Annotated in this window: 101 protein-coding genes and 5 pseudogenes; 80 read left to right on the top strand and 26 right to left on the bottom strand. The window is 34.9% G+C overall.

What is annotated here, in order from left to right; genetic code table 11:
- Nucleotides 1-107 precede the first annotated feature (107 nt).
- Nucleotides 108-905: a lipid II flippase family protein gene (locus H280_RS0108660; RefSeq protein ID WP_020060729.1), complete on the bottom strand. Its 798-nt coding sequence runs from the start codon at nt 903-905 to the stop codon at nt 108-110.
- A gap of 183 nt (nt 906-1,088) precedes the next feature.
- Here H280_RS0108660 and H280_RS0108655 point away from each other — a divergent pair, with 183 nt between their 5' ends.
- The 5 genes and pseudogenes from H280_RS0108655 to H280_RS0108630 all read left to right on the top strand — a co-directional run bounded on the left by H280_RS0108655 (nt 1,089) and on the right by H280_RS0108630 (nt 4,150).
- Nucleotides 1,089-1,730, top strand: coding sequence for a class I SAM-dependent methyltransferase (locus H280_RS0108655; RefSeq protein ID WP_020060728.1), 642 nt, complete (start codon nt 1,089-1,091; stop codon nt 1,728-1,730).
- 14 nt (nt 1,731-1,744) lie between these two features.
- The gene (locus H280_RS0108650) at nt 1,745-2,401 is read left to right on the top strand and encodes an HAD family hydrolase (protein WP_020060727.1); all 657 of its coding nucleotides are present in this window, start codon (nt 1,745-1,747) and stop codon (nt 2,399-2,401) included.
- A gap of 164 nt (nt 2,402-2,565) precedes the next feature.
- Nucleotides 2,566-3,110: pseudogene (locus H280_RS26980) on the top strand (hypothetical protein).
- Nucleotides 3,111-3,239: 129 nt separating this feature from the next.
- A pseudogene (locus tag H280_RS23335) lies at nt 3,240-3,713 on the top strand (TrmO family methyltransferase domain-containing protein).
- Nucleotides 3,710-4,150: a GNAT family N-acetyltransferase gene (locus H280_RS0108630; RefSeq protein ID WP_020060724.1), complete on the top strand. Its 441-nt coding sequence runs from the start codon at nt 3,710-3,712 to the stop codon at nt 4,148-4,150. The pseudogene H280_RS23335 and the gene H280_RS0108630 overlap by 4 nt, the downstream one beginning before the upstream one ends.
- 373 nt (nt 4,151-4,523) lie before the next feature.
- On the opposite strand, the gene H280_RS0108625 is transcribed toward H280_RS0108630, so the two are convergent.
- Nucleotides 4,524-5,063: an HAD-IIIA family hydrolase gene (locus H280_RS0108625; protein ID WP_020060723.1), complete on the bottom strand. Its 540-nt coding sequence runs from the start codon at nt 5,061-5,063 to the stop codon at nt 4,524-4,526.
- A 425-nt stretch (nt 5,064-5,488) separates the two neighbouring features.
- Here H280_RS0108625 and H280_RS0108615 point away from each other — a divergent pair, with 425 nt between their 5' ends.
- From H280_RS0108615 to H280_RS0108600, 4 genes are all read left to right on the top strand, one after another.
- Nucleotides 5,489-6,199 carry an ABC transporter ATP-binding protein gene (locus H280_RS0108615; protein WP_020060721.1) on the top strand — a complete coding sequence of 237 codons (711 nt, stop codon included), beginning with the start codon at nt 5,489-5,491 and terminating at the stop codon, nt 6,197-6,199.
- Nucleotides 6,192-7,409 (top strand): ABC transporter permease, encoded by a 1,218-nt coding sequence (locus H280_RS0108610; protein WP_020060720.1) that lies wholly within the window; start codon nt 6,192-6,194, stop codon nt 7,407-7,409. Before H280_RS0108615 ends, H280_RS0108610 begins: the two co-directional genes overlap by 8 nt.
- Before the next feature lie 259 nt (nt 7,410-7,668).
- Nucleotides 7,669-8,244 (top strand): YpjP family protein, encoded by a 576-nt coding sequence (locus H280_RS0108605; RefSeq protein ID WP_020060719.1) that lies wholly within the window; start codon nt 7,669-7,671, stop codon nt 8,242-8,244.
- A 112-nt stretch (nt 8,245-8,356) separates the two neighbouring features.
- A complete protein-coding gene (locus tag H280_RS0108600; RefSeq protein ID WP_020060718.1) occupies nt 8,357-8,986 on the top strand; it encodes an HAD-IIIA family hydrolase in 630 nt (209 codons plus the stop codon).
- Nucleotides 8,987-9,234: 248 nt separating this feature from the next.
- Here the strand turns inward: H280_RS0108600 and H280_RS26385 are convergent.
- A pseudogene (locus H280_RS26385) lies at nt 9,235-9,348 on the bottom strand (DedA family protein); the annotation flags it as partial.
- 88 nt (nt 9,349-9,436) lie between these two features.
- Here H280_RS26385 and H280_RS0108595 point away from each other — a divergent pair.
- Nucleotides 9,437-10,471 (top strand): serine hydrolase domain-containing protein, encoded by a 1,035-nt coding sequence (locus H280_RS0108595; RefSeq protein WP_020060717.1) that lies wholly within the window; start codon nt 9,437-9,439, stop codon nt 10,469-10,471.
- Between the two features lie 222 nt (nt 10,472-10,693).
- Here H280_RS0108595 and H280_RS0108585 read toward each other — a convergent pair whose 3' ends face one another.
- Complete coding sequence (locus H280_RS0108585; protein WP_020060715.1) at nt 10,694-12,151, bottom strand: serine hydrolase; 1,458 nt, start codon at nt 12,149-12,151, stop codon at nt 10,694-10,696.
- A gap of 452 nt (nt 12,152-12,603) precedes the next feature.
- On the opposite strand from H280_RS0108585, the gene H280_RS0108580 reads away from it, so the two are divergent.
- Nucleotides 12,604-13,560: a thymidylate synthase gene (locus H280_RS0108580; protein WP_020060714.1), complete on the top strand. Its 957-nt coding sequence runs from the start codon at nt 12,604-12,606 to the stop codon at nt 13,558-13,560.
- Between the two features lie 21 nt (nt 13,561-13,581).
- Nucleotides 13,582-14,070, top strand: coding sequence for a dihydrofolate reductase (locus H280_RS0108575; RefSeq protein WP_020060713.1), 489 nt, complete (start codon nt 13,582-13,584; stop codon nt 14,068-14,070).
- A gap of 20 nt (nt 14,071-14,090) precedes the next feature.
- Here H280_RS0108575 and H280_RS0108570 read toward each other — a convergent pair whose 3' ends face one another.
- Nucleotides 14,091-14,417: an MFS transporter gene (locus tag H280_RS0108570; RefSeq protein WP_020060712.1), complete on the bottom strand. Its 327-nt coding sequence runs from the start codon at nt 14,415-14,417 to the stop codon at nt 14,091-14,093.
- A gap of 147 nt (nt 14,418-14,564) precedes the next feature.
- Here H280_RS0108570 and H280_RS0108565 point away from each other — a divergent pair, with 147 nt between their 5' ends.
- The 3 genes from H280_RS0108565 (at nt 14,565) to H280_RS0108555 (ending at nt 18,225) form a co-directional block, all read left to right on the top strand.
- Complete coding sequence (locus H280_RS0108565; protein ID WP_020060711.1) at nt 14,565-16,559, top strand: penicillin-binding transpeptidase domain-containing protein; 1,995 nt, start codon at nt 14,565-14,567, stop codon at nt 16,557-16,559.
- Nucleotides 16,560-16,756: 197 nt separating this feature from the next.
- Entirely contained in the window at nt 16,757-17,392 is a 636-nt protein-coding gene (locus H280_RS0108560; RefSeq protein ID WP_020060710.1) for an FMN-dependent NADH-azoreductase, read from the top strand.
- A gap of 113 nt (nt 17,393-17,505) precedes the next feature.
- Entirely contained in the window at nt 17,506-18,225 is a 720-nt protein-coding gene (locus H280_RS0108555) for a lysophospholipid acyltransferase family protein (RefSeq protein ID WP_020060709.1), read from the top strand.
- A 92-nt stretch (nt 18,226-18,317) separates the two neighbouring features.
- On the opposite strand, the gene trhA is transcribed toward H280_RS0108555, so the two are convergent.
- Nucleotides 18,318-18,974, bottom strand: coding sequence for a PAQR family membrane homeostasis protein TrhA (trhA, locus tag H280_RS0108550; protein WP_020060708.1), 657 nt, complete (start codon nt 18,972-18,974; stop codon nt 18,318-18,320).
- A gap of 192 nt (nt 18,975-19,166) precedes the next feature.
- Here trhA and tatA point away from each other — a divergent pair, with 192 nt between their 5' ends.
- The 6 genes from tatA to H280_RS0108520 all read left to right on the top strand — a co-directional run bounded on the left by tatA (nt 19,167) and on the right by H280_RS0108520 (nt 22,941).
- Nucleotides 19,167-19,331 (top strand): twin-arginine translocase TatA/TatE family subunit, encoded by a 165-nt coding sequence (gene tatA, locus H280_RS0108545; protein WP_020060707.1) that lies wholly within the window; start codon nt 19,167-19,169, stop codon nt 19,329-19,331.
- Nucleotides 19,332-19,442: 111 nt separating this feature from the next.
- Nucleotides 19,443-20,198, top strand: a complete 756-nt coding sequence (tatC, locus tag H280_RS0108540) for a twin-arginine translocase subunit TatC (protein WP_020060706.1) — start codon at nt 19,443-19,445, stop codon at nt 20,196-20,198.
- Between the two features lie 155 nt (nt 20,199-20,353).
- Nucleotides 20,354-20,605 carry a DUF2535 family protein gene (locus H280_RS0108535; RefSeq protein WP_020060705.1) on the top strand — a complete coding sequence of 84 codons (252 nt, stop codon included), beginning with the start codon at nt 20,354-20,356 and terminating at the stop codon, nt 20,603-20,605.
- Between the two features lie 150 nt (nt 20,606-20,755).
- Nucleotides 20,756-21,598 carry a DegV family protein gene (locus tag H280_RS0108530; protein ID WP_020060704.1) on the top strand — a complete coding sequence of 281 codons (843 nt, stop codon included), beginning with the start codon at nt 20,756-20,758 and terminating at the stop codon, nt 21,596-21,598.
- Between the two features lie 192 nt (nt 21,599-21,790).
- Complete coding sequence (locus H280_RS0108525; RefSeq protein ID WP_020060703.1) at nt 21,791-22,249, top strand: helix-turn-helix transcriptional regulator; 459 nt, start codon at nt 21,791-21,793, stop codon at nt 22,247-22,249.
- Nucleotides 22,250-22,353: 104 nt separating this feature from the next.
- Nucleotides 22,354-22,941, top strand: a complete 588-nt coding sequence (locus tag H280_RS0108520) for an SCO family protein (RefSeq protein ID WP_020060702.1) — start codon at nt 22,354-22,356, stop codon at nt 22,939-22,941.
- Nucleotides 22,942-22,969: 28 nt separating this feature from the next.
- Here H280_RS0108520 and H280_RS0108515 read toward each other — a convergent pair whose 3' ends face one another.
- A complete protein-coding gene (locus H280_RS0108515) occupies nt 22,970-23,428 on the bottom strand; it encodes an Hsp20/alpha crystallin family protein (RefSeq protein WP_020060701.1) in 459 nt (152 codons plus the stop codon).
- Nucleotides 23,429-23,775: 347 nt separating this feature from the next.
- On the opposite strand from H280_RS0108515, the gene asnB reads away from it, so the two are divergent.
- From asnB to H280_RS0108490, 4 genes are all read left to right on the top strand, one after another.
- On the top strand, nt 23,776-25,677 hold the full coding sequence (gene asnB / locus H280_RS0108505) for an asparagine synthase (glutamine-hydrolyzing) (RefSeq protein ID WP_020060699.1): 1,902 nt from the start codon (nt 23,776-23,778) through the stop codon (nt 25,675-25,677).
- Nucleotides 25,678-25,769: 92 nt separating this feature from the next.
- The gene (locus H280_RS0108500) at nt 25,770-26,129 is read left to right on the top strand and encodes a GNAT family N-acetyltransferase (protein ID WP_020060698.1); all 360 of its coding nucleotides are present in this window, start codon (nt 25,770-25,772) and stop codon (nt 26,127-26,129) included.
- Between the two features lie 16 nt (nt 26,130-26,145).
- Nucleotides 26,146-26,274, top strand: coding sequence for a GNAT family N-acetyltransferase (locus H280_RS26735; protein ID WP_020060697.1), 129 nt, complete (start codon nt 26,146-26,148; stop codon nt 26,272-26,274).
- 125 nt (nt 26,275-26,399) lie between these two features.
- On the top strand, nt 26,400-26,729 hold the full coding sequence (locus H280_RS0108490; RefSeq protein ID WP_028411165.1) for a hypothetical protein: 330 nt from the start codon (nt 26,400-26,402) through the stop codon (nt 26,727-26,729).
- A gap of 156 nt (nt 26,730-26,885) precedes the next feature.
- Here the strand turns inward: H280_RS0108490 and H280_RS25665 are convergent, their stop codons facing one another.
- Entirely contained in the window at nt 26,886-27,056 is a 171-nt protein-coding gene (locus H280_RS25665; protein WP_020060695.1) for a hypothetical protein, read from the bottom strand.
- A 133-nt stretch (nt 27,057-27,189) separates the two neighbouring features.
- Nucleotides 27,190-27,642, bottom strand: coding sequence for a hypothetical protein (locus H280_RS0108480; RefSeq protein ID WP_020060694.1), 453 nt, complete (start codon nt 27,640-27,642; stop codon nt 27,190-27,192).
- A 241-nt stretch (nt 27,643-27,883) separates the two neighbouring features.
- Between H280_RS0108480 and H280_RS26975 the strand changes: the two are divergent.
- From H280_RS26975 to H280_RS0108465, 4 genes and pseudogenes are all read left to right on the top strand, one after another.
- Nucleotides 27,884-28,146 (top strand): annotated as a pseudogene (locus tag H280_RS26975) (D-amino-acid transaminase); the annotation flags it as partial.
- A 116-nt stretch (nt 28,147-28,262) separates the two neighbouring features.
- On the top strand, nt 28,263-28,910 hold the full coding sequence (locus tag H280_RS0108475; protein ID WP_020060693.1) for a nitroreductase family protein: 648 nt from the start codon (nt 28,263-28,265) through the stop codon (nt 28,908-28,910).
- Between the two features lie 254 nt (nt 28,911-29,164).
- Nucleotides 29,165-29,653 carry a hypothetical protein gene (locus tag H280_RS0108470; RefSeq protein ID WP_020060692.1) on the top strand — a complete coding sequence of 163 codons (489 nt, stop codon included), beginning with the start codon at nt 29,165-29,167 and terminating at the stop codon, nt 29,651-29,653.
- Nucleotides 29,654-29,784: 131 nt separating this feature from the next.
- On the top strand, nt 29,785-30,333 hold the full coding sequence (locus H280_RS0108465; protein WP_020060691.1) for a cysteine hydrolase family protein: 549 nt from the start codon (nt 29,785-29,787) through the stop codon (nt 30,331-30,333).
- Between the two features lie 42 nt (nt 30,334-30,375).
- Here the strand turns inward: H280_RS0108465 and H280_RS0108460 are convergent, their stop codons facing one another.
- Nucleotides 30,376-30,966: a class I SAM-dependent methyltransferase gene (locus H280_RS0108460; RefSeq protein ID WP_028411164.1), complete on the bottom strand. Its 591-nt coding sequence runs from the start codon at nt 30,964-30,966 to the stop codon at nt 30,376-30,378.
- A gap of 448 nt (nt 30,967-31,414) precedes the next feature.
- On the opposite strand from H280_RS0108460, the gene H280_RS0108455 reads away from it, so the two are divergent.
- From H280_RS0108455 to hcp, 13 genes are all read left to right on the top strand, one after another.
- Nucleotides 31,415-32,533 carry a GAF domain-containing sensor histidine kinase gene (locus tag H280_RS0108455; RefSeq protein WP_028411163.1) on the top strand — a complete coding sequence of 373 codons (1,119 nt, stop codon included), beginning with the start codon at nt 31,415-31,417 and terminating at the stop codon, nt 32,531-32,533.
- A 14-nt stretch (nt 32,534-32,547) separates the two neighbouring features.
- On the top strand, nt 32,548-33,183 hold the full coding sequence (locus H280_RS0108450) for a response regulator (protein ID WP_020060688.1): 636 nt from the start codon (nt 32,548-32,550) through the stop codon (nt 33,181-33,183).
- Between the two features lie 154 nt (nt 33,184-33,337).
- Entirely contained in the window at nt 33,338-33,874 is a 537-nt protein-coding gene (locus tag H280_RS0108445; protein WP_020060687.1) for an NADPH-dependent FMN reductase, read from the top strand.
- A gap of 51 nt (nt 33,875-33,925) precedes the next feature.
- Entirely contained in the window at nt 33,926-34,129 is a 204-nt protein-coding gene (locus tag H280_RS23330; protein ID WP_020060686.1) for a hypothetical protein, read from the top strand.
- 284 nt (nt 34,130-34,413) lie between these two features.
- Entirely contained in the window at nt 34,414-34,971 is a 558-nt protein-coding gene (locus H280_RS0108430; protein WP_020060684.1) for a YdcF family protein, read from the top strand.
- A 101-nt stretch (nt 34,972-35,072) separates the two neighbouring features.
- Complete coding sequence (locus H280_RS0108425; protein ID WP_020060683.1) at nt 35,073-36,026, top strand: ABC transporter ATP-binding protein; 954 nt, start codon at nt 35,073-35,075, stop codon at nt 36,024-36,026.
- A gap of 3 nt (nt 36,027-36,029) precedes the next feature.
- Complete coding sequence (locus H280_RS0108420; protein WP_020060682.1) at nt 36,030-37,541, top strand: ABC transporter permease/substrate-binding protein; 1,512 nt, start codon at nt 36,030-36,032, stop codon at nt 37,539-37,541.
- Nucleotides 37,542-37,778: 237 nt separating this feature from the next.
- The gene (gene arcD, locus H280_RS0108415) at nt 37,779-39,206 is read left to right on the top strand and encodes an arginine-ornithine antiporter (RefSeq protein WP_028411162.1); all 1,428 of its coding nucleotides are present in this window, start codon (nt 37,779-37,781) and stop codon (nt 39,204-39,206) included.
- 158 nt (nt 39,207-39,364) lie between these two features.
- On the top strand, nt 39,365-39,625 hold the full coding sequence (locus tag H280_RS0108410; RefSeq protein ID WP_020060680.1) for a hypothetical protein: 261 nt from the start codon (nt 39,365-39,367) through the stop codon (nt 39,623-39,625).
- An 83-nt stretch (nt 39,626-39,708) separates the two neighbouring features.
- A complete protein-coding gene (locus H280_RS0108405; protein ID WP_020060679.1) occupies nt 39,709-41,517 on the top strand; it encodes a hypothetical protein in 1,809 nt (602 codons plus the stop codon).
- On the top strand, nt 41,507-43,354 hold the full coding sequence (locus H280_RS0108400) for a hypothetical protein (protein ID WP_020060678.1): 1,848 nt from the start codon (nt 41,507-41,509) through the stop codon (nt 43,352-43,354). The genes H280_RS0108405 and H280_RS0108400 overlap by 11 nt, the downstream gene beginning before the upstream one ends.
- Before the next feature lie 171 nt (nt 43,355-43,525).
- The gene (locus tag H280_RS0108395) at nt 43,526-44,122 is read left to right on the top strand and encodes a hypothetical protein (protein ID WP_020060677.1); all 597 of its coding nucleotides are present in this window, start codon (nt 43,526-43,528) and stop codon (nt 44,120-44,122) included.
- Between the two features lie 106 nt (nt 44,123-44,228).
- A complete protein-coding gene (hcp, locus tag H280_RS0108390) occupies nt 44,229-45,515 on the top strand; it encodes a hydroxylamine reductase (protein ID WP_020060676.1) in 1,287 nt (428 codons plus the stop codon).
- Between the two features lie 46 nt (nt 45,516-45,561).
- On the opposite strand, the gene H280_RS0108385 is transcribed toward hcp, so the two are convergent.
- The gene (locus H280_RS0108385) at nt 45,562-46,053 is read right to left on the bottom strand and encodes a hypothetical protein (RefSeq protein ID WP_020060675.1); all 492 of its coding nucleotides are present in this window, start codon (nt 46,051-46,053) and stop codon (nt 45,562-45,564) included.
- Between the two features lie 358 nt (nt 46,054-46,411).
- Here H280_RS0108385 and H280_RS0108380 point away from each other — a divergent pair, with 358 nt between their 5' ends.
- Complete coding sequence (locus tag H280_RS0108380) at nt 46,412-47,767, top strand: hemolysin family protein (RefSeq protein WP_028411161.1); 1,356 nt, start codon at nt 46,412-46,414, stop codon at nt 47,765-47,767.
- 155 nt (nt 47,768-47,922) lie between these two features.
- On the opposite strand, the gene H280_RS0108375 is transcribed toward H280_RS0108380, so the two are convergent.
- On the bottom strand, nt 47,923-48,315 hold the full coding sequence (locus tag H280_RS0108375) for a YueI family protein (protein ID WP_020060673.1): 393 nt from the start codon (nt 48,313-48,315) through the stop codon (nt 47,923-47,925).
- A gap of 178 nt (nt 48,316-48,493) precedes the next feature.
- Between H280_RS0108375 and H280_RS0108370 the strand changes: the two genes are divergently transcribed.
- Entirely contained in the window at nt 48,494-49,633 is a 1,140-nt protein-coding gene (locus tag H280_RS0108370) for a BA2291 family sporulation histidine kinase (RefSeq protein WP_034303628.1), read from the top strand.
- Between the two features lie 256 nt (nt 49,634-49,889).
- Here the strand turns inward: H280_RS0108370 and H280_RS0108365 are convergent, their stop codons facing one another.
- Both H280_RS0108365 and H280_RS0108360 read right to left on the bottom strand, forming a co-directional pair.
- Complete coding sequence (locus H280_RS0108365) at nt 49,890-51,122, bottom strand: aminopeptidase (protein ID WP_020060671.1); 1,233 nt, start codon at nt 51,120-51,122, stop codon at nt 49,890-49,892.
- An 86-nt stretch (nt 51,123-51,208) separates the two neighbouring features.
- The gene (locus H280_RS0108360) at nt 51,209-51,973 is read right to left on the bottom strand and encodes a DUF4397 domain-containing protein (RefSeq protein WP_020060670.1); all 765 of its coding nucleotides are present in this window, start codon (nt 51,971-51,973) and stop codon (nt 51,209-51,211) included.
- Between the two features lie 211 nt (nt 51,974-52,184).
- Between H280_RS0108360 and H280_RS23325 the strand changes: the two genes are divergently transcribed.
- The 11 genes from H280_RS23325 (at nt 52,185) to H280_RS0108300 (ending at nt 62,610) form a co-directional block, all read left to right on the top strand.
- Nucleotides 52,185-52,334 (top strand): YjcZ family sporulation protein, encoded by a 150-nt coding sequence (locus H280_RS23325; RefSeq protein WP_020060669.1) that lies wholly within the window; start codon nt 52,185-52,187, stop codon nt 52,332-52,334.
- Between the two features lie 758 nt (nt 52,335-53,092).
- Nucleotides 53,093-54,403 carry an aspartate aminotransferase family protein gene (locus tag H280_RS0108345; RefSeq protein ID WP_020060667.1) on the top strand — a complete coding sequence of 437 codons (1,311 nt, stop codon included), beginning with the start codon at nt 53,093-53,095 and terminating at the stop codon, nt 54,401-54,403.
- The gene (locus tag H280_RS0108340) at nt 54,400-55,098 is read left to right on the top strand and encodes a 3-oxoacid CoA-transferase subunit A (protein WP_020060666.1); all 699 of its coding nucleotides are present in this window, start codon (nt 54,400-54,402) and stop codon (nt 55,096-55,098) included. The genes H280_RS0108345 and H280_RS0108340 overlap by 4 nt, the downstream gene beginning before the upstream one ends.
- On the top strand, nt 55,083-55,745 hold the full coding sequence (locus H280_RS0108335; protein ID WP_020060665.1) for a CoA transferase subunit B: 663 nt from the start codon (nt 55,083-55,085) through the stop codon (nt 55,743-55,745). Before H280_RS0108340 ends, H280_RS0108335 begins: the two co-directional genes overlap by 16 nt.
- Before the next feature lie 15 nt (nt 55,746-55,760).
- Nucleotides 55,761-57,029: a peptidase gene (locus tag H280_RS0108330; RefSeq protein WP_020060664.1), complete on the top strand. Its 1,269-nt coding sequence runs from the start codon at nt 55,761-55,763 to the stop codon at nt 57,027-57,029.
- Nucleotides 57,026-57,871 carry a putative beta-lysine N-acetyltransferase gene (ablB, locus tag H280_RS0108325; RefSeq protein ID WP_020060663.1) on the top strand — a complete coding sequence of 282 codons (846 nt, stop codon included), beginning with the start codon at nt 57,026-57,028 and terminating at the stop codon, nt 57,869-57,871. The genes H280_RS0108330 and ablB overlap by 4 nt, the downstream gene beginning before the upstream one ends.
- 280 nt (nt 57,872-58,151) lie before the next feature.
- Nucleotides 58,152-59,531 carry a sigma-54 interaction domain-containing protein gene (locus H280_RS0108320; RefSeq protein WP_020060662.1) on the top strand — a complete coding sequence of 460 codons (1,380 nt, stop codon included), beginning with the start codon at nt 58,152-58,154 and terminating at the stop codon, nt 59,529-59,531.
- A 244-nt stretch (nt 59,532-59,775) separates the two neighbouring features.
- Nucleotides 59,776-61,194, top strand: a complete 1,419-nt coding sequence (ablA, locus tag H280_RS0108315; RefSeq protein ID WP_020060661.1) for a lysine 2,3-aminomutase — start codon at nt 59,776-59,778, stop codon at nt 61,192-61,194.
- The gene (locus tag H280_RS0108310; protein WP_020060660.1) at nt 61,191-61,463 is read left to right on the top strand and encodes a YokU family protein; all 273 of its coding nucleotides are present in this window, start codon (nt 61,191-61,193) and stop codon (nt 61,461-61,463) included. The genes ablA and H280_RS0108310 overlap by 4 nt, the downstream gene beginning before the upstream one ends.
- A gap of 75 nt (nt 61,464-61,538) precedes the next feature.
- Nucleotides 61,539-61,754 carry a YozE family protein gene (locus H280_RS0108305; RefSeq protein WP_020060659.1) on the top strand — a complete coding sequence of 72 codons (216 nt, stop codon included), beginning with the start codon at nt 61,539-61,541 and terminating at the stop codon, nt 61,752-61,754.
- 193 nt (nt 61,755-61,947) lie between these two features.
- Nucleotides 61,948-62,610 (top strand): hypothetical protein, encoded by a 663-nt coding sequence (locus H280_RS0108300; RefSeq protein ID WP_020060658.1) that lies wholly within the window; start codon nt 61,948-61,950, stop codon nt 62,608-62,610.
- 1 nt (nt 62,611) lies between these two features.
- On the opposite strand, the gene H280_RS24910 is transcribed toward H280_RS0108300, so the two are convergent.
- Nucleotides 62,612-62,767, bottom strand: coding sequence for a DUF3930 family protein (locus H280_RS24910; protein WP_020060657.1), 156 nt, complete (start codon nt 62,765-62,767; stop codon nt 62,612-62,614).
- Between the two features lie 154 nt (nt 62,768-62,921).
- Here H280_RS24910 and H280_RS0108290 point away from each other — a divergent pair, with 154 nt between their 5' ends.
- The 5 genes from H280_RS0108290 (at nt 62,922) to H280_RS0108275 (ending at nt 65,841) form a co-directional block, all read left to right on the top strand.
- A complete protein-coding gene (locus tag H280_RS0108290) occupies nt 62,922-63,107 on the top strand; it encodes a YozD family protein (protein ID WP_020060656.1) in 186 nt (61 codons plus the stop codon).
- Nucleotides 63,108-63,365: 258 nt separating this feature from the next.
- Nucleotides 63,366-63,557, top strand: a complete 192-nt coding sequence (locus H280_RS24905; protein WP_081625637.1) for a hypothetical protein — start codon at nt 63,366-63,368, stop codon at nt 63,555-63,557.
- Nucleotides 63,557-64,375 (top strand): serine/threonine protein kinase, encoded by an 819-nt coding sequence (locus tag H280_RS0108285; protein ID WP_020060655.1) that lies wholly within the window; start codon nt 63,557-63,559, stop codon nt 64,373-64,375. The genes H280_RS24905 and H280_RS0108285 overlap by 1 nt, the downstream gene beginning before the upstream one ends.
- On the top strand, nt 64,357-65,112 hold the full coding sequence (locus H280_RS0108280) for a sporulation protein (RefSeq protein ID WP_020060654.1): 756 nt from the start codon (nt 64,357-64,359) through the stop codon (nt 65,110-65,112). Before H280_RS0108285 ends, H280_RS0108280 begins: the two co-directional genes overlap by 19 nt.
- Before the next feature lie 75 nt (nt 65,113-65,187).
- On the top strand, nt 65,188-65,841 hold the full coding sequence (locus H280_RS0108275; RefSeq protein WP_020060653.1) for a phosphatase PAP2 family protein: 654 nt from the start codon (nt 65,188-65,190) through the stop codon (nt 65,839-65,841).
- A 53-nt stretch (nt 65,842-65,894) separates the two neighbouring features.
- On the opposite strand, the gene H280_RS0108270 is transcribed toward H280_RS0108275, so the two are convergent.
- The 4 genes and pseudogenes from H280_RS0108270 to H280_RS0108255 form a co-directional block, all read right to left on the bottom strand.
- The gene (locus tag H280_RS0108270) at nt 65,895-66,776 is read right to left on the bottom strand and encodes a cation diffusion facilitator family transporter (RefSeq protein ID WP_020060652.1); all 882 of its coding nucleotides are present in this window, start codon (nt 66,774-66,776) and stop codon (nt 65,895-65,897) included.
- Between the two features lie 190 nt (nt 66,777-66,966).
- Nucleotides 66,967-67,281 carry a thioredoxin family protein gene (locus tag H280_RS0108265; RefSeq protein ID WP_020060651.1) on the bottom strand — a complete coding sequence of 105 codons (315 nt, stop codon included), beginning with the start codon at nt 67,279-67,281 and terminating at the stop codon, nt 66,967-66,969.
- Nucleotides 67,282-67,353: 72 nt separating this feature from the next.
- Nucleotides 67,354-67,721 (bottom strand): annotated as a pseudogene (locus tag H280_RS23320) (site-specific integrase).
- 397 nt (nt 67,722-68,118) lie between these two features.
- The gene (locus H280_RS0108255; RefSeq protein WP_020060648.1) at nt 68,119-68,469 is read right to left on the bottom strand and encodes a hypothetical protein; all 351 of its coding nucleotides are present in this window, start codon (nt 68,467-68,469) and stop codon (nt 68,119-68,121) included.
- 338 nt (nt 68,470-68,807) lie between these two features.
- Here H280_RS0108255 and H280_RS0108250 point away from each other — a divergent pair, with 338 nt between their 5' ends.
- From H280_RS0108250 to H280_RS0108210, 9 genes are all read left to right on the top strand, one after another.
- Nucleotides 68,808-69,620, top strand: a complete 813-nt coding sequence (locus H280_RS0108250; RefSeq protein WP_155894984.1) for an MBL fold metallo-hydrolase — start codon at nt 68,808-68,810, stop codon at nt 69,618-69,620.
- 7 nt (nt 69,621-69,627) lie between these two features.
- Nucleotides 69,628-69,936 (top strand): DUF4870 domain-containing protein, encoded by a 309-nt coding sequence (locus H280_RS0108245; RefSeq protein ID WP_020060646.1) that lies wholly within the window; start codon nt 69,628-69,630, stop codon nt 69,934-69,936.
- 519 nt (nt 69,937-70,455) lie between these two features.
- Complete coding sequence (gene mmgD / locus H280_RS0108240; protein WP_020060645.1) at nt 70,456-71,574, top strand: citrate synthase; 1,119 nt, start codon at nt 70,456-70,458, stop codon at nt 71,572-71,574.
- A gap of 98 nt (nt 71,575-71,672) precedes the next feature.
- Nucleotides 71,673-73,109, top strand: coding sequence for a 2-methylcitrate dehydratase (prpD, locus tag H280_RS0108235; RefSeq protein WP_020060644.1), 1,437 nt, complete (start codon nt 71,673-71,675; stop codon nt 73,107-73,109).
- A gap of 17 nt (nt 73,110-73,126) precedes the next feature.
- Nucleotides 73,127-74,035 carry a methylisocitrate lyase gene (gene prpB / locus H280_RS0108230; RefSeq protein WP_020060643.1) on the top strand — a complete coding sequence of 303 codons (909 nt, stop codon included), beginning with the start codon at nt 73,127-73,129 and terminating at the stop codon, nt 74,033-74,035.
- 253 nt (nt 74,036-74,288) lie between these two features.
- Nucleotides 74,289-76,049 (top strand): sigma-54-dependent Fis family transcriptional regulator, encoded by a 1,761-nt coding sequence (locus H280_RS0108225; RefSeq protein ID WP_020060642.1) that lies wholly within the window; start codon nt 74,289-74,291, stop codon nt 76,047-76,049.
- A gap of 138 nt (nt 76,050-76,187) precedes the next feature.
- A complete protein-coding gene (locus tag H280_RS0108220; protein ID WP_020060641.1) occupies nt 76,188-77,897 on the top strand; it encodes an acyl-CoA dehydrogenase family protein in 1,710 nt (569 codons plus the stop codon).
- A 16-nt stretch (nt 77,898-77,913) separates the two neighbouring features.
- A complete protein-coding gene (locus tag H280_RS0108215; RefSeq protein ID WP_020060640.1) occupies nt 77,914-78,804 on the top strand; it encodes an NAD(P)-dependent oxidoreductase in 891 nt (296 codons plus the stop codon).
- Nucleotides 78,805-78,848: 44 nt separating this feature from the next.
- Nucleotides 78,849-80,309, top strand: a complete 1,461-nt coding sequence (locus H280_RS0108210; RefSeq protein ID WP_020060639.1) for a CoA-acylating methylmalonate-semialdehyde dehydrogenase — start codon at nt 78,849-78,851, stop codon at nt 80,307-80,309.
- A gap of 82 nt (nt 80,310-80,391) precedes the next feature.
- Here the strand turns inward: H280_RS0108210 and H280_RS0108205 are convergent, their stop codons facing one another.
- A complete protein-coding gene (locus tag H280_RS0108205; protein ID WP_020060638.1) occupies nt 80,392-81,444 on the bottom strand; it encodes an enoyl-CoA hydratase/isomerase family protein in 1,053 nt (350 codons plus the stop codon).
- A 712-nt stretch (nt 81,445-82,156) separates the two neighbouring features.
- Between H280_RS0108205 and H280_RS0108200 the strand changes: the two genes are divergently transcribed.
- The 4 genes from H280_RS0108200 to H280_RS0108185 all read left to right on the top strand — a co-directional run bounded on the left by H280_RS0108200 (nt 82,157) and on the right by H280_RS0108185 (nt 87,201).
- Nucleotides 82,157-82,417: a hypothetical protein gene (locus H280_RS0108200; protein ID WP_020060637.1), complete on the top strand. Its 261-nt coding sequence runs from the start codon at nt 82,157-82,159 to the stop codon at nt 82,415-82,417.
- A 277-nt stretch (nt 82,418-82,694) separates the two neighbouring features.
- Nucleotides 82,695-82,934, top strand: a complete 240-nt coding sequence (locus tag H280_RS0108195; RefSeq protein ID WP_020060636.1) for a DUF2584 family protein — start codon at nt 82,695-82,697, stop codon at nt 82,932-82,934.
- Between the two features lie 23 nt (nt 82,935-82,957).
- Nucleotides 82,958-84,115, top strand: coding sequence for an exonuclease SbcCD subunit D (locus tag H280_RS0108190; RefSeq protein WP_020060635.1), 1,158 nt, complete (start codon nt 82,958-82,960; stop codon nt 84,113-84,115).
- Nucleotides 84,112-87,201, top strand: coding sequence for an AAA family ATPase (locus H280_RS0108185; RefSeq protein WP_020060634.1), 3,090 nt, complete (start codon nt 84,112-84,114; stop codon nt 87,199-87,201). Before H280_RS0108190 ends, H280_RS0108185 begins: the two co-directional genes overlap by 4 nt.
- Nucleotides 87,202-87,314: 113 nt before the next feature.
- On the opposite strand, the gene H280_RS0108180 is transcribed toward H280_RS0108185, so the two are convergent.
- Nucleotides 87,315-87,917: an excalibur calcium-binding domain-containing protein gene (locus H280_RS0108180; RefSeq protein ID WP_020060633.1), complete on the bottom strand. Its 603-nt coding sequence runs from the start codon at nt 87,915-87,917 to the stop codon at nt 87,315-87,317.
- 429 nt (nt 87,918-88,346) lie between these two features.
- Here H280_RS0108180 and H280_RS26730 point away from each other — a divergent pair, with 429 nt between their 5' ends.
- Nucleotides 88,347-88,481 carry a hypothetical protein gene (locus H280_RS26730; RefSeq protein ID WP_269208742.1) on the top strand — a complete coding sequence of 45 codons (135 nt, stop codon included), beginning with the start codon at nt 88,347-88,349 and terminating at the stop codon, nt 88,479-88,481.
- 51 nt (nt 88,482-88,532) lie between these two features.
- On the opposite strand, the gene H280_RS0108175 is transcribed toward H280_RS26730, so the two are convergent.
- The 3 genes from H280_RS0108175 to H280_RS0108165 form a co-directional block, all read right to left on the bottom strand.
- A complete protein-coding gene (locus H280_RS0108175; protein ID WP_020060632.1) occupies nt 88,533-88,829 on the bottom strand; it encodes a hypothetical protein in 297 nt (98 codons plus the stop codon).
- A 120-nt stretch (nt 88,830-88,949) separates the two neighbouring features.
- Complete coding sequence (locus tag H280_RS0108170; protein WP_020060631.1) at nt 88,950-89,471, bottom strand: hypothetical protein; 522 nt, start codon at nt 89,469-89,471, stop codon at nt 88,950-88,952.
- 40 nt (nt 89,472-89,511) lie between these two features.
- On the bottom strand, nt 89,512-90,066 hold the full coding sequence (locus tag H280_RS0108165; protein ID WP_020060630.1) for a GNAT family N-acetyltransferase: 555 nt from the start codon (nt 90,064-90,066) through the stop codon (nt 89,512-89,514).
- A 399-nt stretch (nt 90,067-90,465) separates the two neighbouring features.
- Here H280_RS0108165 and H280_RS0108160 point away from each other — a divergent pair, with 399 nt between their 5' ends.
- The 6 genes from H280_RS0108160 to H280_RS0108135 all read left to right on the top strand — a co-directional run bounded on the left by H280_RS0108160 (nt 90,466) and on the right by H280_RS0108135 (nt 94,524).
- Nucleotides 90,466-91,002, top strand: a complete 537-nt coding sequence (locus tag H280_RS0108160) for a DinB family protein (RefSeq protein ID WP_020060629.1) — start codon at nt 90,466-90,468, stop codon at nt 91,000-91,002.
- Nucleotides 91,003-91,268: 266 nt separating this feature from the next.
- Nucleotides 91,269-92,321, top strand: a complete 1,053-nt coding sequence (locus tag H280_RS0108155) for a metallophosphoesterase (protein WP_051094761.1) — start codon at nt 91,269-91,271, stop codon at nt 92,319-92,321.
- A gap of 139 nt (nt 92,322-92,460) precedes the next feature.
- The gene (locus H280_RS0108150; protein WP_020060627.1) at nt 92,461-93,036 is read left to right on the top strand and encodes a MarR family winged helix-turn-helix transcriptional regulator; all 576 of its coding nucleotides are present in this window, start codon (nt 92,461-92,463) and stop codon (nt 93,034-93,036) included.
- Entirely contained in the window at nt 93,033-93,329 is a 297-nt protein-coding gene (locus H280_RS0108145) for a UbiA family prenyltransferase (protein WP_020060626.1), read from the top strand. Before H280_RS0108150 ends, H280_RS0108145 begins: the two co-directional genes overlap by 4 nt.
- Nucleotides 93,330-93,452: 123 nt before the next feature.
- Nucleotides 93,453-94,085, top strand: a complete 633-nt coding sequence (locus H280_RS0108140) for a YdbC family protein (protein WP_020060625.1) — start codon at nt 93,453-93,455, stop codon at nt 94,083-94,085.
- A 31-nt stretch (nt 94,086-94,116) separates the two neighbouring features.
- Nucleotides 94,117-94,524: an NUDIX hydrolase gene (locus tag H280_RS0108135; protein WP_020060624.1), complete on the top strand. Its 408-nt coding sequence runs from the start codon at nt 94,117-94,119 to the stop codon at nt 94,522-94,524.
- 244 nt (nt 94,525-94,768) lie between these two features.
- On the opposite strand, the gene H280_RS0108130 is transcribed toward H280_RS0108135, so the two are convergent.
- Nucleotides 94,769-95,506, bottom strand: a complete 738-nt coding sequence (locus H280_RS0108130) for a ZIP family metal transporter (RefSeq protein ID WP_020060623.1) — start codon at nt 95,504-95,506, stop codon at nt 94,769-94,771.
- Between the two features lie 390 nt (nt 95,507-95,896).
- The coding region (locus tag H280_RS23315; protein WP_020060526.1) for an IS30 family transposase at nt 95,897-96,158 on the bottom strand (262 nt) is incomplete at its 5' end.

Raw genomic sequence — 96,158 nt, 5'->3', positions numbered from 1 at the left:
GGTACATTTTAGTTTACCGGGGATTTGTTATGAAGAAACGAAAGTAAATTTGAAATGACAGTATACAAAACATAGAATGGCTTCATCCCTTTTTTAATGTACAATTTTCAATTCGTAATCGAAATAATCCACAATATCCAATGAGCTCCTGGTACAAAAAGAAGCTGAGCTAGTAATGTTCCTAACAATCTAGAAATCATAAGCCATCCATACATTTTCCCCATTGTTTCTGCGCCGTTTTCTTTTTGGAGAGCCCGTTCCGTTAATAGGGCGATTCGTGGGTCTAATAGTACCGTTAATAAGATTGTTGCAAATCCATTAACGAGACCGGAAGCTGTACTTGCATTTGTTGCATATGATGGATTTAAAAAAGAAGCGTATAAAGCAGAAAGAACGCCTGCTGTATAAATAGCAGTAGCAAACATATTAATGAGCATGATTCGCTTTGGAATGCCGCCAACTCGCATCCGGTGAATCATTTCCCATTTTGGAGAACGAATATATTTTTTTGTGTATTTTAGTTTTTGAATATTGCCTGTTTTCATCATGCTTATAAAAGAACCGTCTGTTTCAAAGTTTTTAATAACATAGCCAAATAGTTTTGTAAGCGTTGGATACAAAAAGATGGCTAGTAATGTACCGATTGAGGCAGCGAATAAAATAAGATGAATCGTTCCTTTTAAATCGATAGAATCGTCTAGTTTTGCCTGATCGACAATACCGCCAACTAAAAAAGCTTGCAGTAAGTTAGATGTTCTTGAAACAAGTAATACAATTCCAACTACAGATAACGAAACAGCAATCTTTTTTAAACGAATGCCTGCAAGTCGGATACTATAAGAACTTGTTTCCACAGCATGAATGATAATCGTAAAAGCTACTATGAAAATTAATTTTGTCGTCATATGTATTCACCATCTGTTATAAATTGGGAAATAAATTTAATCATACATGATGAGAAGGGTTTTGTACATCTTGAATTTTGTTTTGATGGTGACTTATAGTATCTTATTGACTGAATATTTACATTTAAATGATTATTTTGTAAAATAGTGAAGGGTGTGGCTAGAATGGTAAGGGGGATGGGAATGAAAGCATATTACAGTAACCGAGCAAAAAGTTATGAAGAAGTATATTTTCGAGAAGACCCTATTAGGCAAGCAGAACTGATACAAATAAAAGATGTTTTGAAAGAAAAGTTTACAGGAAGGGATGTACTTGAGGTTGCTTGTGGTACAGGATACTGGACGCAATATGTTGCTGAAACGGCTGAGCACATTACTGCACTTGATTACTCGGAAGAAGTACTTACGATAGCGAAAGCAAAGCGGCTTTTGCCAGCTAAAGTTTCTTTTGTACAAGGAAATGCATATAAACTAAATCAATTAGCAAAAACATTTAATGGAGCATACGCAAATTTTTGGTTTTCTCATATTCCGAAAGAAAATATTTTTTCCTTTTTAGAACAGTTTCATGAGGTTTTAGAATCAGGTTCGATTGTATGCATAGTAGATAATATGTATAACGAAGGAATGGGTGGAACACTTATTTCTAAGCCAAATGATGAAAATACATATAAAATTCGTTCATTAGCTAGTGGGCAGCAATATGAAATTATAAAAAATTATTACTCGAAAGAAGAACTTACAACTATTTTTGAACCATTTGCAGTCGATTTAGAGATTCGTATGAATACATGTTTTTGGATTTTAACATATAAAGTAAAGTGAGTGGAGGAGAATAGATGTATACAACTTTTTTATTCGATTTAGATGGCACATTAACAGACCCAAAAGAAGGTATTGTAAATTCAGTCATTTATGCCTTGCGAAAAATGGGAATAGATGAGCAGGATAATAACAAATTACTTACTTTTATCGGTCCTCCGCTTCAACATTCATTTGCGAATATATATGGAATGAATGAAAAACAAGTAACAGATGCAGTAACGTATTACCGTGAATATTTTAAAACGAAGGGAATGTTTGAAAATCATGTATATGAGGATATTCCTAATGTTTTACAAGAGTTAAAGGATGAAGGGAAGCGGCTATTTGTGGCAACGTCAAAGCCAACTGTATTTGCAAAAAAAATTTTAGAACACTTTCAGATGGCACATTATTTTGAAGAGATTGTCGGTAGTAATTTAGATGGAACACGCATTGCCAAAGCGGACATCATTCAGCATATTTTACATACATATCACGATTTAGAGAAAGAACATGTAGTTATGGTAGGTGATCGAGAGCACGATATAATCGGAGCGCGTCAAGTTGGTATCGATTCTATCGGAGTCATGTATGGATACGGTAGTAAAGAAGAATTAGTGGTGGCGGGAGCTACTCATATTATTAAAGATGTAGAAAGTATAAAGAAGTTTCATTATGTGGTAGAAAAATAGTTGATTGAAAAGATAAGGTTGATACCTTGTCTTTTTTTGTATAGAGATGTTGTAAAAATGACTATATTCAGTGTTTGAAAAAGGAATTTTAGTTATAAACTGGAACTTTAAAATAAACTGAAAATTCTATAAATATTTCCTTGGAAATTGTAAAGGAGAAGCTCATGGAATTAGTCATTATTTTACTGGCACTTAGTATGCTAATGTTTGTAGCGTATCGCGGATTTTCTGTTATTTTGTTTGCACCTATTTGTGCTCTGTTTGCTGTTTTGTTAACAGAGCCGACTTATGTTTTGCCTTTTTTCTCAAATATTTTTATGGAGAAAATGGTTGGTTTCATTAAATTATATTTCCCTGTGTATTTGTAGACTTTCAAACAGGGTTAAATGCTAGTATTGGCGGAGCGTTACTAGCAGCAATGAATACAGGGGCAGAATATGGATTTGGTGTAATTCGTGATGGTATTTCAACTACTTTTACAAATCCACTAATTAACGGGGCCATTACAACAAATGTACTTGCAGGTATAACAGGTTCGGCTTCCGGGGGGATGGATACATTGCCGCATAACGGAGCTGTTATTACATTACTTGCGGTAACTGGATTAACGCATAAACAATCATATCGGGATATTTTTGCGATTACAATTATTAAAACAGCAACTGTATTTGTTGTAATTGGCATGTATAGCTTAACAGGTCTTGTATAACCTTAAGATAGAAGAGAGCATATGTACTCTCTTCTATTTTTATAATATTATTATGTAAACTGAAACAATATTCGTGGAAAATATTCAGAAAATATATTATAATGTAAGTGGTTACAAAAAGGGGATACGATGTTTTCGTTACAACCGATTGCTTTTGTACATAATGAACGAATCAATGTAGAAGATGATTTGTGGGGAGAAATTGAATCTGTTATTGAGTTGGCAGATTTGTATACAGAAGAGAGTTTGTAAGGGATTGAACGATTTTCACATATTGAAGTAATTTTTTATTTTAATAGAGTGAGAGAAGAGAACATTCGGTACACAGCAAGACATCCTCGAAATAATGAAGAATATCCGAAAGTAGGTATTTTTGCACAGCGGGGGAAAAATTGTCCGAATCGACTAGGTGCTACGATTGTAAAAGTCGTACGAAGAGAAGGAAAGTGCTTAGTTGTGCAAGGGTTAGATGCGATTGATGGTACCCTTATTTTAGATATGAAACCAGTTATGAAAGAGTTTTTACCAAAAGAAGAAATTAAACAGCCAGACTGGGCAACGGATTTAATGAAGAACTATTGGAAAGGAAGCGAAGCGAAGTGAAAATATATCAAGCAACTATGGAAGACTCACAAGGAGTAGCATTATTATTTAATGAGTACCGCGTGTTTTATAAACAAGATTCTACTATTGAAAGAGCGGAACAATTTTTACGTGAACGTATAGAGCGAAAAGAATCCATTATCTTTGTGGCAGTAGAAGATGGAAAATACGTTGGATTTACACAGCTATATCCTTCTTTTTCTTCTATTTCGATGAAAAAGCTATGGATATTAAATGATTTATTTGTACGGAAAGAAGCAAGAGGAACTGGAGTAGGAAAAGAATTGTTAGCAAAGGCGAAGCAATTCGCAGTGGATACAGGAGCAAAAGGATTAAAGCTCCAAACGGAAGTAAATAATGCCGCGGCACAGCGTTTATATGTAGGGAATGGTTATATAAGAGATGATCGCTATTTTCATTATGAATTAACTTTGTAAAAATCCATATATAAATCCGAATTAAAAAACTTACACAATCCCCTTTTCATTTAGGTGGGTGAGAGCGTCTGGCCATGCGTGGAAGCGGTCAGGGCCTTTTCCTGCCACATGCGAAGTTCAAACAAAGTGAGAAAGAAAGTAGCAGAATCTTTTTTCTACATAGCAGCAATCTATATGTTAAAAAGTCAAAATGGATTTATATATAACTAGTGATATATATCCAAACATAGTGTAATTCATTTTCATAACATATGGATATGGAAGGACGAGCTTTTTATAAAGATATAATTTTTGTATTTTGTAGATGAGGTATGCAGAACGATCGGAATGACAAAACAGCAATGCCGTTTTACATGGCATTGCTGTTTTGTTTTTATACAGAATGCGAAAAGATCCATGAAACAGCATCCTCTAAATTTATAGCAATATAATCAGCATTCATGTTCGCCCATTTATGACGGTATGTACGCAGAGCATCGTATCCGGCACCTGTTTGTACTAAAATTGTCGTGGCACCGACCTTTATACCTGCAACAATATCGCTCCATCGATCGCCGATTACCACACATTTTGTTAAATCAAGATGATGATTTTTCGCTGCTTGAAGGAGCATTCCTGTTTCTGGCTTACGACAATTGCAGCTATCACTATGCCGGTGTGGACAAAGATAGATGTCGTCAAAACCGAATGCTTTTAATTCTTGAATAAAGTCTTCAGTTGTTGCTTTGCCATCCGCAATGCCCGGTTGGTTTGTAAAGGAAAATAGTTGTATGTTTTGTTCTTTCAGTTTATTTAGAGCCATCTCAGTAAATGGGAATAACTGAAACTCTCCAGGATAATGAATCGTCGTATCGCCGCCGATTGTACCATCGCGGTCGATGAAAATAGCTTCGATGTTTCGCTTATTTGTCATAGTAAATATCCTTTCTCGTCATTTGCTAGAAATGTTTTATAAGAAGGTGTAAATGGAATAATAAAAAAATATTTTGAGCTCAGAATATAAAGTATTCTATTATTGAGCTTATTTTCCTGCTTATGGATGGTATCTTTACTACGTATCATATGAATCCATTTTGATTTTCCGACATATAGATTGTTGCTATGCAGAAAAAAGGAGCTTCCACTCGCTTTATCCCTTTGTTTAAACTTAGCATGTGGCAGGAAAAAGAACTGACCGCTTCTATGCATGGACAGATGCTCTCACCCACTTAAAAAAAAGATGGTTTTATGTCGTTTTTTTAATTTGTATTTATATAGATTGAAAAATCATTTTATTGAAAAATATGTTATTATTTTCATAGGGATTTATTGTAAGTTTACATAGGGAGAGGGATATAGTTGCTGCAAGTAAATATAAATTCAGCTGGATACGAATATGGAGAGCAAACGATACATAACATTGCTTTTTCAATTGAAAAAGGTGAACTCGTTGCTTTAATTGGTGCAAACGGAGCAGGAAAGAGTACAACGATAAAAGCAATTCTTGGATTATTGGCACATATAGACGGGGAAATCTCATTTGGAGAGAAAAAGAATCCGTATGCCTATGTACCAGAACATCCAACGTATTATGATTACTTAACATTATGGGAGCATATTGACCTTTTAATGGCTGCTAGGGATGTTAAATCAGGAAGCTGGGAAATAAAGGCGGATGAGTTGTTGCGTACATTTCGGATGGACAAGCATAAGCATGAATATTTATCGAAGTTTTCAAAAGGAATGAAACAAAAGTCAATGCTCATTTTAGCTTTTTTAACAGAGCCTGATTTTTATATTATTGATGAGCCGTTTATTGGATTAGATCCGACGGCAACACGTGATTTTCTCAATTTTTTGTATAAAGAAAAAGAGCGCGGGGCAGGCATTTTACTTTGTACACATGTGTTAGATACAGCAGAAAGAATATGTGAGCGTTTCTTATTAATTTCAGAAGGAACGTTATTTGCAAATGGAGATTTACGTAGTATTCAAACGCTTGCTAATATGCCAGAAGGTACGTTGTTAGATTGTTTTGATGTGATTGTAAGGCGGGAGCAACATGATTAGAACATTATTTTATAAGAGACTCTTTTATGAATTAAAACGAAAATGGAAAGCAGTGCGTTCTGTTGTTGATTGGACGATCGCATTATATGGAGTTGTTCCAGCACTTGTATTTAGTTGGATATACTACGCTTCACTTTGGAACAATGGACCAGAAGATGAAGATATATTATATTGGTTTATCGGGCTTTTTATCCTTTACAGCACAACGTTTTCAAGAAGTGTACGTTCATTTTTGGAACAAGCAGACAGTTTGTTTTTAATTCAATTTCCAGATCGGATTAAACAAATGATGAAATACGGAATGATATATTCTTTTTGTCGTATTTGTTTCACAAGTGGACTTGTAACAATACTATTCCTACCCATCTTTTTGAAAGGTTTACATGGAACAGGAATACAGGCTTTTATCTGTTTTGTCTTTTTGACTTGCTTTCGTTTCACAGTTTCCGTGCTACAACGGTATATTGATGTTCGGTTTCATAAACAGTGGCAAGTGATTATTATTAAAAATATTTTCTTTTTTATAGGTACTATATATGTAGGCATAACATGTAGATACATATTACAACAGTCTTTTTATGCAATTTTGTTCTTTCTCCTTCTCTTTATCATAAGTTTTTTCTTAGTAAAAGAAAAAAGGGAGTATCATCGCTTCTTCTTTAAAGAAACTGAAAAAGAAAAAGGAGAAGCAATGAGATGGACATCACAAATAATAGCAATGGGGGGCCAAGTACAAAAACCTACAAATACAGCGAAGCCGTGGTTATTTCCGCGTTCTAAACGTATATTATTAGGAAAGGACAATGACGCTAGAATTATTGAAGCTTTTCTAAAGGAATATTTTCGTTCGGGTGATGCAAGTGGTTTTTACATTCAGATTATCATTGTAAGCGCAATTGCTATTTGGCGTACGCCGTGGTGGATTGCTGTAATCGTTATTTCGTTTGCGTTATTTGCAATCTATCGTTATTCGAGCGGAAAATGGAAAGTTTTTTCAGAGAAACTCTTTTTACAGTTATATTGTTCAGAAGGGAAGAAACTATGGCTGTCACAGAAAGCAAAAGCATATCTCTTTATACCCGCTTTATGTGTATATGGCATTGCAGCACTAGCTCATTTTTATTTGATTCCTGCTGTAGTTTGTGCAGGGATTGTAATTGGATTAACAGTGTGGATTCTATTTATTCCTAATAAAAAAAGAGCTGGATAGCTCTTTTTTGTTAATCTGTAATCGATACATACATAAAATAGAAGAGAACACAAATGCTTACGGCTGAAAAGAGTAGGTCAAGGCTCAAATGGAAACCCTCCTAGTAAAATTAAGGAATAATATTTATTATATGAAATCTTACTATTTCAAATTCAAAGCATGTTAACATTAATAAATTTGTAAAGTGCAAAAATTGGCATCATTTTGTATAATAGAAGAAATAGTCATAAAAATATAAAAAGAAAGGGAGGGATACAACATGCCAAATTGGATGAAAAAGACACTCGTCGCGTTAATTACTGTATTTACATTTGGATTAGTAACACCTCCTTCTGTACTGCTTGATACTGCAAAAGCGGACAAGCCTGCAAAACAACAAAATCTAGAGCAACCCTCGTATACACTGGATGAAAAGTCAAATGAAATAGGTTCAGAAGTATTTCTTACTTATGCGATGCAAGAAGCTGAGCGGCAATCGATGGAGAAATTCGGATCGAAAATTGGCCCAATAATTGAAGATGAGTTTAAAGATGTGATATTGCCGAAAATAGAAGAAGCACTTGCAGATCTTGCGAATTATACATCAGAAGAATCGTTACAGTCTTTGGCAATTTCACAAAAACCAGCCGGCGGGAAACATGAAAAGATTTTTCATGTTTATGATACAAAAACTGGTGATGATTTACTCCGTTTTCACGTAAGACGAGATCACCCCCCGCAAGATGGTCATTATTTTAATTTTCATTACCATCGTTATGATGATAACTTTACAGCACATCATGAGCTTGGTGATATTTATTGGAATACAAATACACCGCCGCAATGGCTGTCATAGGAAAAGGAGAACAAGGAGAGATGCCTTGTTCTTTTTTTGTAAATAAAAGGTTATATCCATATTGAAAGAGAATTCTTAAGAATAAAGAAAATGATAGCAAGGAGCATTGGTAATGAGTAAATATGTTATGTTTGATTTTGACGGTACTTTAGTAGATTCTAAAGATATTTTTATCCCTATTTTCAATGAAATAGCAGAGAAACACCGTTTTAAACAGGTAAAAGAAGAGGATGTTGAAGCATTGCGGAAGTTATCAATTCCAGAGAGATGTAAATTGCTTCACGTACCCCTCTATAAAATCCCTATGATCGCATTAGAGTTCTATAAATTATATCAGCCATCGATTCAAAGTCTTTCTTTGTTTGATGGAATTAGAGATGTTTTGCAGACGTTGAAAGAGAGCGGTTATGAAATTATCATTGTATCATCGAACGCTGAGGAGCATATTCGGGAATTTTTACGTCAGAATGAAATTGATTATATTCATGATGTTTTTTGTTCCCATAATATATTCGGAAAAGATAAAATGATAAAGAAATTTCTAAAAGAAAAGAAACTAAAAAATTCCGATGTGATATACGTAGGAGACGAACTTCGAGACATTGTCTCTTGTAAAAAAGTTGGTGTAGAAGTTATTTGGGTAAGCTGGGGATATGATGTGATAGAAACAGTACAGGCTGAATCTCCGAATTACATTGTCAATGAGCCAGAAGAAATTGTAAGTGTTGTACATTCACAATAATGTGAAGTGGAAAAGGGAGTAAGGGGAGTATGTTGGAGAAAACGTTTGAACCTGGTATTCATCATATTGAATTTTAAATACAAATAAATGCATCAAATAAAAACTGACCAAGGACAGAACAGCTAATATTCATAAATTAGCTGTTCTGTTTTTGATGAATGAATATACTGCGAAACGAGACAAATAGAAGAGAGAATAATCTAGTTCCACTAAATAATTGAGATGTTCCCATCATTAATAATACATTACTAACCACGTTTTTTCATTAATGTCTTTACAATAAAATAGAAAACAGCAAGACACACTGCACCTATAGCAAAATATTTTACATAAGGACCCGCAACATCGTTAATATTCTGCCATTTAATTACCTAAGATAGGATAAAAACGATTTACGAACATATATTCTTTTATTGAAATTTACATGGAATAATATGGAGGTGTTTTGGTGTGGAATTCAGGAGTATAAATATTTCTGAGCGTATGGAGCACTATAATGTATCAGGTTTAAGCATTGCTTTCATTGAAAATGGTGAAGTACATATGACAAAAGAATTTGGTGTCATGAAAGCGGGAACGAATAGAAGTGTAAACAGTAATTCTATTTTTAATGCTTGTTCGATTAGTAAGTTTTTAACAGCAATGCTAGTTTTAAAGTTAACCGAACAAGGAATCCTTTATTTAGATGAGGATATAAATGATAGACTTATATCTTGGATGCTTCTTGAAAATGAATATACGCAAAATAAAAAAGTTACGTTACGAACATTACTTAGCCATCAATCTGGAATTATCGATCCTGAAGGGAGTTTTTACGAATATAATTCCACTCTAGGCGAACCTACAATGGTTGAATTATTAGAAGGAAAAACCCCATATTGTAAAGAACGCATTGAAGTGAAATATGAACCAGAAAGCGACTTTCAATATTCCGATGCAGGTTTTTGTATCATACAGCAAGTAATAGAAGATGTTTGTGGTAAACCTTTTGAGGTGTTAATAGACGAGCTTATATTTGAACCGTTACATATGAAAAACAGTACATTTGGACTAACAGCATTAACAGGAAGTAGCGGGCGATTTTCTTGTGGTCATAATAAAAAAGGGGAAGTCGTTTCGAGCGAATATCCAATTTATCCATATCCAGCAGCTGCTGGACTTTGGACAACACCAACAGATTTAGCTATTTTGGTAATTGAAGTCATGAATTCGTTAAAAGGTAAAAGTAAAATAGGTCTTTCTGAAAATAAGGCAACAGAACTCATTACTTCACAAGGGTGTAAAGAATGGGCGGGCTTAGGTGTTTTTCTTGATGGTACAGAACAAGAAATTGAATTTTCTTCACTTGGTTGGGGAGTTGGATTTCAATGTATGCTTGTAGCTTATCCATATTTAGGAACTGGTGTGGTTATTATGACAAATACCGATTTAGGAGTTCATCAAATGAAGGGTATTATTGGCGAGATAATACGTGGAATGTGCTGAAAGATATTATCTGGATAAAAATTTTGTAGATGATGCTTTGGGTATGATTAAAAACGGTGCAAAGTTTTTCGAAAGTGTTAACCTATGGTTTGCGAAGGAAATAAAAGTAAGTAAATAATATAGGACAATTGATATTGATTAGCGGGTGTATATATGAAAGAAGAAAAGTATTAAAAAACGCAGGATTTCGAAGACCCTGCGTTTTCTTGACTAATAAAAACTCTATTTTTCAGTTTTCGTAAACAGAAGCGGTTTTGTGCTTAACGTTGCTGGGAGGTGTACTTTCAGTTCGTGCAGTTCGCCTACTGGATTCATTTCATAAGAAATTAATATGTCCATTTCCGTTTGGAAAACATTCCATTTCGTGTTGAACATATCGTAGTGGTGATGGTTCATTTCAATGTCGAATGAAGCGAATTTTAAATATAATGATTCATTTCGTTTGTTCACTTCAATTGTGCCGTAAGCAGGGTGTTCGAACGTTCCTGTATAATCTTTTAACGGATGAGAAAGAACAGTATCCTTTACTTGAGGTAATGGTTTGTTCATTTCTTTCATCATGTCGTTAAATTTTTCTGTATCTTCTATCGCACGGTTGTGCCAATCAATTGGTTCTAATCCGAGCAATTCATTATAAATTTGATGTGCAAGATATGGAGGGAGTAATGTGTTACCACGGTTCGTTAATACGACAAGACCGATATTATGTTCTGGCATAAAGGAGACAAATGCTGAGAATCCATCGATATTCCCTCCGTGATAGATTTCCTTATGGCCGCGATAGGCAGTAATAAACCAGCCAAGACCGTAACTGTTTACTGGAGTTTCTGGCATAGTGAACATTGGTGCATCTGGAATCGGGATATGCGGTGTATACATTTGCTCAAGCAGATTTTGTGCAAGTAGTTCATGTTCACCAACTTTTCCTTTATTTAAATGAAGTAATACCCATTTTGCCATATCTTCTATATTAGAGTTCATACATCCAGCAGCACCAATTGTATTCAGATTGCAAAAAGGCACTTCTGTTATGTTTCCATTTTTCTCGATGTAAGGAAGTGCATGGTCATTTGATTTTTGTGAAGTGGTAACTGAGAAGTTTGTATGTTCCATTTGAAGTGGGTTTAAAATATGTTCTGTTGTATATTGTTCCCATGTTTCATTTGTAATGTTTTCGACGATTGAGCTAATAGTGGCATACATTAAATTGTTATATAAAAATGTGGAGCGGAACGGTGCATCTAGTTCTAAGTGACGAATATTTTCAACGATATTTTTTCTACTTAAGGTAGCCGCGCGCCATAGTAAATCGTGGCGACTGACACCGGTGCGGTGAGAGGCTAGATCGCGAGCTGTTGTTTGTGCGCTTGCTAGCGTGTCATGAAGTGAAAAATTTGGAATATACGTTTGTACAGGTGTATCCCAATTAAATTTTTGCTGCTGCGCAAGTAAACTTAAAGAAAAAGTACCAAATGCTTTTGTTGCTGAACCGATTGCAAATAATGTTTTTGGTGTAACTGTTTTTTTATTTTTTGTATCACGGTACCCATAACCTTCTGAGAATATTACTTCTCCATTTTTTACGATGGCCACTGCCGCTCCAGGAACGTTTAAATCTCTCATCATGTTTTGGATTGTCGTATGTAATTTACTTGTAAGAGGCATTTCAGTTTTTTGCATAGTAAAACCTCCATTCATATTTATAAATCCAAATTGAAAAACTGACATACTCCACCTTTTTAGGGGAGGGTGAGAGCGTTTGGGCGCGTATAGGAGCGGTCAGGGCCTATTCCTGCCACATGCCAGGTTTTAAACAAAAAAGCCGGCCAGTCGCGAGCATGCTGTATTCTACATAGCAGCAATTTATGTGTTAAAAAATCAAAGTGGATTTATTTTTTATTTAATTCCACACTATAGCTTCTTGAAACAGGTAGGAAATTCCTTTTCTTTTTTGAAGAAAGATTGCCGAAAGTATGTCAGATTTTGAAGGTGAAAAATTTTTTTAATACTGAGTTTTAACGTGTGTATTGTATATAGAAGAAGTTTTTTAAAAGGTCATGTGAAATTCAAAGGCATATATGATAAACTCCATATAGGAATTACATAAAGCAATTGTGAAAGAAGGTTACTTGATGAAACACGTAGAGTATGAATATTTAAATATGTGCCGTCATGTTATGGAAAACGGTACGAGAAAAGAAGACCGCACTGGTACAGGAACAGTATCTGTATTTGGGTATCAAATGCGCTTTGATTTAAGTCAAGGTTTTCCGTTACTTACGACAAAACGTGTGCCGTTTCGTTTAGTAGCGAGCGAACTTCTTTGGTTTATGAAAGGTGATACGAACATTCGTTATTTGTTGCAGCATAATAATAATATTTGGAACGAATGGGCGTTTAAGAACTGGGTAGAGAGCGACGTGTATACGGGTCCAGATATGACTGATTTTGGACTTCGTTCGCAGCAAGATGAAGAGTTTAATAAGCAATATGAAGAACAAATGGAATTGTTTAAAACAAAGGTGTTAGAAGATGATGAGTTTGCAAAGAGTTACGGTAACTTAGGTGATGTGTATGGGAAGCAGTGGCGTGCATGGAAAACGACTGCTGGGGAAACGCTTGATCAATTGCACGATGTAATTGAGATGATTAAGAAAAATCCTGATTCCCGCCGTCTTATTGTGTCTGCATGGAATCCAGAAGATATACCAAGTATGGCGCTGCCGCCTTGTCATACGTTATTCCAGTTTTATGTGGCTGACGGAAAATTATCTTGTCAGTTATATCAACGCAGTGGTGATATTTTCCTTGGTATTCCGTTTAATATAGCGAGTTATTCTTTATTAACACATTTAATTGCCCATGAGTGTGGTTTAGAAGTAGGGGAGTTCGTTCATACAATTGGTGATGCTCATATTTACACGAACCATTTTGAACAAGTGGAAAAACAATTAGCACGTGAACCACGTCCATTCCCGGTGTTAAAGTTAAACCAAGATGTGAAGTCTATCTTTGATTTTGAAATGAATGATCTTGTGTTAGAAGGATACGATCCACATCCAGTAATTAAAGCACCAGTAGCAGTGTAAATAAAACTAGGGGGTATATATATGATTTCATTACTTGTAGCAATGGATAAAAATCGACTAATCGGTAAAGAAAATCAATTACCTTGGCATCTTCCAGCAGATTTGGCGTATTTTAAAAAAGTAACGATGGGGCATCCGATTATAATGGGGAGAAAAACGTTTGAATCGATTGGCAGACCGTTACCTGGCAGAACGAATATCATTTTAACTCGTAATCCAAATTATGAAATGGAAGGCTGTAAAGTCATTCATTCTATCAATGATGTGAAGAAGATGGACGAGCAAATGAATGAAGAACTTTTTGTCATTGGCGGTGCAGAAATTTTTAAAGAAGTACTTCCTTTTGCCGATCGCTTGTATATTACCAAAATTGAAGAGGTATTTGAAGGTGACACATTTTTCCCAGAAATAAATTACAATGAGTGGGAAGAAATATCTGTAACACAAGGCGTGACAGATGAGAAAAATCCATATACATATGCTTATCATGTGTATGGAAGAATGAAATAAGAAGAGAGAAGATTGGTGTGTTACATACCAATCTTCTTTTGCTGTTGGCGGCGATGAAATCTTTTTAGTAAAGTAATGCAGAGAGGAAGCAGCATACAGAATCCTGTTACAAAAAAGGCTGTTTTGAAGTTAAAGATATCATGTAGTAGTCCAGATAAATAAGCTCCTATTCCTCCGCCTAAAACAGCGAGTAACGTCCATGTTGCAAATACTCGCCCTAAATACTGTTCTTCACATGACTGTTGAATGTAGATTTGCGCCAATACAACACTTTGATTAAAGGTAATACCCAGTAAAAAGGTCGCAATAATGCTAAGAGTTGGAGAAGGAACACCTACATAGAACAAATAAAAACAAAGTCTTATATAAAAAATTTCTGAATGTTATAATGATAATATAAAGAACGGCGCATATTGCGTCGTTTTTTTTGGATTAATTTTGTGAAAATGGATTTTTATAGTATGATAGATTCGAGAAATAAAGGAGGAGAAACTGTGAAAAAGTTATGGGGAATGCTTCTTGTTTTTTCATTGCTACTAGTAGTAGGCTGTGGGAAAGAAGAGAAGCCAGAACAAGCGATGGATACATATGTGAAAACATGGAATGAAAAAAAGTTTGATAAAATGTATGAACAGTTATCGAAAGAGGCAAAGCAGTCCATTACAAAAGAAGATTTTGTAAAGAAATATGAAAATGTTTATACAGGAATTGCAGTGAAAAATTTAAAAGTAGCAGCAGAAACGAAAAAAGAAGATAAGAAAGATGAAAAAAATAGTGCGAATGTACCGTTTAAAGTAAGTATGGATACAATCGGTGGAAAGATTTCGTTTGAAAATGAAGCAAAACTTGTGAAAGAAAAGGACGGAGATAAGGACGTCTGGAAAGTTGATTGGAATCCATCATTTATTTTTCCAACTATGAAACAAGATGATAAAGTACTTGTTCAATCATTTTCGCCAAAGCGTGGTGAAATTTATGATAGGAATGGAAACGGATTGGCGACAAATGGGAAAGCGGCAGAAGTTGGAGTTGTCCCTGGGAAGTTAGGCGAATCGGCACAGCAAACGAAAGAAACGTTAGCGAAATTATTACAAATGCCAGTTGAAGATATCGAAAAAAAATTAACAGCGAAGTGGGTACAACCAAGTTACTATGTGCCACTTTCTACTTTACCAGAAGGTGCAAATGAAAATGATTACATCTCTATGCCTGGTGTCAAAACGAGCTCCGTAAATGCTCGGACATATCCTCTAGGAGAAGCTGCCGCTCATTTAACTGGCTATATGGGAAAAGTAAATGCAGAGGATTTGAAGAAATTAGAGGGAAAAGGATATAAGGCTGATGAGCCGATTGGAAGAACAGGCCTTGAAAGTGTCTTTGAGGATAAACTTCGCGGTGAAAAAGGCGGACGTGTTTATATTGCCGATGCAAAAGGAAAAGAATTAAAAGAGCTTGCGAAAAAACAAGCAAAAGATGGAGAAAATATTACATTAACGATTGATGGGAACTTGCAACAAAAAATTTATGCAGAAATGAAGAATGAAGCAGGTTCAAGTGCAGCAGTCCATCCGAAAACAGGGGAAACATTAGCGCTCGTAAGTAGTCCATCATACAACCCGAATGTTATGATGCGAGAGTCAGCGAAAGCAGAGCGAGAGGCTTTGAATAATGACCCGAAAAGGCCGATGACAAATCGATTTACGCAAGTATACGCACCAGGTTCTGTTTTTAAACCGATTACAGGAGCAATTGGTCTAGAAACAAAAGCACTCGATCCGAAAGAATCTCTTAAAATTGATGGTTTAAAATGGGCAAAAGATTCTTCTTGGGGTAACTATTATGTAACGCGTGTTAAAGATGCAAATCCAGTAGATTTTGAAAAAGCAATGATGTATTCTGATAACATTTATTTTGCGCAGGAAGCATTGAAAATTGGTAAAGATAAATTTACAGAAGAAGCGAAGAAATTTGGACTAGGTGAAAAGTTACCAATTGAATATGGATTTGCAACGTCGCAAATCGCAAAAGACGGTATAAAAGGTGATATTCAACTTGCTGATACTGGATATGGTCAAGGGCAAGTTTTAATGTCATCACTTCATGTTGCATTATCGTATGCGCCAATTGTGAATGAAGGAAATATTCCATCTCCGCACCTTTTAAAAGACGATAAACTGATAAAAGCGTGGAAAGAAAAAGTGGTATCCAAAGAGAACGGCGATATTTTGAAAAACTCTTTAATAAAAGTTGTGAATGATCCAGAAGGCACAGGTAAGATTGCGAAATTAGATGGCATTACACTTGCTGGAAAAACAGGAACAGCTGAATTAAAAGAATCAAAAGAAGCAGATGGTAAAGAGTTAGGATGGTTTGTAGCATTTGATGCAAATTCTCCAAATATGATTATCTCAATGATGATTGAAGATGTAAAAGGAAGAGGCGGAAGTAGTATTCCGGCTGAGAAAGTAAAGCATGTATTAGGGCAGTAATAGAAAAGGAGTTATCTCGTTCATAAGCGAGATAACTCCTTTTCTATATGGTTATTTACTTACTAAAAAAAAGCAACTATTTTTTTATTGACAGGAAAGCGTTAATTAGGTATTATTACTTACGTAAGGTAAGTGATTTACTTTTTTGTTAAGAATCTCGAATTGAAGATATTTATAGAAAAGGGAGAGAAATGAACATGTCAAAAGTATTATTTATTACAGCAAATCCAAATCCAGCAGAAGTATCATTCGGTATGGCGGTAGGAGAAGCATTTATTGAAGTATACAAACAAGCGAATCCTCAAGATGAAATTTTAACAATTGATTTATTCCATACAAACGTACCTGCAATTGATGGTGAAGTGCTTGCTGCTTGGGGGAAACTTGGAGCAGGAGAAGGCTTTGAAACATTAAGTGAAAGCCAACAACAAAAAATTGCAGCTATGAACGGAAACTTAGAAACATTTATGCATGCAGATAAATATGTATTCGTAACACCGATGTGGAATTTAAGCTATCCACCAGTTGTAAAAGCATACTTAGATAACCTATCAATTGCAGGAAAAACATTTAAATATACTGAAAATGGTCCGATCGGTTTGTTAGAAGGCAAAAAAGCACTTCATATCCAAGCGACAGGCGGTGTGTATTCTGAAGGCCCGTATGCAGGAGTGGATTTTGGACGCAATCACTTAAAAGCAATGCTAGGCTTTATGGGAGTAACGGATGTCGAATATATCGCAGTAGAAGGTATGAGCGCAAATCCTGCGCAAGCACCTGAAATTAAAGAAAGTGCTATTGAAAAAGCACAAGAGTTAGCAAAACAATTCTAATCTAGTATATTATGAAAAATGTCCAAACAATTGTCGTTTGGACATTTTTTCTTCTTTTTCCTTCGTTTGTCTAGTATAATGAAGAACGGAATGACAATATGTGGGGGTTCTATATGATTCAGACGTTTTTAAAAATTTTATACTTAATTTTAATTGTAATTGGTATTACACCAAGAATGTGGCGTTTAAAACGAAAGATACATACACTACCAGTACAAGAAAAAGATCAGCTAGTGTATCAAACAACAAATTGGTTTGGCAAGAAGATGATTCGTGTAGTTGGATCAACAATACAAGTGAATGGACTCGAAAATGTGCCACAAGATAAGCCGGTATTAGTTGTAAGTAATCATCAAAGTGATATGGATATTCCTGTTTTACTAGGATATTTAAATAAGCCAATTGGCTTTGTTTCGAAAGTAGAAATTAAAAAGTTTCCACTTGTTTCAACATGGATGGAAATGATGAATTGTGTATTTATGGATCGTAAAGACCGACGTCAATCGTTACAAGCCATTAAAAATGGGATTGAACTGTTAAAACAAGGGCACTCTATCGTGATTTTCCCTGAAGGTACTCGTAGTAAGGGTGGTGAAATGGGAGAATTTAAGGCTGGTAGTTTCCATCTTGCTGTAAAAGCAGGTGTAGCGATTTTACCTGTAACATTGGACGGAACGTATAAAATGTTTGAAGCAAACGGTAATCGAATGAAGTCGGCGCATGCAACAGTCACAATTTCGAAACCAATTACTGCAGAACAATATGAAAGTATGGATATTAAAGAATTAACGAAATATACGCAAGATATTATTGCAAGTCAGTTGAAAAAATAAGTAAAAAAGGTCTCAGCTTTTATATGAAAGCTGAGACCTTTTTTGTCCCGCTATTCGTGGGTAGTAAAACCCCCACTGATGGAAGTTTCACTTTATGCTACAGGTAATACATAAAATAAAACGCAGAAAAACATCATCGTACTTCCGCCTAATACAAAGACGTGCCAAATTGCATGGTTAAATGGGAGCTTCTCCCATAGGAAGAAGATAGCACCGACAGAGTATAACATTCCGCCAATTAATAATAATGAGAAACCGCTACCTGTTAAATTCTCATATAATGGCTTAATGGCAACAATAATGAGCCATCCCATAAGGACGTAAAATAAAGTTGATAGTTTAATAAAGCGACGTACAAAAAAGATTTTAAAAATGATTCCTGCAATTGCAAGTGTCCAAATGATCGCAAGTAATGTCCAGCCAAGTGGCCCGCGTAGTGTAACAAGTAAAAATGGTGTATATGTGCCAGCGATTAATAAGTAGATGGCAGAGTGATCTAAAATGGTGAATAATTTTTCCACTTTTGGATGATGGATGCTATGCAATAGTGTTGAACATAAATACAGTAAAAACATGCTCACACCATATACAGTAAATCCTACAATTGCTGATGCAGTTCCATGCTTTGATGCATGAATAATTAAAATGATTAACGCAGGAATACTTAAAATGGCGCCGATGCCATGTGTAATTGCATTTGCGATTTCTTCTTTAACAAACTGAGTCATTCGTGTCATTTTTTGAGTCATATTTCGACCTCTTTCCCATAGGTAAAATGAAGAGTGTAGTTTCTTTCACCATATCATATACAAGGGGAATAGGAAATGAAAATTGTATAAGGATTGTATTTTCAAATTTTTTTGACAAAAGACAGCGGATACATTGACGTTTTCAAACTTTTTTGACAAAATAAAATTAATTGAAAATAAGGGGGGAGCAGTATGCCGAATATTGGGTTTCCAGGATTAATTTTAATTTTAATTTTAGCATTAATTATTTTTGGACCAAAAAAATTACCGGAAATTGGACGAGCATTTGGAGAAACCTTAAAAGAATTTAAAAGATCTGCAAAAGGTTTGCATGATGATATAGATGAGAAAAAATGAAGTATGTACCAGTAGGAAGGAGTTCCTGTTTTTAGTTAAATTAAATGGAGTCTGTTTGATAGGAAAAAAGATGTAAGAGGGACTTGCATCTTTTTTCCAGTTAATAGAGAAATGGGTGAGAATATGAACGATCACGAAATGAGCATAGTAGATCATCTCGGTGAGTTGCGAAAACGACTTATTATTACAGCGATGGCATTTATATTTTTCCTTATTATTGGATTTTCTTTTACGAAGGAGATTTATAGTTTTATTGTGAAAGATTTACATATGAAATTAACAGTTCTTGGGCCGAGCGATATTTTGTGGATTTATTTTGTAATTGCAGCTGTGTTTTCAATTGTATGTACCATTCCAATCGCTGCCCTGCAGATTTGGTTATTCGTCAAGCCGGCGTTGCTTCCGCATGAACGAAAAATGACGCTATTATACGTACCAGGATTATTTATATTATTTATTGGTGGACTATGTTTCGGATATTTTATTATTTTACCATTTGTACTGAAGTTTTTAGTTAGTCTTGGTGATGAAATGTTTCAAACGATGTTTACAACAGACAAGTATTTTTCTTTTGTTATGAACATGACCGTACCATTTGCTGTAATTTTTGAATTACCTGTTGTAACAATGTTTTTAACGAGCATTGGGATTTTAAATCCAGTAGCACTACAAAAGATTAGAAGATATGCGTACTTTATATTAATTGTGATTGCGGTTTGTATTACACCACCTGACTTTATTTCGGATTTCTCTGTAGCAATTCCACTGTTAGTAATTTACGAATTAAGTATTACGATGTCAAAAATTGTATATAAAAGAAAGATAAAACGAGAATTGCAATCTTCATCGAAAAGTGCCTCTTTATGACGGGCACTTTTTTTATTTATTTGTTATACTATTAGTGTAAGCGCATACAATATAAAGGAGAAAAAAATTAAAGCTCCTCCAAAATTTAGACAAACTTTTTGACTTTGTCGGTTTATACTAACATTATAAATCAAAAAAAAAAGAGGATTGATATCGTGATTATGAAGAGTTTTTATTTCACTCATCCAACAGGAAAATGCGTAAAGGTGGTTGAAATCCCAGTGTTACAAACACAGCACCCATTAGCGTTTCAAATTCAGTCGCGTCTTCAGCTCTTTATTTCTAAAATTCAAAAACAAAAACAACCAAGGTTTTCGTACTCATTTCGAGAATATTTGCAGAGTTGCTTAAAATGGAATGATTATTCAAATGTATATGAAATAAATACGTTAGAAAAAAATGCATAAGAAAAAATTGCGGCAGAGCATCAGCGCTCTGCTGTTTTTTTTAGACATAAAAATAATAATTTTGTCGGAAAATTACCTTAAACTGTTGAAAGCAGTCGGAATACTAGTATAATAACAGGGAGAGCGTAGTGGAAAGGGAAGAAATAAAACATGCAAAAAATTAAAATTGTCACAGACTCAACGGCGGATTTATCACCAGATGTGATTGAGAAATATGATATTCATGTTATCCCATTATCAATTTCTGTGAACGGACAAACTTATTTAGATCGTGTAGATTTACAACCAGATGAGTTTATTGAAGAAATGCAAAAATCAGAAGTATTACCTAAAACATCGCAACCAGCAGTTGGTTCATTTGTAGAATTGTATGATCGCTTAGGAGAGGACGGTAGTCAAGTTCTTTCAATTCACTTAACGAATGGATTAAGCGGATCAGTTGCAACGGCAAATAGTGCAGCAACGATGACAGATACAAAAGTAACAGTAGTGGATTCTTTATTTATTAGTCACGCTTTAGCTTATCAAGTAATTGAAGCAGCGGGAATGGTGCAAGAAGGTCGCTCTTTAGAAGAAATATTAAACCGTCTTGAAGAAGTTAGAAAAAACACACGTCTATTCGTTGTTGTTGATACGTTAGAGAACCTCGTGAAAGGCGGTCGTATTGGTAAAGGAAAAGCGATGATTGGATCTTTATTAAATATTAAGCCAATTGCTGGTATTGAGGACGGAGTCTACAATCCGATTGCTAAGGTACGTAGCCAAGGACAAATTGTAAAAACATTAATGAAAATATTTGAAGAGGATATAGCTGGTAAAACAGTAAAAGCAGTTGCGATTCCACATGCAAAAGCATTGCCTTTGGCGCAGAAAATGAAAGAAGCAGTTGAAAAAATTAGTGGATTTACACAATCAGAAATCTTTTTTACAACACCTGTTATTAGTACACATACAGGTGCTGGAGCAATTGGATTTTCATATTTTGCAGAATAGAAGAGAGCTACTTGATTATATTCAAGTAGCTTTTTTATACTGGATAAACTTAGTTAACATGCGGGGAATATCGATTGAAAAGCGTCACCAATCTTTGTAAAACCACGAAAGAAGTAAGTGGAATTGACTAAGTATTAAAAAAGTGTAAAAATACAATTTAATATGATTTACATAGTAAGAAGGGGTGTTCAAATGAATAAAGACGAAGTAGTACAAATAATTGCGAAAAAAATGAAGCTGGTTCGAACAGAACATAATTATACACAAGAAGAAATGGCAGAGGTTTTAGGTCTTTCCAAAAAGACGCTTGTTCAAATTGAAAAAGAGCGCATTTTGCCCTCGTGGACGACTGTTGTTGCGATTTGTGCTTTGTTTCAAAACAGTGAAGTATTGCAGTCTGCATTTGGAGGGTCTGCTCTTGAAGTTGTTCAAACAATTGCTCACCATAAAATGGAATATAAAAAAGAAAAAACGATGGGTGGACAAATATGGTGGAAGGAAATTGAGAAAAGAGGAGCTTTTTGTTTACAACAAAACATTGTTAGCCAACATTATCGGATTTTAGACGGTGAAAATTATAGATGGTTCAGCACGTTTCATAAAGAAGAAGCGCTGGAAAAATTAGTACGATTTAGTGAACAAGTGATGTAAACGGTTTTCTCATAGTGTTTACCTTTGTTACAATAAAGTGAACCTTCTGTTAGTATGGGAAAGAAGGGGTGGTTATATTTTGAAGGAGAGAAGGGTGTTTTAGAATGAAGCGATTTCAAAAATGGATTGGGCTTCTTACTGCCTTTTGTTTACTACTCTTAGCCGGATGCGGTTCAGGATCAAAACTTCGCAAGCCGTTAAATTGGGATGTTCAAAGTTTTCAATACATAAATCAAAATGGCGAAAAATTTGGTACAAAAGATTTAAAAGGAAAAGTGTGGGTAGCAGATCTTGTATTTACAAATTGTCAAACAATTTGTCCGCCGATGACAGCGAATTTGGCGAAGTTGCAAAAGTTAGCGAAAGAAGAAAAACTAGATGTTCAATTTGTATCATTTAGTGTTGATCCAGAGATTGATAAGCCGGAAAAACTAAAAGAATTTGTGCAGAAATTTACTGATGATACGAAGAATTGGAATTTGTTAACGGGTTATTCGCAAGATGAAATTGAAAAATTTGCGAAAGACAATTTTAAAACGTTAGTTGATAAACCAGAAAATCAAGATCAAGTTATACATGGTACAAAGTTTTACTTAGTGGATCAAAATGGGAAAGTGATGAAGGAATATAATGGTATGAAAAATACACCATACGATGATATATTACGTGATATTAGACGTTTAACACAATAAGAAAAGGATGCGAATGAGCATCCTTTTCTTATTCAATCGATAAAATATCGTGTTGCTGCGGTAGTTTAGGTGCACGAATTTCTAATATGCCATTTTGATACGAAGCCTTTGCTTGTTTTTTGTTAATTGGATAAGGTAATTTGATAACGCGAGAAGCTTCCGACATTGTGCGTTCGCGCCGATAATAATTAGGTGATTCGTTTACTTCTTCGCCTAAGATATCTTCTTTTACGGCAATTTTTAAGTATTCACCTTGTATTTCAACTTGAAGTTGTTCTTTTTGGATACCAGGAAGTTCAGCTTTTATAATTAGGTCCTCTTCTACTTCAAATAAATCAACGGGAAATGTTACTAGACGGTTTCCTTTTTGGAAAAAGTGGTTCATATCTGCAATAACGTCACGAAGCGGAGTTTGTTCAAAGAAATCATCAATTTGTTTTAAGTAACTTCGAAATTGTGGACGTGAAGGTTTTCTTTCATCACTCATAATTTCTCCTCCTAAAGATAAATCTGAAATATCATATGACAAAAACGCCTAAGTGTGAAAATAGATTTTTTGTTAAGGGAAAAATCGGAAATTGGTGAAGGGTAAGAATAGAATTGTTTTATATGTAAATGCAAGGTAAAAAAATGACAAGAAACATCTTTTTTTCAAATGAAAGGGGAAAAACGAATAAATTATTTTTTATTTTGCATAGCAGTAATGAAAATGCTGAAAAAACAAAATGGATTTATGTACTTTTTGTCGCCATATTGCTATGATTATGCTAGTATAAATAGGGTTGATATAAGTAGTATAGAAAAAGAATGAAAACCGAAAGAGGGTAAGAAAGTATGTGTGGTTTTGTAGGATGTTTATGTGAAAACCCTAGAGGGTTTTCGGAAGAAGAAAAACATCAATTTGAAAATATGAATACGATTATCTTTCACCGCGGTCCAGACGATGAAGGGTACTTTCGTGATGAACATGTACAATTTGGCTTCCGCCGTTTAAGTATTATTGACTTAGAAGCAGGACATCAGCCGTTAACGTATGAAAATGATCGTTATGTAATTATTTTTAATGGTGAAATTTATAACTATGTAGAACTTCGCGAAATGCTTCTTGAAAAAGGGGCAACATTTGCGACACAATCTGATACAGAAGTAATCATTGCATTATATGCTCATATGAAAGAAAAATGTGTAGATTACCTTCGTGGTATGTTTGCATTTATGATTTGGGATCGCGAAGAGAAAAAGCTTTTCGGTGCACGTGATCATTTCGGTATTAAACCACTTTACGTTGCGCAGCACGAGGATACAACATTTTTTGCATCTGAAAAGAAAAGTATCTTACATGTGATGGAAGATAAAGGGGTAAATCCAGCTTCTTTACAACACTATTTTACGTATCAATATGCTCCAGAGCCTGAAACGTTAACAGTTGATATTAACAAAATTGAGCCAGGGCATTACTTCGTAAAAGAACTTGGAAAAGAGATGGAAGTCCGTCGTTATTGGCAACCATATTTCAATGCATCTGATGCGACGAAAGAAGAGCATATTCAAGCAATTCGTGACGTATTATACGATTCCGTAAAAATGCATATGCGCAGTGATGTACCAGTAGGATCATTCTTATCTGGTGGTATCGATTCATCGATTATCGCATCTATCGCCAAAGAAATGAATCCAAATCTTTTAACTTTCTCTGTTGGTTTTGAACGTCGTGGCTTTAGTGAGGTTGACGTAGCGAAAGAAACAGCAGAAAAATTAGGTGTGAAAAACTATAGCGTGTTCGTAACACCACAAGAATTTATGGATGAATTCCCAAAAATCATGTGGCATATGGATGATCCGTTAGCGGATCCAGCAGCTGTACCATTGTACTTCGTTGCAAAAGAAGCGCGTAAACATGTAACAGTTGTTCTTTCTGGGGAAGGTTCAGATGAATTATTTGGCGGATATAACATTTATCGTGAGCCAAACTCTTTAAAAATGTTCTCTTACATCCCTAGTCCAGGAAAACGTGTATTAAAAGCGTTAAGTGGTGCATTAAAAGAAGGATTCAAAGGGAAAAGCTTCTTAGAACGTGGATGCACGCCGATTGAAGAGCGTTACTATGGAAATGCGAAAATCTTCCGTGAAGAAGAAAAAGCAGTGCTTATGAAGCACTACAATGAGCGTGTGAATTACATGGATATTACGAAGCCGTTGTATGATGATATCAAGAATTATGACGATGTAAGTAAAATGCAATACATTGATATGTTCACATGGCTGCGCGGCGACATTTTATTAAAAGCTGATAAAATGACAATGGCACATTCGTTAGAACTTCGTGTACCATTTTTAGATAAAGAAGTATTTGATGTTGCATCTAAAATTCCAACAGAATTAAAGATTGCAAATGGTACAACAAAAGCGATTTTACGCGAAGCAGTACGCGGTATTGTACCGGATCACGTATTAGATCGTAAGAAGTTAGGCTTCCCAGTACCTATCCGTCACTGGTTAAAAGATGAAATGCATGATTGGGCGGTAAATATCATTAAAGAAAGCAAAACAGAGCATTTAATCGATAAGCAGTACGTATTAGACTTATTAGAAGCACATTGTGCAGATAAAGGCGATTACAGCCGTAAAATTTGGACAGTCCTTGCGTTTATGGTATGGCACCAAATTTTTGTTGAACATAAATATGATACAAATGCGTTTCATGAAGAAACAAAGCACGCTTATAGCTTAGTATAAAGAGGAAGCCTTAAGATAGTATGACTATCTTAAGGTTTTTTTCATAAATACTTGTCCTGCCCGATACAATAATAATAAGGAGTGACATACATATGTTAATGTTTGAAAAAGTAACAGACGAAACAAAGCTAGTAGTAGAAGAAATGTTTTCTTCTTATGATTTACCAGTTAGAGATGTGGCATATTGTATAAAAGCAGATGATACATATATTGGTATCATTGACTACACTGTGCAACATGAGAAAGTACTATTATCGTATCTTCTTATTCATCATGATTATGAAGGATACGGGTATGGAACAAATGCTTATTATACGTTTGAAGAAATAGTAAAAAGTGAACACATGATGGAGATTCAATTAATATGTATGGATAAAAACGAAAGAATAGAATCGTTTTTTGGACAACTCGGTTTTCAAAAAAATAATGATGTTTATATAAAGAAATTGTAATAGGGGAGACAGAGCAATGGAAATTCGCAATGCAGATAAAGAAGATGTAAGAAGTATTGTACACATATATAATGATGCAGTTATACATACAACCGCTACATTTGATTTACAGGAAAAGACATTAGCGGAAATGATATTAGTGTGAAACTGCATGAACAGCTGGGATTTACATATGTAGTATGCTTTCGAGAAGTTGACTATAAGTTCACTGAGTGGCAAGACGTGTTATTTTATCAATATATCATAAAATAAGGTGGTAGGTGTATGGGGATGACACTAGCGCTTATTGTAGTTCTAAGTTGCTTTTTGTTTGCAGAATTCTTTCAATTTCTTTTAAGAAAAATATTAAACAATAGACGTACACCATATGAATTTCAATATTTCCCATTATTTTTAATGTTGTTTCTTATACTATTTATTTTGCAAAAAGTGACTCTTTTTCCACCAACCATTGAAATTTTCTTGAAATTTGGTTTGTTATATAGCTGTATCGGAATGGGAATCTTATGTGGTCTATTTTTCCTGAGGCATGTCCACTATCAAAGTTATATTTTGATTTTAAATTGGTTGAATCGAGATGACGGAAATCGTTTTTCATAAGATTGTTTTTGTCTATTATTGTAATTCTATGAATAAAATAGGGTGAGTGCTACAGCGGATTTATTGCCCTGGTATATAAAAAACACCTAGGGTTTCTTGGAATTCACAAGAAATCCTAGGTGTTTTTTGAATAGAAAGTTTTTGACTTGAGACTTTTTACCATGGAATTTTCTTCGTATAATACCGTCTTCTTTTATTTGTTCGTAGAATTAAGCGCTGTTTTTTATGAACTCTTTGCTTCCACCGCCGGCTATAAGAATGAATTGAACGAACAATTAGAGGAGAAAATGTTCCGCTAAAATTATTATATCCTTCCAATAACCCCAAGTTATTTCCTCCTTTGTAGGAGATAAAAAACAATGAGCATCAATAGTGTGCGTCTAATATTTTATGCTTTTATATCCAATATGAGCAAGTCTTTTTGAAGAATTTAATTACTAATAACATTGGTTATTAGTAATTAATTCATTGTAATTTTATCTTGTACAAATTCATATATGATCTGAAATTGTTCGTCTGGAATATGGGTAACACACTCTTCTTTTACTAAAGGAGAAAGAGGGTCTTCAAGATAAATTACATTTGTTTTTATCCCTAAAATATGACCAGTACGAGCGATACAACTTTTAAAATCACGGTAGTGTATGGTATGACATTTCACGCTTAAACCTTGTTGTTCCCCCATAATAATTTGTCTATCTGTAAAGAATAAAAAGCCAATTGATGTATGACGAAATGCGCCTGTCGATAAATGATAGAAGCATTCGTTAGGTGCCAATTCTCTCTTTAATGCTGTAATCGTATGTATATAGAATTGCTGCATATTTGCTGGAAGCTTAGACGCTTCTGCTTCTAATTGTCCATAAGTGAAACAGTCATAGTTTGTTTGAATAAATAGATTTTGGATATGCACATGTGTTCTCCTTTTAAATATTTTAACATAACGATATTATTATAAAACAAAATTTACTGTAGATAAATTAGAAAATGTGGTATTTTCGAATTTGTATAATGTTTTTTATATTTTATATAAACACAAATTGAAAAAAACACCTTTTTTATGTAGATGAAAACGTTTGGCTATACATAACAGTATCTTATATGTAAAAAAGAAAATTCGCTAGTAAATGGAGAAAATATTTTTTGTTTCTTAATTAATTCGTAATGGCATTATAACAGCAAGCTGTCATTCTAATTTCCTTATTGTTAAAAATGGAACTCTGATTACACACCTTGCGAACCAGTTTATTTTGTATGATATTACACGTCATCATGTCATTTCTTTACCGCTACACCAATTGAAATTGTACCGGTGACACAAATTGGGGCCGCTTGATATCAAACAGGAGAACAACGGGTTATAAGAAAGTTGCAAGCGGCATATAAGGAGAGTGTGTATAGGATGAATGTAAATTAGATGCTACAAACGAGTAAATATGAAAAAGGCTGGAACACCTCCGGCTTTTTTCATTATATGATATAATCAGTCAGGTAGAGATTTTGAAAACGTTATAAAAGGGGATTTTGAATCGTATGGATTATCAAGCATTTAAAGATATTATTCACGGCCGTCGCAGTGTTCGGAAATTTATTGACCAAGACGTTTCTGTGGAAGATATTGAAGAAATTATTGATTGTGCGAGATATGCACCGAGTGATACAAATTCACAAACATGGGAATTTGTCGTGATTATGAACCGAGACAAAATTAAAGATATAGAAGAAATGACATGGAATGCGCTACATACGCGAGCTGAAGAAGCTACGCAAAAAGGAGAGGAAAAAGCAGGGAAATTATTGACTCGCTCTTTCGGACCATATGCAACAGCATTTTCAGATGCACCAGTTTTAATCATTTGCTTAGCAACGCCATATCAATCAAAATTTCGGGAAAAGATTTTTGATCCAATTGAGTTTGTTCCAGAGTCTGTTTGGGAAGAAGAAGGTATTAAAAGTAGTTGCTTAGCCTCGCAAAACTTAATGCTTGCAGCTCATGCTAGGGGCCTTGGTACATGCCCGATGACAGGGCCAGTTTTATTAGCGCAAAACGAGCTAAGAGATTACTTACAAATTGCATCTGATAAACAAATCAATATGGTGATTGCGTTAGGGCATCCGAAAGAACAGCCGAAAAAACTAGCTCGAAAAGCAGTAGCGGAAATTACAAAATTTATTCGATAAAATGAACTCTCCATGAGTAAGGGGAGAATGATTGAAATAATCTTAGTTATAAGGACTAAGATTATTTTTGTGAAAAATAATAGAAAAAAGATTTGTTAAAAATTTCTTGAAAAAATAATGGTGATTAACAGGGAATAAGTGTGGTACAGTTAATGGTATAATGAAAGAATTTGTTTATGAAAGTAAACTGTGTATATATTCAAGAATTATTCTTGTATAATAAATTGTACATTGAGATACAGGGGGAATGGATTTTGAAAAAATTCATAATCACTGGATTATCTGTTATGTTGTTAGTAGGTTGTGGAGTAACAGAAGAAAAGAACGTTAAGGAAGAAAAACAACAGGAACGAGCTGTTAATGGACAGCAAGAAATAAAATATTCATTCCCAGAAGGGGTAACTTCAGTTGGTGAAGGAAAAATCAAAGTTGTTACACCAGATGGTACATCGGAAAATGGGAATGTACCTGTCGTATTTATAAAAAAAGATACGCTTATTCAACAAGTAGAAATTGAAGTTGCAAATTTCCAAGAGGATAAAGAAATATTTGTATACATCGATAAAAAATTTGAAGACAAGCATCAAGTAAATAAATTAGCGCAAACGACAATCGCGTTAAAAGAAGAGACACTACAACCAGGTATCCATACCGTAACAGCAATTCAGTATGAAAATAATGATCCAAACGGAAAAGTAATCAACTTTGTCCAGGCGCAGCTTGAAAATAAACCAGCACAGTAAGAGGAAATCTGCTTGATAAGCAGGTTTCTTTTTCTTTTATAGGGATTTTCATTACACCTGTCGAATATGTAATAAAACGTCGTTATAACACGTTTTCTATTGTTTACTGTGAAACGAAAGGAAGAGAAAAGATGAAACGAGCACTTATAAATATTGATTATACATATGATTTCGTTGCAGAAGATGGGGCTTTGACATGTGGTAAACCTGGGCAAGATATAGAAAAAAACATTGTAGAAGTAACGAAACGGTGTATTGAAAATGGAGATTATGTTGTATTTGCTGTTGATAAACATGTAGAAAATGACTTTTATCATCCTGAGAGACAATTATATCCACCTCATAATATAGCGGGAAGAAAGGGAAGAGAGTTGTACGGTGAATTACAAACTATATACAATGCACACAAAGATGATGAAACTGTTTATTATATGGATAAAACAAGATACAGCGCCTTTGCTGGAACAGATTTAGAAATTAAACTTCGAGAAAGAGGAATACAAGAAGTACATCTTGTTGGAGTTTGTACGGACATTTGCGTGTTACATACAGCAATCGATGCTTATAATAAAGGGTTTCGCATTGTAGTATATGAAAAAGCAGTTGCTTCATTTAATCAACAAGGGCATGAGTTTGCTCTGCAGCATGTAAAGTCTTGCTTGCAAGCTGCAATAAAGTAGGTAGAAAAGATCGCCAGAAAAATAGAAATTCTGGCGTTTTCGTTATTTTCTCGCAGTTATACAAATTGCTCCTTTATATTCATGAAATACTACGTTTCTATATCCAGTTTCTTTTAGTAATTTTTCTAAATCCGTTTTTGTTTTGAATTTTGTCATGTGATAATTTATTTTATAGAGCTCAGCAACAATGAGGAAGGAGCCATTTGCTTTTAATACTCGAAATATTTCTTTAACATCATTCTCTAAATTTGGCCAAAAATAATGGGTTTGAAAAGCAGTAATCATATCAAAAAAGCCATTTGAAAAAGGCATAGCTGATACGCTTGCTTGTTTAATGAACACTTTTCCTGAGTCCACATCTTTTTTATTCAGTTTGATAGAATTTTCTACTGCTTTTTTGGAGTAATCTATGCCGTATATCTTTCCGTCTGGATTCATTTTCGAGAGAGTATGTATTGTCTTTCCACCGCCGCACCCTATATCAAGCATTTTTGCACGCTGACTAATGTTAATCTTACTTAAAGCCCATTTTGTCATACTAGTATGAGCCACATTCATGATGCATAACATAGATGACCCCACAAAACCTCTTGGATTTTTAGCTTGTGCTATTAATTTAGTCAAAACACTCAATTTTTTATCATCTTTCTATTTCATATACAGTGAAAATTTCTTATAGAACTTTTCACTGTATATTTTTCTTTATCTTTTTTCAAATTCCTTTTTAAAAAAGGATGAGGTAGTTTTTTAATAAAAGTCGATTAAATTTAAAGAGGACAAAATGAATAAAATTACATGATCAGAAAGTTATATAGTAATCTATTTTTATTTTTCGACATATAAATCATCGCTATATAACAATACAACATACTTTGAACTTGCTTACCTTCTTTGTTTTAACATTGCCTGTGGCAGAAAAGGGCTCTGACCGCTCCAAGCGTAGCCAGTCCCTCTTAATCAGCTAAAAAAGTGGTTTTTATGTCATTTTTTCAATTTATATTTATATATAAGTAACAGGAGTTTTGTTTTATTCCTAGTATTTAGAAATTTCGTAATGTTATAATAGGATATGGTGATGAACATGAATGAAAATGAAAGACAAATGCATCGATTGCAAGCGTTAAAAGAAATTGCTGAGTTATTAAATGAAGCAACTGATTTGCAGCAAATGTTAGAAAAAGTTCTACATACCCTTTTGCAAGTCATGAATTTACAAACAGGATGGATTTTTTTTATTGATGAAAAAGGAACACATCAAATGCTTGTTGATACAAATTTACCGCCAGCTCTTACATGGGAAGAAAAGAAACCAATGTGCGAAGGCGATTGTTGGTGTATTAATCGATTTGTTGCAGGACGTTTGCAAAAAGCAACAAATATTATTGAATGCAAGCGAATAGAAGATGCGATTGAATATGAATGGGGAGAAACAGAGGATATTACGCATCATGCGACGATCCCGCTTCAGGCAGGAGAAGAAAAGTTTGGATTATTAAATGTTGCTTCTCCTTATAAAACGCATTTTATAGAAGAAGAATTAGCTTTATTAGAAGCGATTGCTTTTCAAATTGGGACAACGATTCAACGGATTAGGCTAGTTGAGAAGGAGCGGAAATATGTAATCGTTGCAGAAAGAAATCGTCTAGCACGTGATTTACATGATTCTGTTAAACAGCTTCTTTTTTCAATTATGTTAACAGCTCGAGGAACAATGGATATGACGAAGAATACAGAATTAAAGGAGATGTTAACTTATATAGGAGAGTTATCACAAGAGGCGCTGCAAGAGATGACATTATTAATTTGGCAGTTACGGCCGGAGGGTTTAGAAAAAGGTCTTGCTGAAGCAATTCAAAATTATGGGAATCTCCTTGGTATCCATGTCATTATGCGAATTGATGGGGTAATTTCTATAGATGATGAAATAGAAGAAATGCTTTGGCGTGTTAGTCAAGAAGCGCTTCATAATTGTAAAAAACATGCCTTTTGCGAAAACGTATTTGTACATTTAAGAATGGAAAACAATATATTGAAGTTTCAAATTGAGGATAATGGAATAGGGTTTATGAAAGAAAAAGTAAGAGATTCTGCGCTTGGTTTAAAGAATATGAAGGAACGCATTGAGTTGTTGAAAGGGAAGTTTCATATTCAAACGAAACTAGGGGAAGGAACGAAGATTGAGATTCAGTTACCAGTCTAAAGGGGAGACATGTATTGAAAATTAAATTACTGCTTGTAGAAGATCATCATATTGTCCGAAGAGGACTCGTTTTCTTTTTAAAAACAAAAGAAGAATTTGACATTATTGGTGAAGTGGGAGATGGAGAAGAGGCATTACAATTTATTCAAACAGAACGACCTGATGTTGTATTAATGGATGTGTCGATGCCGAAAATGGACGGAATCGAAGCAACGAAGCGTATAAAACACTATGATCCATCTATTAAGGTACTAATGTTGAGCAGTTTTTCGGAACAAGATTATGTTCTTCCAGCTCTAGAAGCAGGCGCAGATGGATATCAATTAAAAGAAGTACAACCGGATCAACTTGTAGCTTCTATTATTGCAGTTTATCAAGGAAATGCGAATTTCCATCCGAAAGTAACGCCTGCTTTATTAGGACGCCAAGCAACTGGTGAGATAAAGAAAGATCATTTAACTATGTTAACGAAGCGTGAAAAAGAAGTGCTGCGAGAAATCGCCAAAGGAAGAAGTAATAAAGAAATTGCAGTAGAATTACATATTACAGAACAAACTGTGAAAACGCATGTTTCAAATGTTCTAGCTAAATTACATGTAGATGATCGAACGCAAGCAGCCTTGTATGCGGTAAAACATGGCGTTGTATAGGAAAAGTAATGACAGAAACTCATACGAAAGTATGAGTTTCTGTTTTGGTTTTTCATACTATTTTCTCAAGCGGTTTCCATCTTTCTTACGGTTTATAATAGGGAATTTTCTGATAAGATAAATATAGAAATTCAAACAAGGGAGAGAAATAATCATGAAACTAGTTGTCATTAATGGTACACCACGTAAATTCGGTAAAACTCGCGTCATTGCAAAGCATATTGCACAAACTTTTAACGGAGAATTATATGATTTGGCTGTTGAGGCACTCCCATTATATAACGGAGAAAATTCTCAATATGAATTACAAGCAGTAGCAAAATTAAAGAAACTTGTTAAAGAAGCAGATGGTGTTGTACTATGTACGCCGGAATATCATAATGCGATGAGCGGTGCACTGAAAAATGCATTTGATTTTCTTGGAAGCAGCGAGTTTATGCATAAGCCGGTTGGGCTTCTTGCAGTTGCAGGCGGAGGTAAAGGTGGTATAAATGCCTTAAATAGTATGCGCATCGTGGCAAGAGGCGTATATGCGAATGTGATTCCGAAACAAGTTGTTATTGATAGTCTTCATGTACAGAACGGAGAATTAGGGGAAGATGCGAAACCGCTAATTGCGGATTTGTTAAAAGAACTAAGAGGGTACATGAGCATGTTTCCAGAACTGAAAAAACAGTTAGGAGCTGATTAATTTGTCATCTCTTTACCGTGATTCGAGGTTCCAAATGAAATAATTGGGCGTGTGGACAGTCTCTTTCGATTTGTTGGTACAGGTGTACGAGTTATTCTTCTTATTGCTTTTACAACGTTTGTGTCTCAAATCGGCGTTATGGTTCCGTTTTATGCACTGAGCATATTATTAATTGGTGCAACGTGTATTGGGATTTCATATGTGAAAATGCAACAGAAAGAACGAATTCACATTACCAATAAAACGGTTGTATAGTAACGAATCTAATACACATCCTATAAAAGTAACAATTAAAAAAGGTGTGAAATGATATGGGAAAAACAAAGGCATTAGGTTCAGCAAAGCATAAAGGCAATCAAACGCAAGATCATACGTCCTCAAAGAAAGCACGCAATCCTCAAAACGCAGGGCAGCGTCAAGGATAGGGAAATAGTGAGGAGTGTATCCTCACTATTTTTTTGAAATGAAATATGTGTAGAGAAAGCACTTCTGCATGATTCCTTTTTTTCATATAATGAAAAGAAAGGGAGAGAACTGCGATGAAGAAATGCTTTTTATTATTATTGATGTTATTGCCACCATTGTATATTGTGTATACAACATACCGCATGAGAAAAATTGCCAATGAGAAAGTAAGTCATACAGCACCTTATGTTTTAGTTCTAGGAGCAAAATTATTTGGAGATAGACCTTCCTTGTCACTACAAAATCGATTAGATGTAGCAGTAAGTTATTTACGCTCACATCCAGAGGCAAAAGTAGTTGTATCTGGCGGACAAGGAGACGATGAAGATATTTCAGAGGCTCTTAGTATGAGTCGATATTTAATAGGAAATGGTATTGGAAAAGAAAGAATTTTACTTGAAGATCGTTCTACAAGTACATATGAAAATCTAAAGTTTTCTAAGGAGCTATATGATGTGAAACATGCAGTTGTAGTAAGTAACACCTATCATTTATACCGGACGAAAATCATCGCAAATCGCTTAGGTATGAAGATGGAAGCACTTGCTGCACCGACGCCAAAGCGTTCGCGGAAAAAGGCGTATATACGTGAATATGCGGCAATCATAAAGACAATTTTAAAAGATTATTAGAGCTCAAAATAGAGCTCTTTTTATTTTGAGAAGACAAATTATTTGAAAATAGCTCGAATTTCCATGAGAATAGAGGAAAGAATGAAAAAGGAGTTGTGTATGTGATTCGATTTGAACACGTTTCAAAAACGTTTGATGATAAAACAAAGGCCGTAGATTCCTTGCAGCTAGAGATTCGTAAAGGAGAATTTTTTGTTTTGATTGGCCCGAGTGGATGTGGAAAGACAACGACGATGAAAATGATTAATAGATTAATTGAAACAACAGAAGGTTCAATTTTTATTGATGGGAAGAACATCCAGGATTATAACATTCATGAATTACGATGGGACATTGGGTATGTTTTGCAACAGATTGCGCTTTTTCCGCATATGACAATTGCAGAAAACATTGCGGTTGTACCAGAAATGCGCAAATGGAGTAAAGTGAAAATCGAAAAGCGTGTTGATGAGTTATTAGAAATGGTTGGTTTAGATCCACATATATATAGGGAACGTATGCCAGATGAATTATCTGGCGGTCAAAAGCAGCGCGTTGGTGTTGTGCGGGCACTTGCTGCCAATCCCAAAATTGTTTTAATGGATGAACCGTTTAGTGCGCTTGATCCTTTAAGCCGTGAGCAGCTGCAGCGTGATTTAGTAGACTTGCAAAAAAAGATTCAAAAAACAATTGTTTTCGTAACTCATGATATGCAAGAAGCGCTAGCGCTTGGTGATCGTATTTGTATAATGAAAGATGGAAAAGTTGTCCAACTTGATACGCCAGAAGTCATTTTACAAAATCCTGCAAATACATTTGTAGAAGAGTTTATTGGGAGGCCACGATTATCTTGGTATGATCAAAGAAAAGTAGAAGATATAGTATCAATATTAGCGCAAGAAGGAAAACAAGGCGATGCTCATCCACTTTCGACTGAAGTGACCCTGCATGATGCTTTACTTCGTTTAGAACACGAAAAAGAAATACCAATCGAAGAAAACGGTACATATATCGGTACATTAACAAGTGAGCATATCGTTCAATACATAGTAGAGCAAATGAAAGTGAGGGCATAGAAAGTGACAACCTTTTTACAAACGATGCAAGAGCGTAAACAAGAACTGTTCAGTGCCCTTTTGGAACATTTGCAAATTTCGTTGATTGCTTTATTTTTTGCAATTCTTATCGCAGTGCCGCTTGGAATTTTGTTAACAAGAAAAGAGCGTATTGCGGAATGGGTAATTGGTACTTCTGCTGTGATGCAAACGATTCCTTCTTTGGCGCTTCTTGGGTTATTAATCCCGTTAGTTGGTATTGGAAAGGTCCCAGCTATAATTGCGCTTGTGATTTATGCACTGCTTCCTATTTTAAGAAATACATACACAGGGATTCGTGAACTAGATCCATCGCTTATTGAAGCAGCAAAAGCGATGGGGATGAACAATTGGAGACGTTTATGGAAGGTAGAAATACCACTTGCTTGGCCTATTATTATGGCAGGAATTCGGACGGCAATGGTACTAATTGTTGGTACAGCGACATTGGCTGCTTTAATTGGAGCAGGAGGGTTAGGAAAGCTTATTTTGCTTGGAATTGATAGGAATGACCATGCTCTTATTTTGTTAGGTGCTATTCCCGCTGCATTATTAGCATTATTTTTTGATGGTGTGCTGCGCATGACCCTGCATGTAAGACGTTCACCGAAGCGAACGATTGTTACAATTGCCGTTGTAGTTGGAATCATCATCGTACCGTTTCTTTGGAGTACTCAAAAGAAAGATATTATAATTGCCGGTAAACTTGGCTCAGAGCCGGAAATTTTAATTCAGATGTATAAACAATTAATTGAACAGGATACCGATTTAAAAGTAGAGGTAAAACCAGGATTCGGAAAAACATCTTTTGTATTTGAAGCGTTAAAATCTAAAGAAATTGATATTTATCCAGAATTTTCAGGAACGGCTTTATCGACTTTCGTAAAGGAAGAACCAAAAAGTACAGATCGTCAAGAAGTATATGAGCAGGCCCAAAATGGGATGGAGCAGAAGTTTAATATGAAGCTGTTAAAACCAATGCAGTATAACAACACGTACGCATTAGCAGTACCAAAACAAATAGCGCAGCAGTATAACATCAAAACAATTTCTGATTTAAAAAATGTTTCTTCTAATATGAAAGCGGGATTTACACTTGAATTTGGAGATCGTGAAGATGGATATAAAGGAATACAAACACTATATGACATACAGTTTCCTAATTTAAAAACGATGGAACCGAAGCTGCGTTATAGCGCCATTCAATCTGGCGATGTGAATCTCATTGATGCCTATTCAACAGACAGTGAATTACAGCAATACGGTCTGCAAGTACTAGAAGATGATAAAGGGTTGTTTCCACCATATCAAGGAGCACCATTATTACGGGGAGAAACGTTAAAGAGATACCCAGAAATTGAAAAAACATTAAATAAACTTGCAGGGAAAATTACTGACGAAGAAATGCGTAAAATGAATTATGAAGTGAACGTAGAAGGGAAAAAAGCAGAGAAAGTAGCAAGAGAGTTTTTACAAAAAGAAGGGTTATTAAAATAAAATTCATTTACAAATACATAAAAAAAGGGCGTTTATATAAAAAAACGCCCTTTTTTTATGCATACTTATACTTTTTTTCGAAAAAGTATTCCATTTTTGCTCGTTTTCTTTTAGAATAAGTAATGTTTTTCTGAAAGAATATAAAGTGAAACAGTTCGTTATTTTCGAGGTACGTATTTTATATATAAATAACTCATAATATGAATGCCTGGTAGAACGGAATGAGCACATCAAGAAATTGCAGACGGGGTGATACCAATAGAAAAGAAATTAGGATTTTTTCCATTAATCGCACTTGTAGTAGGAACAATGGTTGGAGGCGGTGTATTTAGTTTACCGCACGATTTAGCAGCAGGGGCAAACAGCGGTGCTACCTTAATTGGTTGGTGTATTACAGCATTAGGAATGATACCACTTGCTCTTGTATATCAATCATTGGCACAGCGGAAGCCAGAACTTGAAGGTGGTATTTATAGTTATGCACGCGCTGGTTTTGGAGAATACATTGGATTTAACAGCGCATGGGGATATTGGATTGCTGGAATATTAGGTAACGTTGCAACAATTATGTTGTTATTTAACTCGTTAGCATACTTTTTTCCAATTTTCAAAGGTGGTAATACTGTTCCGGCTATCGTCGGTGCATCAGTGTTATTGTGGACGCTTCATTTTCTTATTTTACTTGGCATTCGCGAAGCTTCGATTATGAATTTTATTGCGACAATTGGCAAACTTGTCCCGATCGTATTATTTATTGTCATTATGGTAACGGCATTTCGCTGGGATACATTTACACATGACTTTTGGGGAAAAGGCCAGGTTTCAGTATCTTCTGTACTTGGACAAGTTAAAAATACGATGCTCGTTACGCTTTGGGTATTTATTGGCGTAGAAGGAGCTGTCGTTTTATCAGGGCGAGCAAAACGTAGCCGTGATGTCGGAAAAGCAACTGTATTTGGTTTACTGTTAGTAATGGGCGTTTATATTCTAATTTCAGTTTTATCGCTAGGAGTGATGCCGCGAGAGGAATTAGCAGCACTTGAAACGCCGTCAATGGGACATGTATTAGAACATGTTGTCGGTTCATGGGGAGTATTGGTTATTAACATAGGATTAATTGCGTCTCTTATCGGCACATTAATTGGTTGGTTTTTACTTGTTTCGGAAATTTCCCACGTTGCTGGAAAAGACGCTGTGTTTCCGAAGGTATTTACAAAAACGAACAAAAATCATACGCCGCATGCAGCGTTATGGATTTCAAATTGTGTTGCCCAAACATTATTTATTATTGTGTTATTTTCAGAATCAACATATCAGATCATGTATTTTATTGCATCAACATCAATTTTACTTCCGTATGTATTTTCAGCACTATATCAGTTGAAATTAGTGATTACAGAAGCATACGAAGGAAACAGATGGAAAGATGGGATACTTGCTCTAATGGCAGCTGCATATGGTGTTTGGCTTGTGTATGCAGCTGGATTGAAAAACTTATTACTTGTTTCTTTAGTATATGGCATCGGTCTAATCGTTTATGTTGCAGCAAGAAAAGAGCAAGGAAATCGCTGCTTTACTCGCGTTGAACAATATGTAATGATTATTATCTTACTAGCAGCAGTTACTTCTATTTATATGTTAGCTTCTGGAAAAATCGGGATGTGAATATATCAATATACAAAAAAGGATTTATGCGAAGTGAGCATAGATCCTTTTTTTATGCGGAATAAAGTATTTTGTGTTTTAATTTTTAAAGAGTTAGCAGGTATTTCTAGTAATGAGCAGAATATTTTAATGTAAAAGGTATGTAGGAGGGGATTGTTATGGAAGAAAAGGAAAAATTAGTGAGAATTGTAGAGTTAGCAATAGACGTCCGAAAATTATTAGTGCAAGAATCGTTCTTTAATCGACACCCCGAACTACGTGGAGCGGTAGAAAATTTAGCATGTTCTGTAGAAGTTTTAGCTAATATGCACATACAAGAAGATAAGAATGTAGAAGATACATTACGTTATGTCCTAACGAAAATGAAGATTGCTCACAACGCAATTTCTCAAGAAAAAGAAGGATTTCATTCAACCTGACAATAAGTGTCAGGTTTTTTGTTTCTAGTTTGCTTTTATTACTCATACAATGATAAAAGCATCGGAAAAAGAAGGTGAGCAAGATGAAATTAGAGAAACCTCTTCATCCAAGCTTTATAAAGAGATTGCAGCATATGCGTTTTGTCGGGAAATTCGCAGAAAAGCAGAAGAAAGAATCATTTTTTGTCGTTTGTCTTTCACCAATCCCTAACATAATCGAGGCAGCTTTTGGAGATGGTTGTTATATCTTTGAGGGTTTATATAAAAATAAACAAAATGAAAAATTTTTTGCGAGTATAAAAGAAGGAAACCGAGAAAAACAGCTGTTGTTATTTCGACTTTCTTATACAAGTGGCAATTTATATGCAGAACTAATACGTTGTGAGGAACAAGACATAGCAAATTCCTATAAAATGATCCCTTCGCCTAAACTATCAGTCTTAAAGGAAAGAGAAGTATTTGAAAGAAAACTTGGGAAAGGATATGTTTCATTTCTAGTACCAAAATTCCCGCATGATCTTGGTGTACCAGAGTTGTTATGGTATGAAGGAAGGATATATGGAAATGTAACTTTAAAGCATTCTATTAGTGCCATTGCATATCGAGAGCAGGGAAGGGATGTTCGTTACCTTGATATTGATGATTGGGTGCAGTATGTCGATATGAATGTTGAGAATAGCTTATTTTTTGTTCGAACAGAAGTATATGAACGATTAGAAAAACAAATAAAAGAGAACGGAAAAATAATTGAAATTATCGATACAAGCAAACAAGAAAAAGAAAAGGTATGGAATGAACGTGAATATTCTTTTATACAATATGTGAAGCAAATTCTCGCAGAAAAAGAATTATATATTGATGAAAGTGATATTTACAATTTTCATATTTGTGTGAAGACAAATTTATTAACAATAGTAGGTGGTATGCCTGGAATTGGGAAATCACAGTTTGTTCAAGCTTATGCGGAAGCACTCGGATTAGCATTTGGGAAAGAGTTCATTTGGGTTCCAGTCTCACCATCCTATCAAGAACCCCATGATGTGCTAGGTTATCTCCATTCAAATGGAACATATATGGAAAGTGAAACAAAACTTGTTCGAACTCTTTTAGAAGCAGCGGAAAATCCAAATCAATTATATATAATTGCATTTGATGAAATGAATTTGTCATATATTGAACATTGGTTTACTCCTTTTTTATCACTCCTACAGTTAGAACGGAAAAATCGTATTTTATCTTTGTATGCAGCGGAAAATGGAAAAGAGCAAGATGTGCCATCACAAATAGAAATTGGTGATAATATCATTTTTGTGGGTACAGTTAATTTTGATGAAACAACAAAAGAGTTATCCGACCGTTTATTGGATCGTGTGAATGTTGTATTCCTTCAAAAAATTCCATTTTGTGAGATGAGTATGATTGAGAGAAAAGCGCTACCACGTCCATTTGCATTTTCTATTCCAGCTCTAGAATTTCGAATGAACTGGGTTCAACACAAGGAAATGCTTAATGTGTTTACAGAAGAAGAAGTGGAGTTATTAGATAAAATGCATCAGCTGTTATTTCTTCACGATGCGTCCAAAGGGATCTCTTTTCGCGTTGCCTCAGCAATTGCATATTATTTACAAAATATACCATGTGATGAAGGGGGAATTTTATTAATAAGCCGTGAAGAAGCATTTGATTTACAAATAAAACAACGTATTTTAACGAAGTTACGTGGTACAGAAGCTACAATAGGGACATTGCTTCGGGAAGAGGGGAAAAAAGAAGTGTCTCTTGTACAATTATTGCAATCATCACTTGCAAATCGTGTATCAACTTTTGAACACTCGCTGTTGTATATGAAGCAAAAACGGCGAGAGTTGGAGTTATACGGTTATGTTAAATGAAAGCACGTATGAGACAGAAATTATAGAAACAGGAGAGAAGCTTCCGTTTGTATTGAAAGTTATAGTAGGGGCAGAAGAGAAGGGAGAACATATAGTATTAAATAAGCTTTGCGCTTCACCCATTACGATTTCGTCGTGTGTGTACAAAGTACAAGAGTTAAAACCGCTTCGGCTACATATACAATCACAATATCCAATAAAGATTACGTTTATTTGGAATAAAGTATACGAAGGACAAAAGCAACATATGGAATGGAAATATGAACTGCATGAAAAACAACGTACTATTTTACTGTATGAGCATGGAAAAACGGATTATTTATATCCGTGGCGCTGCGGTGTATATCATTTTGAAGTGCAGATTGGAGAAGAGTTGTTTTACGGCGCATTTCAAATCGTTCCGAAAAATTTTTTTGATGATCAATTAGAGTTAATTCAGCAATATGTAAAGTCTGTGCTAAGTGGGATCATTTTAGATCGAGGATATTATAAAAAGACATTTGTTACATTTGCAGATATTGAAGATTATTCATATATGCGTATGCTCCGGATGTTGCCGCAAAAAATGAAAAAAATAAAGCAGTTATATTATGAAGTGCAGCAAAAAGTAAATTTTGAAGATGAGTATATATGGGAAATGCGGGAGAGGAAGCAGGGAAGAAAGAGCACTATTATACGCGAGAAAAAACCGTATGAAAAATGGTATAATCGCCGTTTTGTAGAGAAAAAGCATGATAAAGTGAATGGCTATGTAAAATATAAGACGAAGTTGTTTTACAATCAGCTATTAGAAATTGATTTATTTTTGCGCGAAACGATTCAGAAATTAGAGAGGGCACAGCAAACGCGAAGAGACGAGAAAAAAGCAGTGCATACAATTTTACAAACAATTGAGCGAAATGGTTCTGTGACGGAACGAGACAAACAAAAATATCGTAACATGAATTTGTTAAAAGACACAGACTTACGCAAAATGGCTATGAAAATTCAAGAATATAAGGTGCTTTATACAATTTTGCAAAGTACACTAACATATTTTTCAAGCCTTTTATATACGCCGTTTTGGAGAGAGATTCGGGAAGAAATTACACTTACAACACATTCGATGCCTCCTGTATACCATCAATTATTATATCAGCTTGAATTCTCGCCACATCGTAATGAATTAGAACCATCATTTCTATTTGTTTATAAGCCGACATTTTTAATTTATGAGTATTATGCCTACTTTACTGTTGTGGCAATTCTACAAGAACTTGGTTTTAACGATTACATGTCAATTGCAGAGCAAATTCAATCGTATTTTTATTTAGATGGTTTACAAGATGGTACAACAATTGTGTTGGAGGACGAAGATTTACAGTTGCATGTAGTATTTAATGATTTAATTGAAACGCATCCGCTTATTGCGCTCAGTAAACAGAGTCAATTTTATAATGGAGAGGATACAAAAAAACCAGATATTCGTATTGATTGTTATAAACAAGGGGAAACTGCCTATGAATATCAATCATCTATTATAGTTGAAGTAAAATATAGTCCAATGTATAACATTTTTCAACCAGTTGGAAATACGAAAGCAACTGAGCAGATGTATAAATATTGGTCAATTAAATATGTAGAAGAGAAAAATGGAAAACGCTTATTTCACCGCCGTGCAATTTATGAAGTTATATGTGTATATCCAGGTAGTAATATGCATGCGAAAAAAATTGAAACAGGTTGCGGTGTATTTTTACAATTGTATCCGTATAAAACAAAAAAAGGCAAAGAGAGGGTAGCGGGAAAAAAAGAACTAATAAATATCTTGCAGCACTGGTTAGCGGGGATAAAGTGAAACTTCCATCAGTGAGGAATTAAGAAAATCCGCACTGATGGAGGTTTCGTATTTTTTAAAGTTTGAGATATTGGAAAAATAGTTTTTCTTGCATAGCAAGTTTCCTTTTTATATGATAGATGGTGAAAGCGCTAACAAATAAGCAAAGGGTGATAGGAAAGGCGGGGAAGTATGTTCCAACGTGTTCAAACAAAGGAAGAACATTTTTGGTTCGAGCAATTATGGGGAGATTTTTGTGAAGAACGAAACATAATGTTTGTAGAAAGAAATTTAACACCATCAAGATTTTTATTGATAGAAGATAATCATTATATTGGAACTGTTGAATGCATACAATATAAAACACCTGAACAATCAAATTCCGAGTTTTTTTATCCATTTTCTGAAAATGAATATATAAAAGGATTAAAAAATGTATACGAAATTGGAAAATTAAGTATTGCGAAAACATCTCGCGGTCGTGGACAATTTAAGCAACTTGCGACGATTTTATTTATACATGCATTAGAGGTAAAAGCAGAGTGGTATATTGCAGTTGTAACAAAGCGTATGTATATGTACTTACGTTCATTAGGATTCCCGATAGAGCCTATCGATGATGTATTTACTGTTAATGATGAACTACAAGGTGTACCAGTTTGTATTCATGTTATGAAAGGATTGACGCATATGTATTCTTTGAAAGAATTTCGTGATGTGATTCAAGGAAATGCACATGCACAAACATTGATTAAAGAAGGCAGTAAAAATATTATGTTAACAAGATGAATGTTGTCACAGAATTGCATCATTCCATGTGATTATCATCACATCTTTCAATAGCGGTTTGTATTACGCTTACAATATAAAGATTGCTAGAGAGGGGATGGGAATGATGTTTTGTCATCAATGTGAACAAACGCCTACCGGAGGATGTGAAATTATCGGAGTTTGTGGAAAAGATGAAACCATTGCAAGCTTACAAGATATTATTGTCTTTGCTTTAAAAGGAATTGCTGCATATCGTACTCATGCAGCACAGCTTGGATACACAGACCCATTTGTAGATGAAGTAACGCATGAAGCGTTATATATGACGTTAACAAATTCAAACTTTAATGAACAAGAACATTTAGATATGGCAATGAAAGTTGGAAAAGCCGCGATTCGCGTGATGGAATTACTTGATAAGGCACATACTGATCATTTCGGAGTGCCAGAACCAGTACAAATTACACAAAACCGTGCTTATGGAAAAGCAATTGTAGTTACAGGACATAATTTATTTGCACTAGAAGAGTTATTAAAGCAAACAGAAGGAACAGGTATTAATATTTATACCCATTCTGAAATGCTGCCAGCACATGGTTATCCGCAGTTGAAAAAATATGTGCATTTAAAGGGGAATATCGGAAAGGCTTGGTATGATCAGCGCCGTTTATTCGAAAAATTTTCAGGAGCTATATTAGCAACGACAAATTGTGTGATGCCAATTAAAGGAACATATGCAAATCGCTTCTTTTCCTATGATATTGCAGGGTTAGAAGGAGTACGAAAAATTGAAAATAATGATTTTACATCGCTTATTGAAACGGCGTTGGAACTTCCAGATGTCCAAATGGAATCAGAAGAACAGTTAACAACGGGATTTCACCATGAAACCGTATTATCGCTTGCACCAGAAATTATTGATGCGGTGAAAGGTGGTAAAATCCAACGTTTCTTCGTCATTGCTGGTTGTGATGCACCTGGAAAAGGCGGAGAATATTATCGGGAATTAGCTACATCCTTACCACCAGAAACAGTCATTCTAACGACGTCTTGCGGGAAATTTCGCTTTAATGACGTAGATTATGGCGTTGTGCCAGGAACGAATATACCGCGTTATATTGATCTTGGTCAATGTAATAATTCGATTTCAACAGTGAAAATTGCAGCCGCTTTAGCGGAAGCATTTCAATGTGAAGTGAATGAGTTACCAGTCAGCATTGTATTGTCTTGGTTTGAGCAAAAGGCTGTAGCAATTTTACTTGGATTATTTAGTCTTGGTATTCAAGATATTCGTATCGGTCCCAAAGCACCAGAGTTTATATCACCATCTGTACTACAAGTGTTACAAGACGCATTTCGTTTACAACTCATTACAACAGCAGAAGAAGATATGAAAGCGATGTTATCATAATGAAAAAGGTGATGTTCGATGAACATCACCTTTTTCATTACATATATTAAAATCCAAAAATGCTTAAAATCATTTTACGGCGCTTTGGTTTTTCTTCTTGTTTTGCTGCGGCCACTTCTGGTGTAATATAGATTGATTCTTTTCGGTTAAGTGCTGTTTCTAATTGGTTAATTTTTGCGTGCATTTCTTCCATTTCATTACGGTGTTGTAACAACTGATAACTTACAACATCATCTGCTTTGTCTTGTAACTTTTCTTCTAGCCGATCTAAACGTAAGGAAATGTGTTTTAATTCTTTTATAAATTGTTGTATTTCATTTGACGGTGCTGCTTCAGCAGCATGATAGGAAGCTGGTTCATGTTTATGACTTGGTGCAGAGCGCTGAAAATCAAGCATTTGCTGTAAATCCTTTTCATAAAAAACATAGTGGCCAAATTTATTTTTTTTTAACTCTAATCCGATTTGCTGTGCAAGACGGATAACAGCTTTTGGACTAATACCTAACGTTTTGGCAATCATCGGCGTTTTATACTCCACAATAACCCCTCCTATGTCTCATTAGTTAGAAGGTTTCGTGATAACTCGTTTGTTCCCTGCATGGCTGACAAAAGAAGTGAGAAATCGGCAAAGAAAGCGCTTTTTGACAAAAATATTTTTTTAGGAAGAAAACACCGCGAAAATGGAAAAAAGTTGTCTAATTCCAGTTGTTTCTCTTATTTGACGGAGAGTATAAGTTTCGTTATCATAAACGTAAATATCTTTTTTATGTATGCATATAATGTATAAAAGGGAATTACTAGTGTAGAAATTTGTAAGATTGTTAGAGAATCTTTTTTTTAGAATATAATAATTAGGAGGTGGCTTCCTTACTTACAAAGTGGGTAAGGAAACGTATTTGGACATATTTGGTATAAGTATGGTGATTGTTTTAATTGCCTTAACTGCTTTTTTCGTTGCGTCTGAATTTGCAATTGTCAAGGTTAGGAGCTCACGCATCGATTATTTAATTGCAGAAGGAAACAAACGTGCAACTGCTGCGAAAACAGTCATTACAAACTTAGACGAGTATTTATCAGCATGTCAGTTAGGAATTACAGTGACAGCGCTCGGCCTTGGATGGTTAGGAGAACCGACAGTGAAGCGTATGCTAGATCCGATTTTCACAAAATTGGAAGTGCCTCCCTCGGTGACATCCATTTTATCTGTTTTTCTAGCTTTTATGTTCATTACCTTTCTTCACGTTGTCGTCGGCGAACTAGCTCCGAAAACATTGGCGATTCAGAAGGCAGAATGGATTAGCTTATCAGTTGCAAGACCGCTTATCTTCTTCTATCGACTTGCGTATCCTTTTATCTGGGCATTGAATGGTTCAGCGCGCATTGTTACGAGAATGTTTGGCTTAAAACCAATGCAAAAACATGAAGTAGCACATTCAGAAGAAGAGTTACGTATGCTTGTATCAGAAAGTTATAAAAATGGTGAAATCAATCAATCAGAATATAAATATGTTAATAAAATTTTTGAATTTGACGATCGAATTGCGAAAGAAATAATAGTTCCGCGTACAGAAATGGTAATTTTAGAGAAAGAGCAATCTGTTATTGAAGCAATGAAAATGATGTCAAATGAGAAATATACGAGATATCCTGTCATTGACGGTGATAAAGATCATGTTATTGGTTTTGTAAACTTTAAAGATATTTTCACAGATTTTGTGAAACATGATGGTACAAATAAAGAAACCGTTGCACAGTATGTCCGTCCGATTATTCAAATTATTGAATCCGTCGCTATTCATGATTTATTTGTAAAAATGCAAAGGGAACGCACACATATGGCAATTTTAGTGGATGAGTACGGCGGAACGTCTGGACTTGTAACAGTTGAAGATATATTAGAAGAAATTGTTGGCGACATTCAAGATGAATTTGATACGGATGAAAAGTCAGAAATTCAGCGCATTAGTGAAACAAAAACAATTTTAGAAGGAAAAGTACTTGTTAGTGAAGTAAATGCATTATTAGGACTTTCAATTGACGATGAAGACGTTGATACAATTGGAGGTTGGATTTTAACAGAACATCTTGAAATTGAACAAGGTGATAGCATTGATATAGAAAATTATAAGTTTCGTATTGTTGAATTAGATGGACATTATATTAAACAAATTGAAGTGACAAAGCAACCTGCAATCCAGCCTGTAGAAGTAGTGGAACAACCGGTTTCATTTCAAGAACAAGTCAGTTCATAACCTTTACCTTTACGGTGAGTTTTTTAGTTTAAACTGCTCTTCGTGGGCAGAAAGTCCCTACCTCAAGATTCGGAGAGGGAATCCATTGATGGAAGGTCCATTTTATCGTAAAGAATTCACAAAAATACGCCCGTTTAGAGGTCGGGCGTATTTTGTCAGTTCATCTCTTGCTTGTAAATTTCATCTTCTACATAAATATGTTCTTTTTCTACCGCTGTATTATGTGCAAGAACAAGTCCAATTGGTGTATTTGTATCTTTATTTTGCACAATTGTAAAAGGTACTTGTTTTTCATTTGCTAATTTAATGTATTTAGATAAATGTGAATAAGTTATGGTACCGTTCACATACAATGTTAATTGTTGTGAAGAACTCATCGTGTTTTTGATTTCTGGATATACGTTTGTTTGCATGACTTGCCCAATCGTTAATGCTATTTCCACACGTTCACGCAATGTGCTTAAAAACATGTTACGCTCTTCGGGTTTATTTTGTTTTTGTCCATAAATGCCTTCTTGAAGGTAATCTTCCACATTTTTATTTGCCATTTTTTTCACACCTTTCCTGTTTCTATTGTATGAAAAAAATGAATAGGATGCAAAAAAAAATAATTTCACATACTAAATTGAAAAATTTTATCAACATGAAATAACAAAATGTGACAATAGTGTCTTAACGAAAAATGTTTTTTGTGTTAATATTCAAAATATATAGGGTATTTTTCGTATGGAGATGGAGGGAATGGGGGTTTTTCCGATCGAAAAAGATATTAGTAAAATGTTTTGTACGTACTTAGAAAAGAATAATCAGCAATTTGTAGAGAACTGGAAAAACAAAATTATTATTTCTGAAAATGATCCTTTTAAACAAGAAATTTTTGAGAACGGAGAAAAATTGTTATCATTAATGATTAAACTTATTATGAGTGAAGATGATATTGATCTCATTAGACCATTAGGCGAAAAAATTGCTATTGAGCGTGCCGGGGCAGACGCAAATATTGGCGATTTTGTCTATAATGCGAATGTAGGGCGGAATGAATTATTTGAAGCAATGTGTGAATTAGATGTGAGTGCTCGTGAACTGAAACCAATCATGGGAAAGATACATATTTGTTTTGATCGTTTAATTTATTATACAGTTTTGAAATACTCAGAAATTATATCGAAAAATTTGGAAGAAAAGCAAAAATTCATTAACGAAACACATAAAGAGAGATTGACAATATTAGGGCAAATGTCAGCAAGTTTCGTTCATGAATTTCGTAATCCATTAACATCTATAATGGGATTTGTAAAATTGTTAAAATCTGATCAACCACATCTCCCGTATTTAGATATTATTTCACATGAACTTGATCAATTAAATTTTAGAATTTCTCAATTCTTACTTGTGTCAAAAAAAGAAATATGGAATGAAGCAGAAAGATTTGGGCTGAATGATTTATTTCATGATATTATTCACTTCCTATATCCGAGTTTAGTAAATGCAAATGTTTCTATTGAGAAAAATTTGCCGCATCCAATACCATTTACGGGGTATCGAAGTGAAGTTAGACAAGTGTTTTTAAATATTTTAATGAACTCTATTGACGCTCTTGAAGGAATGGCAGAAAGTAAGAGAATTGTTATTGATGTATGTGAAGACGAAGAATTAATACATATTTTTATTAAAAATAATGGGCCGATGATTCCAGCAGAAAATATAGAAACAATATTTGAACCATTTGTAACTACAAAGAAATTAGGAACTGGTATCGGTTTGTTTGTTTGTAAACAAATTGTGGAGAAGCATAAAGGGTCACTCACATGTAAGTCAACAGAAGAGTGGACAGAATTTCATATTTCATTTGAAAAAGTAATATAGAAATACAATGAAATATTGTAGAGTAGTTGATATTGGTACTGATTATAATAAAAAGTAATACGTCTTTCTTTTTAGAGGGGCGAGAGCATCTGGATATGTATAGTATGATTTGTATGTCGGAAAATTAAAATGGATTTATATCTTTTTTAAGAAGTACCATAGTCTGGTCGTTTGTTAAATTTTAAAACACACCGTTTTCATTTTGAACGGTGTGTTTTTTATTAGAGAAATGTTGTTGTATCATAATGTGAAGTCTTTAAAATGCCCAGTTACCTTTTCTAAAAATAGGCTCAAGTTTTCCGTCTGATGTTTCGCCATCAATATCGAGAGTGGCTGATCCAATCATAAAATCAACATGAGTAATACTATCATTTAATCCATTTTTTTGAATCTCTTCTTTACTCATATGAATACCTCCTTGAATACATATAGGGAGTGCGCTGCCTAATGCGAGATGACAGGATGCATTTTCATCAAATAATGTGTTGTAAAAGGTAACGTTTGTATTCGAAATAGGTGAATCGTGCGGAACGAGCGCAACTTCTCCTAAATGCAGAGCTCCTTCATCTGTTTCCAACAATTTTTTCAAAGTTTCATAGCCAGTTTCAGCTGAACAATCTATAACTTTTCCGCCGTGGAAAGTAAGAGAGAAATTATTGATTAATGTACCACCGTAATTTAACGGTTTAGTACTTCCTACTATACCGTTTACCCCTGTTTTTAATGGGACAGTAAATACTTCTTCTGTAGGCATGTTCGGAATAAACGGAGTATGTAACTTATTTTGAAATTGTGCACTTAACCATTTGTGGTTATCAGGGAGTTCGATCGTTAAATCTGTTTTGTCAGATTTGTAATGTAATTTTTTATACTTTCTCCCATTTAAATGATGCGCTTTACTATTTAATAATTGAATATGGTTTTGCCATGCTTGTATTGGGTTGTCATCAGTTACTCTTGTAGTTGTAAAGATAAGGTCCCATAATTTATTGATACTTTCTTCCTCATCGAGCTCAGGGAAGATTTGCGAAGCCCATTCGTTGCTTGGGACAGAGATAATTGACCAACTACATTGACTATTAACTCGGTATTCGGTAAGTTCCTTCAAACCAGAGGCATTGGCTTTCATCGCAATTGCAAGTCTTTCTGCATCAATATCTTGAAGAAGAGTAGGGTTAGACGCATCGATATATAAAAAAGCAGCATTGTTTTTCGCTAATTCAACAAGTCCTTTTGCTTTCCAGTGAGGGAATTCCTTCAACCCTTCTAATGGTGAATGTAAGTATTTAATTAATGTTAAATCTTCATCTGAGTATTCGACATGGACATTTTTTGCTCCGAATTTATAGGCTTGCTTTGATAATTCACGAACTAAGCGAGAAGATGTAATAGGGGCATGAATCACGAGAGTTTGTCCTTCTTGAATATTAATCCCAACTTGTATCACTAATTGTGCGTATTTTTTTAAATTCTCTTCAAAATGAGTCATAAGTAACCTCCTGGAAATATAGATTCACCTATAATTATAAATAAAATTAAATATTTTTTCTATTCTGTTTTTTGTTTATAAGAAATTTAATTTGTCAAAAATAAACTTTCCAATTTCGGGGATTTATTTACATAGCCAAGTGTAATAATTGTATAAATTTTATTTGCCTCAATTTTCACTTCAGGAATTGTTAATATAACGTTTTTTGTTCCCGCATCAGCTATTTCTATATCTGCTACACCAGGACTCACTTGTAAATAATCTGTTGCTTGTTTGAATGAAACTTTTTCAAACAGCTTTTCTCCATCCTTTAAAGATACATCTACTTGAGGTGCATCAGGAGACAAATGAACGAATCGTATTTTTGCTTGTCCGAATGGAAGGGGTGTATTATCGGTTAAATTTAACAGTTGCAGTTTATCAGCATTACCAATTGCAGCAAGAGTATATGCATGATTTCCCATTACAGGAACGAGGGTTGAAAAGATAGGAGTTTCCCCGCCAGCAGGTACGATATCAACGCGGTATTGCCCTTGTGTAAGTGAAAGATATGGACTATATTGCTTAAACGAAATGTTTTTAACTACTTTTTGTCCATTTATAACAATATCAATAGCAGATGAATCAGGAGAAGCGTGTAAGATTCGAACGTAAGAGGGTAAGGATTGTTCGCTTGAATGTGGTGGTGATACACGGCTTTTCTCGTAAGCTTGTACAAATTGTTTCATCGCCTCATAGTGTTTTAAATATACTTCTATATATTTTTGCGGATTTGTATATTTGTAATAACAAGCAAGTTGCTCATACATTGCAGCTTGCTGTGCATATTTTTCTACTTCTGATGTATTCATTGATTTGCCTCCTCTATTATCATTATTACAACTATATGCATGTACAAAGAGAAGATATGCAAAAAAGTCTTGCTGATCTTTAAGGAGATGGAATTTCTAGATAAGATGGAGATTTTTTTTATTTCTAGGCAAACACACATACAAAAAGATGTATGTCCTACATATTTTGTCAATGTAAACTATTTTAAATGGATGTAAGGAGTGAAAAACTATGTGGGGTTACGGTGGAGGATATCCAGGTTATGGCGCTGGAGGCTGTGGATATGGCTATGGTGCTGGAGGCTGTGGATATGGCTTTGCGATTGTTGTTGTGTTATTTATTTTATTAATTATTATTGGAGCTACTTGCGTACGCTTCTAGTTATTCAGAAAGAGCGTCATGGTGAACCGATTAATTATAGATTGATCGGTTCTTTCTTTTGAATCCCCCTTTATTAACCGGGAAAACATAAAAAACATCATTTTTCACGAACATTAACTTTATAATTATAATTCGTTAATTATGCTGACATTCCAAATGGGACATGATCCCTTTAGCAAGGAATGTAATGGGGGAATGAATATATGAATACGAACTATGATGTGTGCAGGTCCTGCGGGAATTTTTGCTTGCTATGAAACAATTGGTAAAATGCCGGAAGCAAAAGTGCTACTAATTGATAAAGGACATGAAATTTAAAGTGGAAGTAGAGGACATTGTAGAATAAACTCGTCTTATCATAGGACGAGTTTATTTTTGTGAAAATTTTGTCTAAATTTGTTTGAAAGTATATGGAATAAAATGAAGAAGTAAGAAGGAATATCCCTGGAGTGTTGTCGAAGTTTACACATTAGCAACATGTTTTCATCTCAAATGATATATAAGAAGAGAGGAGTAAGGAAATTTTTAGTTACTGGTTTCGTTTAGATAGGTAGGGAGTGATGTAGAGAGTGTGTTGTTGAATTGTAAATTGTTATTTCTGAAATTTCTTTCTATTTTATTTTTATGCATTTATTTTTATATTCTATAATAATGGCTTTTAATAGATTCACTGCTTAGGCAGAGAGTTCTTTTTTTTATGAAAGAAGAATCGATTTTTTACATATTTATATATGAGTTGAAGAAACGGGGGGAGCGTCATGCGTGATTACTTAATTAAACCACTTGTTGGTCAACCGTATCCGATGATTTCGCACGGGAAAGGTGTTTATTTATATGATCAAAACGGTAATAAATATTTTGATGGTTCGTCAGGAGCAATAACAGCAAGTATTGGTCATGGCGTAACAGAGATTGCAGAAGTTATTAAGCAGCAAGCAGAGGAAATTGCCTTTGTGTATCGTTCGCAGTTTACGAGCGAACCAGCAGAAAAGCTCGCAAAGAAGCTGAGCGACTTAAATATGGGAGATTTAAATTGGAGCTTTTTCGTTAATAGTGGTACAGAGGCAAATGAAACGGCAATGAAAGTTGCAATTCAACATTTTCAAGAGCGCGGTATTCAAGGAAAGCATAAAATTTTATCGCGTTGGATGAGTTATCACGGAATTACGATGGGGGCACTTTCGATGTCTGGACATCCGCTGCGTAGACAACGTTTTGTTTCCATATTGGAAGATTATCCGACATTACCCGCACCGTATTGTTTCCGTTGTCCAGTACAAAAGGTGTATCCAACATGTCAACTTTCGTGTGCAACAGAGTTAGAGCGATCCATTGAACGTATTGGTGCAGAGCATATTGCGGCATTCATTGCGGAGCCGATTATTGGCGCAGCTGGGGGAGCGGTTGTACCACCGAAAGATTATTATAAGGTAATTAAGGATATTTGTGAACATTATGATATTTTATTTATTGCCGATGAAGTTATGACAGGGCTTGGCCGCACGGGAGCATGGTTTGCGATGGAACATTGGGGTGTCCAGCCAGATATTATGACGCTTGGAAAAGGGTTGGCAGCTGGTTATGCACCAATTGCTGCAACGATGGTAAGTGATCGTGTGATGGAACCGATTTTAAGAGGGTCTCGTTCTGTGATGAGTGGGCATACATTGAGCGCAAATCCACTTTCTGCAGCAACAGCTTTAGCGGTAATTGAATATACAGAGAAGCGCCGTTTGCCAGAAGAAACTGCTGAAAAAGGGGAATATTTAATTGCAGGTTTGCAAAAGGTACAGCAACAATCGACAATTATCGCTGATGTACGCGGGAAAGGCTTTCTGATTGGAGTAGAATTGCAATCGTTTACAAAGGCATCTGAACTTATTTCGGTTGCGGCGAAAAATGGTCTTCTTTTATACCAAGCTGTATCAGGGCAAGCGGGTAAGGAAGATAGTGCATTATTAGTTGCGCCGCCGCTTACGACTACATATGCAGAGCTTGATGAACTACTTCATATTTTTGCGAAAAGCGTAGAGGAAATGACGCAAAAAGGAGGGCATAGTATCGCATGAAAACTATTACAAATACATTTGGAAAATTAAAAACAATACAAGATGTTATGCCACATTTTTACGATGGAATGACACTTATGTTTGGAGGGTTTGGAGGCATTGGTGCTCCCCCCTCTTTAATTCAAGCAATCTTAGATAAAGGAATTCATGATTTACATTTAATCGGAAATGATACGGGTTTTCCTGAAGTGGGAATTGGCCGCCTTGTGACGAACGAACGTGTAAAGTCGTTAATTACATCACATATTGGTTCAAATCCAAATGCAGGACGACAATTAAATGAAGGAAGATTGAAAATTGAATTTTCTCCTCAAGGTACATTAGCAGAACGAATCCGAGCTGGAGGAGTCGGACTTGGCGGTGTTCTTGTTGATGTTGGGATGGATACGATTATGGAAGAAGGAAAACGAACAGTTGAAATTAGCGGGAAAACATATTTGATAGAAACAGCATTAACAGCAGAAGTGTCTATCGTATTTGCGAAACAAGCAGACCCATTTGGAAACCTTGTGTTTGATAAAAGTGCGCGCAATATGAATCCGCATGTCGCCATGGCTGGTGATATTACAATTGTTGAGGCTGAAGAAATTGTTCCACTTGGAGAACTCGATCCTGAAGAAATTATTACACCGGGTGTGTTTGTTGATTATATCGTTCCATCGGAAGGAGTGAACTGGAAATGGGCATGGGAGTAGATGTTCGTAACAAAATTGCAAAGCGTGCAGCAAAGGAAATTCAAAACAGAATGATTGTGAATTTAGGAATCGGTATCCCATCTCTAATTCCGAACCATTTGCCAGATGATATGCATGTTATGTTTCATGCGGAAAACGGTATCGTTGGTATGGGACCAACACCTGTAAAAGGCGAAGAGGATGAAAATTTATGTAATGCGGCTGGCTTGCCGACATCAATTATTGCCGGAGCTAGTTATTTTGATAGCAGCACAGCATTTGGGATGATTCGAAAAGGCTTGCTTGATATTACCATTCTTGGGTCACTACAAGTAAGTGAAAAAGGTGACTTAGCAAACTGGATTGTACCTGGTAAGCGTGTGCCAGGAATAGGTGGTGCCATGGATTTAGCGCAAAAAGCAAAACGTGTTGTCGTTGTCATGAATCATGTCGATAAATACGGAAAATCAAAAATTGTTTCAGAATGTACACTACCGCTAACATCAAAACGATGTGTAGACGTAATTATTACAGATATGGCAGTAATGGAAGTAACACCGAAAGGACTAGTGCTACAAGAATTAATGAGTCCGTACACAGTAGAGGATGTAAAAAAATGCACAGAAGCTGCTTTTCATGTAAGTCCGTCTTTACTAGTGATTGACTGAAAGGAGAGGTAACAATTGGAGCAATATAAAAAACAAGTGTGTGAATATATTGAAAGTCATGAAAATATGAGTGTGAAATTATTAAAACGTTTAATTCAAGAAAAAAGTACGAGTGGAGATGAAAGCGGTGCGCAAGCGGTTGTAATTGAAAAGCTGCGTGAGCTTGGTTTAGATTTAGATATTTGGGAACCTTCGTTTACGAAAATGAAAGATCATCCGTATTTCGTCTCACCGCGTACAAATTTTAACGATAGTCCTAATATTGTAGCAACGTTAAAGGGAAGTGGCGGCGGAAAGTCGATGATTTTAAATGGTCATATTGATGTTGTGCCTGAAGGTGATTTAAAGCAGTGGGAGCATAATCCATATGCCGGAGAAAAAATTGGGAATCGTGTATACGGGCGCGGCACAACTGATATGAAAGGTGGTAATGTATCGCTTATGTTGGCGATAGAAGCCATTGTAGCAACAGGCATTTCTTTAAAGGGAGATGTATATTTTCAAAGTGTAATAGAAGAAGAGAGTGGCGGCGCAGGTACGCTTGCGACACTTTTACGAGGCTACGAGGCAGATGGTGTAATTATCCCAGAGCCGACGAATATGAAATTTTTCTCGAAACAACAAGGTTCAATGTGGTTTCGTTTATTCGTAAAAGGGAAAGCTGCGCATGGTGGGACACGTTATGAAGGTGTAAGTGCTATTGAAAAAAGTATGTTTGTTATAGAGCATATAAGGAAGCTAGAAGGAAAACGAAATGAACGGATTACTGATCCATTATATAAAGAAATCCCGATTCCAATTCCGATTAATATCGGGAAAATTGAAGGTGGCAGCTGGCCAAGTTCTGTACCTGATTTTCTTACTTTAGAAGGAAGATATGGGGTAGCGCCAAATGAAAGTATGGAAGAGGCAAAAAAAGAGTTTGAAAATTGGATAGGACAGTTAAATCAGGTAGATCCATGGTTTACAGAACATCCAGTAGAAGTAGAATGGTTTGGCGCACGATGGGTTCCAGGTGAATTAGAAGAAAATCATCCGCTTATCACGATGTTAAAGGACAATTTTGTACAAATTGAAGGTACAGAGCCAATTATTGAGGCATCACCGTGGGGAACAGATGGAGGGTTATTTACGCAAATCGCAAATATTCCAACGATCGTGTTCGGCCCAGGTGAAACGAAAGTCGCTCATTATCCAAATGAATATATTGAAATTAATAAAATGATTGCAGCAGCAAAGATTATTGCATGCACACTGCTAGAGTGGTGCGAGGTGGACAAATGAAATACTACGAAGAATTTGCAGAACAGACGAAGTACTATACAGTAGAAGGTACATTAGATTATTTTAATAAACGTATTCGAGTTGACCATTATAAGGGAAATGTCGAACAAGTAATGCATAGGGTTGAAGAACTCGCAAACTCTCATTCTTTCACGAAATTAATTATAAAAGGAAAAAGGGAACATATTTCGGCGTGGCTCTCTCTTGGTTATATGCTAGAAGCAAGTATTCCACAGTACTTTCAAGGTCATGATGCGTATTTTATGGTGAAATATCGAGATGATGAGCGCCGTAATAGTGTGCAGTGGGTGAAGGAAGATGAGATTGTGAGTGTTGTAATCGCTAAACAAGTAGTAGAAAAGGAGATACCAGCACAGTTTGTGTTGCGAAAAGCAACAGAAGGAGATGCAAAGCAGCTTGCGGACGTATTCGGAAAAGTATTTGAGATTTATCCTACACCTTTAAATGAATTCGATTATATTGTGAAAACGATGAAGGAAGATACAATTTATTACGTGTATGAAACGGAAGGAAAGATTATAAGTACTGCTTCAGCAGAAATAAACGTAAAAGAGGGAAATGCAGAATTAACAAATTGTGCAACGTTACCTGAGTATCGAAAGCATGGTTTTATGAAAAGTTTACTGATGAAGTTAGAAGATGAACTGCAAGAGAGAGGTGTTTTTTGTTCGTATACAATTGCACGGTCACTCTCATTTGGTATGAACGCAGCGTTTTATCAACTTGGATATACGTACACAGGAAGACTTGCGAATAACTGTTATATTTTTGATAAGTTAGAGGATATGAACGTTTGGGTAAAGGATTTATCACGTATATAAATACAAATTGAAAAACTGACATGCAGATCCTTTTTTAGGGGGGCGAGAGCATCTGGTCGTGCATAGAAGCGGTCAGGTTTCGTTCTGTATAGCCTGGAGTTGTATGTTAAATAACCAAAATGGTCTTATCTAGTAGATAAGGATTCATTAAGAATCGATTCGTTTAACTTCCATCAGCGTAGAAGAAAAAAATCTTCGCTGATGGGAGTTTCATTTTAGCAGTAAATGCTCAAAATTAGGCATCATAATTGCTGGTTTTTGAGCGAAGGAGGGGAATGCGTTGCTGGCGATTTCAACACAAGAAGTAATTGAAGCGATTTTAAGTAGCATTGATGAAGCTATTCATGCAGTAGATGAAAATGGGGTTACGATTTTTTATAATTCAGTAGCAGCAAAACATGATGGATCGAATGTAGAAGATGTACTTGGTAAATATTTATTAGAAGCATTTCCTTCGTTAACTCCAGAAACGAGTACACTGTTAAAGGTATTGCAAATGAAAAAGCCAATTCTACACCAAGTGCAGCGATATCAAAATCGAAGGGGAGAAGATGTATACACGGTGAATACAACACTTCCTATTTTTATAGAAGGACGCATTGCTGGCGCTGTTGAAATTGCAAAAGATTATTCTACTATTCAAAAGTTGACGGAAAAAATTGCTGACTTGCAGTCCAAAATGAAGCGGTCACCACCGAAAAAAGCACCATACAGACATGTAGCATTCGATACGATTATAACGAATGATATGCGCTTTTTACAAACGAAACAATTGGCGCAAAAGGTTGCGACTACGAATGCGAACGTACTGATTTACGGGGAAACAGGAACGGGAAAAGAGTTATTTGTACAAGCAATACATGAAGCATCGAAAAGAAGAAATAACGCGTTTATCGCTCAAAACTGTGCTGCTTTGCCAGAATCATTACTTGAAAGTTTACTGTTTGGAACAACTAAAGGAAGTTATACAGGTGCAATAGAGCGCGCAGGTTTATTTGAGCTTGCGGACGGTGGTACATTATTTTTAGATGAACTGAATTCGATGCCGTTAGATTTACAAGCAAAAATGCTTCGCGTACTAGAAGATGGTGTTATTCGCCGCATCGGTGATAATAAGACAAGAAAAGTTGATGTGCGTGTGATTACCGCAATGAATCAACCCCCAGATGAGTGCCTTCGTGAAAATAAAATTCGTACAGATTTATATTATCGATTAAATGTGTTTTCTTTATTTATCCCGCCGCTTCGTGAGCGGAAGGAAGATATTGTATTATTAGCTCCGCACTTTTTACAGGCTTATAACAAGGAATATAAAAAGAATGTGATTGGTATAGATGAAGGGGCAAAGAAGCGATTGCTTCAATACCATTGGCCAGGTAATGTACGTGAATTAAAGCATATGATTGAACATGCGGTCATTGTAGCAGAAGGGAAAATACTAACGCTATCTTGTTTACCACGTTCGTTTCGACAAACGCCGCATCTGCAGAAAAGGCCGATATTACCGCTTCGGGAGGCGCTGTATAAAACGGAAAACGAGTTGATTGAACATGCAATGTTAGAAGCGAAAGGAAATGTTTTGCAAGCTGCAAAGTTGTTAGGCATTCCAAGACAAACTTTGCAGTATAAATTAAATAAATATGCGAAATATGCCGAATAATTGGCAGCTTTTTGTGCATTTGCACCAATAAATGAGAGCTTACATATATAAAAGTAAAGAAAATTCTGTTTTTTAAGAGGTGTTTTTATTTTATTTTCGTATAAAACGATATTTTTATAGTAAAGAAGCTTGTAATAGCCAAGGTTGTACGAATAGATGAGGATCAAAATTTAGATGTAACTGTTAAAGTTGGCATGATTATTGCTTTAATAAGTAGTGAGCGTTTGAAAAAGGGGGAATGGCAATGTTACACGACGTATATAAACCAGAACGTCATTGGAAAGAGATTGAACTATGGAAAGATGTTACAGAGGAGCAATGGAACGATTGGATTTGGCAATTAACAAATACAATTAAAACATTAGATGATTTAAAGAAAGTCATTAATTTAACACCAGAAGAAGAAGAAGGTGTTAAAATTTCAACAAAAACAATCCCATTAAACATTACACCATACTATGCATCTCTTATGAATCCAGATGATCCACGTTGTCCAATTCGCATGCAATCTGTACCGATTTCAGAAGAATTATATAAAACGAAGTATGATTTAGAAGACCCGCTTCATGAAGATGAAGATTCACCAGTTCCGGGGTTAACACACCGTTATCCAGACCGTGTTCTATTTTTAGTAACAAATCAATGTTCTATGTATTGCCGTTACTGTACACGTCGTCGTTTTAGTGGACAAATTGGAATGGGTGTTCCAAAGAAGCAATTAGACGAAGCGATTGCTTATATTCGTGAAACGCCGCAAGTTCGTGACGTATTAATATCTGGTGGTGACGGACTTCTTATTAACGATAACATTTTAGAGTATATTTTAAAGAACTTACGTGCAATTCCGCATGTGGAAATTATTCGTATTGGAACAAGGGCTCCTGTTGTATTTCCGCAGCGTATTACGGAAAACCTTTGCAATATTATTAAGAAATACCATCCAGTTTGGTTAAATACACATTTTAATACGTCTATTGAAATTACAGAAGAATCGAAACTTGCTTGTGAAATGCTTGCAAATGCAGGTGTACCGCTTGGAAATCAAGCTGTTATTTTAGCAGGTATTAACGATAGCGTACCAATTATGAAAAAATTGATGCACGATTTAGTGAAAATTCGCGTACGTCCTTACTATATTTATCAATGTGACTTATCAGAAGGTATTGGCCATTTCCGTGCGCCAGTATCAAAAGGTCTTGAAATTATTGAAGGATTACGCGGACATACATCTGGTTATGCAGTTCCAACATTTGTTGTAGATGCACCGGGCGGCGGTGGTAAAATTGCCGTTCAGCCAAACTACATTATTTCACAAAGCGCTGATAAAGTTGTTCTTCGTAACTTTGAAGGTGTGATTACAACGTATCCAGAGCCAGAGAATTATGTAGCAGGCAGAGCAGAAGGATATTTCAAAGAAATTTATCCTACTTACGAAGAAAAGCGCTCTGATGTTGGTGTAGCAGCACTTATGAGTGATAAGAAGTTTAACCTTGTACCAGAAGGCTTACAGCGTATGAACCGCCGTAAAGATTATGAAACAAATACAACGCATGCTTCATTAAAAGATAAACGTGACAAACGTGACCAGTTGAAAGATAAAAAATATCAAGCACAAATGGCAAAATTAGATGAGAGTACAAAAACTGAGGGAGATGCAGTATGAGATGTATGTGGTGTGAAGGTGAAGAAGCAATTGAAAGTGTAAATACTGTATACTGGGAATTACCAGATGGAACACAAACAGTTACAATTGAAGAAACACCTTGTATCGCATGTCCAAATTGCGGAATGCATTATCAATCAGATACTACTGTGAAAGAAATTGAAGACCAGCTCTTTTTAATTTATACGAAAGATTTACCAAAACAAGTCACATATACAGATCTCATGGAGCGTCCGCGTTTATTAAAGCGAAATTATTTTGATTTTTAACCAGCATTTTTTATGCTGGTTTTTTTCTTGTTTGGCTTGTATAATGTAGCCAAGTTAGAAAGGTAGGGAATATTGTTGAAAAAGTCATTTTATCATTATATGATGAAGCATCGTGCTTCTTTAGCAAAAAATGAACTATGCGACTTGGCGGAAATAATGTATGAAGATCATAGTTTTCCAAAGCAATCGGAGGATTATGATGAAATTAGTTCATACTTAGAATTAAGCGGTTCATTAGATAGTATGAGCATTTTTGATCGCGCATGGGAATTATATATGCAAGAGCGGTAGAGTGAAACGCCTATTTTTAGAACGTTTTAATTAATCATTTTCAATTTGTTTTATGTACACTCCAATAGAGGAGTGTATTTTTTATGAAAAATATTCAAGTATACAACCTCATGTGATAAGCGTTTTCGTATTGGGTCGCATATACTGTTATCGTCACATACTTAAAATCACGACTTCAAAAGGAGAGAGAGACATGACGAGAAAAAAGCAGCCCAAATACAATATAGGAGATATAGTCGTGATTACGTTATATGGTACAGTGGGCAAAATCACGAATATAAAAATGCTTGACGGAGTTTATGTATATGAAGTAAACAACCACGATGGATTTTATGTAGAACATACACTGCAGCTTGTGACGGAGCAAGAAATGAAAGATGGCGAATCAGAATGGATTGAACTTCATTATAAATTTACGTTTGGTGATCTCGTTCAAGTTACAGGCTATGAAAAGGATGTATTTCGTGTTGTTGGTTACCGGACGGAAGTATGGCGTTATAAAAATGATGCTTGGGAAGATGCAATTTATGAATTATCTCGTATTACAGATGGTGAATGGCTCGAAGCAGATGAATCCGATTTGACACTGATTGCGAATGCGCAAACAGCAAATGTCATTTTAAAGAAGATGAAACAAGATAAGGCGGGTATGAATAAGCTAGATTTAGGGAAATTAAAGTCTATTAATAATTCGAAAAAAGTAAGTATAAAAACGAATCGTAAAGAAATTATTGATGGTTTGTTAGATATTTTTAATGATTACAGAACATTGTATGAAACATTTCAAGATGAAGAATATAAAATTGTGATGGAAGTTGTACGTAATTATTTAATTAAATTATCCGAGAAAAAATAACTTAGAAAGAGAGAAGGAATTGAAAGAAAATATAAATTGTATATGGTATGCCTACAATTGTTAAAAAGATAATAAATATAGAAACTAGCTTGTCCACCCACGCATCCTCATGTATGAAATCTTCTTCTGTATGTAGTATTTCTTGTTTATAGTTCATTGTGTTTTCCTCCTTTATATAGCTTGTACTACATCTTATGCAAAACTATTTTTTTATATAACCTATATATCTAGCAAAAAAAGAAAAATGTTTTTCTATTGTTATACATAATTTCTATTTTTCTTCATAAAACAGAATTAAAGGGGTGATGCTCATGAAGGAAATAGAAGTCGTGATTGATACGGAAGAAATTGCAGAATTTTTTTATGAGCAATTAATTGTAAGAGGATACGTACCAAAGCGCGAAGAAATTGAAGACCTTGCAGACATTGCATTTGATTATTTGTTAGAGAAATGTATGATTGATGAAGTATTTGACGAAGATGATGAGGGGAAGTAACGACGGGATAGACTCGTCGTTTTTTGCATCGTATAAAGTGAAACTTCCATCAGTAGAGGGCTTCATTCTCACTGATGGTTAGTTGAACCAATCGGGCTTTTACGGGCAGTTATCCCCCGAATACATTCTTCGCTTTTCTCTCAATTTTGAGGTGGGGGCTTACTGCCCGTTAATGCGGTATAAATAATAAAACTAATATCACTATATCGTGCTGTATTTGGTATAATGAAAGGGAAAATTTTCTGAAGAGGTGAAGTGATGTTCAAAAAAATTATTGATTCTATTCTAGGCAATAAGCATAAGCACCGCTCTTACTCCAGTAGTGATTATCGTCATCGACATCGTTCGTATTCTAGCAGCGATCATCATAAGCATCATCCATCACATGGGTATGGGCATCATCATTATAAAAGAAAACATAAAAGTCGCAGTTTTTTCTCTAGTAGTTGATGAATTTTCAAAAAGTTTTGGCGTGGTTTGATCGACCGCTGTGTATTGATACTGTCGTTGCACAGCGGTATCAAATTCAGCGTATTCTTGGTATGGGGAGCTATGGTTTTACATATCTTGTTACTGACTTGTTGTCTGGTGAGGAAAAAGTATTAAAACAACTTCGAAAAAGTAAACAGCGCTATGCATCAGGTAGGAAATCGTTTACATATGAGCAAGCGATTTTACAGCAGGTAGAGCATCATGCAATACCTCGTTTCTTTCATAGTTTTTCATGGAGAAAAGGATCTTTTTTTGTAATGGAGGAAATGTGCGGAAAGACATTTGAAGATTTTATTTTTGAGTATGGAGAAATGTATACAGAGAAAGAAGTTTTTCTTATTTTATATAAGGTGCTTTATGTTGTTTCCTATTTTCATAGTCAAGGTATTGTGCATCGCGATTTACGAATTCCTAATATTTTAATGAATGATGATGAAATATTTATCATTGATTTTGGATTAGCTCGCTTTATTGGTGAAAATGATGAACGTGCTCATTCTTATAAAGGGGAACAAGCGTATATGCGTGAAATCCATTATCGTAGTGATTTTTATGCTCTTGGACATTTTGCTTTGTTTTTGCTGTATTCTAGTTATGAATCTTCAAAAGAAGAACAGCCTTGGCACGAAGAATTAACATTATCAGCAAATAGTATTGACGTAATTATGCGGATGCTACAAATGAAAGAGCCGTATTATGAAAATGTACAAGAATTAATAGATGATGTGCGCTGTATAATAGAAAGGATGGGAGATACATGTTCGAAAAGTTTTTAGCAAGCGTTGGTATTGGCAGTGCAAAAGTTGACACTGTGTTAACACAAGAAGAATGGCTTATCGGTGAAGAAATTACAGGGGTTGTACATATTACTGGCGGGTCAGTAGCACAAGAAATTGATAGCATTTATTTAACGTTATCTACGACATATATTCGTGAAGTAGACGACAAGAAAATAAATTCAACATATGATTTAAAAAAAGTTCGTTTAACAACTCCTATAACAATCGGGATAAATGAAAAACGAGAAATTCCATTTTCATTCCCGATGCCGATTGAAGCACCTTTAACATTTGGAATGAAAACCGTTTGGGTGCAGACTGGTCTAGATATTAAACGCAGCATTGACCCAAGTGACAGAGATTACATTCAAGTACTACCAAACTTGCTATTAAAAAGTGTATTAGAGGCAGTCCAAAATCTTGGATTTCGTCTTCGTCAAGCGGAATGTGAAGAGCTTCCATACCGTTTGCGTGACCATGTCCCATTCGCGCAAGAGTTTGAATTTGTCCCTGTATCCGGACCATATTATGGAAAGTTAGATGAATTAGAACTTCTGATCATCCCGCGTTCGTATGATAGTTTAGAAATTGTGATGGAAGTAGATCGAAAAGCAAGAGGGATTGCTGGACTATTATCTGAAGCTTTAGATATGGATGAAAAAGTTTTACGTTTCACAGTGAAGCGTGAGGACATTCCAACAATGCAGCAAAAAATTAACAGTTATATTTCTTGATGATTCATGCATAAAAAAGAAATGGAGAGGGAAAATAAAACACCCGCTCCATTTTTGTATAGTGAGGTTATGCAGATGAAGAGATATCGACATTTATATATGCTACTTTTTGTTTTGCTCGTTTGTTTTGTCGTGCTATCTTTTTCTTATGAAACATCTATTATTGATCAATTTGACAATGAAGTAAGTAATTATATACAAGGCTTTCGTAATGAATATTTTACCTCTTATTTTGTATGGATGTCTTACATTGGATCAAAAAAGGTATATTTTCCTGTAATGTTTATCCTGTTTATGTATTTCTTGATTCGAAGACGATACATGACAACGATTTTGTTAATGATAAATTTTTATGGTTCGCGCTACTTGAACTATATGTTAAAGGTATGGTATGAGCGACCAAGGCCCGATATATCACAACTTGTTACTGCGACAGGTTACAGTTTTCCGAGCGGACATGCGATGAATGCAGTTGCATTTCTTGGATTTATTGCATACATTACAATTACTGAACATCGCCTACAATTGCATCAAAAATTACTGCTGATTGTTATTGCCTGCTTTCTTATCTTCTCCATTTCTATTAGTCGAATATATTTAGGAGTACATTATCCATCTGATATTTTAGCGGGCTGGGCTGCTGGAGGAAGTTGGCTTATTTTATGTATCATGTTTCATCAAACATTTCTCCCGCATGTAGCCGACAATAAATCTTCTGTATTAAGTTAATCAATCATGAGTAATGATTCATTTCAATCCATTTTGTATTACATAAAAAGGACCTATGAGAGCATAGGTTCTTTTTGCATTGGCTCTACATGAATATGTGTGTGCCAAATATTGTGTTTATGCTGCAGTTTTTCTTCAATTTCATCAGTAATACGATGGCTTTCACTTACGTCCATGTGTGCGTCTACTTCGATAGTAATATCAACATACGTTTGATTCCCATACATGCGTGCTCGAATGTCAACAATGTGTTCAACGCCTGTAATGGTTTTAACTGTATCGGCATATTGCTTCATTTTGTCTGGATCAATGCCATCTGTTAATAGGTGTGATGCTTCTTTGAAAATATCCCACGCAGTTTTACAAATAATGATACCGACAATAAGTGCCGCAATTGGATCAAGAAGAGGCATTTGAAACTGTGAACCGAAAATACCAATAACGGTCCCAACACTTACGAGAACATCAGATAAATTATCTTTTGCAGCCGCTTCTAGTGCTTTACTATTTGTTTCCTTGGCAATTTTACGATTATAAACGTATACGCTATACATAATAGCAGCGCAAAACAAAGCAACCCAAGCTCCTATTAAATTAGGGGGTGTTTGTTCTTCCTTGAAAAAGGATTGAATAGCATTTACGATAACTTCCAATCCAACAGTCATCATAATAAAGGACGCGATGAGTGAGGCGATTTGTTCTGCGCGTAAGTGACCATATGGATGATCTGGATCACGAGGTTTTCGGGAAATTTTTAACCCAATTAATACAGCTAATGATGCGCCAATATCAGTTAAATTATTAAGACCATCAGCACGCAGTGCGCTAGAAACGGCTATGTAGCTTATTGTAATTTTAACAGTTGATAAAAATATATAGGCAACAATACTTAGCATAGCCCCTTTATCAGCAGCTTTGTTAGAAAGTGACTCCATACTATTCACTCACCTTTCTCTCAAAGATTCTCTATATATAAGCGTATCAAACGAAAGTCGTGTGGGTCTATACAAACATTGTTGTGTACTTTTAGCATTTTAAGAAAGGGAGAACATTGTTTCGTGAGGGCAAAAAAGACAAAAAAGCACTTAGATATGCTTCTAAGTGCTTTAAGTTGTTTATAGTATATTAATATACTTCTAAAAACTCAGTTACTTGCTCTTCAGTCTTTGCATTTGCACTATGTAAATGACCAAGTTTTTCACTGTTTTGATACACTAATAAACTTGGAATTCCCATTACTTGATATTCTTCCGCAATACTTGGGAACTCATCTTTATTAATGGAATACCACTCAAATTTATTGAACTCTTCCATTATATCACCGATAAAATTGTCCATGCGCACGCAATCTGGGCACCATGTTGTGAAAAACTTAATTACTACTGGATTTTCGTTTGCGATAAGATCGCGAAACTCCTTGTCAGACTTGATTTCTTTCATGTTTTTGACTCCTTTTCATTCTGTTTTATTTGTAATTTTTTAGGTGGTGATTTCGTCAAAATCACAAAACTTCTAACGAACGTTTTTTTCTCCGAATAATTCGTTTGCAAATTGATCCACCGCTGTTTCTTGAAGACCTGGTACAACGTGAGAATAGGTATCCAATGTAATTCCCATTCTTTTATGACCTAATCTTTCGCTCACAATCTTTGGATGGATACCTTGTTTTAGCATTAAAGTTGCATGAGTATGCCTAAGATCATGAAAGCGAATATCAAGAACTTCACTTTTCTTTATAAGCTTTTTCCATAGCTGTGTCAAACTTTTGAAATTACACGGGTTACTGTTAAAGTAGGGAAAACCAAGCCAAAGTCATTATATCCAATTCCGAAACGTTTTTTGTCTCTTTTCTTCTTTTTAAAATTTGGACTCTGCTGTATAGCGGAGTCTTCTTTGATAAAAAAAGACACTCCTAGGAGTGTCACCAACTCTCTTATTGCTTCCGGGGTTTGAAAAGGGAACTACTGAAAAAGAAACCTTTTTCAATTCAAATGTAACATTTATGGAATATATAGTAAATTGAGAAATATTATCCGAAAAATTTAGTATAAATATTTTTCACTATTCGTCATAAAAAAAGACACTACATGAGTGTCTTTTGATTGAAAGAAAATTCTTTCTATTATATAATTGATTATGGGAAAGGTAATGTTAAAGTGTTATTTTTAATGTTATCTTATTATTTAATAAGCCATGAAATCAAATCAATTGATTTTTTGGCTTTTTTTATTATTGTAAGCAGATTCTTTATTGTTCATATTATATGTTACTTTCTATTTAACAGCGAATGACAGTGCCGGAATAACAAACTAGGAAATAGTCTCCAGTATCTATAACGGTCACTGCGGAAATAAATCCTTTAAAGCCTTCTGAAGAGTAATAGATTTCTTTAGGGATATTTTCAGCAGATTGATACTTTCTTTTTTCATACTTTACATGATGGTGCTTAATTGTTTTTGGTTCAGATACAATGGATTGTTTGTTTGTGACAGTGGAAGTATTTGCATTCAAAGAATCTTGAGAAGTGATATCTAATTTTGCTGCTTTTACATTCTCCGTTTGTGAAAAAGCACCAATACCACAAAATCCGATAAATGTTGCTAAGGTAACCTTTGTGAAATTTTTCATTTTCCTTTTCTCCTTTTCTAATTTTTGGTAATGTTGTTCTTACAACTAACAGTCTATATGGAGTGTATATGAACTGTAAATATATATGAAAAGACAAAAAATGAGAAAAATCGTCATTTTTCTCATTTTTTTGTATAATAAACCGTTGTTCAGAAAATTGTCAAAAATTAAAAGTTTTCCCTATGCGAAAAGGAGAACTATTTATGCAAAAAAAGAATAAATATTCATTGTTCAAATGTTTGAATAAAATGTGAACTATTTTTAATAATTAGAATGGACTATAGAGATATGTACCTAAATTTCTTCAAAGCAATGGGAAAAAACTAGAATGGAGGCATATGGTAATGATTCAGTATAAAGATAATTACATAACTATCTTTCAAAGTGCTATTTTTCAAACAAACTCAGTTGTTGTAGAAACTGATGAATTGGTATTAGTAATAGATCCGACTTGGCTACCGAATGAAGTGAATGAAATTCAGAACTATGTTTATGAAAATAAAAAAGATAAAGACGTTTACTTACTTTTTACACATTCCGATTTTGATCATATTTTAGGTTATGGTGCGTTTTCGTATGCAAAAGTAATTGCAAGTGAGAAATTAAAAGATTGTCCTGATAAGCAATCAATTATTAATAGTATTCAAGACTTTGACGATTCTTATTACATAACAAGGAAGTATGAAGTGAAATTTCCAAATGTGGATATTTCCATTTGTAAAGAAGATGAAGAATTAGAGATAGGGGATATGAAATTTCATTTTTATCAAGCCCCAGGTCATACTGATGATGGCATTATTACAGTTCTTAAGCCACTCGGTATCATAATAGCTGGTGACTACTTATCAGATATAGAGTTTCCTTATATTTATCATAACAGTGATGACTATTTATCAACTTTAAAAAAATTCGAATTTATAATAGAGACATATGATATTAGCCTTCTAATACCAGGACATGGAGGGTTTACAAAAGATAAAACAGAGATGAAAAAGAGAATATCTAAGTCGGTTCATTATATTTTACAAACGAAACAGTTACTTTTAGAAGACAAACAAGAAGAAACATACGACCTTATCAAAAAATATAGTTATCCCAAAACAATGAAAAAATTTCATGATTATAACCTTACTTTGTTAAAAAAGGAGTGATTTTTTAATGGAGCATAAAGGATTGAAAATATTCATTCATGCTAGTACTTGGTTTGCGCCTGTATTGGTTCCTTTTATTATATTTCTTTTGAGTTCAGATCGAGAAATTAAAAAATTATCATTACAAGCAGTCATATTTCATTTTGTCATAGGCGTACTCATTGGTATTTCAGCATTTTTCTCTTGGATATTAATTGGAATTCCATTTTTAATTATTTTTGGACTTATGGCTTTAATTACACCAATTATTGGTATTGTTTGTGCGTTAAATAATCGATCTTTTCAATATCCGATTGTTGGATCGTGGTTGAAATAAACTAATATAAAATGTTTGAAAAGGATAGCGGATTGCTATTCTTTTTTTTTAGAAATTATAATGAAAAAATAAATCGTTTATATATCCATAGATAAAGAAAATAAAATAAATTGTAATTTTCTAAACAGTCTGATATATTTGAGTAGAAAATGAAATGAGTGTAAAACGGGCGAAGATAAATCGTTTGTTTTGCATATCATAGTCTGCGCGGGGAGATGGTGCTAATTTACGAAGATAAGTTATAGTAACAGTTGCGTTGGAAGATCTTTTTTATTGTCGTAATCATTAACAAAAATGAAGCTTATGAGAGATTCTTTGTTTGGAACATTTTCTTATAATCTCAATCCTTTCAAAAATATCATTATTAACAATCTAAACATAGAAAAACCTTGTACGCTGCTAACCTCATATTCTTTGCGAGAAGTTAAAATAGAGAATAGTGAGGGAAATATTTTGTGCATTCTTGGAAAGGCTTACAGAAGTGTAAACGAAGATCTATTTGGATTGGAGGAAAACAAAATGGGAGCTGAAGAAAAATATTTTCCAGGACTTGAAGGGGTAATTGCAGCAGAGACGAAGATTTCTTTTCTTGATACAAAAAAAGGAGAAATCGTTATTCAAGGGTATGACTTGATTGAGTTATCTAAAACGAAAAGCTATTTAGATATCGTTCATCTTTTATTAGAGGAGAAACTTCCTAATTCAGATGAAAAAGCGGCATTGGAAGAAACGTTAAAGTCTGAATATGAGGTTCCGAGTGGGATTTTTGATGTTTTAAAAGCACTGCCAAAACAAACGCATCCAATGGATGGATTGCGTACAGGAATTTCGGCGCTAGCTGGTTATGATAATGAAATTGATGATCGCTCATTAGATGTAAATAAAAAGCGTGCTTATAAATTGTTAAGTAAGGTGCCGAATATAGTAGCGAATAGCTATCGAATTTTAAATAATGAAGAACCAATTGAACCGATTCAAGAATTATCTTATAGTGCGAATTTCTTCCGTATGCTTACGGGTAAAAAGCCTTCTGAATTAGAAGAAAAAATATTTGACCGATCGCTCGTTCTGTATAGTGAACATGAAATGCCTAACTCTACTTTTACCGCTAGAGTAATTGCATCGACACAATCAGATTTGTATGGTGCCTTAACCGGAGCAGTTGCTTCTTTAAAAGGTAATTTACATGGAGGCGCAAATGAGGCAGTGATGTACATGCTGCTTGAAGCAGGTACTGCCGGGAAATTTGAAGAATTATTGCAAAAGAAACTGTATAACAAAGAAAAAATCATGGGATTTGGACATCGCGTCTACATGAAGAAGATCGATCCAAGAGCGCTTATGATGAAAGAAGCATTAAAGCAGTTATGTGATGTGAAAGGCGATTATACATTATATGAAATGTGTGAAGCTGGAGAAAAGATTATGGAGAAGGAAAAAGGAATCTATCCAAACCTAGATTATTATGCTGCTCCAGTCTATTGGATGTTAGGTATTCCAATTCAACTATATACACCAATCTTTTTCAGTTCAAGAACGGTAGGCTTATGTGCGCATGTGATTGAGCAACATACAAATAATCGCTTGTTCCGCCCGCGTGTAAATTATACTGGCGAGCGACATGTGCTTAGCAAATAAAAACAACTGGGGAGTTGTTAAGGCCGCCCGCCAGATGAGTGTTTGACCGACACCCATTCTTAATAATAACGAATTTTCGATAGAAAGGGAAGAATAGCGTGATTAAAACAAATGAAATTAAACAAAAAGATGCAATTTTAGAAGAGATTACGGATTATGTATTAAATAAAGAGATTACAAGCTTAGAAGCATTCAGTACAGCACGCTATGTGTTACTTGATACGCTTGGATGTGGGATTTTAGCACTGCAATATCCAGAGTGTACAAAATTACTAGGACCTGTCGTACCAGGAACAGTTGTGCCAAATGGTACACGTGTGCCGGGAACATCATTTGTACTTGATCCAGTACGCGGTGCCTTTAATATCGGATGTATGATTCGTTGGTTAGATTATAATGATACGTGGCTTGCGGCTGAATGGGGACATCCGTCTGATAATTTAGGTGGAATTTTAGCTGTTGCAGATTATGTGAGCCGCGTTCGTATTTCAGAAGGAAAAGAACCATTAAAAGTAAGAGATGTACTTGAAATGATGATTAAAGCACATGAAATCCAAGGTGTACTTGCATTAGAAAATAGTTTAAACCGCGTTGGTCTTGACCATGTGTTATACGTAAAAGTAGCGACAACAGCTGTTGTTACGAAAATGCTTGGTGGCACACGTGAAGAAATCTTTAATGCATTGTCTCATGCGTGGATTGATAACTCTAGTCTTCGTACATATCGTCATGCTCCAAATACAGGTTCACGTAAGTCATGGGCAGCTGGGGATGCAACAAGTCGTGGTGTTCATCTTGCACTTACTGCATTAAAAGGTGAAATGGGTTACCCAACAGCATTATCTGCACCAGGATGGGGATTCCAAGATGTATTGTTTAACAAGCAAGAACTAAAATTAGCAAGACCTTTAGATTCTTATGTAATGGAAAATGTGTTATTTAAAGTATCGTATCCAGCAGAATTTCATGCTCAAACAGCTGCAGAATGTGCAGTGAAATTACATCCAGAAGTGAAAGAACGATTAGATGAAATTGACCGTATTACCATTACGACACATGAATCAGCAGTTCGTATTATTGATAAAGAGGGTCCATTAAATAACCCAGCTGACCGCGATCATTGCTTGCAATACATTACTGCAATCGGTTTATTAAAAGGTGACATTGTTGCAGATGATTATGAGGATGAAGTAGCCTCTGATTCTCGCGTAGATGAATTACGAAATAAGATGGTTGTTGTTGAAAATAAACAATACAGCTTAGATTACCTAGATCCGAACAAGCGCTCAATCGCCAACGCTGTTCAAATTCATTTTAAAGATGATACAGTAACAGAAAATGTAGAATGTGAATATCCATTAGGTCACCGTTTCCGTAGAGACGAAGCGATTCCAAAGGTTGTTCAAAAATTCTCTGCAAATATGGCTGTTCATTATTCTAATAAACAACAAGAAAAAATTCATGAGGCTTGTTTGAATGAAGAAAAATTAGAAAATATGAATGTAAATGAATTTGTAGATCTTTTCTTAATTTAAGTATGGGGGGAATAAGAATGGCTTGGGTTGTAAATAAACAGTCAACACAAGAAGAACTTGCCAATCGATTCCGAACTTTAGTAGAAGCACCTGAAATCTTGCAAATTCCTGGTGCACATGATGCGATGGCTGCTCTTGTTGCAAAAAATGCTGGATTTTCAGCTCTTTATTTATCAGGAGCTGCTTATACAGCAAGTAAGGGTTTACCAGATTTGGGCATTGTAACATCTACTGAAGTGGCTGAAAGAGCAAGAGATCTTGTTAGAGCAACGGATTTACCTCTTCTTGTCGATATTGATACAGGATTTGGTGGAGTATTAAATGTAGCAAGAACTGCTGTAGAAATGATGGAAGCAAATGTGGCTGCTGTTCAAATCGAAGATCAGCAACTTCCTAAAAAATGTGGACATCTAAATGGCAAAAAACTTGTTTCTATTGAAGAAATGCAGCAAAAAATTAAAGTTATAAAAGAAGTAGCACCATCGATGGTTGTTGTAGCTCGTACGGATGCTCGTGCTGTTGAAGGATTAGATGCATCGATTGAGCGAGCAATTGCTTACATAGAAGCGGGTGCGGATGCTATTTTCCCAGAAGCTTTGCAGTCAGAAGAAGAGTTTCGTTTATTTACAAAAAAAGTAACGGTACCTTTACTTGCTAATATGACTGAATTTGGAAAAACACCGTATTATACTGCCGAGGAATTTGCTAATATCGGTTATCAAATGGTTATATATCCAGTGACTTCTCTTCGCGTTGCAGCAAAAGCTTATGAACGTATTTTTCATCTTATAAAAGAAGAAGGATCGCAAAAAGAAGGGCTTTCTGATATGCAAACAAGAAGTGAATTATATGAAACAATTTCTTATCATGACTTTGAGGAGTTAGATAAGGGAATTGCAAAAACAATTTTATCTGATGGGCAATAGATGAAATAAAAAAGCGATGATACACATCTTTAGCAAAGACACCTGCTTGATGTGAAATGAATCATCGCTTTTTTGTTATATTAACGGATAGTAAGAATGAGATTGATAAAAGGTTTTTGACGAAAAGAAACGAAATCCTCGTTTGTGTAGTTGCATTTTATTATAATATTTTCCCCACGGTAGAAAAGCATTATCATGTTATGCAGATAGGAGAAGAGGAGTATAGACATTCTAAAGGAAGGGAAATTCAGTTATGATGGCTGCAAAATATGACTCTGTTCGAAATTGGATGAAGCAGGACCCGTACACTTTGAGGAAAGATGATACAATTCGAGAAGCATTACGAATACTAGCTGAATCAGAGAGCACAGAACTCCCTGTTTTAGAAAACAATCATGTGATTGGGGTTGTGAAACTAATTGATTGTGTAAAGTGGTTAGAGGATCATTCAGAGTGGGATGAACCGATTGTCACTATATTGAGACATTTTTTCTATAACGTAAGGGAAGAGTTTTCATTAAGTGAGTTAGAGAATATGCCACTTTACGTTACTTGCAAGGAAAACAGAGAGTTTAAAGGAGTGTTCAGTAATAAGGAATTATTAGCCTTTCATAAAGATTTGGTTCAAGAAAACGAATGTGCACATCAAATGATAGAGTGGTTTAAACTTTGTTTTGATACTGCATACGAAGGTATTGCAATTGTGGATGAAAATGGAGTTATCCAAATGTTCAATGAAACGTACAGTCGTTTTGTTGGTGTTACGAAGGAAGAAGCTATTGGGCAACACGCTGAAAATGTAATTGAGAATACGCGGCTTCCAGTTGTATTAAAAACAGGAGTACCAGAAAGAAATCAAGTGCACCGTCTGCAAGGACAGAATCTAGTTGTGCACCGGATGCCAATTTGGAAGCAAGGAAAAGTGATAGGTGCTGTAGGGATGCTTATTCATGAAGGGATTTCAGATGTTTATAAAATACTAGAACGATTTTATCAAAAGGATAGGGAAATCAAACCAACGTTTTCTAAACCGAAAAAGAAGCAGGTTCGATTTGAAGATATTCTTGGAGAAAGTCAAACAATTTCTGAAACGAAAAAAATGGCTCGAAAAGCAGCTGGATCAAAAGCATCTGTATTAATTACTGGAGAAAGCGGTGTTGGTAAAGAACAATTTGCACGCGCGATACATGATACCGGTATAACAAAGAACGGTCCATTTATTAGTGTGAACTGTGCTGCTATTCCTGATAATTTACTAGAATCTGAATTGTTTGGTTATGCAGAAGGTGCTTTTACAGGTGCGAAAAAGAATGGAAAGGCAGGGAAATTTGAACTTGCAAATCATGGAACAGTATTTTTAGACGAGATTGGCGATATGTCACTATTAACGCAAGTGAAAATTTTACGTGTTTTACAAGAAAGGGAAATAGAAAGAATAGGTGGTACACATCCAATTCCTGTTGATTTCAGGCTAATTACAGCGACAAATAAAGATTTAAAACAAATGGTTAGAGAAGGAACCTTTAGGGAGGATTTATATCATCGTCTTCATGTTATTCCGATTCATATTCCACCGCTTCGCTTTCGAAAACAAGATATACCACTCATTGTTGAGGAACATTTACAAAATTTATGTCAAATGTATGGTACTGAAGAAAAGACACTTGATAAAGAAGTATTACGCCTTATGTTCCATTATAATTGGCCGGGTAATGTTAGGGAATTAATCAATGTGTTAGAAAGGCTATTTGCACTATCAGATGATGCACATATACGGGCTAAGGATTTACCAGAAGAATTTTATTACCGGGATATGGAACAGAAGAAATTAGTACCTATGATTCAGTCTTTACCAGCAAAACAAGAAGCAATGAAAGTGGTACGTGAAGAGGAAGAAAGAGGATTAATTGAACGCGTTTTAAAAGAAGCAAAAGGAAATAAATCAAAAGCAGCGGCATTGTTAGGGATTTCTAGGGCGACCCTTTATAATAAATTGTCAAGATTAAAAATCTAAACAATTGTTATATCAAGTGTAAAACTGTCTAGACAGTTTTACGTTTTCTTTTCATTTTGCCCTTGTTCTATCAATTTTTAGATTGGCATAGATTTTGCATATAAATAAAATGAAGAACGAAATGATAGGGGGATACAGATGGAGAAAACAAAGTTGCAATGGGACGATTTTTTTTCGCTGAATCAGGAGCTTAATACAATCTTTTTTACACCTGAGGATTTTTCAGGTGATGAAGATTTAATCGCAAAAACAACAGAACAATTTGTGAAACAGGAAATTGTTCCTCAAATTGAAAATATCGAGCAGCACAATTATCAAGTTTCCCGCAGGTTGTTTGAAAAGGCTGGAGAACTTGGATTGTTGAGTATAGAGATTCCAGAAGAATATGGTGGATTTGAATTAGGGAAAGCAGTTTCTGGACTTGTGGCAGAAAAGATGGGATATGCAGGAGCCTTTAGTGTTTCCTTTAATATTCATGCTGGAGTAGGAACGCTGCCATATATATACTACGGAACAAAAGAGCAGAAGGAAAAATACTTACCTAAAATTGCATCAGGCGAATGGATTGGAGCTTATGCTTTAACAGAACCTAATGCTGGATCTGATGCATTAAGTGCAAAAACAAGTGCTGTCTTAAATGAAGAAGGAACAGCTTGGACATTAAATGGTGAAAAACAGTGGATTACCAATGCTCATATGGCTGACGTATATGTTGTTTTTGCGAAGACAAATAAAGGAATGACAGCATTTATTGTCGAAAGAACATGTGAAGGCGTTTCGATTGGCCCAGAAGAAAAGAAAATGGGTATTAAAGGTTCTTCAACTGCGACTCTGATTTTAGAGGATGTCGTCATACCTGCTGAAAATGTACTAGGGGAAGTAGGAAAGGGACATCACGTAGCTCTTAATATTCTCAATTTTGCTAGATTGAAACTTGCTTTCGGAAATATTGGAACAGCAAAACAGGCAATTGGCTTATCTGTTCAATACGGAAAAGAACGAAAACAGTTTCAAACAGAATTAGTTGATTTCACGATGATTCAAGAGAAAATTGCAAATATGATTATCGCTACATACGGTGCAGAGAGCGCAGCTTATCGAACAGCAGGCGTAATTGATGAAGCGATTCATGAGAGTGATGAAGGTATTATGCAGAAAATGTCTCAATTTGCAATGGAATGTGCAATCAACAAAGTGAATGCTTCAGAAACACTTGGAAACATTGTGGATGAAGCGGTGCAAATTCATGGTGGTTATGGTTATATGCAAGAATATGAAGTAGAACGATTATATCGTGATGCTAGAATTAGCCGTATATTTGAAGGAACGAATGAAATTAATCGCTTAACAGTTGCGAAAATGTTAATGAAACAAACGATACAACTAGGGGACAAAGTAGATGAAGACAAATTTGAAAATGTAGAACGAAATCATCGTTATATTTTATTATCGAAACAATTATTGAAGCAATCTTTGAAAACGCTATCTCAAACTCCTGAATTAAAAATCGAACAAGAACAAGAATATTCACGCGTGTTAGCAGACATGTTGAAAGATGTATATGTAATGGAATCGGCATTTTTACGTACAAAGAAAGCGATAAGTAAAAATGGTGAAGAAAAAGAATGTGCAAAACAGTTTATAACGGATGTGCTTTGTGAAGAAGGATATCGAAAAGTAGAATCAGCAGCAATTGTTCTTCTTTCTGCAGCGGTGCAAGAAGAGCAAATTAGAAACACTATTCTAGATGAAATTCATCAACTGTCAGTACCTCTATACACGAACTTGTTTACGAAAAAGCGAGAAATCGCAAAAACGATTATAAATCGCGGGAAATATATTGTTTAAATAGGAGGAGAGCGGTATGAAAAAGGTTGGTTTTATCGGCTTAGGTAATATGGGTCTTCCAATGTCTAAAAATTTATTAAAATCTAACTATTCTGTATATGGAGTTGATTTAAATAAAGAGGCTGAAGCTTCCTTTGAGAAAGAAGGAGGAATCATTGGCTTATCAATTGCAAAATTAGCAGAAACATGTGATTTGATTTTTACAAGTTTACCGTCACCGCGAGCTGTTGAAGCTGTTTATTTTGGAGAAGAAGGTTTAATTGAGAATAGTCATTCGAATGTGGTTTTAATTGATACAAGCACAGTAGCTCCGCAATTAAATAAAAAGCTTGCGGATGCTGCGAAGAATAAAAAAGTCGATTTCTTGGCTGCACCGGTTAGCGGTGGAGTGATTGGCGCGGAAAACCGCACATTAACTTTTATGGTTGGTGGACCAAAAGAAGTATATGAAAAAGGTTTACCAGTGATGGAAGTATTGGGAGCAAATATATTTCATGTGAGTGAGAAAATTGATAGTGGTACGACTGTAAAATTGATTAATAACTTATTAATTGGTTTTTATACAGCGGGTGTTAGTGAAGCTCTGACATTAGCAAAGAAAAACAATATGGATTTAGATAAAATGTTTGATATTTTAAATGTGAGTTATGGACAAAGTAGAATTTATGAGCGCAATTATAAAAGCTTTATTGCGCCAGAAAACTATGAACCAGGATTTACTGTAAATCTACTAAAGAAAGACTTAGGATTTGCAGTTGATTTAGCAAAAGAAAGTGAGCTTCACTTACCAGTAAGTGAAATGCTTTTGAATTTGTATGATGAAGCTGGTAAAGCAGGATATGGTGAAAAAGACATGGCTGCTTTATATCAAAAGGTAAGTGAACAATCAATCTCTAGTCATAAATAGCAATGAATACTAGCAAATATAAAAAATGAAAAGGAGCGAATACAATGATTACAACAGAAATTAAACGTGTGAAAAATCATATTAATGGTGAATGGGTAGAATCTACCGGCACAGAAGTGGAAGCTGTTCCGAATCCTGCGACTGGGAAAATAATTGCTTATGTTCCACTTTCTCCAAAAGAAGATGTGGATCGTGCTGTTGAAGCTGCAAAAGCAGCATATGAAACATGGTCTAAAGTACCAGTTCCAAATCGCTCAAGACAGTTATATAAATATTTACAACTTTTACAAGAAAATAAAGATGAACTTGCAAAAATTATTACATTAGAAAATGGTAAAACATTAAAAGATGCAACTGGCGAAGTGCAGCGAGGAATTGAAGCTGTAGAACTGGCAACATCAACACCAAATTTAATGATGGGGCAAGCGCTTCCGAATATTGCAGGTGGAATTGATGGTTCAATTTGGAGATACCCAATTGGAGTTGTTGCTGGTATTACTCCGTTCAACTTCCCAATGATGATTCCACTATGGATGTTCCCATTAGCAATCGCTTGCGGTAATACATTTGTATTAAAGACATCTGAAAGAACGCCGCTTTTAGCAGAAAAACTAGTAGAATTATTCTATGAAGCGGGCTTCCCAAATGGGGTTTTAAACTTAGTACAAGGTGGAAAAGATGTTGTAAATAGCATTTTAGAAAATAAAGATATTCAAGCTGTTTCATTTGTTGGATCTGAGCCAGTTGCACGCTATGTATACGAAACAGGAACAAAATATGGAAAACGAGTACAAGCACTTGCAGGAGCGAAAAACCATGCAATTGTTATGCCGGACTGTAATATTGAAAAGACAGTACAAGGTGTCATTGGTTCTGCATTTGCGAGCAGTGGAGAGCGCTGCATGGCATGTTCTGTTGTAGCGGTAGTTGATGAAATTGCTGATGAATTCATTGATGTTCTTGTATCAGAAACGCGTAAATTAAAAGTCGGTGATGGTTTTCATGAAGAGAATTATGTAGGGCCATTAATTCGTGAATCTCATAAAGAGCGTGTACTAGGCTATATTAATAGCGGTGTAGCAGATGGAGCTACTTTATTAGTAGATGGCCGTAAAATTAATGAAGAAGTAGGGGAAGGGTATTTCGTTGGAGCAACAATCTTTGATGGTGTGAATCAAGATATGAAAATTTGGCAAGATGAAATTTTTGCTCCAGTATTAAGCATTGTGAGAGTGAAGGATTTAGAAGAAGGGATTAAGCTTACAAACCAATCAAAATTTGCAAATGGTGCAGTCGTTTATACGTCAAGTGGTAAACACGCACAAACATTCCGTGATAATATCGATGCAGGGATGATTGGCGTAAACGTAAACGTTCCAGCTCCAATGGCATTTTTCGCATTTGCAGGAAATAAAGCTTCTTTCTACGGTGACCTAGGTACAAATGGGAAAGATGGTGTACAATTTTATACACGTAAAAAAGTAGTGACAGAACGTTGGTTTTAAGGGGAATGTAAAAAAGTGTCCATTGTATTGGACACTTTTTTATTGGAAAAATGTTTAATGCTAGAAATTCAATCTGCTATTATTAGCTTCTTATAAGATGGAAAAAGTTAGTTACCACTTCGTCCGAAACATTTTCTAAATGTTTATATTTATATTGTGGATTCTGGTCCTTATCAATGACAACAGAACGTATTCCTTCGAAAAAGTCTTCGTGTTTCAGAAAATTTTTAGCGAGCACAAGATCAGTAGCAAAGCACTCTTCTAATGTTTTTTCTTTTCCATCAATAAATTGTTTTAAAGTTATTTTTAGGGAGAAAGGTGATTTTGATAACATTGTTTCTTTTGTTTGAGTTGCAAAAGGACTCGCATCTTTTTCTAAAGAATCGATAATTTCTTCGACAGTGCGAAAAGAAAAGTGCTTATCAATCTCTGTTTGGAATGACGAAAGTTCACTCTCGGTAACAAGAACTTCTGAATAATCATTGATTAGCTCTGTTAATGCTGTATGTATGTCTTTTGTATGCCAATCTATTTGTTCAATGTGATTAAGAAAGGCATTTAATTTTTCACTAGAGATATAAAAATCAGCAGCATTGATATATAGTGCATCAGGTGCTTTAATGACAGAAGCTGTTAATGCTAAGTAACGTCCGATATAGCCCGGCGCTTTATTTAAGAAATAAGCAGATCCGACATCAGGAAAAAACCCGATATTCATTTCTGGCATAGCCCACTTTGTTCGCTCAGTTACAATTCGATGACTAGCTCCGTAAGTAAGTCCAACACCTCCGCCCATAACAAAGCCATCTAAACAAGCGATAATTGGTTTAGAAAATTTATAAACGAGCATATCTAATTGGAATTCATCCTCAAAAAATTGCTCCGCTTTTTGCATGGCAGAGTCATGTAAACGAGCTTCATAAAGAGTCTTAATGTCACCGCCGGCACAAAGTCCTTTCGTACCTGCGCCTTTTATAATGACAAGATGAATTTGATTATCCATTTCCCATTCTTTCAATTTTTGCGTCATTGGTCCTATCATTTCATAAGAAATGGAGTTTAATGCTTTTGGGCGATTTAATGTAATTGTAGCTACGCCATTTTTGTTAACTGAAAATAGAACTTGGTCAGTCATAGTATATCCTCCTCTATCATTCTCTGTTTGTTTTCACAAGTTGTGTCAGTGTCTAGGAAAATAGACTTTTTGTAAAAAGACAGAGAAAGTGCATTTTTATATATAAACTTCTTGTTTTTTTTCTTTAATCCTGCAATATCACATGTCTTTCTTTGTTTTAAAATGAAGAGCAAATGAATATACTGTAGAAAATAGACATGATCTTTACTTGTCATGCATTTTTTTGTGTTTTTTGGAGAAAGAGGGAAATATTCTTTATATTAATGAATAAAGAGTAAAAGTGCCGCATATTTTGGCGAGATATTTTGGAAGGATTTTATAAAAGAAAAATGAATATTAAACTTCTAACGATGAATTGATATCATTCACAAATGTGATTATAAAACTTATGATTTGAAATTTTTCATAATAAAGGTTTTAATCAATAGATATATAAGTACAAATTGAAAAAATGACATAAAAACCACTTTTTTAGGGGAGGAGAACAGAGCAACTGGCCATGCATAGAGGCGGTCAGTGCCTTTTCCTGCCACGTGCAAAGGTAGAAAGCAAGTAGCGGCCGTGTTTTATTCTGCATAGTAGCGACTTATACGTTAAAAAAACAACTTGTATTTATATATAACAAGTTTTCTATATTTTAGCGTTATGTATATTTAAATATAAAATATTTAATTGTACGTGGCCTAAGAAAGTAAAGGAAGGGGAGATTGGAATGCCAGGGATTTTGCTATTATCGGTCATTATTTTGTCTTTTCTTATGGTTGGTTTAACTTTTTATTTCCATCTAGAAGATCCAGAGCAGGATACGGTGCAAGATAAAGTACGATTGGTATTTCCAATTTTCATTTTAACAATTGCGATTAGCTTTTCATTAACTGAAAATAATTACGTTGCAATACTTTCATGGCTTTTTATGACAGTATTACTATTCATTGTGTTGTACGTTGTGATGAAGGATTATTTACAAAAATAAAAGTGTCGTTTACGGCACTTTTATTTTAAAGTAATATTTAATTTCACATACCGTAATAAGAAGAAATAAAAAAATCAATAGTAGTAAATCTCTTAGGCATTTAAAACAGTAAAGTTTCACTTTATATTCTGTTGTTACTTTTCTCATACTATAAATAATGACAGAAGCTGAATGATTTTTTATTAGGGAAGTTATACCTTTCTCATTCATTCTCTTGTCAATCAGTAATGCCCGCTATACTATTAAAATAGAGACATAAAAAAAGGGGTGTTTTTGCATGAAGTTTGAAATGCATACAAAGATTATTGTAAATGAAACTGAGAAACGATTACATACAGAAGATAATATATTTCAATTAACGTTAGAAGGATATCATTTATTTGTAGTGGATGAAATAATGCCGGTGTATAAAACAAGACAAGAGCTTGTTGGAAGTGCCGTTGTTAAGAAAGTAGAATGGACAGAGGGAAGAACGACGCTTTTATATCAACTTATTTCACTTCAATCTGTGAATTAAATAGAAGAGAAAGGAAGGAAAAGATGAAATTTTTTCATACAGCCGATTGGCATTTAGGAAAGCTTGTACATGGTGTTTATATGACAGAAGATCAGCGCTATGTTTTAGAACAATTTATACAAGCAGTTAAAGAAGAAAAACCAGATGCTGTCATAATTGCAGGAGACTTATATGATCGTGCCATCCCTCCGACAGAGGCGGTAGATTTATTAAATGAAACATTACAAAAAATCGTAATTGAATTACAAACACCAGTACTAGCGATTGCGGGAAATCATGATAGTCCAGATCGTATTCATTTTGGAAGTAGTTTAATGAAGAAGCAAGGCTTACACATTGTCGGACAATTTCAATATCCATATGAGCCGGTTGTTATGCACGATGAATATGGAGAAGTACATTTTCATTTAGTTCCATATGTCGATCCAAGCATTGTTCGTCACGTTATAAAAAATGAGGACATTCGTAGTCATGACGATGCAATGCGTATTTTTATGAATGAGTTATCAGAAAGTATGGATAAAGAAGTGCGTCATGTCTTTGTTGGACATGCTTTTGTAACTTCATCAGGGGAAGCAGAAGAAAATACAAGTGATGCTGAAAGGCCATTATCTATTGGCGGAGCAGAATATGTAAACAGTCATTATTTTGACGCTTTTCATTACACAGCGCTTGGTCATCTGCACCAGGCACATTACGTACGAAATGAAACAATTCGCTATGCAGGTTCACCGCTCGCTTATTCTATTTCAGAAGAGCATCATAAAAAAGGGTTTTACATTGTTGAATTAAACGAAGTAGGACAAGTAACACTTGAAAAACGATCATTAACACCAAAGCGTAAAATGAGAACGGTTGAGGCAAAAATTGATGAATTGCTGCGACACCCTGTTTCCGAAGACTATGTATTTGTAAAGTTATTAGATGAAAATCCTGTATTGCAACCAATGGAAAAGATTCGTTCTGTATATCCGAATGCAATGCACGTAGAGCGTGTTATTCAAAGAAAAGAATTAGCGAATGAAAACATTGCAGTCACTTCACGTCATAAAATGGATGATCTTTCCCTTGTGAAAGCTTTTTACAAAGAAATGAAAGGAACGGAGTTATCAGAGGAAAAAGAACGTCTCTTCTTAGAAGTATTAAAAACAGTCCATGAACGAGAGGGGGAGAGAGCATGAGACCTATCAAACTTATTATGACAGCGCTTGGTCCATATAAACAACAAGAAACAATTGATTTTGAAGAACTAGGCGAACACCGTATTTTTGCGATTTCTGGAAATACAGGTGCGGGAAAAACAACGATTTTTGATGCGATTTGTTACGCATTATACGGAGAAGCAAGCGGAGAAGAACGTAATGATACGAATATGCTTCGTAGTCAATTTGCTGATGATAACGTATATACAAACGTTGAATTATTATTTCAATTAAAAGAAAAAACGTATTGTATAAAACGTCAACTTGGTCATAAAAAGCAAGGGAATAAAACGATTACGGGCCATGCGATTGAATTTTATGAAGTTGCTGGTGATGAACAGATTCCATGTGTAGATCGCTTCCATGTGACGGATGTAAACAAAAAAGTGGAAGATTTAATTGGTCTTAGTAAGCATCAATTTAGTCAAATTGTGATGCTCCCACAAGGTGAATTTCGTAAACTGTTAACATCTGAAACAGAAAATAAAGAGGAAATTTTACGCCGCATTTTTAAAACAGATCGATATAAGTTAATGAGAGAGTTATTAGATCAAAAGCGTAAAGAATGGAAAGATGTTCTGCAAGAAAAGCAAAAAGAACGAGAATTGTACTTTCGTAACGTTTTCAAACTTCCTGTGCGAGATGGTGCACTACTTGAAATATTAGCAAATCAAGAACACGTGAATACACATCAAGTAGTAGAAGCGCTTCAACAAGAAATTGATTTTTATGAAAAACAAGCAAAGCAATTAGAACAACAAGAATCCATTCAGTTAAAGCAATTAAAAGAAGCGGAAACCGGTTATCATGAGGCGAAAGCTTTGAATGATAGATTACAAGATTTGCAAACAAAACAAAATCGTTATGATTTATTAGGACAAGAACGTTCTTCTATTGAAATGAAAGAACAACAATTTAAACAAGCCGAGCAAGCAAACCGATTATTACCGTTTGAACAATGGTATGATGAAGCAGTTCAAAGTGCAGAGCAAGCTGAGCAATATATGAAGCAAATGGCTGGCAAACAAGAACAGCTAGTATTAGCTTATGAACGTGCAAAGCAGCAGTACGAACAAGAAAAAAACAATGAAACGGTCCGTGAAGAAACGAAGCGAAACATTCAAATGTTAGAAGAATTAAAAGAAGTAATTGCAACATTTGCTGATAAGAAAATAAAATTAGCAGCGGCAGAAAAACAAATGAAGCAATTTAAGCATGAGATAAGTAAATTAGAGGAGCAGCAAGAATTCAGTAGTGCACAAAAACAACAGCTTGCCAGTAAGCTAAAACAGATGGAACAAGCACTTGAGCAATATATAACAAAAGCGGAGCAGTTAAGCCGTATGCGTGAAGATGCAAAAGTATTAAAAGATACTTACCAAGTGTGGCAAGAAGTGCAAAAGTATGAGGAGGAAAGAAAGGTTACCTTAAAGCAGATGAATACTGCTCAGCAAGCATATGAAACTTTGGAGAAATCATGGTTAAGTGAACAAGCTGGCCAGTTAGCAATTCATTTACATGATGGTAAACCTTGCCCAGTTTGTGGCAGTACTGCTCATCCCAATAAAGCGACTGAACAAGAATTATCTGTTGATGAAGAACAGTTAAATAACCTTCGTGAACAAAAAGCACAGACTGAAAAGCAATTTGTTCAAATGGAAGAAAAATGTAATTTTTATAAAAGACAATATGAAGAACTATGTAAAGAAGTGCAGAGTCGCGGATACGCTGCAATAGAGCTTGGAGATGTGTATCAAACATTAATCCAGCAAGGAAAACAACTTGCTGCAGAAGTAAACGAGTTAAAGTCGACTGAAGAAGAACGGAAACAATTATCGCCACAGCTACAAAAGCTAGACGAACAATTAGATAAATTGCAGGAGACTAAACGTGAAGTAGAAGGGAAATTGCATCGCTCTGAAATGGAATTGATTCAACTGCGAACAGCGTATGAAAATGATAAAGAAAAAATTCCAGCAGAGATGCAAACATTAGAAGCATGGCAACAAGCGTGTGAAACGAAAGCTTCTTTACTTCACAGTCTGCAAGAAGCATGGCAAAGAGCGCAAGATGAATTTCAGCGTTGTACGAGTGAAAAAATTCGCGTGGAAGAAGCATATAAAGCAGCGCAGCAACAATTTACACAAAGAACAAAGAAAAAAGAAGAACAGTATGTACGTTTCATGAAAGAACTTGAAGCAAGCGGCTTTGCAAGTCAGCAAGCATATACTGAGGCTAAATTATCTGACGCAGAGCGAATAAGCTTGCAACAACACATTCAATCGTATTACGGGGCGCTCGAAGTATTAACGAAACAAATTGAAGAATTAACAGAGGCGCTCAGTGGAAAAGAATGGACAGAGTTAACGCAAATAGAAGAACAGTTAAAAGAATTAGAAATTCAGCTTGATATTATTAAAGAACAACGTCAGCGTACGAACAGTGCCAATGAATATATTTCTGATCTGCATACAAATATTCGCCGCATTGATGAACAAATTTATGAAGAAGAAACAGCATTCCAAGAGCTTGTTGATTTATATGAAGTGATGAAAGGTGACAATGAAAGTCGCATTTCATTTGAGCGTTACATTTTAATAGAATATTTAGAGCAAATTGTTCAAGTAGCCAATGAACGACTTCGAAAACTATCGAACGGACAATTTTTCTTAAAACGAAGTGAACGGGTAGAAAAACGAAATCGACAAAGCGGTTTAGGATTAGATGTCTACGATGCCTATACAGGGCAAACACGTGATGTAAAAACATTATCCGGCGGCGAAAAATTTAACGCCTCCCTTTGCTTAGCACTTGGTATGGCTGATATCATCCAATCATACGAAGGCGGTATTTCAATTGAAACAATGTTCATTGACGAAGGCTTCGGTTCATTAGACGAAGAATCATTAACGAAAGCAGTAGATGCTTTAATTGATCTTCAAAAATCAGGACGCTTTATCGGTGTAATTTCGCACATACAAGAATTGAAGAGTGCAATGCCAGCAGTGCTGGAAGTAATGAAGCAGAAAGATGGATGTAGTAAGACGAGGTTTGTGGTGAAATAGAACAAGTATCTGATATTAATCAGAAGTTACAATTTTGATCATGCATTTCGAATAAGGTAAAGTGAATTTTGTAAATAAAAAGCCCTTCTCACATGAGAGGGCTTTACACTTAATTATTTATCACAAGCAATTCCATCACCATCTCGATCTAAGTTTGACGAATATGCTGGATGTCCTTTCGGAATATTTGAGAAACCAGCAGCTTTGGCTTCTTTACAACTTTTAAAGTTATAGTTACCTTGTGGTAAATTGTTATTAGGTTGTTGTTCAGCTTGAGCTTGTTGTTTCTTTTGTTCTTCCTGTTTTTTCTGCTCATCTTGTTGTTTTTTCAATTCCTCTTGTTTTCGCGCTTCTTCTTGTTTGCGTTGTTCTTCCTCTTGCTTACGTTTATCATCTTCTAATTTCTTTTGTTCTTCTAATTTTTTCTTTTCTTCTTCAGTATTTTTTTGACATTCTTTAGATTTTTCATCTAATTCCTTTTCTTTTTCTTTCAATTTTTTCTCAAGTTTGTTTAAGTCTTGCTCTTTCTTTTCTAATTCAGATTTTTGAGCGCTACTTGTGTTATTGTTACACGATGATAATAGAATCAAGAATAGGAATAATAATGTAATGATAACACGCACTGTTTTTGTGAAATGTTTATGTTTCCACATTAAAAATAAACCAACAGGAAAGAAGATGATTAAAAATAAAATAGTCCAAAATTTACTTTGCATTTTTGTCTCCCTCTAAAACTATGTATATATTACGATGTTTAGTATATCAGAAAAAATGCGGAATTTTACATAAAATTTCATTTGCAGGATTATTTTTGTCAGAAATAGCATTGAGCGTTCAAGAAAAATTGGTATGACTATTACTTTTTACCTTTTATAGTATTAATAAAAAAATATGATGAATTACATCTTCTCAACATCTAGCTACTAAAATTTTATATGTAACTAATCAAAGTAAATGGAGTAGGAACATATGCACGAAGTAATAGTGACAGAATAACAAGAATTAATATGACATGTTACAGAAGTGAAACGTGGTAACATGTCATATTAATTCAACAGTCATAAATCCATTGCTGGCTACACAGTATATTTTATTAAGTAAATTATGGTAGATTATTAATTGCTATTCTTGAAGAAATACTTTCGATGATAAGTGACGAAATTTCACAGAAACAGCATCATAATATTGTAGATAACGCGTCGTGGTTATTGCTAGACGGTAATCATGAGTTCCGCGGTATGATGAAGGAAGGAATAACGGCATTTATACATCATCTGTAGCTTTAGTATATGCGTAAAAGAAACCGCCTGTTAGGGCGGTTTCTTTTTGCGTTATTTTCTTAAAGCTTTACGTTTTCTTATTTTTTCTTTAATGTACACTACGTTTTTTATACCTAGACGAATTGAAGCGATGATAAGGTAAAGCATTACAAGAGAGTAGATGACAATCCAAATCGAATAAATATATGTATCTTGGAATCCATTTTCACCAAGCCAGTGAGTGACTAGCATTCCACCAAAATAAGCCGGAATCATTAGCAAGCTTACATCTCTCGGATCGGTTGCAAGATAAATCATAAAAAATAGAAAAGCAAGGGCTCCTATTGTGTTTATATGATCAAAAATCATTATTCAAAATCACCTTTCTTAAACCAGTATGCCTATATTCATTATACTAAAAAACGGTAATTTTCTCCAAATAAATAGAACGATTTATTCAGCGTTCAACCAGGTGGCTTATGTTTTACTTTAATCAAAGCTATTTTTAGGTATGAAAGAAATAATACTTATTACTAATGCGATCAGAAATATTGGTAGTAATATATATAGCGTTACCTTAGTTATGTATGAGTCATAATGAAATAGGTACCAAAACATAGGCATGTCCCAATAAGAAACTTTTAAAACTGCCACGGTATTTTCACCACTTGTTTCGTTACGTGTTGTACCTATAACCTTTCCGTATACAGTAAAACACCCTATGTACGCTGGATCAGCAACATGACGGAACGGGGTGTCGCCCTTTAATTCAATGTCTCTAGAATCTACATTCGGATATGTATCTTTCACTTTTTCTTTTAAAATAGCTAAATCATTTTCACTTATTCTTTGAGGTGCTCCTGTTGTAGCTTGTGAGTATACGTGTAATTTTATATCATCTTTTTGAATGGCAGTTCTACCTACAATTCTATTAGGAGAAAATATAAGAAATAAAACGTGAAGAATAAAAAACATTATATACACTTTAGAGTATTTTTTTAGCTTATTCAAATTGAATCTCTCCATAAAAAGTAATAGGGATAAGGAAATTTCATCTAGGAAAATATAACGCTTGGAATTCGTCTTTTGTAATTCCAAAATAGATTTCATCATAGAATGTTCCATTTGTATAAATCATATTTCTTAAGCGGCCTTCCTCAACAAATTGCAGCTTTCGATGAAGGTTGATAGAAGCCGTATTAAATGAATATACTTGAATAGTTGCTTTTTGATATCTAAGCTCGAAGAAGTAATGTTTTAGTATCGTTATAATCATATCTTTTGCATAGCCGTTTCCTCTATGAGGAGGGAATACAGAAATACCGTAATCGAATGTCCCATTTTTAGAATCGCAATTACTGACGTCAATTGTTCCGATTATGTTTTTATTATGATCTTCGGCAATCCAATAAAAATCATCACAGTCAGTAGAAGAACCTTTTGAGATGTCAGCCATCCACTCTTCGATTTGTTCATTTGTACGTGGGAAAGCAATGGAATCGAGGTTTTTAAGTATTTCGTCATCTAAGTCTTCGAATAAATAAATATCTTCTTTTTGAGGTGCTCTTAATCGTACCTTATTACCGCTCCAATATGATACTTTCATTATTTCCATCTCTCTTTCTAGTTATATAAGTATAGTTAAATTATACCGTTTGTGTAGTTTTATGTATATTGAATAAAAAAGCAAAAGGACCTGCGTCCGAAACAGGTCCTTTCGTTAGATAATGAAACTCGTTAGGAGCTCACCTATTATGTTAGCAGTTGATAGTAGAGCAGTCTATATGTCAAGGGTTGAGAAAGTTTTTTGTAGGGTGATTGAATTTCAAGATTAGAAGCGGAGAATGCCCAACTTACTTATTGATCTGTTTTAATTTTACAATATATAAATCACTCAATTATTTAACTTATAGATAGGATGAATTACTTTTTTTTTTGGAATTTTAATTTTTCGGACTAATATGATAATATTTATAATAAAGCTAAAATAAGAAGGATGGTAGAAATGAAAAAGAGACTGGAAGAGAATGAATATAACCCGTATTATTCAACGTATATAAACTTATTGCCAGAGGGAGATATTATACATATTTTAGAAGAACAACTGGAAGAGACAAACCTCTTATTGAAAGATCTTTCTGATTGTGAGGGACTTTTTCGGTACGCTCCTAATAAGTGGAGCATAAAAGAAGTAATCGGTCATATTGCGGATACTGAACGGATTATGGCATATCGACTTCTTTCAATAGCGAGAGGTGAAACGGCGTTACTTCCCGGATACGACGATGATGCGTATGTACTTAGAGCAGCATTTGATAAGCAATCTATGCAAGATCTTCTGGCAAACTTAATGGTTGTTCGTCAATCAACTTTGTATTTACTTAAAAGTCTAGATGAAGAAGCTTGGTCACAAAAAGGGGTTGCGAATAACTCTGAAGTCACTGTTCGAGCTGTGGCATGCATTATTGCTGGTCATGAGCTTCATCATCGTAAAATTATAAAAGAACGTTATTTGAGTTCTGTTGCTTATCCATCCAGTTGAAATATGAAATAAAAAAGAGATTGATTCATAAAAATGATGAATCAATCTCTTTTTGTTTAACGGTGTATTAGTGGCATTATAAAAATTTTTGTGTCAAAATAAAATTCTTAACGGTTTTAAGAGATATTTGTTATATTTAGTGTAATTTGTTATAATTAGTGTAGTGTATAAGTGTTTGAAATGAAAATTTGTAAAAGAGGAGGCATATTTTGAAAACGAGAAATGTAGTAAATATTTTTATTTTATTTACTTTATATACGCTGTTAATGATTTACATTGGCTGGAACGGTTGGGTATGGATACATACGACTTTTCATATTCAATCTTGGGGATATTATGCGATTGTAGTTGCACTATTATCATACGCTTATATTCTAGATCGATTGATTAAGTTTGCTTCACCACTTAGAACGATTGGTTCTTATTGGTTTGCGGTTATCCAATATGCAGTCATACTATTACCAATAGCGGATATAGCGGTGCTAATTTTAAATTGGTTATCGTTTCCAAAAGAACAATCTATTTTTTGGACTGGAATGATTGTTCTTACTACTTTTGTGTTTATTTTTGTTTATGGAACATTTAATGCGTATAGTCCAGTCATCCGAAAATACGAGATTCATGTACCTAAAAAAGTGAGTAATCGTAAAACACTTCGAATTGCGATGGCTTCAGATATGCATTTTGGTAAGCTGTCTGGCTTATCTCATCTGAAAAGATTGGTTCATCATGTAAATCATATGAAACCGGATATTATACTTTTACCCGGAGATATTATTGATGATCATCCAGAGTATTTTATAAAAAAGAATATGGGACAAGTGATGAAGCAAATGCATGCTCCGCTTGGCGTATATGGGGTATTAGGAAATCATGAATATTACGGCGGAGCGATTCCTGAATTTTTGCAAGAAATGGATAAGATTGATATAAATATTTTATTAGATGAAGCTGTAAAAATAGAAGATTGCTTTTATATTGTAGGCAGAAGAGATAAGACGGACCGGGAGCGGAAAAGTTTCGAGGAATTAATGAGCGCTGTGGATAAGAGTCTTCTCGTCATCGCAATGGATCATCAGCCATTTGAGTTAAAGCAAGCCGCGGCAGCGGGTGTTGATGTATTATTATCGGGACATACGCATAGAGGACAAATGGCACCGAATCATATCATTACAAGAAGAATGTATGAATTAGATTGGGGTTATGTACAGAGACATACATTTCATGCGATTGTTTCTTCTGGATTTGGTTTTTGGGGACCACCGTTAAGACTTGGTAGCCGGTCAGAGATTATTGAAATAATACTTACATTTGATTAAGTAGCAAGGGAGAGATACCTTTGCTGCTTTTTTTATAATATGTAAAATCGTCTATATTAGTAACCATGTTGACGATCACACGGAAGAAGTGGTATTCTATATTTGTCAGCATGGTGACAAATATAGAAGGGAGTTACATATGGATATCAATCGCTTAATGAAAGAACTACATTTTATGCAACAAAGTTACGCTACTTTATTTTCGGTTGTCAATAAGGTGCAAACTAGTGGGGATGAGTATTTAGAGATATTAACGTCACGGCAACATATGGCTCTAATTGCGATTGCACATTTGCCGATTGAAAACACTACACTTATTAATATTGCTAAAAAGTTAGGTACAACAAAGCAGACTGCTAATAAGTTAATTACAGGCCTTGTGAAAAAAGGTTATGTTAAAACTGTGCCGAGTAAAATAGATAAACGTTCGATTAATATCGAGATTACCCCTGAAGGAAAAAAAGCGTTAATTACTTGTTCTGAAAAATCCACATATTTTTTAGCAGATATATTTCATAATTTCACAACTGATGAAATTGAAACGTTTTGGAGATTATTACAAAAACTCTATCGCTTCAACGGGGAAGAACAAGATGGCTTTGAAGAACAGGTAAATCTCAAAGTTGATGAGCAAATGCAATTAAACTTAGATAACTATCAGGAAAAAGTCATGGCAGAGTTTTCAAAACGCCGAAATGGAGGAACGGAGTTGTGAGTAAAGTTTATATGAGTAATGTCATTTATCAGAAAGTAAAAGAGACTGAGAATAAGATGAAAGAAAAAGTCTATTATGTAAAGAATACAGTCCAGCATTCTATTTCTCAGGCAAAAGACAAGTTTCACCGTAACAAGAGACGAAATCAGATAGGCTATTGTGTATCCATTGCTACTGCACTACTTATCATGGCGGTTTCTTGGCTGACCGCAACAAATTGGCTATTTTGGATAGGGGTAGTAAGTATTTTAAGTAATGCTTTATTGTATAGTATAAGCTTTATTAAAAGATAATTTTGTGGTAATAAAAAATGTAATTCTATTATTTCTAAAATTTTGATATTTCTATCAAACCCCTTTAAAATAAAAGTATTGATTTTTAATGAAGCTTTCACGGGAATTAAGGGGGAAATTTGTATGTTAATTAAATCTATTATTTGTAAAGTAAGCGACGAAAAAAAGGAATTATTTTCGGTTGCTCAAGAACAATGGAGCGAGTTGAAGGGATTAGATGGTTTTTACGGACAAATCGGGGGATGGGATGAATCAGAAGCTTGTATAGTTAGTTTATGGGAAAATATGAAGATGTACCAAAGTTTTATGAATGAATCACATGATAAGATTTTTAATGATAACAACCAAGAGAGTACGTTTACATCATGTGAAACAGAATTATATCAATCTTTATTTGGCATAACGGAGACTTCGTTTGTAGAAGTATTAGCACACAGTTCTTTTTTGCGAGTAGCAATTTGTGATGTAAAACAAGAGAGTGAAAGGAAATTTTTACATATGCAAGAAACGGTATGGAATCCAGGTTTGGCGAGAGCAGAAGGGATGCTGGGCGGTATTGTAGGGAAATCTCTTTCTTCTAATCGTTACATTGTTTTGTCGTTATGGAGAGATGCGAATTCTCACAAGCAGTATGTGAAAGAAATATTTCCGCAATTACTCCATACAACAAATTCATCTCAGCAAGTGTTACATCTGGAAGGGAAGCAGACAACACTTGTTAGTTCTTGGGCTGTATTACCTGTGCATTGTAAGTAGAGTTGGCAATTTGGCTAAAGGAGGAGTAGGTATGCCTTATCCGAAACACATTGTAAGTGCTGCAACAGTCGTGTTAAATGATAAAAATGAAATGTTACTTTTAAAAGGTCCAAAGCGAGGCTGGGAGCTTCCCGGTGGTCAAGTGGAAGAAGGAGAAGCAATCCCAAAGGGTGCTATTCGAGAAGCGAAAGAGGAAACTGGTATTGATATTGAAATTGTAAAGTACTGCGGAGTGTATCAAAATGTTTCACAGTGTATATGTAATCATTTGTTCGTCGGTAAGCCAATCGGAGGACAATTTACAACAAGTAGTGAAAGCTTAGAAGTTGGATATTTTTCAATTGAAGAAGCGCTGCAAATGGTAACATGGAAAAATTTCAAAGAGCGCATTTTACATTGTTTAGATGAAGACAGTCAGCCATTTATGGTGACTTTTTGAGATAATCAAGGATAAGAAAGAGGTTATTAAAGTACACCTTTTTTTGTATATGCCATACGAATTACTTGATTGACAACAGCAGGAAGTTGTTCCGCTGAACATGATACGTTGGTTATAAACGGCGACGTCAGCAAACATTCTTTCCAGCAACTTTTTTAAATATGGAATTTCCTCCTTACACACTGAGATGTTATTATGTTTTGGATAAAAAGGTGAAATATACAAATGGTAAGGGGGATTTCTTTTAATGATGACTTATAAAGGGCATAAAAACGATAATAAGTAAACATCCAAAAATAGTCCAAGAAAGAAAAGAGAGTAATGATAGGTTCTTTTTTGCTTTCCAAAGCATTTCATGGATTGTTACATACCCTAAAGAACCGATGGCGCTTCCCATTATTAAGCCGGGTAAATGAACAGTTTTACTGTTAATGATCATACCAAACGCAGTGCTTAAACCAAGAATGCTTGATAAAAAGAGGATGATTAAGATAAAAGGTATATATTTATGCTGTGTAAATAAGAAAGAGATAATTAAGGCAAGGCCTTCGGGAACATGATGAATAATAATGGCTAGTAAGAAAGGAAGAGTGGATTCATGATGCGTTGTAAAAGCAGTTCCTAACGCAAAACCGCTAGGTAGATTGTGAATAAAAATGGCAAAGGAAAGAAATAAAAAAGTTTGCCATGTTGGGTGATCATTTTTATGTATCATAAATTGATGACAGTAGCGATCTATTAAACGCATCATTAAAATTCCAATGGTACTACCGAGGAGGGGGCCGATTATTTCATAACTTGAAAATGTTTGTGGAATGATTTCAATTAATAACAATCCAAGTAGAATACCCCCGCAAAGAGCGTATAAGCGAAATGTTTGTTCTTCCATTATCCGTCTTGTTGCAAGTCCGACAATACCACCCAATAGCAACCCAACAAATGAAAAAAACGTAACAATTATCGGAAACCAAAGTCGCTCCATAACATCACACTCCATTTTTAACTGTCAATTTTAAGTAGTATCGTTCTTATTAATTAGAGATGAGAAGAAAAGCTTAGCGATTAAAATGTTACTCTATAACAACTTATTATGATCAGGAAGAGGTTAGTCCCAAAATTGAAGAGGGGGGAGTTATTCTTATAGATTTGGAGTCAAACTTGAAAGTATATAAATACAAATTGAAAAACTAACATAAAAACCCTTTTCTTTTTCGGTGGGAGAGAGCAACTGGCCATGCATAGAGGCGGTCAGTGCCTTTTCCTGCCACATGCAAAGTTTAAAATAAAGATAGACAGCAAGTAGCGGCCATGTTTTGTTCTGCATAGTAGCGACTTAGATGTTAAAAAGTTAATTTATATTTATGACGGTTTGTCAATCTAAGTGCGACAGCTCCTCCTGAAACGCTTCGTGGGCAGTTTTCCAACCTAAACATTTTCTTGGTCTTTGATTTATAAGAAGTAGTGCTCGATTTAATTGTTCTTGTGAAACAAGGCTCAAATCTGTTTTTTTCGGGTAAAACTCACGTAATAGACCATTTGCATTTTCGTTACTCCCACGTTGCCAGGAAGAATAAGGATCGGCAAAGAACACTGCGATTTCCAAATCTTTTTCTACACGTTGATAACACGAAAAT

Origin of the sequence: Bacillus sp. 123MFChir2 (assembly GCF_000383235.1) — a bacterium.
Taxonomy (GTDB): Bacteria; Bacillota; Bacilli; order Bacillales; family Bacillaceae_G; genus Bacillus_A.
This window is presented reverse-complemented; position numbering and strand designations above follow the sequence as displayed.

What these genes read in the sequence shown, in the direction of transcription:
- H280_RS0108660 (WP_020060729.1), bottom strand. Translation starts at nt 905, where the DNA reads ATGACGACAAAATTAATTTTCATAGTAGCTTTTACGATTATCATTCAT.
- H280_RS0108655 (WP_020060728.1), top strand. Translation starts at nt 1,089, where the DNA reads ATGAAAGCATATTACAGTAACCGAGCAAAAAGTTATGAAGAAGTATAT.
- H280_RS0108650 (WP_020060727.1), top strand. Translation starts at nt 1,745, where the DNA reads ATGTATACAACTTTTTTATTCGATTTAGATGGCACATTAACAGACCCA.
- H280_RS0108625 (WP_020060723.1), bottom strand. Translation starts at nt 5,063, where the DNA reads ATGACAAATAAGCGAAACATCGAAGCTATTTTCATCGACCGCGATGGT.
- H280_RS0108610 (WP_020060720.1), top strand. Translation starts at nt 6,192, where the DNA reads ATGATTAGAACATTATTTTATAAGAGACTCTTTTATGAATTAAAACGA.
- H280_RS0108605 (WP_020060719.1), top strand. Translation starts at nt 7,669, where the DNA reads ATGCCAAATTGGATGAAAAAGACACTCGTCGCGTTAATTACTGTATTT.
- H280_RS0108600 (WP_020060718.1), top strand. Translation starts at nt 8,357, where the DNA reads ATGAGTAAATATGTTATGTTTGATTTTGACGGTACTTTAGTAGATTCT.
- H280_RS0108585 (WP_020060715.1), bottom strand. Translation starts at nt 12,151, where the DNA reads ATGCAAAAAACTGAAATGCCTCTTACAAGTAAATTACATACGACAATC.
- H280_RS0108580 (WP_020060714.1), top strand. Translation starts at nt 12,604, where the DNA reads ATGAAACACGTAGAGTATGAATATTTAAATATGTGCCGTCATGTTATG.
- H280_RS0108575 (WP_020060713.1), top strand. Translation starts at nt 13,582, where the DNA reads ATGATTTCATTACTTGTAGCAATGGATAAAAATCGACTAATCGGTAAA.
- H280_RS0108560 (WP_020060710.1), top strand. Translation starts at nt 16,757, where the DNA reads ATGTCAAAAGTATTATTTATTACAGCAAATCCAAATCCAGCAGAAGTA.
- H280_RS0108555 (WP_020060709.1), top strand. Translation starts at nt 17,506, where the DNA reads ATGATTCAGACGTTTTTAAAAATTTTATACTTAATTTTAATTGTAATT.
- trhA (WP_020060708.1), bottom strand. Translation starts at nt 18,974, where the DNA reads ATGACTCAAAAAATGACACGAATGACTCAGTTTGTTAAAGAAGAAATC.
- tatA (WP_020060707.1), top strand. Translation starts at nt 19,167, where the DNA reads ATGCCGAATATTGGGTTTCCAGGATTAATTTTAATTTTAATTTTAGCA.
- tatC (WP_020060706.1), top strand. Translation starts at nt 19,443, where the DNA reads ATGGGTGAGAATATGAACGATCACGAAATGAGCATAGTAGATCATCTC.
- H280_RS0108530 (WP_020060704.1), top strand. Translation starts at nt 20,756, where the DNA reads ATGCAAAAAATTAAAATTGTCACAGACTCAACGGCGGATTTATCACCA.
- H280_RS0108525 (WP_020060703.1), top strand. Translation starts at nt 21,791, where the DNA reads ATGAATAAAGACGAAGTAGTACAAATAATTGCGAAAAAAATGAAGCTG.
- H280_RS0108520 (WP_020060702.1), top strand. Translation starts at nt 22,354, where the DNA reads ATGAAGCGATTTCAAAAATGGATTGGGCTTCTTACTGCCTTTTGTTTA.
- H280_RS0108515 (WP_020060701.1), bottom strand. Translation starts at nt 23,428, where the DNA reads ATGAGTGATGAAAGAAAACCTTCACGTCCACAATTTCGAAGTTACTTA.
- asnB (WP_020060699.1), top strand. Translation starts at nt 23,776, where the DNA reads ATGTGTGGTTTTGTAGGATGTTTATGTGAAAACCCTAGAGGGTTTTCG.
- H280_RS0108500 (WP_020060698.1), top strand. Translation starts at nt 25,770, where the DNA reads ATGTTAATGTTTGAAAAAGTAACAGACGAAACAAAGCTAGTAGTAGAA.
- H280_RS26735 (WP_020060697.1), top strand. Translation starts at nt 26,146, where the DNA reads ATGGAAATTCGCAATGCAGATAAAGAAGATGTAAGAAGTATTGTACAC.
- H280_RS0108490 (WP_028411165.1), top strand. Translation starts at nt 26,400, where the DNA reads ATGACACTAGCGCTTATTGTAGTTCTAAGTTGCTTTTTGTTTGCAGAA.
- H280_RS0108475 (WP_020060693.1), top strand. Translation starts at nt 28,263, where the DNA reads ATGGATTATCAAGCATTTAAAGATATTATTCACGGCCGTCGCAGTGTT.
- H280_RS0108465 (WP_020060691.1), top strand. Translation starts at nt 29,785, where the DNA reads ATGAAACGAGCACTTATAAATATTGATTATACATATGATTTCGTTGCA.
- H280_RS0108455 (WP_028411163.1), top strand. Translation starts at nt 31,415, where the DNA reads ATGAATGAAAATGAAAGACAAATGCATCGATTGCAAGCGTTAAAAGAA.
- H280_RS0108445 (WP_020060687.1), top strand. Translation starts at nt 33,338, where the DNA reads ATGAAACTAGTTGTCATTAATGGTACACCACGTAAATTCGGTAAAACT.
- H280_RS0108430 (WP_020060684.1), top strand. Translation starts at nt 34,414, where the DNA reads ATGAAGAAATGCTTTTTATTATTATTGATGTTATTGCCACCATTGTAT.
- H280_RS0108410 (WP_020060680.1), top strand. Translation starts at nt 39,365, where the DNA reads ATGGAAGAAAAGGAAAAATTAGTGAGAATTGTAGAGTTAGCAATAGAC.
- H280_RS0108405 (WP_020060679.1), top strand. Translation starts at nt 39,709, where the DNA reads ATGAAATTAGAGAAACCTCTTCATCCAAGCTTTATAAAGAGATTGCAG.
- H280_RS0108400 (WP_020060678.1), top strand. Translation starts at nt 41,507, where the DNA reads ATGTTAAATGAAAGCACGTATGAGACAGAAATTATAGAAACAGGAGAG.
- H280_RS0108395 (WP_020060677.1), top strand. Translation starts at nt 43,526, where the DNA reads ATGTTCCAACGTGTTCAAACAAAGGAAGAACATTTTTGGTTCGAGCAA.
- hcp (WP_020060676.1), top strand. Translation starts at nt 44,229, where the DNA reads ATGTTTTGTCATCAATGTGAACAAACGCCTACCGGAGGATGTGAAATT.
- H280_RS0108375 (WP_020060673.1), bottom strand. Translation starts at nt 48,315, where the DNA reads ATGGCAAATAAAAATGTGGAAGATTACCTTCAAGAAGGCATTTATGGA.
- H280_RS0108370 (WP_034303628.1), top strand. Translation starts at nt 48,494, where the DNA reads ATGGAGATGGAGGGAATGGGGGTTTTTCCGATCGAAAAAGATATTAGT.
- H280_RS0108365 (WP_020060671.1), bottom strand. Translation starts at nt 51,122, where the DNA reads ATGACTCATTTTGAAGAGAATTTAAAAAAATACGCACAATTAGTGATA.
- H280_RS0108360 (WP_020060670.1), bottom strand. Translation starts at nt 51,973, where the DNA reads ATGAATACATCAGAAGTAGAAAAATATGCACAGCAAGCTGCAATGTAT.
- H280_RS23325 (WP_020060669.1), top strand. Translation starts at nt 52,185, where the DNA reads ATGTGGGGTTACGGTGGAGGATATCCAGGTTATGGCGCTGGAGGCTGT.
- H280_RS0108345 (WP_020060667.1), top strand. Translation starts at nt 53,093, where the DNA reads ATGCGTGATTACTTAATTAAACCACTTGTTGGTCAACCGTATCCGATG.
- H280_RS0108340 (WP_020060666.1), top strand. Translation starts at nt 54,400, where the DNA reads ATGAAAACTATTACAAATACATTTGGAAAATTAAAAACAATACAAGAT.
- H280_RS0108335 (WP_020060665.1), top strand. Translation starts at nt 55,083, where the DNA reads ATGGGCATGGGAGTAGATGTTCGTAACAAAATTGCAAAGCGTGCAGCA.
- ablB (WP_020060663.1), top strand. Translation starts at nt 57,026, where the DNA reads ATGAAATACTACGAAGAATTTGCAGAACAGACGAAGTACTATACAGTA.
- ablA (WP_020060661.1), top strand. Translation starts at nt 59,776, where the DNA reads ATGTTACACGACGTATATAAACCAGAACGTCATTGGAAAGAGATTGAA.
- H280_RS0108310 (WP_020060660.1), top strand. Translation starts at nt 61,191, where the DNA reads ATGAGATGTATGTGGTGTGAAGGTGAAGAAGCAATTGAAAGTGTAAAT.
- H280_RS0108300 (WP_020060658.1), top strand. Translation starts at nt 61,948, where the DNA reads ATGACGAGAAAAAAGCAGCCCAAATACAATATAGGAGATATAGTCGTG.
- H280_RS24910 (WP_020060657.1), bottom strand. Translation starts at nt 62,767, where the DNA reads ATGAACTATAAACAAGAAATACTACATACAGAAGAAGATTTCATACAT.
- H280_RS0108290 (WP_020060656.1), top strand. Translation starts at nt 62,922, where the DNA reads ATGAAGGAAATAGAAGTCGTGATTGATACGGAAGAAATTGCAGAATTT.
- H280_RS24905 (WP_081625637.1), top strand. Translation starts at nt 63,366, where the DNA reads ATGTTCAAAAAAATTATTGATTCTATTCTAGGCAATAAGCATAAGCAC.
- H280_RS0108285 (WP_020060655.1), top strand. Translation starts at nt 63,557, where the DNA reads ATGAATTTTCAAAAAGTTTTGGCGTGGTTTGATCGACCGCTGTGTATT.
- H280_RS0108280 (WP_020060654.1), top strand. Translation starts at nt 64,357, where the DNA reads ATGTTCGAAAAGTTTTTAGCAAGCGTTGGTATTGGCAGTGCAAAAGTT.
- H280_RS0108275 (WP_020060653.1), top strand. Translation starts at nt 65,188, where the DNA reads ATGAAGAGATATCGACATTTATATATGCTACTTTTTGTTTTGCTCGTT.
- H280_RS0108270 (WP_020060652.1), bottom strand. Translation starts at nt 66,776, where the DNA reads ATGGAGTCACTTTCTAACAAAGCTGCTGATAAAGGGGCTATGCTAAGT.
- H280_RS0108265 (WP_020060651.1), bottom strand. Translation starts at nt 67,281, where the DNA reads ATGAAAGAAATCAAGTCTGACAAGGAGTTTCGCGATCTTATCGCAAAC.
- H280_RS0108255 (WP_020060648.1), bottom strand. Translation starts at nt 68,469, where the DNA reads ATGAAAAATTTCACAAAGGTTACCTTAGCAACATTTATCGGATTTTGT.
- H280_RS0108250 (WP_155894984.1), top strand. Translation starts at nt 68,808, where the DNA reads ATGGTAATGATTCAGTATAAAGATAATTACATAACTATCTTTCAAAGT.
- H280_RS0108245 (WP_020060646.1), top strand. Translation starts at nt 69,628, where the DNA reads ATGGAGCATAAAGGATTGAAAATATTCATTCATGCTAGTACTTGGTTT.
- mmgD (WP_020060645.1), top strand. Translation starts at nt 70,456, where the DNA reads ATGGGAGCTGAAGAAAAATATTTTCCAGGACTTGAAGGGGTAATTGCA.
- prpB (WP_020060643.1), top strand. Translation starts at nt 73,127, where the DNA reads ATGGCTTGGGTTGTAAATAAACAGTCAACACAAGAAGAACTTGCCAAT.
- H280_RS0108225 (WP_020060642.1), top strand. Translation starts at nt 74,289, where the DNA reads ATGATGGCTGCAAAATATGACTCTGTTCGAAATTGGATGAAGCAGGAC.
- H280_RS0108220 (WP_020060641.1), top strand. Translation starts at nt 76,188, where the DNA reads ATGGAGAAAACAAAGTTGCAATGGGACGATTTTTTTTCGCTGAATCAG.
- H280_RS0108215 (WP_020060640.1), top strand. Translation starts at nt 77,914, where the DNA reads ATGAAAAAGGTTGGTTTTATCGGCTTAGGTAATATGGGTCTTCCAATG.
- H280_RS0108210 (WP_020060639.1), top strand. Translation starts at nt 78,849, where the DNA reads ATGATTACAACAGAAATTAAACGTGTGAAAAATCATATTAATGGTGAA.
- H280_RS0108205 (WP_020060638.1), bottom strand. Translation starts at nt 81,444, where the DNA reads ATGACTGACCAAGTTCTATTTTCAGTTAACAAAAATGGCGTAGCTACA.
- H280_RS0108200 (WP_020060637.1), top strand. Translation starts at nt 82,157, where the DNA reads ATGCCAGGGATTTTGCTATTATCGGTCATTATTTTGTCTTTTCTTATG.
- H280_RS0108195 (WP_020060636.1), top strand. Translation starts at nt 82,695, where the DNA reads ATGAAGTTTGAAATGCATACAAAGATTATTGTAAATGAAACTGAGAAA.
- H280_RS0108190 (WP_020060635.1), top strand. Translation starts at nt 82,958, where the DNA reads ATGAAATTTTTTCATACAGCCGATTGGCATTTAGGAAAGCTTGTACAT.
- H280_RS0108185 (WP_020060634.1), top strand. Translation starts at nt 84,112, where the DNA reads ATGAGACCTATCAAACTTATTATGACAGCGCTTGGTCCATATAAACAA.
- H280_RS0108180 (WP_020060633.1), bottom strand. Translation starts at nt 87,917, where the DNA reads ATGCAAAGTAAATTTTGGACTATTTTATTTTTAATCATCTTCTTTCCT.
- H280_RS26730 (WP_269208742.1), top strand. Translation starts at nt 88,347, where the DNA reads ATGATAAGTGACGAAATTTCACAGAAACAGCATCATAATATTGTAGAT.
- H280_RS0108175 (WP_020060632.1), bottom strand. Translation starts at nt 88,829, where the DNA reads ATGATTTTTGATCATATAAACACAATAGGAGCCCTTGCTTTTCTATTT.
- H280_RS0108165 (WP_020060630.1), bottom strand. Translation starts at nt 90,066, where the DNA reads ATGAAAGTATCATATTGGAGCGGTAATAAGGTACGATTAAGAGCACCT.
- H280_RS0108160 (WP_020060629.1), top strand. Translation starts at nt 90,466, where the DNA reads ATGAAAAAGAGACTGGAAGAGAATGAATATAACCCGTATTATTCAACG.
- H280_RS0108155 (WP_051094761.1), top strand. Translation starts at nt 91,269, where the DNA reads ATGATTTACATTGGCTGGAACGGTTGGGTATGGATACATACGACTTTT.
- H280_RS0108150 (WP_020060627.1), top strand. Translation starts at nt 92,461, where the DNA reads ATGGATATCAATCGCTTAATGAAAGAACTACATTTTATGCAACAAAGT.
- H280_RS0108140 (WP_020060625.1), top strand. Translation starts at nt 93,453, where the DNA reads ATGTTAATTAAATCTATTATTTGTAAAGTAAGCGACGAAAAAAAGGAA.
- H280_RS0108135 (WP_020060624.1), top strand. Translation starts at nt 94,117, where the DNA reads ATGCCTTATCCGAAACACATTGTAAGTGCTGCAACAGTCGTGTTAAAT.
- H280_RS0108130 (WP_020060623.1), bottom strand. Translation starts at nt 95,506, where the DNA reads ATGGAGCGACTTTGGTTTCCGATAATTGTTACGTTTTTTTCATTTGTT.